General features: G+C 36.7%; 109 protein-coding genes, 2 tRNA genes, 1 other RNA gene and 3 pseudogenes (1 of these 115 running past the window's edge). 90 read left to right on the top strand and 25 right to left on the bottom strand.

Translation table 11 applies throughout. The annotated features are described in order from the left end of the window. Nucleotides 1-1,270 (top strand): SLAP domain-containing protein (locus tag PT278_RS02535; RefSeq protein WP_277129946.1); only part of this gene is annotated, 1,270 nt, incomplete at its 5' end. Between the two features lie 103 nt (nt 1,271-1,373). After that, nucleotides 1,374-1,952: a VanZ family protein gene (locus tag PT278_RS02530; protein WP_277129944.1), complete on the top strand. Its 579-nt coding sequence runs from the start codon at nt 1,374-1,376 to the stop codon at nt 1,950-1,952. A 135-nt stretch (nt 1,953-2,087) separates the two neighbouring features. Here PT278_RS02530 and PT278_RS02525 read toward each other — a convergent pair whose 3' ends face one another. Beyond that, nucleotides 2,088-2,741 (bottom strand): NAD(P)H-binding protein, encoded by a 654-nt coding sequence (locus PT278_RS02525; RefSeq protein WP_277129943.1) that lies wholly within the window; start codon nt 2,739-2,741, stop codon nt 2,088-2,090. 306 nt (nt 2,742-3,047) lie between these two features. On the opposite strand from PT278_RS02525, the gene PT278_RS02520 reads away from it, so the two are divergent. The 3 genes from PT278_RS02520 (at nt 3,048) to PT278_RS02510 (ending at nt 5,699) form a co-directional block, all read left to right on the top strand. Next, on the top strand, nt 3,048-3,284 hold the full coding sequence (locus PT278_RS02520) for a hypothetical protein (RefSeq protein ID WP_277129941.1): 237 nt from the start codon (nt 3,048-3,050) through the stop codon (nt 3,282-3,284). Nucleotides 3,285-3,415: 131 nt separating this feature from the next. Then, nucleotides 3,416-3,787: a cupredoxin domain-containing protein gene (locus PT278_RS02515; RefSeq protein ID WP_277129939.1), complete on the top strand. Its 372-nt coding sequence runs from the start codon at nt 3,416-3,418 to the stop codon at nt 3,785-3,787. A 10-nt stretch (nt 3,788-3,797) separates the two neighbouring features. Beyond that, nucleotides 3,798-5,699: a copper-translocating P-type ATPase gene (locus PT278_RS02510; RefSeq protein ID WP_277129937.1), complete on the top strand. Its 1,902-nt coding sequence runs from the start codon at nt 3,798-3,800 to the stop codon at nt 5,697-5,699. A 44-nt stretch (nt 5,700-5,743) separates the two neighbouring features. Here the strand turns inward: PT278_RS02510 and PT278_RS02505 are convergent, their stop codons facing one another. Genes PT278_RS02505 through PT278_RS02490 form a run of 4 tightly spaced genes read right to left on the bottom strand, consistent with a single transcriptional unit; the run spans nt 5,744 to nt 8,394 of the window. Then, nucleotides 5,744-6,175: a GNAT family N-acetyltransferase gene (locus PT278_RS02505; RefSeq protein ID WP_277129935.1), complete on the bottom strand. Its 432-nt coding sequence runs from the start codon at nt 6,173-6,175 to the stop codon at nt 5,744-5,746. A 2-nt stretch (nt 6,176-6,177) separates the two neighbouring features. Continuing rightward, complete coding sequence (locus PT278_RS02500; RefSeq protein WP_277129932.1) at nt 6,178-6,897, bottom strand: antibiotic transporter permease; 720 nt, start codon at nt 6,895-6,897, stop codon at nt 6,178-6,180. After that, entirely contained in the window at nt 6,897-7,628 is a 732-nt protein-coding gene (locus tag PT278_RS02495) for a multidrug ABC transporter permease (RefSeq protein ID WP_277129929.1), read from the bottom strand. The genes PT278_RS02500 and PT278_RS02495 overlap by 1 nt, the downstream gene beginning before the upstream one ends. 1 nt (nt 7,629) lies before the next feature. Beyond that, nucleotides 7,630-8,394 (bottom strand): ABC transporter ATP-binding protein, encoded by a 765-nt coding sequence (locus PT278_RS02490; protein WP_277129926.1) that lies wholly within the window; start codon nt 8,392-8,394, stop codon nt 7,630-7,632. 190 nt (nt 8,395-8,584) lie between these two features. Between PT278_RS02490 and PT278_RS02485 the strand changes: the two are divergent. After that, a pseudogene (locus PT278_RS02485) lies at nt 8,585-8,761 on the top strand (GrpB family protein); the annotation flags it as partial. A 65-nt stretch (nt 8,762-8,826) separates the two neighbouring features. Here the strand turns inward: PT278_RS02485 and PT278_RS02480 are convergent. Continuing rightward, the gene (locus PT278_RS02480; protein ID WP_277129924.1) at nt 8,827-9,639 is read right to left on the bottom strand and encodes a Cof-type HAD-IIB family hydrolase; all 813 of its coding nucleotides are present in this window, start codon (nt 9,637-9,639) and stop codon (nt 8,827-8,829) included. 129 nt (nt 9,640-9,768) lie between these two features. Continuing rightward, nucleotides 9,769-11,418, bottom strand: coding sequence for an amino acid permease (locus PT278_RS02475; protein ID WP_277129922.1), 1,650 nt, complete (start codon nt 11,416-11,418; stop codon nt 9,769-9,771). Between the two features lie 227 nt (nt 11,419-11,645). Between PT278_RS02475 and PT278_RS02470 the strand changes: the two genes are divergently transcribed. The 11 genes from PT278_RS02470 to ssrA all read left to right on the top strand — a co-directional run bounded on the left by PT278_RS02470 (nt 11,646) and on the right by ssrA (nt 18,808). Next, nucleotides 11,646-12,374: a YebC/PmpR family DNA-binding transcriptional regulator gene (locus PT278_RS02470; RefSeq protein ID WP_277129920.1), complete on the top strand. Its 729-nt coding sequence runs from the start codon at nt 11,646-11,648 to the stop codon at nt 12,372-12,374. Nucleotides 12,375-12,490: 116 nt separating this feature from the next. After that, complete coding sequence (gene comGA / locus PT278_RS02465) at nt 12,491-13,465, top strand: competence type IV pilus ATPase ComGA (protein ID WP_277129918.1); 975 nt, start codon at nt 12,491-12,493, stop codon at nt 13,463-13,465. After that, nucleotides 13,443-14,435: a type II secretion system F family protein gene (locus PT278_RS02460; RefSeq protein ID WP_277129972.1), complete on the top strand. Its 993-nt coding sequence runs from the start codon at nt 13,443-13,445 to the stop codon at nt 14,433-14,435. Before comGA ends, PT278_RS02460 begins: the two co-directional genes overlap by 23 nt. Nucleotides 14,436-14,448: 13 nt before the next feature. Further along, complete coding sequence (gene comGC, locus PT278_RS02455; protein ID WP_277129917.1) at nt 14,449-14,796, top strand: competence type IV pilus major pilin ComGC; 348 nt, start codon at nt 14,449-14,451, stop codon at nt 14,794-14,796. Beyond that, nucleotides 14,771-15,208, top strand: coding sequence for a prepilin-type N-terminal cleavage/methylation domain-containing protein (locus PT278_RS02450; protein WP_277129916.1), 438 nt, complete (start codon nt 14,771-14,773; stop codon nt 15,206-15,208). The genes comGC and PT278_RS02450 overlap by 26 nt, the downstream gene beginning before the upstream one ends. After that, complete coding sequence (locus PT278_RS02445; protein WP_277129915.1) at nt 15,201-15,476, top strand: hypothetical protein; 276 nt, start codon at nt 15,201-15,203, stop codon at nt 15,474-15,476. Before PT278_RS02450 ends, PT278_RS02445 begins: the two co-directional genes overlap by 8 nt. Then, nucleotides 15,460-15,957 (top strand): ComGF family competence protein, encoded by a 498-nt coding sequence (locus PT278_RS02440; RefSeq protein WP_277129914.1) that lies wholly within the window; start codon nt 15,460-15,462, stop codon nt 15,955-15,957. Before PT278_RS02445 ends, PT278_RS02440 begins: the two co-directional genes overlap by 17 nt. Then, complete coding sequence (locus PT278_RS02435) at nt 15,929-16,087, top strand: hypothetical protein (protein WP_277129913.1); 159 nt, start codon at nt 15,929-15,931, stop codon at nt 16,085-16,087. The genes PT278_RS02440 and PT278_RS02435 overlap by 29 nt, the downstream gene beginning before the upstream one ends. A 59-nt stretch (nt 16,088-16,146) precedes the next feature. Then, nucleotides 16,147-17,151, top strand: a complete 1,005-nt coding sequence (locus tag PT278_RS02430; RefSeq protein WP_277129912.1) for a class I SAM-dependent methyltransferase — start codon at nt 16,147-16,149, stop codon at nt 17,149-17,151. 44 nt (nt 17,152-17,195) lie between these two features. After that, on the top strand, nt 17,196-18,380 hold the full coding sequence (locus PT278_RS02425; RefSeq protein ID WP_277129910.1) for an acetate kinase: 1,185 nt from the start codon (nt 17,196-17,198) through the stop codon (nt 18,378-18,380). 60 nt (nt 18,381-18,440) lie between these two features. Then, nucleotides 18,441-18,808: a transfer-messenger RNA gene (gene ssrA / locus PT278_RS02420) on the top strand. 60 nt (nt 18,809-18,868) lie between these two features. Here the strand turns inward: ssrA and PT278_RS02415 are convergent. Then, nucleotides 18,869-20,005 carry a site-specific integrase gene (locus PT278_RS02415; RefSeq protein WP_277129908.1) on the bottom strand — a complete coding sequence of 379 codons (1,137 nt, stop codon included), beginning with the start codon at nt 20,003-20,005 and terminating at the stop codon, nt 18,869-18,871. Nucleotides 20,006-20,257: 252 nt separating this feature from the next. On the opposite strand from PT278_RS02415, the gene PT278_RS02410 reads away from it, so the two are divergent. Beyond that, on the top strand, nt 20,258-21,028 hold the full coding sequence (locus PT278_RS02410) for an FxLYD domain-containing protein (protein WP_277129905.1): 771 nt from the start codon (nt 20,258-20,260) through the stop codon (nt 21,026-21,028). Between the two features lie 758 nt (nt 21,029-21,786). On the opposite strand, the gene PT278_RS02405 is transcribed toward PT278_RS02410, so the two are convergent. Continuing rightward, nucleotides 21,787-22,695, bottom strand: coding sequence for a hypothetical protein (locus tag PT278_RS02405; protein WP_277129904.1), 909 nt, complete (start codon nt 22,693-22,695; stop codon nt 21,787-21,789). 64 nt (nt 22,696-22,759) lie between these two features. On the opposite strand from PT278_RS02405, the gene PT278_RS02400 reads away from it, so the two are divergent. From PT278_RS02400 to PT278_RS02185, 44 genes and pseudogenes are all read left to right on the top strand, one after another. Then, nucleotides 22,760-22,951 (top strand): helix-turn-helix transcriptional regulator, encoded by a 192-nt coding sequence (locus PT278_RS02400; RefSeq protein ID WP_277129901.1) that lies wholly within the window; start codon nt 22,760-22,762, stop codon nt 22,949-22,951. Nucleotides 22,952-22,953: 2 nt separating this feature from the next. Next, nucleotides 22,954-23,283 (top strand): VRR-NUC domain-containing protein, encoded by a 330-nt coding sequence (locus PT278_RS02395; RefSeq protein ID WP_277129898.1) that lies wholly within the window; start codon nt 22,954-22,956, stop codon nt 23,281-23,283. Then, complete coding sequence (locus tag PT278_RS02390; RefSeq protein WP_277129895.1) at nt 23,273-23,470, top strand: hypothetical protein; 198 nt, start codon at nt 23,273-23,275, stop codon at nt 23,468-23,470. Before PT278_RS02395 ends, PT278_RS02390 begins: the two co-directional genes overlap by 11 nt. Beyond that, entirely contained in the window at nt 23,454-23,951 is a 498-nt protein-coding gene (locus PT278_RS02385) for a hypothetical protein (protein WP_277129892.1), read from the top strand. The genes PT278_RS02390 and PT278_RS02385 overlap by 17 nt, the downstream gene beginning before the upstream one ends. A gap of 4 nt (nt 23,952-23,955) precedes the next feature. After that, entirely contained in the window at nt 23,956-24,426 is a 471-nt protein-coding gene (locus PT278_RS02380) for an ArpU family phage packaging/lysis transcriptional regulator (RefSeq protein WP_277129890.1), read from the top strand. Between the two features lie 465 nt (nt 24,427-24,891). Continuing rightward, the gene (locus PT278_RS02375; protein WP_277129889.1) at nt 24,892-25,590 is read left to right on the top strand and encodes a hypothetical protein; all 699 of its coding nucleotides are present in this window, start codon (nt 24,892-24,894) and stop codon (nt 25,588-25,590) included. Nucleotides 25,591-25,607: 17 nt separating this feature from the next. After that, a complete protein-coding gene (locus PT278_RS02370; RefSeq protein ID WP_277129887.1) occupies nt 25,608-26,756 on the top strand; it encodes an XRE family transcriptional regulator in 1,149 nt (382 codons plus the stop codon). Nucleotides 26,757-26,782: 26 nt separating this feature from the next. Beyond that, nucleotides 26,783-27,217: a terminase small subunit gene (locus PT278_RS02365; protein ID WP_277129885.1), complete on the top strand. Its 435-nt coding sequence runs from the start codon at nt 26,783-26,785 to the stop codon at nt 27,215-27,217. Further along, nucleotides 27,210-27,812, top strand: a complete 603-nt coding sequence (locus PT278_RS02360) for a phage terminase large subunit (RefSeq protein ID WP_277129882.1) — start codon at nt 27,210-27,212, stop codon at nt 27,810-27,812. The genes PT278_RS02365 and PT278_RS02360 overlap by 8 nt, the downstream gene beginning before the upstream one ends. A gap of 72 nt (nt 27,813-27,884) precedes the next feature. Further along, nucleotides 27,885-28,457 carry a terminase large subunit gene (locus PT278_RS02355; RefSeq protein ID WP_277129879.1) on the top strand — a complete coding sequence of 191 codons (573 nt, stop codon included), beginning with the start codon at nt 27,885-27,887 and terminating at the stop codon, nt 28,455-28,457. A gap of 34 nt (nt 28,458-28,491) precedes the next feature. After that, nucleotides 28,492-29,727: pseudogene (locus PT278_RS02350) on the top strand (phage portal protein); the annotation flags it as partial. 37 nt (nt 29,728-29,764) lie between these two features. Then, nucleotides 29,765-30,130 (top strand): polymorphic toxin type 50 domain-containing protein, encoded by a 366-nt coding sequence (locus PT278_RS02345; RefSeq protein ID WP_277129970.1) that lies wholly within the window; start codon nt 29,765-29,767, stop codon nt 30,128-30,130. Continuing rightward, nucleotides 30,117-30,698: a hypothetical protein gene (locus PT278_RS02340; RefSeq protein ID WP_277129876.1), complete on the top strand. Its 582-nt coding sequence runs from the start codon at nt 30,117-30,119 to the stop codon at nt 30,696-30,698. Before PT278_RS02345 ends, PT278_RS02340 begins: the two co-directional genes overlap by 14 nt. A gap of 9 nt (nt 30,699-30,707) precedes the next feature. After that, nucleotides 30,708-31,058 carry a hypothetical protein gene (locus PT278_RS02335; protein ID WP_277129874.1) on the top strand — a complete coding sequence of 117 codons (351 nt, stop codon included), beginning with the start codon at nt 30,708-30,710 and terminating at the stop codon, nt 31,056-31,058. 107 nt (nt 31,059-31,165) lie between these two features. After that, entirely contained in the window at nt 31,166-31,666 is a 501-nt protein-coding gene (locus tag PT278_RS02330; RefSeq protein WP_277129872.1) for a hypothetical protein, read from the top strand. 128 nt (nt 31,667-31,794) lie between these two features. Next, entirely contained in the window at nt 31,795-32,361 is a 567-nt protein-coding gene (locus PT278_RS02325; protein WP_277129869.1) for a phage scaffolding protein, read from the top strand. Further along, nucleotides 32,348-33,013, top strand: a complete 666-nt coding sequence (locus tag PT278_RS02320) for a capsid protein (protein WP_277129867.1) — start codon at nt 32,348-32,350, stop codon at nt 33,011-33,013. Before PT278_RS02325 ends, PT278_RS02320 begins: the two co-directional genes overlap by 14 nt. A gap of 109 nt (nt 33,014-33,122) precedes the next feature. Next, nucleotides 33,123-33,518 (top strand): hypothetical protein, encoded by a 396-nt coding sequence (locus tag PT278_RS02315; RefSeq protein ID WP_277129866.1) that lies wholly within the window; start codon nt 33,123-33,125, stop codon nt 33,516-33,518. Next, nucleotides 33,515-33,649 carry a hypothetical protein gene (locus PT278_RS02310; protein ID WP_277129865.1) on the top strand — a complete coding sequence of 45 codons (135 nt, stop codon included), beginning with the start codon at nt 33,515-33,517 and terminating at the stop codon, nt 33,647-33,649. The genes PT278_RS02315 and PT278_RS02310 overlap by 4 nt, the downstream gene beginning before the upstream one ends. A gap of 2 nt (nt 33,650-33,651) precedes the next feature. Continuing rightward, nucleotides 33,652-34,013: pseudogene (locus PT278_RS02305) on the top strand (hypothetical protein). Further along, nucleotides 34,010-34,411 carry an HK97 gp10 family phage protein gene (locus PT278_RS02300; RefSeq protein WP_277129863.1) on the top strand — a complete coding sequence of 134 codons (402 nt, stop codon included), beginning with the start codon at nt 34,010-34,012 and terminating at the stop codon, nt 34,409-34,411. Before PT278_RS02305 ends, PT278_RS02300 begins: the two are co-directional and overlap by 4 nt. Then, nucleotides 34,408-34,818 (top strand): DUF6838 family protein, encoded by a 411-nt coding sequence (locus tag PT278_RS02295; protein ID WP_277129861.1) that lies wholly within the window; start codon nt 34,408-34,410, stop codon nt 34,816-34,818. Before PT278_RS02300 ends, PT278_RS02295 begins: the two co-directional genes overlap by 4 nt. Before the next feature lie 190 nt (nt 34,819-35,008). After that, a complete protein-coding gene (locus tag PT278_RS02290) occupies nt 35,009-36,373 on the top strand; it encodes a phage tail sheath family protein (RefSeq protein ID WP_277129860.1) in 1,365 nt (454 codons plus the stop codon). Between the two features lie 10 nt (nt 36,374-36,383). Next, complete coding sequence (locus PT278_RS02285) at nt 36,384-36,860, top strand: phage tail tube protein (RefSeq protein WP_277129859.1); 477 nt, start codon at nt 36,384-36,386, stop codon at nt 36,858-36,860. Nucleotides 36,861-36,872: 12 nt separating this feature from the next. Continuing rightward, a complete protein-coding gene (locus PT278_RS02280; RefSeq protein WP_277129857.1) occupies nt 36,873-37,286 on the top strand; it encodes a hypothetical protein in 414 nt (137 codons plus the stop codon). A gap of 224 nt (nt 37,287-37,510) precedes the next feature. Beyond that, on the top strand, nt 37,511-40,417 hold the full coding sequence (locus PT278_RS02275; protein ID WP_277129856.1) for a tape measure protein: 2,907 nt from the start codon (nt 37,511-37,513) through the stop codon (nt 40,415-40,417). After that, nucleotides 40,417-41,109 (top strand): hypothetical protein, encoded by a 693-nt coding sequence (locus PT278_RS02270; protein ID WP_277129854.1) that lies wholly within the window; start codon nt 40,417-40,419, stop codon nt 41,107-41,109. Before PT278_RS02275 ends, PT278_RS02270 begins: the two co-directional genes overlap by 1 nt. After that, a complete protein-coding gene (locus PT278_RS02265; RefSeq protein WP_277129853.1) occupies nt 41,106-42,134 on the top strand; it encodes a late control protein D in 1,029 nt (342 codons plus the stop codon). The genes PT278_RS02270 and PT278_RS02265 overlap by 4 nt, the downstream gene beginning before the upstream one ends. Continuing rightward, complete coding sequence (locus tag PT278_RS02260; RefSeq protein ID WP_277129851.1) at nt 42,107-42,487, top strand: DUF2577 domain-containing protein; 381 nt, start codon at nt 42,107-42,109, stop codon at nt 42,485-42,487. The genes PT278_RS02265 and PT278_RS02260 overlap by 28 nt, the downstream gene beginning before the upstream one ends. A 494-nt stretch (nt 42,488-42,981) precedes the next feature. After that, complete coding sequence (locus PT278_RS02255; protein ID WP_277129969.1) at nt 42,982-43,332, top strand: DUF2634 domain-containing protein; 351 nt, start codon at nt 42,982-42,984, stop codon at nt 43,330-43,332. Continuing rightward, nucleotides 43,319-44,467 (top strand): baseplate J/gp47 family protein, encoded by a 1,149-nt coding sequence (locus tag PT278_RS02250; protein ID WP_277129849.1) that lies wholly within the window; start codon nt 43,319-43,321, stop codon nt 44,465-44,467. Before PT278_RS02255 ends, PT278_RS02250 begins: the two co-directional genes overlap by 14 nt. Next, nucleotides 44,460-45,008 carry a putative phage tail protein gene (locus tag PT278_RS02245; protein ID WP_277129848.1) on the top strand — a complete coding sequence of 183 codons (549 nt, stop codon included), beginning with the start codon at nt 44,460-44,462 and terminating at the stop codon, nt 45,006-45,008. The genes PT278_RS02250 and PT278_RS02245 overlap by 8 nt, the downstream gene beginning before the upstream one ends. Nucleotides 45,009-45,023: 15 nt before the next feature. Further along, nucleotides 45,024-45,824 (top strand): hypothetical protein, encoded by an 801-nt coding sequence (locus PT278_RS02240; RefSeq protein WP_277129847.1) that lies wholly within the window; start codon nt 45,024-45,026, stop codon nt 45,822-45,824. A 30-nt stretch (nt 45,825-45,854) separates the two neighbouring features. Then, complete coding sequence (locus PT278_RS02235) at nt 45,855-46,838, top strand: hypothetical protein (protein ID WP_277129846.1); 984 nt, start codon at nt 45,855-45,857, stop codon at nt 46,836-46,838. A 16-nt stretch (nt 46,839-46,854) separates the two neighbouring features. Beyond that, the gene (locus PT278_RS02230; protein ID WP_277129845.1) at nt 46,855-47,163 is read left to right on the top strand and encodes a hypothetical protein; all 309 of its coding nucleotides are present in this window, start codon (nt 46,855-46,857) and stop codon (nt 47,161-47,163) included. 83 nt (nt 47,164-47,246) lie between these two features. Then, nucleotides 47,247-47,513: a type II toxin-antitoxin system prevent-host-death family antitoxin gene (locus tag PT278_RS02225; RefSeq protein WP_277129843.1), complete on the top strand. Its 267-nt coding sequence runs from the start codon at nt 47,247-47,249 to the stop codon at nt 47,511-47,513. Next, the gene (locus PT278_RS02220; RefSeq protein WP_277129841.1) at nt 47,506-47,772 is read left to right on the top strand and encodes a Txe/YoeB family addiction module toxin; all 267 of its coding nucleotides are present in this window, start codon (nt 47,506-47,508) and stop codon (nt 47,770-47,772) included. The genes PT278_RS02225 and PT278_RS02220 overlap by 8 nt, the downstream gene beginning before the upstream one ends. Before the next feature lie 53 nt (nt 47,773-47,825). After that, complete coding sequence (locus tag PT278_RS02215; RefSeq protein WP_277129840.1) at nt 47,826-48,233, top strand: hypothetical protein; 408 nt, start codon at nt 47,826-47,828, stop codon at nt 48,231-48,233. Continuing rightward, entirely contained in the window at nt 48,233-48,412 is a 180-nt protein-coding gene (locus tag PT278_RS02210) for an XkdX family protein (protein WP_277129838.1), read from the top strand. Before PT278_RS02215 ends, PT278_RS02210 begins: the two co-directional genes overlap by 1 nt. Nucleotides 48,413-48,423: 11 nt before the next feature. Next, complete coding sequence (locus PT278_RS02205; protein ID WP_277129837.1) at nt 48,424-48,783, top strand: hypothetical protein; 360 nt, start codon at nt 48,424-48,426, stop codon at nt 48,781-48,783. 11 nt (nt 48,784-48,794) lie between these two features. Then, nucleotides 48,795-49,124, top strand: coding sequence for a phage holin, LLH family (locus PT278_RS02200; protein WP_277129835.1), 330 nt, complete (start codon nt 48,795-48,797; stop codon nt 49,122-49,124). After that, on the top strand, nt 49,111-49,656 hold the full coding sequence (locus PT278_RS02195) for a peptidoglycan recognition family protein (RefSeq protein ID WP_277129834.1): 546 nt from the start codon (nt 49,111-49,113) through the stop codon (nt 49,654-49,656). Before PT278_RS02200 ends, PT278_RS02195 begins: the two co-directional genes overlap by 14 nt. A gap of 144 nt (nt 49,657-49,800) precedes the next feature. Next, the gene (locus tag PT278_RS02190) at nt 49,801-50,139 is read left to right on the top strand and encodes a hypothetical protein (protein ID WP_277129832.1); all 339 of its coding nucleotides are present in this window, start codon (nt 49,801-49,803) and stop codon (nt 50,137-50,139) included. Then, entirely contained in the window at nt 50,132-51,217 is a 1,086-nt protein-coding gene (locus tag PT278_RS02185) for a HigA family addiction module antitoxin (protein WP_277129830.1), read from the top strand. The genes PT278_RS02190 and PT278_RS02185 overlap by 8 nt, the downstream gene beginning before the upstream one ends. Before the next feature lie 52 nt (nt 51,218-51,269). Here the strand turns inward: PT278_RS02185 and PT278_RS02180 are convergent, their stop codons facing one another. From PT278_RS02180 to PT278_RS02130, 11 genes are all read right to left on the bottom strand, one after another. Further along, complete coding sequence (locus PT278_RS02180; protein ID WP_277129828.1) at nt 51,270-51,890, bottom strand: hypothetical protein; 621 nt, start codon at nt 51,888-51,890, stop codon at nt 51,270-51,272. A gap of 763 nt (nt 51,891-52,653) precedes the next feature. Then, on the bottom strand, nt 52,654-53,163 hold the full coding sequence (locus PT278_RS02175) for a site-specific integrase (protein ID WP_277129826.1): 510 nt from the start codon (nt 53,161-53,163) through the stop codon (nt 52,654-52,656). Beyond that, nucleotides 53,164-53,736 (bottom strand): Arm DNA-binding domain-containing protein, encoded by a 573-nt coding sequence (locus PT278_RS02170; protein ID WP_277129825.1) that lies wholly within the window; start codon nt 53,734-53,736, stop codon nt 53,164-53,166. Between the two features lie 113 nt (nt 53,737-53,849). Beyond that, nucleotides 53,850-54,776, bottom strand: coding sequence for an SHOCT domain-containing protein (locus tag PT278_RS02165; protein WP_277129823.1), 927 nt, complete (start codon nt 54,774-54,776; stop codon nt 53,850-53,852). A gap of 265 nt (nt 54,777-55,041) precedes the next feature. Beyond that, a complete protein-coding gene (locus tag PT278_RS02160) occupies nt 55,042-55,779 on the bottom strand; it encodes a hypothetical protein (protein ID WP_277129822.1) in 738 nt (245 codons plus the stop codon). Between the two features lie 506 nt (nt 55,780-56,285). Further along, complete coding sequence (locus PT278_RS02155; protein ID WP_277129820.1) at nt 56,286-57,182, bottom strand: O-antigen ligase family protein; 897 nt, start codon at nt 57,180-57,182, stop codon at nt 56,286-56,288. 83 nt (nt 57,183-57,265) lie between these two features. Next, nucleotides 57,266-57,787, bottom strand: coding sequence for a hypothetical protein (locus PT278_RS02150; RefSeq protein WP_277129819.1), 522 nt, complete (start codon nt 57,785-57,787; stop codon nt 57,266-57,268). A gap of 65 nt (nt 57,788-57,852) precedes the next feature. Further along, nucleotides 57,853-58,149, bottom strand: a complete 297-nt coding sequence (locus PT278_RS02145) for a hypothetical protein (RefSeq protein ID WP_277129818.1) — start codon at nt 58,147-58,149, stop codon at nt 57,853-57,855. Between the two features lie 742 nt (nt 58,150-58,891). Then, the gene (locus tag PT278_RS02140; protein ID WP_277129817.1) at nt 58,892-59,440 is read right to left on the bottom strand and encodes a hypothetical protein; all 549 of its coding nucleotides are present in this window, start codon (nt 59,438-59,440) and stop codon (nt 58,892-58,894) included. Nucleotides 59,441-59,945: 505 nt separating this feature from the next. Further along, nucleotides 59,946-62,150: an SLAP domain-containing protein gene (locus PT278_RS02135; RefSeq protein WP_277129815.1), complete on the bottom strand. Its 2,205-nt coding sequence runs from the start codon at nt 62,148-62,150 to the stop codon at nt 59,946-59,948. 61 nt (nt 62,151-62,211) lie between these two features. Then, nucleotides 62,212-62,385, bottom strand: a complete 174-nt coding sequence (locus tag PT278_RS02130) for a hypothetical protein (protein ID WP_277129813.1) — start codon at nt 62,383-62,385, stop codon at nt 62,212-62,214. Nucleotides 62,386-62,657: 272 nt separating this feature from the next. Between PT278_RS02130 and manA the strand changes: the two genes are divergently transcribed. From manA to PT278_RS02110, 4 genes are read left to right on the top strand one after another with little or no spacing between them, the layout of a single operon-like run. Continuing rightward, nucleotides 62,658-63,626, top strand: coding sequence for a mannose-6-phosphate isomerase, class I (gene manA / locus PT278_RS02125; protein WP_277129811.1), 969 nt, complete (start codon nt 62,658-62,660; stop codon nt 63,624-63,626). Between the two features lie 27 nt (nt 63,627-63,653). Beyond that, nucleotides 63,654-64,049, top strand: a complete 396-nt coding sequence (locus PT278_RS02120) for a hypothetical protein (protein ID WP_277129809.1) — start codon at nt 63,654-63,656, stop codon at nt 64,047-64,049. Further along, the gene (locus PT278_RS02115; RefSeq protein ID WP_277129808.1) at nt 64,046-64,777 is read left to right on the top strand and encodes a response regulator transcription factor; all 732 of its coding nucleotides are present in this window, start codon (nt 64,046-64,048) and stop codon (nt 64,775-64,777) included. Before PT278_RS02120 ends, PT278_RS02115 begins: the two co-directional genes overlap by 4 nt. Beyond that, a complete protein-coding gene (locus PT278_RS02110; RefSeq protein ID WP_277129807.1) occupies nt 64,774-66,225 on the top strand; it encodes a HAMP domain-containing sensor histidine kinase in 1,452 nt (483 codons plus the stop codon). The genes PT278_RS02115 and PT278_RS02110 overlap by 4 nt, the downstream gene beginning before the upstream one ends. A gap of 51 nt (nt 66,226-66,276) precedes the next feature. On the opposite strand, the gene PT278_RS02105 is transcribed toward PT278_RS02110, so the two are convergent. Both PT278_RS02105 and PT278_RS02100 read right to left on the bottom strand, forming a co-directional pair. Continuing rightward, nucleotides 66,277-67,137 carry an SPFH domain-containing protein gene (locus PT278_RS02105; protein WP_277129804.1) on the bottom strand — a complete coding sequence of 287 codons (861 nt, stop codon included), beginning with the start codon at nt 67,135-67,137 and terminating at the stop codon, nt 66,277-66,279. Between the two features lie 34 nt (nt 67,138-67,171). Next, entirely contained in the window at nt 67,172-69,367 is a 2,196-nt protein-coding gene (locus PT278_RS02100; protein ID WP_277129803.1) for an LTA synthase family protein, read from the bottom strand. A 142-nt stretch (nt 69,368-69,509) separates the two neighbouring features. Here PT278_RS02100 and PT278_RS02095 point away from each other — a divergent pair, with 142 nt between their 5' ends. The 5 genes from PT278_RS02095 to PT278_RS02075 all read left to right on the top strand — a co-directional run bounded on the left by PT278_RS02095 (nt 69,510) and on the right by PT278_RS02075 (nt 74,069). Further along, nucleotides 69,510-70,133, top strand: coding sequence for a VanZ family protein (locus PT278_RS02095; protein WP_277129801.1), 624 nt, complete (start codon nt 69,510-69,512; stop codon nt 70,131-70,133). An 82-nt stretch (nt 70,134-70,215) separates the two neighbouring features. Beyond that, on the top strand, nt 70,216-71,559 hold the full coding sequence (locus PT278_RS02090) for a glucose-6-phosphate isomerase (protein ID WP_277129800.1): 1,344 nt from the start codon (nt 70,216-70,218) through the stop codon (nt 71,557-71,559). A gap of 112 nt (nt 71,560-71,671) precedes the next feature. Next, nucleotides 71,672-72,202, top strand: coding sequence for an ECF transporter S component (locus PT278_RS02085; RefSeq protein WP_277129799.1), 531 nt, complete (start codon nt 71,672-71,674; stop codon nt 72,200-72,202). A 65-nt stretch (nt 72,203-72,267) separates the two neighbouring features. Continuing rightward, nucleotides 72,268-73,659 (top strand): MFS transporter, encoded by a 1,392-nt coding sequence (locus PT278_RS02080; protein ID WP_277129798.1) that lies wholly within the window; start codon nt 72,268-72,270, stop codon nt 73,657-73,659. A 224-nt stretch (nt 73,660-73,883) separates the two neighbouring features. Beyond that, nucleotides 73,884-74,069 (top strand): hypothetical protein, encoded by a 186-nt coding sequence (locus PT278_RS02075; protein WP_277129796.1) that lies wholly within the window; start codon nt 73,884-73,886, stop codon nt 74,067-74,069. 56 nt (nt 74,070-74,125) lie between these two features. On the opposite strand, the gene PT278_RS02070 is transcribed toward PT278_RS02075, so the two are convergent. After that, nucleotides 74,126-75,136, bottom strand: a complete 1,011-nt coding sequence (locus PT278_RS02070; RefSeq protein ID WP_277129795.1) for a serine hydrolase domain-containing protein — start codon at nt 75,134-75,136, stop codon at nt 74,126-74,128. A gap of 99 nt (nt 75,137-75,235) precedes the next feature. Between PT278_RS02070 and PT278_RS02065 the strand changes: the two genes are divergently transcribed. Then, nucleotides 75,236-75,307, top strand: a tRNA-Glu gene (locus tag PT278_RS02065). A 9-nt stretch (nt 75,308-75,316) separates the two neighbouring features. After that, nucleotides 75,317-75,388: transfer RNA gene (locus PT278_RS02060), tRNA-Gln, on the top strand. A gap of 907 nt (nt 75,389-76,295) precedes the next feature. Here the strand turns inward: PT278_RS02060 and PT278_RS02055 are convergent. Beyond that, the gene (locus PT278_RS02055) at nt 76,296-76,730 is read right to left on the bottom strand and encodes a MerR family transcriptional regulator (protein WP_277129794.1); all 435 of its coding nucleotides are present in this window, start codon (nt 76,728-76,730) and stop codon (nt 76,296-76,298) included. Between the two features lie 102 nt (nt 76,731-76,832). On the opposite strand from PT278_RS02055, the gene PT278_RS02050 reads away from it, so the two are divergent. Then, a complete protein-coding gene (locus tag PT278_RS02050) occupies nt 76,833-77,567 on the top strand; it encodes a carboxymuconolactone decarboxylase family protein (protein ID WP_277129793.1) in 735 nt (244 codons plus the stop codon). An 85-nt stretch (nt 77,568-77,652) separates the two neighbouring features. Next, complete coding sequence (locus tag PT278_RS02045) at nt 77,653-78,516, top strand: aldo/keto reductase (protein WP_277129792.1); 864 nt, start codon at nt 77,653-77,655, stop codon at nt 78,514-78,516. A gap of 55 nt (nt 78,517-78,571) precedes the next feature. Here the strand turns inward: PT278_RS02045 and PT278_RS02040 are convergent, their stop codons facing one another. Beyond that, nucleotides 78,572-79,924: a Mur ligase family protein gene (locus PT278_RS02040; RefSeq protein ID WP_277129790.1), complete on the bottom strand. Its 1,353-nt coding sequence runs from the start codon at nt 79,922-79,924 to the stop codon at nt 78,572-78,574. Nucleotides 79,925-80,069: 145 nt separating this feature from the next. On the opposite strand from PT278_RS02040, the gene PT278_RS02035 reads away from it, so the two are divergent. From PT278_RS02035 to PT278_RS01965, 15 genes are all read left to right on the top strand, one after another. Continuing rightward, the gene (locus tag PT278_RS02035) at nt 80,070-80,681 is read left to right on the top strand and encodes a thymidine kinase (RefSeq protein WP_277129789.1); all 612 of its coding nucleotides are present in this window, start codon (nt 80,070-80,072) and stop codon (nt 80,679-80,681) included. A gap of 6 nt (nt 80,682-80,687) precedes the next feature. Then, the gene (gene prfA, locus PT278_RS02030) at nt 80,688-81,776 is read left to right on the top strand and encodes a peptide chain release factor 1 (RefSeq protein WP_277129788.1); all 1,089 of its coding nucleotides are present in this window, start codon (nt 80,688-80,690) and stop codon (nt 81,774-81,776) included. After that, nucleotides 81,769-82,617 carry a peptide chain release factor N(5)-glutamine methyltransferase gene (prmC, locus tag PT278_RS02025; RefSeq protein ID WP_277129787.1) on the top strand — a complete coding sequence of 283 codons (849 nt, stop codon included), beginning with the start codon at nt 81,769-81,771 and terminating at the stop codon, nt 82,615-82,617. The genes prfA and prmC overlap by 8 nt, the downstream gene beginning before the upstream one ends. Further along, nucleotides 82,618-83,622, top strand: coding sequence for an L-threonylcarbamoyladenylate synthase (locus PT278_RS02020; protein ID WP_277129786.1), 1,005 nt, complete (start codon nt 82,618-82,620; stop codon nt 83,620-83,622). It abuts the gene before it with no gap. Between the two features lie 84 nt (nt 83,623-83,706). Continuing rightward, on the top strand, nt 83,707-84,336 hold the full coding sequence (upp, locus tag PT278_RS02015; protein WP_277129785.1) for a uracil phosphoribosyltransferase: 630 nt from the start codon (nt 83,707-83,709) through the stop codon (nt 84,334-84,336). Between the two features lie 118 nt (nt 84,337-84,454). After that, the gene (gene atpB, locus PT278_RS02010) at nt 84,455-85,168 is read left to right on the top strand and encodes a F0F1 ATP synthase subunit A (protein WP_277129784.1); all 714 of its coding nucleotides are present in this window, start codon (nt 84,455-84,457) and stop codon (nt 85,166-85,168) included. 18 nt (nt 85,169-85,186) lie between these two features. Further along, nucleotides 85,187-85,411 (top strand): F0F1 ATP synthase subunit C, encoded by a 225-nt coding sequence (gene atpE, locus PT278_RS02005; RefSeq protein WP_277129782.1) that lies wholly within the window; start codon nt 85,187-85,189, stop codon nt 85,409-85,411. A 45-nt stretch (nt 85,412-85,456) separates the two neighbouring features. Continuing rightward, nucleotides 85,457-85,966 (top strand): F0F1 ATP synthase subunit B, encoded by a 510-nt coding sequence (atpF, locus tag PT278_RS02000; protein WP_277129781.1) that lies wholly within the window; start codon nt 85,457-85,459, stop codon nt 85,964-85,966. Further along, the gene (locus PT278_RS01995; RefSeq protein WP_277129780.1) at nt 85,966-86,514 is read left to right on the top strand and encodes a F0F1 ATP synthase subunit delta; all 549 of its coding nucleotides are present in this window, start codon (nt 85,966-85,968) and stop codon (nt 86,512-86,514) included. The genes atpF and PT278_RS01995 overlap by 1 nt, the downstream gene beginning before the upstream one ends. Before the next feature lie 14 nt (nt 86,515-86,528). Further along, nucleotides 86,529-88,040 (top strand): F0F1 ATP synthase subunit alpha, encoded by a 1,512-nt coding sequence (gene atpA, locus PT278_RS01990; protein ID WP_277129779.1) that lies wholly within the window; start codon nt 86,529-86,531, stop codon nt 88,038-88,040. Between the two features lie 10 nt (nt 88,041-88,050). Next, nucleotides 88,051-89,013, top strand: a complete 963-nt coding sequence (locus PT278_RS01985) for a F0F1 ATP synthase subunit gamma (RefSeq protein ID WP_277129778.1) — start codon at nt 88,051-88,053, stop codon at nt 89,011-89,013. 23 nt (nt 89,014-89,036) lie between these two features. Beyond that, nucleotides 89,037-90,476 (top strand): F0F1 ATP synthase subunit beta, encoded by a 1,440-nt coding sequence (atpD, locus tag PT278_RS01980; RefSeq protein WP_277129777.1) that lies wholly within the window; start codon nt 89,037-89,039, stop codon nt 90,474-90,476. 11 nt (nt 90,477-90,487) lie between these two features. Then, nucleotides 90,488-90,925, top strand: a complete 438-nt coding sequence (locus PT278_RS01975) for a F0F1 ATP synthase subunit epsilon (RefSeq protein ID WP_277129776.1) — start codon at nt 90,488-90,490, stop codon at nt 90,923-90,925. A 70-nt stretch (nt 90,926-90,995) separates the two neighbouring features. After that, nucleotides 90,996-91,226: a DUF1146 family protein gene (locus PT278_RS01970; protein WP_277129775.1), complete on the top strand. Its 231-nt coding sequence runs from the start codon at nt 90,996-90,998 to the stop codon at nt 91,224-91,226. 82 nt (nt 91,227-91,308) lie between these two features. Further along, on the top strand, nt 91,309-91,358 hold the start of the coding sequence (locus PT278_RS01965) for a rod shape-determining protein (RefSeq protein ID WP_277129774.1). It continues 940 nt past the right edge of the window; only the first 50 of its 990 coding nucleotides appear in the window; its start codon is at nt 91,309-91,311; its stop codon lies beyond the right edge, outside the window.

The following is a 91,358-nucleotide window of genomic DNA, read 5'->3' as shown; positions in this document are numbered from 1 at the left end:
CGATAACCTGACAGCTAGTCAAGCTGAGGCCGCTCTAGATCCAACGGAGAATGCCAAGATTATAGCTAAGTATCCAAGCGCAACGTTTAGCTGGGCAGCTAACGCAGATGGTACGGGAACAATTGATACAAATAACCCAAGTTCTAAGGATGCTTATGTTGTAGTTAACTATGGTGATGGTACAAAGCAAGTAGTTAAGGTACCGTTGAACGTTACTAACGACGCTGGTAATCCTGGTGGTTCAGGTAATGTAGAAACACCGAGTGATAATTCACAGCCAATTGGTGGTAGTGTCACAATTCCGCAAGGAACAGACTTAGATCAAGATAATAAATATGCTGAACAAGCAATTGGAAATTCGGCAAGCTTGCCAACTGGTACTACTTATACGTGGCATCAAGCTCCAGATACATCAATTATTGGTAAGACTGATTCGGCCTCAGTACTGGTAACTTTACCTAATGGGACCAGTGTTGTAGTTCCAGTTTCGGTAATAATCGGTGCTAAGCAAGGTGAAAGTGTAACTTTGCATCACAATGCCTACCTTTATAACAATGCTGGTCATCGAATTAATGAAGCAGTATTTAAGACAGGTTCTGTAGTTTCTGTATATGGCATCAAGACAATTGATGGTAGAGACTTCTATATCTTGGATGATAATTATTATTTAGCAACTGGAAATGTTTTAAGTACTAAGCAAAAGTTGATCCATAATGCCCATCTGTATAACAAATATGGCAAGCGGATTGCGAAGAAGGTCTTTAAGCGTGGTAAGACGGTTAAAACTTATGGTGAACCAATTAATATTAGAGGTAAGAAGTTCTATAAGACCGATAAAGGTTACTTCTTAAGAGCTACTAACTTTAAGAAGCCAAGTCGTGATTTAAGACCTGTCCAAGCTATTGCAATTGATTTAGCTAAGGATCGAGTAATGCACAATTCTTATCTGTATGATGAAAATGGCAAGCGGGCTAACCAGGTTATCCTGAATGCTGGTTCGCGGGTTAAGACCGATCACACAGTTCATAGTATTGCGGGTAGAAACTTCTATAAGACGAATAGAGGCTACATTGCGGTTGAAAATATTACTGGTACTAAGATTAATCTGAAGCATAATGCATATGTTTATAACAGATATGGTACTCGTGCTAACCAAAAGACTTTGAAGCAAGGCAAGGCAGTTACCGTTTATGGTGATCTCGTCACACTTCATGGTACGTCATACTATATTGTTGGCGATAAGACTTATGTTAAAACGGCTAATTTTTAGATAAATTAGGGTAAGCAAAAACTGTTTGATGAAAATCAAGCAGTTTTTTGCTGTATAGTGGGTTATAATTTGTATCATTATCTGAAAGCGAAGAAGGAGAATAATGGTTTATATTTCAGGAAAATGGTACGCAGCTCCAATAGAAATAAATGGAACGATATTATTGCCGATATTTTTGATTATTTTTATCATAATTGCAATTCGACAATTTAAAAGTCAAAAACGTAATTGGAAAAGAATATTACTAAGTGGATTGTTTTTAATTTATTTATGGGTATTACTAGATGTTACAATTTTCCCAATACCTTTGTTTTTGGATAACTCGTTACCAGCTAAGTTAAAGTTTGGTAAACAGCTATTTATCAATTTAAGGTTCAACTTATTAGAAAATTATTTGCCATTACAGTTAATAGGTAATATTGTACTGCTTGCGCCATTGTCGTTTTTTGCAGCTGTATTTAAAGATAAATATTCTAGATTATGGCATAATCTTTGGCTAATGCTTTTAAGCTCATTACTAATTGAAAGTGTGCAATTAATTCTAAGCTTTTTCTATCTTGGAAATAGAATTTTTGATGTTAATGACTTATTACTTAATACTTTGGGAGCTCTAATAGGGTTTGTCTTTTTCAAATTAATAAATTTATTTTTCAAGCAGCAAGTTGAAGATGTACGTTTATAAAAATTAATTAATGCACGATTTCAATATTTTATTGGAGTCGTGTATTTTTAGTGCCTTTAAATCAAATATTAAATTATACAAAAAATGCTCCTGACTGTTAGTTTGATCTCTAACAATATGGAGCAATTTTATATTTTAGCCATTAGCAACAGTAAAGCGTTCTTGGTGGTGCTTAGGTGTTAAAAGTTCTTGGACCAAAACCGTGGCCATAGTTCCGGCAGTAGTAACTGATTCACCTTGTTCGTTATATAGCAATTCGTCCTTGCCATAAAGAATGTTAGCAACCTTTTCACCCGGAACGAATAAGTTAGCTGGCGAAACGCCAAACCAATTGACATTATCGACGTTTTGCAAGAATTGGTACTCAAAGTATTGGTTCTTTGGGGTGTTGCGCCATGGTTTAGTTGACTCATCTTGCTCAATATCCTGTAAGACGCGGTGGTGGTCAGCTCCAGTAATTAAGCTGCCGGCACCAAGAGTGAATGCCAAACGTGGACTAGTAGTTTCTCTGAACAAACGAATTAAATGAGCAGCTAAGTCAGTGTGGCGATATGCTTGTGCTGGAGCCGTTGAAAAGGCATCAACAATTGCATCACAGTCAGCGAAATCGTCTTTAGTTAAAGTAAAGGCATCTTGCGCTAAAGTCTGAATACTTGGAACTTCAGATTTTAACTTAGCTAACTTGTCTTCTGAACGACCATTAGCAATAACTTCAAGACCATTTTTAGCTGCTTCTTTGACAAAAGCAGAACCAGCCATACCGGTTGCGCCGATTACAAATATTTTCATATTAATTCTCCTTGAATAATTTTAATTAACTATTACTAGTTTAGTCTAGATAGGATGGCGCTTCAATTTTGAAGTTTGGCAAAATATACATCATCCTCCTTAAAAAATTAAGAAAGATGGACAACCAAGGAAGCAGGTTACTGATGACCGCGTACGGTCACGTCCGGACTACCAGCCGAACTGTGTTTTTACTTTCTAATATTAATATAGCATAAACTATTCTACAAAACGCAAAAACCTTGCAATAACAATATGTTTTGCTTAAAATGTTTTTTTGCAGTCGAAACTTGGAGGGAAAAGATTAGCATGGAAGAAATCAAAATGAATGAGCAGTTAATTTCAGTAAATATGGATAATAGCGCACTCACTAATGCCCAATTGAAAATTGATAAATTGGGCTTGTCGCTTGCTGAATATTTGAATTTGGTGTTAACCAATGTACCTAACAGTCGTACCCAGCTCAAGCACATCTTGGCTGAAATTGGCAGTCAACCAGCTGATAAGTCACTTGCAATGTGGCTTAACCGCGTTGATGCAGACTAAGGGTGTAACTCGCTAATTAAGTTTAGCGAGTATTTTTTTGGCAAAAAAGCATTAATGTTTACAAATATAAATTTAAAATATATACTAACTATAGTTTACAAATGTAGACAATAATTAATGAGGTAAAAAATATGACTAAAATTATTATTTTTCTAGTAGGCATTGTACTAATTGGCTTTATTGCATGGTGGTTCTTTGGCAAGCATCAGGTGCAGGCAGAACAAGCTGCAGTTAACCGTGACCACCAGAGTGTGGACATTGAAGTTAAGGGTGGTTATTCGCCTGAACGAGTTGTCCTTAAAAAGGGCGTGCCAGCAACGTTGAAGTTTAAGCGTACAGATGCATCAACTTGTCTTGACCATGTTGTTTTTTCTGATTTAGGAATCGATCAAAAATTGCCTCAAGGTCAAGTTGAGGAAGTCAAGATTGACACGTCTAAGTCTGGTGTTTATGACTGGGCGTGCAGTATGAATATGTTCCACGGTCAAGTGATTGTTAAGTAGGGGCTATTAAATGAAAATTACGACGCGCTTTTGGACAGCGCTAGTTTTGTCTTTGCCAATGCTAGTCGAGATGGTGCTTCAACCGTTAAGTGGTTGGATGCTTCCTGGCGACAAATGGACCATGTTAGTTTTGACAACATTAATCATGTTAATTTCTGCAGGGCCATTCATTAGCAGTGCCTGGGCATCATTTAAAAAGCATCACGCTAATATGGACACGTTGGTTGCGTTAGGAACATTGACCGCATATCTTTATAGCATCTATGCCATGTTTAAGCAGCAGCCGGTTTTCTTTGAAAGTGCCGCCTTTGTAATTACCTTTGTACTGCTCGGGCAAGTGTTGGAAGCAAAAATGCGCAGTAACGCTTCGGACGCGATTGGCAAGTTAGCTAATTTGCAAGCAAAGGACGCGCTCGTTAAACGGGATGGTCAATTTGTGCAAGTGCCAATCGCTGAAGTCGTTGTGGGTGATGTAATCCAAGTTAAACCGGGGCAAAAGATCCCGGTTGATGGTGTCGTTATATCTGGCGTGTCCAGTATTGACGAGTCAATGGTCACGGGTGAAAGCATGCCAACCAGCAAAAGACCAGGCGATCAAGTGGTTGGTGCGACAATCAACCAGAATGGTACCTTTGAATTTAAGGCACAAAAGGTTGGTCGTGATACAATGCTCGCGCAAATTGTGGCAATTGTGAAAAAGGCGCAGAATAGTCACGCACCCATTCAAAATTTGACTGACCGTGTTGCCGATATTTTTGTGCCTACAGTTTTAATAATTGCCATTGCCACCTTTTTAATCTGGTATCTGTTACTTGGCAAAAGCGTCGGCACAGCCCTAGTTTTTGCCGTTTCAGTCCTGGTTATTGCCTGTCCATGTGCTCTTGGTTTGGCTACACCAACAGCATTAATGGTGGGCACGGGTTTAGGTGCCAAAAAGGGCATTTTAATTAAAAATGGTGAGGTACTGGAAGCTGCCAATAATCTAACGACAATTGTATTTGACAAAACTGGCACAATCACGGCCGGTCAACCGCAAGTAACTGATATTATTGGCGATAAGCAGGTTTTGGAAGTTGCCGCTAGTTTGGAAAAACTATCGGAACACCCGCTAGCTGCGGCCATTTTACAAGCTGCTAAAAAGGCCAAGGTTCAATTACAGTTAGTAGATAACTTTCGTGCAATCGAGGGTAAAGGTGTGACTGGCACAATTGCTGGTAAAGAGGCTATGGTTGGCAGTCAGACAATGATGTCCGCTATAATGTCGCCTAATATTGCGGCACAAATTACGACTTTTGAACAAGAAGCGAAGACGGTTATCGTAGTTGCCTTAGCTGATAAAATTATTGGTTTGATTGCTATTCAAGATGTACCTAAGAAAAACAGTAGTCAGGCAATTACCCAGCTTAAAGCAGCAGGGCTAAAAACCGTCATGTTGACTGGCGATAATTCTCAAGTAGCGCAGGCAATTGCCCAGCAGGTAGGGATTGATGAAGTTATTGCCGGTGTTTTACCAACTGAAAAGGCAGCAGAGATTCAAAAACTGCAGGAAACAGACAGAGTTGCCTTTGTTGGTGACGGCATTAATGATGCCCCTGCATTAACACAGGCCGATGTTGGGATTGCAATGGGCTCTGGCACTGATGTCGCTATTGACTCTGGTGGCATTGTCTTAGTGAAAAATGATCTAATGGATGTTGTACGGGCTTTAAAGTTGAGCCGCAAAACTTTTAATCGCATTAAACTCAATCTGTTTTGGGCATTTATCTATAATGTATTGGGAATACCAATTGCGGCTGGGTTATTTGCCGGCGTTGGCCTAATACTCAGTCCGGAATTAGCTGGACTTGCAATGGCTTTTAGTTCATTATCGGTAGTTATTAGTTCAGTCTTGTTAGGAAAAGCAAAAATTTAGTCATGTAAAAGACACTTAGCGTAATCGCCAAGTGTCTTTTTTGCTTATAACTTTTTTGAAAAGCGTTTTTGGGTTTTGTCAAATGAATAGCCGATTTTAGCATAAAACTGATGTGCTTCGGTTCGGCTAGTACTAGAATTTAAACGGATAGCTGTTATCTTGTGCTGTTGGGCATATTTTTCAACTGCGGTCATTAATTCAGTACCAATGCCACGATTTTGCGCATCTTTGGCTACAGCTAAAGCTATGATATTGAGCATGGGATCAAAGTAAGTTTCTTGATAAAGTTCCGCGTGAACGTAACCTGTGATTTTACCTGTGTGAGCGTCTTCTGCCACTAAAATTAAGTGGTGGTGGTCAGCGAGCAATCGCTTGATGTTGGCTTGGGTTTTAATCAAGGGATAATCATATCCCAACTGCGCGCAATTTATTTTCTGAATGGCAGCACTGTCTGTTATTTTTGCATGTCTAATCATTTTTAGTACCGATGTCCTTTAGTTTGACGAATTTGTTTAAGCTGAATTATATAGCCGATTAGGCCAATTAGCAACCAAATAATAATTATTAAATAACCAGCCGCGAGATTACCATGTCCAGTTTTAATTAAATTAACTGGCCCATAAAATGGAAATAGTAAGGCGATTTTGGCTAACCAAGTTGGATAGGCTGTGATAATTACCAAAATACCAGAAACAAGTTCAATCAATGAGCTGAACAGGTTTTGTGCAAAGTAAGGATCATTCATCTGCCATGAGATGGTCCAGGCAGTAAAGCCTAAGATAATACCATCAATGCACAGTACCGGTAACATAACTAAGGCGCGAATAATAATTGCCATTGGCGCTCCTAAGCAAAAGGCTAGAAAAAGGTTGATTATTGCAAGTAGACTGCCAACAAGCAGCGCAACCAGTGCTTTACTGAGCCAATAACGTGGACTGAATGGTCTTTTAGTAACCATTTCAACATCAATGCGCAAGTTTGCATCCTTAACTAGTAATTCATTCATGGTTTGCAATGATAATCGTGCGGCATCAATCGCAATTGAGGCAATGCCGACAGTCCAATTGAATTTACCAGTGTATTGCGTGGTAATTAGGACTAACAATAGCATGTCGATTAGAGGCGTCAGGAAAAAATAAACTAGTTTCGTGCGCCAATTATGTAAGAAAGATAGTGAAGAAAATTGAGTAGCAATCATTAGATAATCTTCAGAGCTCCTTTCTTTCTAGCCAAGAAGTTGACTCTTCGGACAATAATACCGATTAACAACAGCCATAGACCGAGGCTAAAGCAGTATGCCCACCAATTAAAATTAGCTTGTCTAGTTAACGTTGCAATTGGTGCAGTAATTGGGATTAGCCACTGTGAAAAATTAGTTATTGGTTTCAGAATTTTGGCGCTGCCAAATAAGCCAGCTAACAGGACAATGGGTGTTCCGATTAAAGTTTCGTAGACCATTGCGTCTGTTGTTAAGGTCAAAAATGAGGCAATCAAGATGCCCATTGTAGCCGCGCCGAGCCATAATAGAACAATAGTCAGGATTAATTGCAAACTAACGTTGCCGGTAGCAACGCCAAGGATTTTTGCTAATAAAAAGCTGAGTGGGAAGGCGAACAGGCCGTAGGCAGAAGCAGGCAATAGCAGTGTGATGAGGGATGCACGTTCATCATACTGGTTGTTTAATAAATAAGGTAATGTTCCCTTATATTTTTCAAAACTGATACAGCCAGCGACGGTTGTACAAGACGACCACATTCCAAAAATGCCGCTTTGTAGCCACAACATGGGATTATTTAGGTTATGATGAGCATAGGCAATTGTGTATTGCATTAGAAAAATCGCAGTTGTGCTGGTAATTGTCAACCAAACAAAATATTGGTCAGACAGATAGTCCTTAACGTGAAAGAGGAATAAACGAAGAAAACGCATGTTAGTTCCTCCTTAACTGTGGTGCTAAGGCCAGATATGATTCTTCTAACGTTGCCGGCCGATCAATGTGGTCGACCTTTGACAAGTTAACAATGTCGTCAACACTGCCTGTAGCGAAGACTTTGCCACTACCAAGTAGAACAATGCGGTCAGCTAAGGCCTCAACTTCAGTCATTGTATGGCTGGTTAGTAGGATGCTAATGCCATTACTTGCTAGATATTTAATTGTGTCCCGAATGCTTTTGGCAATTTCAACATCAAGACCACTTGTTGGTTCATCAAGCAGTAATAAATCAGGCTGCCCTAAGAGTGCGCGAGCAATGTGCAGTCTTTGGGTCATACCTTTTGAAAATGTACCGACCTTTTTGTTAGCGACATTTTTTAAAGCGACAATTTCTAAAACGCGTTCAATTTCAGCTTTTTGCTGGCGATAGGGAATTTTGGCTAAGTCGGCAAAGAATGCCAAGTTTTGTTTAGCAGTAGCATTACGATAAAAGCCCAATTCGCCGCCAAAGGAAACGCCCATTCGTGGTCGTCTTTTTGCGGTAGTAATTTCTTGACCGTTAACAAAGACTTGCCCAGAAGTAGGAATTAAGTAGCCGCCAATAATTGATACGGTAGTGGTTTTGCCAGCACCATTTGGTCCTAAGAGCGAAACAATTTCACCCTTAGCAATTGTAAAAGAAACGTCAACAAGGGCATTAAATGTTTGTTGTCCGTTTTCGTAAGTCTTTTTTAAGTGTTTAACTGATAATATATTTTCCAAAAAATTATTCTCCATTAATTAAGTTGTAATACGATCAATCACTAAAAAGGAAGGTGTGATTACCGATCAGAAGATTACAGGTTAATTTGAAGAACCAGTTGATATAACATTAAGTCTATGAAAAAATTATAGCATAGTTTTAATTTTATACTAGATATTTTTTGGTAAATAATGACCGAACAGTAAAGAAACGCATGATTTACTTGTTTTTCGCGATTGGCTGCGTATCAATCTAGTTGATCGATTAAAGTATCAGCGGACCAAACAAGAACTTGCGCAAAAATCTTGGGCAACTGTTCAAGAATATGCCGATGCTAAGGGTCCTGTAATCGCAGAAATTAAACGTCATATTAACCAAGCTCAATAAAAAAGAAGGATCTCTTAAATTAAGAAATCCTTCTTTTGAATAAGTGGAGTGCAGCCAAATAAAATTTATTTTAAATATTCCTCTAGAACCTGCAACACACCCATGTTGTTATTGCTTGGAGCCTCATACTTGGCAATTTCTTTTAGCTTAGGGTTGCCGTTTTTCATGGCGTAGCTAAAGCCGGCCAATTCAATCATTTCCTTATCGTTCATGCCGTCGCCAAAGGCAATTAGTTCTTCTGGCTTGACGTTGAAATAACGCAAGAAATATTTAATCCCTTGCCCCTTATTAACGCGATTAGGCATTACGTCAATATTATCAAAGCCGCTTGTTGTGCAGTGGATGCGTTCACTGCTATTTTGATTAAACTTTAGTTCGAGTTCGCTGGCTAACTGGGCATCACAATTAAGGGTAAGTTTAGTTAAATTGTCACTAGTCGGCAACTTGGTTAAGTCGTTAATTTCAATAACATCAGGATAGAAAAAATGCATGGCATTTTTAAATTTTATGCTGGCACGTTTATTAATGTAAGAACGGTCAAGACCACTGGCGGCAATTTCAGTTGCTGGATAATTATCTTGGATAAAGCTGATTAGTTTAATTCCTGTCTGATAAGTGAAGACATGCCGCAAAATAATATGATTGTCCTGCGTTAAGATTGAGCCGTTATCGGCAACAATATCAATTCGGTCCAAAAAGCCGTGAAAATCTTTTTGCAGGCGTGATAATGGGCGACCGCTAGACGCAATGAAGTGGATATGATGCTTGTGTAATTCAGTTAGAATCTTGTCAAAACGTTGCCGATCAAACGTCTTTTCGTCATTTTCAAAGGTACCATCCATATCGACGGCAACTGCTTTAAATGGAATTTTTGTCATGTTCTGCTCCTTAATTGTATCCTAAAGTCATTATATAGTACTTGGGATAATATTTTAATTAATATCGACAATTATTTTGCAAATAAAAACAGCTCCACATTACTGTGAGGCTGCTCTAAAAATATTTAATTAATTTCTTGCGTTACTTGGCTTTCTTCTGCCAACTAACCAACAAATTAAAATTGCTAAGATGGCTTCAATAACGATAATAATAATGTTTAAGCCTAATTTGAATTGACCAAAGTCTATCTTGCTGAGGTTCTGACCACCAAGATAGAGATCAAGGACAATTGAGCCAATAATTAGAACAAACATGGTAATCCATTGGTCGCGGCTGAAGGCAATTCCATACTCTTCCTCGCGGCGTCTAATACTTGGCAAAATCACGCCTAGTCCAATTAGGACAACAATTGCGACGATATTAATAATTAATTCGTACCACCAATAACTACTGAATTCTTTAACATCCAGTGGGGCGATTCCCAAAATGGTTGCGACAGCTGTAACTACTAGTAAGAATAGTCCTGCTAGATAGGCCAACTTATCGTTTTTGATAAAGACATAGTCAGACGAGAATTTCTTGGAATTCTTTCTAATTCGCATGAAGGAATAGAAGATCCAGCAGGTAACACCTGGTGAAATAATCCCGTTTAAGTTTAATAACCAATTGAAAATATCATTCATGTTGGGTAAGAAAATGCCAAGAAGCATAATGAATGCTGATAAGGCAACAGTTAGAATGTAACCATTGATTGGCAGACCATTCTTGTTCTTTTTGCGTAAGAACTTCGGCATGTACTTGTCGCCGGTATCAGAAATTAACATTCTTGTCATGGCGTCTAATAAAACAGCTAACAGAGCAGCGTTGTAAAAGACAGAAGTCCAAGACCATAAGTAAAGCAGACTCTTGCCTAGACCATATTGTCGACCAACCATGTCAAAGACGTAGTATTCACCGTTCATCTTCAAGTCATTTGGAATATGGTTGGCATTGAAATAAATGCCAAGTGCAAATGAACCAAAGACAGTTAAGAAGATGGTCATAATTGCCAAAGCAATCATGGCTTTTGGAAAGTCAGACTTAGGCTTCTTCATCTTGGTAACGTATGGTGCCACTAATTCACAACCATTAAGAGCATAGATTAACATGGCAATTGTAGTCCAATAGTGCATGTCAAATTTAGGAATAAGTGAGTGCCAAGTGAAGTTGGTGGTTGCCATGTGGCCGCCGGATTTACTTAAACCAACGAATGCCAAGAAGACAAACATGAAGGTCATAATCAGCATCATGCCGCCGCCGATTGTTGACAAAACTTCCATTGAACGTGAGAAGTAATGTTCAATAATAATGAAGATAATAAACATGGCAAAGGTCATGAGCGCAAAGTTTTTGTTAGAAATTTGGTCCTGAAATTTGCCAGAGCCGGTAACAGCCCAGCCAATATCGACAATAATTGTGTTAGCTGAATCAACTGCATAAGGAATTGAGGCTGCCCAGTATGTCCAGGCAGTAAAGTAGCCTAAAAATTCACCATCTGTCCCGCGGACCCATGATGACAGACCACCACCTTCCTTATTGAAGACTGATCCTAATTGACCAACCATTAAAGAATATGGAATCACGTAAAAAATACACATGATAATCCATGAAGTGACAACAGGCATTCCCTGATTTTGGAAATTGTACATAATATCGTCCAAGCCGATAACGGTACAAAAGGCCATCAGAGTTAACACCGGCCACGAAATATATTTCTTGTTTGAACCTATTTCATCCACTGAGATTATCTCCTTTAAAAATAATTAACGTTTTCTATTTTACTCATTATTGCATTATCTGACTAGACCCAAATCAAGATATTTGGCTAGAATAATGTTAAAATAGTCTATTTTGAAGATAATTTTAGTAAAAAATCAGCTGAAATTGCTGCTAGTATTGAATTTTGTGCTGCTGTGAGTTAAGATTATTATCGTTAATAACTACAAATAAAGAAAGAAGGATTCTTATGTCAGGACATTCAAAATGGCACAATATTCAAGGCCGCAAGAATGCGCAAGACGCTAAGAGAGGTAAAATTTTCCAAAAACTATCTCGTGAGATATATATGGCTGCAAAGAATGGTGGTCCTGACCCCTCAGGGAATCCTAACTTGCGGATGGTAATGGATAAAGCTCATGCTAACAACATGCCTAAGGCTAACATTGACCGCGCAATCAAGAAGGCTGACGGTAATTCAGATGAGCATTACGATGAGATTACTTATGAAGGTTACGCACCAGGTGGTGTTGCTGTCTTTGTTGAAGCTTTGACTGATAACAAGAACCGAACTGCTTCTTCAGTTCGTGTTGCTTTTACGCGTAATGGCGGTTCACTTGGTGCTACTGGTTCAGTTGCTTACATGTTCAACCGTAAAGGTTATATTGCAATTGACCGGACAACTACCGATGCTGATGAAGATCAAATGTTACTTGATGTCATGGATGCTGGTGGCGATGATTTGCAAACAAGCGATGAAGCTTACGAGATTTATACTGATCCTAAGCAATTGGCACAAGTTCGTGATGCTTTGGAAAAGGCAGGCTACAAGCTTGCTAACGCTGAGTTAACGATGATTCCTGAGAATACTACACCAGTCCCAGAAGACAAAAAAGAACAATTTGCCAACCTTGTTGACGCCTTAGAAGACGATGACGATGTGCAAAATGTTTATACTGCCGCTGCTGATGAAGACTAGGCCAGCTATAGACTAATAATTAATCACTCAATTTTTTGAGTGATTTTTTGTTTACAAAAAAATTTCAACCTCTTTTACGTATGTAGATAATAGAGCACACGCAAAGGAGGTTTTTTATGCGGATTAAAGAAACAGTTACCTGTTTGATTGAAGAAGCAATTGCTAATCATGCCAGTGATATGTTCTTTTTGGCACGTGGTCAAGAAATGCTGGTTAATTCGCGGACAATAACAGGCATTAATGAGCAGGCAAAATTCACTCTGAATGAAGGCAGGGAGATTATTAACTACCTCAAATACGGTGCGCAAATGGATATTGCGGAACACCGCCGGCCACAAGTTGGCGCATTAACGTATGATTATCAGGACAAAAAATATTATTTGCGTTTATCGAGTGTTGGCGACTTTGGTGGTTGTGAATCTTTGGTATTGCGAATTATTTATCAGGTACAGGCAGGACAGTATTTTTTGCCTGAGCAAATCGAACAATTAAAAAGCTTAACAAAAAGGCGCGGATTGGTTGTTACTAGTGGACCAACTGGTTCTGGTAAGACGACTACGATGTATAAATTGGCGCAAGCTGTTGGTCAAAAGCAAATGGTGATGACAATTGAAGATCCTGTTGAAATTCACCAACCAGCCTTTTTGCAGACGCAGGTTAATGATGAAGCAGAGATTAGTTATGCTCGTTTATTGGAGGCAGCCTTACGCCACCGACCCGATATTCTAATTATTGGGGAAATTCGTAATGCCCAAACAGCACGACTAGCAGTTGATGCGGCATTGAGTGGACACCTAGTTTTCGCAACTGTTCATGCTAAGAGTACATTGCAGACAATTTCGCGATTAGAAAGCCTGCAGATTAATCAAAATGAGTTGAGTAACTGCCTAACTGCCGTTTCTTATCAGCGGTTGCTCCCGACCAAAAACGGCTTTTCATGCTTACTTGATATTGCCAGCGGACAAGTTCTGCAAGACAGTATCTGTCAAAGCCAACGTGGTAATTTTGTAAGTTGGGCAGATAATTTAATGAAATTAAAGCAGCGAGGTGAAATTAGTGCGTCGATATATGAACAATTTCAAGAAGGATAAGCTGACGGGACAAGAACAACTGGCTTTTCTTGATTATTTACAAAATAGTCTTGCTAATGGTTTTGCCCTTAATACAAGTTTGGAATTAATGCCAATTTTATGGCCCAAACGCCGAAAAGTATTAGCTAATTTGAGCCAAAGAATGACTTTGGGTGCTGATTTGGGGCAGGAAATGTGGCATTTAGGTTTTAGCAAAACAATTGCGGTGCAAGTTGACCTGGCAATGGAGCAAGGAAATTTGCTTGACTGCTTATCACAACTGGCTACCTTAAATCGTTTAAAAAATGAACAAATTAAAAAGTTAAAAACAGAAATGTCCTATCCAATCGTGTTAGCTGTAATGATGATTGGTTTGCTTGTCTTTATGCAGACTTTTGTCTCAAACCAATTTGTGTCTTCTAATGAGCATACAGGAGATGTAATGCTGGTTGGTTTACTGGGACTGGGATTATTGTTTCTATATTATTTTGCGCAGGTTTTAACACTTTTGCGTAAGCAAGATTATCATTCACTAAAAAGATTAACGCATTACCCGATTATTGGCTCGGCGGTCAAATTATACGTCAATTATTTACTGGTTTATGATATTGGTTTGCTGGTTGCCAGTGGCTTTTCACTGCAAAAGATGTGTCAGTATGCGGCTAATCAGGAACCAGGGTCACTGCAACACTTTATTGGGGTTAAGGTGAACCGGCAATTGGCTAAGGGCAAGAACTTATCGCAAATTATTAAGCAGGAGATATTTTTACCGAACGAATTAGTAATCTTACTTGAGACAGGTTCAACTAAGGGCGATTTGGGTAAAAGCTGCCTGCTACTGGGGCAGACTTTGTTTACTGACTTAACTAGTAAAATCGAAAAGTTAATTGTTAATGTTCAACCAGTCTGCTTTATTTTGATTGGATTGTGCATTATCGGGATGTATCTAAAATTGTTGCTGCCTATGTACGCAATGATGCAGCAGATTTAAGGAGCTATCTATAATGAAGAAAAAGTTTAAACAATATTTATTGAATATTCTAGCCAAATCACGTAAGATGCAGGGCTTCACGTTAATTGAAATGGTCGTGGTTATTGCCATTATTGTGCTGCTGCTTTTAATTATCGCGCCTAATTTGACTAGGCAAAAACAGAGCGCGGCTGAGCGAACCGAAGATGCTTTTAAAACAACACTGCAAACGCAGGCTGACCTTTATGAGGAAGACAAGGACAGGAAGGGCAAAGATATTACTTTCCAGAATATGTTTGAAGATGGTTATTTGACCAAAAATCAGCTGGACAAGTCAAAAAATTATACGGTAACTAATGGTGTGGTTGAAAAGGGCAATTAAAGTAAAATTAGGTGGCTTTACCTTAGTTGAAATGATTGTGTGCTTAGCGATTGCGTTAAGCCTAGTGATGCTTGGAACTGTTGAAATTACTTCATATCGTGAACAACTGATTTTGAATAACACTGCCAAGGAAGTTAAGAGTTCTATCGAGCAAGCAGCACGGTTTAGTATAATTAAGCATGAGGCAGTTACAATGATGTATCAGCCGCAAACAAAGAAAATTGTCTTTATTGGCAGTGGCTTTTCGCAACAGATACAAATTGCACCAACAATTACTGTTTTTGGTTTACATGGCAGAACCGTGATTACGGCTAACGGCATGTTAGCCCCACAAACGATTACTATTAATGATGGTCACCATTCACAAAAAATAAAGATACAAATGCAGTGGGGACGGGCAATTGATGAATAAATTTTGCTTAAACGGCTTTTTACTGGCAGAAAGTATGGTGGCACTTGTTTTGGCGATAATGGGTGTGTCAATGATTGCACTAATTGTGGGTGCCAGTCGAGTAACTGAACGTCAAATCGAGTTAAAGACTGATCGTGCTTATGCTTGGCACGCATTGAAAGAAAATAATTTAAGTAAAATCATGGTCCATGATCGAATTTATCAACCAGCAGGAGCAACAAGTGTCTATGATACAACGGATAAAAAGACTTATGAAGTTAAAAAATAGGGGCTTTATGCTAGCTGAAGCTGTGTTTGCCGTTTTGATAACATTATTAGTTGTCTTGATGCTGCAAAATTTGTTAAAAAGCATGACTTTGGCCAATAAGGCGGAGCACCGTACTGATGATGTAGTCTTTTCTTATGTCCAATTTAATCGCTTTTTACATGATCGCCATACTAAATTGGCCTATGTTGACGTGGCAAATTCCACTTCAAAAAAGGCACAAATTGTAAAAGTAAACCAAGATAATAGCGAAACGATTTATTTGTTAACTTTTTATAAGAATATGATTCGGGCAACAACTCCAGAAGGTGGACATATGCCGCTCTTATTAAATATTAGTCAAGCTAATTTTGTTACCCGTTCGGGGCAGCTTAGAATCAACGTGACAGAAGATGATGGCCGCAAGTCAGAATTATATTTTAAATTGGCCAAACAACCGGAAAAGAAGACAAAAAATGAACAAACTAAAAAAGCCAAAAGTTAAGGCGAGTGCATTACTTAGCAGTGTCTTGGTATTGACTACTTGTCTATTATTTTTGCAATTTTATCAAGAAGTTTATCGAGTAAGTATGAAAAATGACTTGTTATTAATTGAATATCTAGTCAACAATTGATTTGCTTGCACCAATAACCTTGTTTCTATTAAAATGGTAGTAGATAAGGGGAATTAAGCATGGATAAAATTGAAGAACTTTTTAATAAATTTTTGGACTGTGTTAATTGTTTACAGGATGCCTTAAATGTTTCTTTTGGTGAGGCTCTAACTGAAACCTTTGATAATCTTGAAACGGGTAAGATTAAGGTGGAGATGGGAGCTCCTGACAAGGAGACTGTTGCCAAGTTAAGCCAAAAATATGCGGCATTGGATTACGAGCATTTGGCCCAAAAGGATAAGGTACAAATCTTTACTTATTTGGTATTGAAAGCAATTAATGAGGATGAGCTGGATGTTAATCAGATGCCGACGCCTCCAGCAATTGCGACAATTATTGCAATGCTAATGAAAAAATTACTGCCGACGGATAAGAAATTGACGGTTGTTGATCCAGCTGTCGGTACTGGTAGTTTACTTTATGAAGTCATTAATCAGTTAAGAATGGCTAATCATTCTAAGCTAAATTATGAATTAGTTGGCATTGATAATGATGAAGAAGTGCTAAACTTCGCGGATGTTGGTGCCCATTTGAATGGCATTAAGATTGACTTGTATTGCCAAGATGCTCTTAGTCCGTGGCTAATTGAGAATCCAGAAGCAGTAGTCAGCGATTTGCCAATTGGTTATTATCCAATTGATGATAATGCCGCTAATTTTGCAACAAAGGCTGAAAAGGGTCATTCTTTTGCGCATCTTTTGTTTATTGAGCAAATTATTAAAAATCTGCAGCCTGGTGGTTATGCCTTTTTAGTTGTGCCGAAATCAATTCTTTCTGGTAAGGTAGGGGCAGACTTTATGCCGTGGCTTGCCGAGAAGGTCTTTTTGCGGGCAATTGTAGAACTGCCTGACAAGATGTTTCAGAATAAATTTAACCAAAAGTCAATCCTGGTATTTCAAAATCATGGTACAGAAATTAGCAGCAGCGAGGTCTTGCTCACAAAGTTAGACTCAATTAAGGAGCAAGAAGAGCTAATTAAGCTTAATGTCAAGCTAAATGAGTGGTATACTAATAACATTCATTAATTTGTGAAAAATTACAAAGTTACATGTATGGAGGAATTTTATTTATGAAAAAAGTTTTAGCAATTAACTCAGGTAGTTCTTCTTTTAAGTATAAGTTGTTTGCTTTACCAGAAGAAAACGTATTAGCAGAAGGTCTTGCTGATCGTGTAGGGATTGATGGTTCATCATTTGAAATCAAATTAGCTAATGGTGAAAAGCATAAGGAAGAAGTAGCTATTCCAGATCAAGAAACTGCTGTAAACTTATTGCTTAAAGCATTGGAAGAATACAAAGTAATTGACGACTTAAGCGAAATTGTTGGTGTTGGTCACCGTGTTGTTGCTGGTGGGGAAGCATTCTCTGACTCAGTTATTGTCGACAAGGATAAATTACAAACTATTTATGACTTGAAGGAATACGCACCTTTACACAACCCAGCTGAAGGTAAGGGAATTGAGGCATTCATGAAATTGCTCCCAGAAGTACCAGAAGTTGCTGTTTTTGATACCTCATTCCACCAAACTTTGGATCCAGTACACTACATGTACTCAATTCCTTATAAATATTACCAAGAATATGGCGTTCGTAAGTACGGTGCTCACGGTACTTCAGTTCGTTACATTGTTGGTCGTGCCGCCGAAATGCTTGGCAAAGATGCTAAAGATTTGAAGATGGTTGTTTGTCACTTAGGTTCAGGTGCTTCAGTTACTGCAGTTAAGAACGGTAAGTCTTATGATACTTCAATGGGCTTTACACCAATTGCAGGTATTACAATGGGTACACGTTCAGGTGATGTTGATCCTTCAGTTTTGCAATACATTATGAACAAAGACAACATTGATATTAACCAAATGATTAGCATTTTGAATGACAAGTCAGGTTTACTTGGTATTTCTGAAATTTCTTCAGATATGCGTGACTTGGAAAATAATGCTGACAATAAGGCTGGTCTAGCTCGTGAAATCTTTATTGATCGTGTAGTTCAATATGTTGGTTCTTACGTTGCTGAAATGGGCGGTGTTGATGCAATTGTCTTCACTGCTGGTGTTGGTGAACATGATAGCAGCGTTCGTGAAAATGTCATGAAGGCCTTTGAATTTATCGGTTTGGACCCTGACTTTGAAGCTAACAAGTCCAATGGTGAGAAGTTCATCTCTAAAGACGGCTCAAAGGTTAAGGCAATGATTATCCCGACTGACGAAGAATTGATGATTGAACGTGATGTTGTTCGTTTAGCTCACTTGAACTAATTAATTGAACTTTTTTAATCGTATGTCGATGTGAATTATGCTATAATTAGAGAGTCTCAAGGGGATGTTTTGGGATTCGACAGGCGTAGATTCGCATTGACTGCGGTTTGTAGGTCACGTCTACATTAAAACGTCACAGAACTTTAACTGCAAATAAAGAAAATTCTTACGCATTAGCTGCTTAATTTAGCGCTTATGCCTTGCCTAGTATTGGATTACTCACGTCTAGTAATAGGTATCAAATTAGTGAGTTACGTTTAACTACCTCATCTGAATAGTTAAAAAGAGTCCTAAGCAGGTTAGCTAGTTCATCCTAGCCCTGTTATATGGCGTTTTGGACTAGCGAAGTTCAAGTAATATAACTATGATCGTAGAGGTCAGTGACGGAATGCGTTTGGACAGGGGTTCAATTCCCCTCATCTCCACTATATGCAAAAGAAGCCTTGATAAATCAAGGCTTCTTTTAGTTTTAAAGTAATTCCACATGATTAAATATTTAAAGTCTTGATTGAGCTAATGGCATCTTTTCTGTTGGAGTTGTTAATATGGGTATAAATATTCATTGTCATGGCAATTGTTTCATGTCCCATTAGCATTTGAACTGTTTTAGGCTTAACATTGGTTTCACTAATTAGCAAAGTAGCAAAAGTGTGACGGAAGCCATGAATTGTTATCTTTTTTAATTTGGGGTTTGTTTTATAAATTGCCCTTAACCACTGATCTGGTTTACTGAGTGTCAAATATTTTCCAAGTGACGTATGAAATAGTTTGTTAGAAATAAGGGCTTGTTTGCGCTCGTAATTTTGAAATTCTAGTAATACTTGTTTTAACTTTGTAGAAATAGGCACGACGCGATTAGACATTTCGCTTTTTGGCGATTGGACAATCAGTTTATTGTCATAACCATATGATAGGGTCTTAGTGATTGATATTTTATCGCCTACAAGATCAACATCATTCCATGTTAAAGCCAAAGCTTCAGATTTACGTAATCCAGTTGTTGAAAGAAGATAAAAGTAAGTGTATGGCCGAATGCTATAATTTTTGGCAGTTACTAAAAATTCTTCTAGTTCTTTACGTGTGTACACATTGTGTTTTATATCTCGCCGCGGTCGAGCCGTTCTCTTTGGCATGATTATTCGCTTAACAGGATTTTCTTTTACATATCCAAGCCTGATGGCATATTCGTATAAAATACCTACTTGTCTGACAACATCCTTATATTTAACAATTTCTTTTGCTTTTTTATCGGCAAAACGTTGAATTGTTTTAACCTGTACCTTATCCATGTATTTATTTCCAAATACAGGCTTAATGTGATTACGATACATTATTAGAAGTTTATTTGCAGTTGATTCTTTAACTTGGTCTTTATAATTTTCAAACCAAAGCTCATAAATTTCATCAAATTTTATTTGATTTGGTCGTTGATACGACTTTTCAATTCCTTTTGCTTTTAGCTTGGTCAGCTCAGAAGCAGCTTCGTTATATGTATTGAAGCCTTGTCTGGTGACGCATATTTGCTTACCGTTTTCATCCAAGCCAATATATGCTTGGAATTTCCATTTTTTCTTGCCAGATTTTAAAGTATATTCTTTAATTTGTTTATTTGTCCTACGTGGCATAACAAAATCCTCCTTATTATGATAAAATTGAATAGACAAAAGACACCGATACTGTATCAGCATCTTTTGTTTACTACATTTATAGCTCTCAAGAACAGGGTCGCCAAACTTTCGTTCTTGAGAGCTTTTTTGGTTTTAAAGCAGCCATAGGTTTATCGTCATTGGCGCCGTGGACAAATTTATCTTTTATTTTTATTCTTAATTTAATACAATTATTAATGAAAGCGCAATATTTATATTAAGGAGATAGAAATGAAAAAAATTAAATACTTTGCTATTATGCTTCTTATACCACTGATGCTGGCTGTTGCAGGCTGTAGTAGTAAGAAAAAAGCTGTTAAATATTATGATTCAGATTTTATTTCTGCATTAGAACAAGGCTTACAAAATAGGTGGAACTATACAGATACAATCAAAGATACTTCCAACATAAAACGATCTGAATATACCAAAATGGTTAATGAAGAGCTGGATTCAGTTGAAGATTATAAAAACAAGAAGTTTAAGAATGACAATTTGCATGAAGAAGCTTTGGAGTATATAAATGCTTTGCATCAGCAAAAAGCTGCAATTAGTAGTTATAGTGATTCAAGTTTTCCTGTAAAATGGAGCAATAGTTACAATAAGCGTACAGATGTTTTAATTAAAATCAATAAAATTCATAAATTATCTTTTGATTCTAAATATGATAGTTATTGGACTGAAATTACACGAAATGGATCCAGTGTTGAGAATAAAACTAAAAGGGATCAACAAATTTCTACATTAATTAAGCATATTAAGTTTAAATTATCTAAAAACGAAGATGGCTTAAAAACTTATGATGCAAATGTAAAGAACATTACTGATTATAGTTTTAAGACTTTTTCAATTAATGTTAAACTCCTAAATAATAAAGGAGTTGTAGTTGATACTCAACCAATTAGTATCGACAATTGGAGTAAGAAACAAACTAATCAATTAGAATTTGAAACTGAGAAAGATTTTAGTAAATATAAAATAGTTAAAGACTTCGTAGAATAATAAATTCGAATGCAGATCAGCAATGATCTGCATTTTTTGTCTAAAATTTAAGTAATTTTAGCAAAGATTAATTATGAATAATACCGCTTACTTTAGAATCAAAAAAACAAATCATTATTGTTTCTAAACAAATTCACTACATCATCGTACATTCTTGTTGGAATACCATAGGTCTGCATAAATTGGCTGGGTTCTTCATAGCAATCATATTGCTTAGCAGCGTAATTAAAAATTAAATTAAGTGATTAAAGGTCAGCATGGCGTTCCTTAGATGTAAGAGAAGTACCGCAATAGCATGAAATACCTTGATCTCCGTCCACTAAATGCCCAATTTCATGACCAATAATGAAAGGCAACTCAGCCTTATTTTTCCAGTTAGTGTTGATAATGATGAGCTTTTTGGTTTTATTAGCAAAAGAACTGAAGTCTTCATCAGCTGGAACTAATAAATAACCAATATCCTGACTAAAAGCAAAATCAAATAAATAATAACGGGTTAATAATGGACTATGACGGATTTACTCCATATTAAAATCGTTTAACCATAGTATTTTATAAATCAATTTAATGGATAACAATAATAGTTTTCTAGCTGACTGGTTGGTAATTATGAAATTAGTCTTTGATCAGCAATTAAAAATAATTTTGCCAACAATATATATGATATGTGGTGGACTAGTAGTAATTATTACGTTGGTGTTTCTAACAATGTTAGTTAATTAGATATTGCTATATTTTTATAGAAAAAATGATAAAAATCAATGAAATAAGCTTAATAACCAGTTAAAGAAACCAATAATAGCCACTGTATCTTCTATTGGCCCAGTTACAAAATCTTTCATTAACAAACAAATATATACAATGTTTTGAATTGCTTTTGGATGAGAGTATATAAAATCAGCAAAGGTAATGTTTTTACCATTCATAGAAACTTTAGTTGTAAACTGTGCGTCCTTGTTGGATTTATAAGCAGAAAATAAGGCTTTTACTAAACCCAGAGAACGAGAACTTGGAAATGTAATTTCTTCTATGTCATTTTGATACGGTTCATTTATATAAAGATTTTCTGCTTTTGAATTATCGATATCATTATTAGACTGAGTTAAGGTTTCGGTTTTATCAAGTATTTCTGAAACCATGTTAGGAATTCTGAAATCTTGATTACAAAAAGTATTCGCTAAGGATTGTATTTGTTGTGCTCCTATAGTTTGAAATAGATCTTTAGGGACTGTAGTAATTATATTGGCATTTTTAATTGAATTTATATACATTGATGTCCATTTATCAATTGAGGCGTGAATTTCAGGTGCTACATATAAATTTACATAATTTTGGGTAAGTTGCGCTGATTTATATGAGCCCATAGCAATGGAACGTGATAGTGCCGACATCTTATCAGGGTAAATAAGAGTATTTTTAATTGAATAATTGGCAGCTAATGAATAATTTGAAATATTTAATTTTGAATTAACTGATTGAAATTCTTTCAGATACGGGTTTGATTTTGCAAAATTTGTTTGTAATTTTTTAAAAGGTCTAATAAGTTCTTTGTCCCAATAGTCATATGGTAAGACACTTTTAGCAGCTAAGAAATGATTATTGAGATTAGTATAGTTAAATGAATTGTCTAAGTTTGTTAATGAATTGATATTATTTTCTTTATTCATATTTTCCTTTCAGATAAAAAGCACAATATATAGATACTATGTATTATTATACACAAAAGGACACATGATGTTGTGGAACAAAATACAAATTATTTTAAATAAAAAGCATTGGTCTTTAGCAAAACTAGCTGAGGAATCCGATGTAAATTATGAAACGTTGAAAAAATATAAATTTTCTGGGCAAGAACCCAATTTTAGTAAAGTATGTAAAATTGCTGATGCGCTAAGTATCAGTTTAGATGAATTGAGGTGTTAAACATGACAGAACATGATATTCAAAATACAATTCGCTTAGCATTCTCACAGCGGCATTATCTATGCTTTCGTGTAAATGTTGGCAAGGTTTTAATGCAGAATGGTCGTTGGTTTGATACAGGACTGCCAAAGGGATTTCCTGATTTATTTGGGTATGACAATCTGAATAAGCCATTCTTTATCGAAGTTAAATCTAAGATTGGTAAGCCTGGATCTGATCAACTTAGATTTCATAAGATGCTTACTGATCGCGGCATTTGTCACGGTATTGCTCGCAGTCCTGAAGAAGCAATTGCAATTGTGAAAGGAGATCTAATTGGATATGGATATTAATTCAGTAGTCCGTTTAAATGATGGTAGGACATCTTATCAAGTTAAGGAAACAATGGATGAATTCCGTAAAGAAGTTTATGAATGCGATGAAAATACTTTTATCCTGTTAACTGATGTTTCCTTGGGCAAAATCTTAATCAACATTTCCAATATTATTTCGGTGACAAATTATGACAATTCCTTATGACTTGATTCATGAAATTGAAGCAAAATATGGAACGCTGGATATTCCGGACAGTAATCCGTTAATGATTGAATTGCATCATGAGACAGGCGCTAAAGTTCGTAAGCAACGCAATCCTAGGAAAGTCTGCCCGTATAAATATAGACCGCATTTTTATGACGATCGAATTGTCAAATTAATTAAAGATGGCTATTCAATTGGTGAAACAGCAAGTATAGCTGGACATGCACGGCAGACAGTTAATTTAATTATTGACCATTATCATTTACGGCTGCGGTTGCCGTTCATTTATCAATATCAGGATGTTTACTTGTCTAGTCTATCCAATCTTGCATATTGGAATATCAAGGCACGTTCAACTGAAGCTGCCAAACGCAGAACACATGGCGAAATTACGGTTAAGAAATTCCACTGGTGTGATATTCCAATCAGTGGCAAGTACATGATAAATGGCAATGATACAGAAATTTTTGTAAAGGGGTAATTCAATGCAATTCTTTCGCGAGCTTGATGAAAAGAAAACAGCTGATAAAACTGAAAACTTTTTAGATTACAAATTACCACAGTTTATTGAGCAAACAGGATATTTATTGCCTGATTTAGCTAGTTCTAAATGGTCTAGCATGCCTAAAAGTCCTAATACAATCAACTCGCGTGAAGATAATTTACTTGAAGCAATTGAGATTGACCGCATTATGCGAGCTATTCATCAAACAATTTATCATTGTTCGTCAATTAGTAAAATAATCCTTGTATCATTATTTATAAAGCGTAATTCAGTAGAGCAGACGATGCAGTTACTACCTTATGAGAAAACTCGCTATTATAAGCGATTAAAGCCCAAAGCGTTAATCGAATTTGCTAATAAGTATCATTATTATGAGAATCAGAATGGTGTTGATGATGATAATTTTATTGAATTAAGAATTTTTAAAAAACAACATTCAGAGGAATTTTAGAGCAAATTGTGTGACTATAAATCATGCTATATTAGTATTGTCGAAAGATTAGGCAGCGGATAATACCTGAATTTTCGACACCAGTTTTAACGGAGCATTTCCTCCTGTATATTGGTTAGCGGTGACGGTCTCTTATATAGGTTCGATTCCTATAACCGCTATCGGTTTTACTGATTAGAACTATTTCAACTTTGATCACAGCGTAGGGTAATGGATCTAGGCAAATTACAATTCTGTAGCACTTTATATCTTTAATAGCTATGGATATTTGTAAGAATGAATTTTTATATTAAGCCAGATTATTTTAATTATTAGTGAAAAAATCACATTGTTAATAAATTATTTAAAAATTGTAAAACTGTTAATTATATGATATAACATAATAAATAAGCGATTTTTAGCATTATTTTTAAGATAATTATTAGTTTTTACTTGTGAATAAAATTCACAGAAAGAGGTTCTTAAATGAAAATTGATTTTGATGATACTAAATCAGCTAGTGAATTAGTAGATGAATATTTTAATCATGTTGATAAAGCTATTTTAAACAAATGCACATATATAGGATATAAACAAATTATTGAATTAACTAAGGATCAAAATACTTTTTTAAGTGAGTTATTAAAGCTAGATTATCTTAGAAATAGGAATGTTAAACCAGAATTGAAAAATCTTGCTGTAGAATTTATGATAATTAAAGCTTGTAAACAGGGTGCGTTATCGTTTACTCCGAAATATGTAGAAAACTATAAGCAAACAGGTAGTAATTTAAGACTTTTTTCGTCAGATGACAGAGCAATTTTAACTATTAATCAAGTTAGTGACACTAATGTAAGTAGTCGAAATGCTAGATTTAGAACAAACTTAAGATATAAATATAATAATCAATTGAGTTTGTTTGATACAAATTCTTCTATTGCTGATACAAGTATGCTAAAATTGTATTTTGAATTAACGCATGGCTATCAAAGCGAAGAACCTCAGTTTGTTGTTTTAGGAATTCCAGATTCTAAGGGTAAATGGGTTACAAAAGAAAACATTTCAAGCGTTTTTGAGCGTTATACAGATATTGAACGTGAAGAGATTAGTACAGTTACTAACGAAATATCTAAATTCAATAAAGATGATTTTGGGTTATTCATAGAAAATAAACAGAAAAGTTAATTAGTTAGGAAAAAATCATGGGGAAAGTGAAGACTATTAGAGAAGCAGTAGATGGTTCTCGTCTTACTTTTTTACGAGAACTACATGGTATGACAGTAAAAGATTTGGCAAGTAAGTTAAATGTTACGTCAGCCAACGTTTCACAATTAGAACATAATAAAAGAAAAATAGATTTTAAAACAGTCCTTGAAGTGTCTAAAATATTTGATGTTTCACATGAATTTTTGTTAAATACTGATAGCATTCCAGAACTTGATGAGGCACAATTTTTCAGAAAAAAATCTGTTGTGACTAAAAGAAAGCAAAGGCAAGCTGTCCAAAAAGCTCGCCTTTTCATATATTTAGAGACCAAAATTAGTTTGGAATATGGATTAAGCTATTTTGAACTTCCTGAATATGCAAATACAAGTAATGAATTTAAAATATTAGATTATTGGAAAATAGATTCTATTGCTAATTCTGTTCGGTATGATTTTAAATTGGGAAATGGACCTATATCCAATATGACATTATTGGTTGAAAGAATGGGTATCAGAGTTTGTTTTATTGACTTGGATGATGAAGGAATTGATGCACTTACTGTAAGATATAATAATCACTTTTATATCTTAATAAATTCAAAAATATCATCTAGTGTTAGAGTAAGATTTAACATAGCGCATGAACTAGGACATATTCTTCTGCACTCAAATTATTCTAAAAATGATATTGATGATTCGAGTAACCATAAAGCTATTGAGTCTGAAGCTCAACATTTTGCCGGTGCATTGCTAATGCCAGAGGAGGGATTAGCAACAGATATGTATGCTACTAACATGGAGCATTTAAAAGAATTAAAACTTCACTGGTTAGTTTCTATACAAGCTTTAATTTATCGTGGCAATGAAATTGGTCTGATTTCCGACCAACAAGCTTTATATTTAAGGCAGACTATTTCTAGAAATGGGTTAAGGCATAAAGAACCGTATGATGATGAAATTCCAGTAGAAAAACCTACGTTTTTATCAAGTGCTTTAAATTATTTGTCGATTAATGTTAGCAATTATGTTAGAAATATTTCTGAAGATACAGGAATAACTTTTAGTAAGATATGTGTTTTTTTAGGAATTAATAATGGTGATAAAATTAGTGATACTGAATATACAGGATTGCATATAGTTAAATAAGATATTTAGAAAGAAGGTGGTAATGCTTGAGCTTAACAGTAAAACAACAGAAATTCGCAGATGAATACATTAAGTCGGGTAATGCTACGGAAGCAGCAATTAAAGCAGGTTATTCGAAACGAGCAGCTTACTCAATTGGACAAGAAAACCTGAAAAAAGTTGAAATTGCTAATTACTTAGAAAAACGGATGAAAGAAATATCAGATAGTAAAGTTGCTGATCAACAAGAAATACTTGAGTATTTGTCATCTGTGATGCGAGGCGAGCAAACAGAAGATGTAGCAACAGCTAAAGGCATTTTTAAAGATGCTAAAGTCGGTGCTAGAGATAGGATTAAAGCAGCTGAATTGCTGGGCAAACGTTCAGCAATGTGGACAGAGAAGCATGATATGAATGCTAGAATTGCAAGTCCAGTACAAATAATTGACGATATTCCAAAGGATAGTGAAGAAGATGGTTAGATTATCTAGCTTGATTGCACCATCCTTTTTTAGTGTCTATCAAGATGTAAAACATCATCGCTATGCTAATTATTGGCTAAAGGGAGGACGTGGTTCAACCAAGTCCTCTTTTGTTTCGCTTGTAATTGTTCTGGGCATGATGCAAGACCCAGAAGCGAATGCAGTGGTAATCAGAAAGGTTGCTGCAACGTTGCGTGATTCAGTATTTGACCAATATCTCTGGGCAATTGATAAGCTAGGCGTTGCAGATTACTGGGCAAGTTCAACTAGTCCAATGCAGCTAACTTATTTGCCAACAGGTCAGCAAATTCGCTTCAAAGGAGCTGACAAACCGCAAAAGATTAAGTCGCAGAAGTTTAGACACGGTTACACAAAATTTAAGCACTTTGAAGAAATATCAGACTTCAAAGGTATGGAAGAAATTCGTAACATCAACCAATCTTTAAACAGAGGTGGTTCTGGCATTGTTACGTTTAGCAGCTATAACCCACCTGCTAGTCAGCGTAATTGGGTCAATGAAGCAACAGAGCAGCAAAGCTTACGTTCTGATACGTTGGTACATTCATCTGATTACCGTAGTGTACCAAAAGAATGACTGGGTAAAGAGTTTATTGCTGACGCTGAACAACTTAAGCTTGATAACGAAAAAGCCTACCAGCATGAGTATTTGGGCGAAGTAACTGGTACAGGTGCAGAAGTATTTGACAATCTGACTATTCGTCAGATTACTCAACAGGAACGCGATAACTTTGAAAGTATTTATCATGGTATGGACTTCGGTTTTACTAACGATCCTACTGCTTATATTGATATTGCTTATGAGCCTAATAGGCGACGTATATTATTACTTAATGAAATTTATCAGCGTCGATTAATGAACAATGAAGCTACTGAAAGAATTAAGCATACAGGCGTTGGACATAGACTTATTTCAGCAGATGCAGCCGAGCCAAATACGATTGCTGAATTGCGCAGACTGGGTCTTAACGTTGTAGGCGCGCCGAAAGGCAAAGGAAGTCGTGAATTTACTTATAAATGGCTGCAAGGATTGAGTGAGATTGTCATTGATCCTGTGACTTGTCCGAATGCTGCTAGAGAATTTAAGGGTTATGAATACGAGCGTGATGGCATGGGTAACTTGATTGAAAATTACCCTGATGGCAATGACCATACAATTGATGCTGTTAGATATGGAATGCGTAGACAAATGGTGAAGGGAGGTTTCGTGCCATGGAAATAAAAGCGATGCAGGGCTAAAAGCTAAATCAAAAGAAATAGCGAGTTTTACTAACAATTATGAGAAATCGTTACGCTATTACAAGACTCAGAATGACATTACTAATAAGAATAATGGCAAATCTAAGACGAATAAAGACGGTAAGGACGAGCCGCTAAGACATGCGGATAATCGTGTCAGTTCCAATTTCCACCAGCTACTTGTTAATCAAGAAGCTGGTTATGTAGCTACAGTGGCACCCCAGATTGATGTAGGCAGTCAGCAGGATAGCAATAGGGTAAGTGACGTACTTGGCGATAACTTCAATTTGACGCTCAATCAGTTAGTAATTGATGCAGCCAATGCTGGTATTGCATGGTTACATTACTGGGTTGATGAAGATGGTAATTTCAGGTATGGCGTGATTGAACCTAGTCAAATAACACCAATTTGGTCAACTGAACTTAATCGTAAGTTGCTGGCAGTATTGCGTAGCTATCGTCAGTTTGACGAAGAAAAAGGTGAATACTTTAATGTTCATGAATATTGGACAGATAAAGAGTGCCAAGCTTTTAAACAAACGAATGGTACTGATAAGTATGAACTGGAACCGTATAACTGTTTTACTAGCTATGACATGACAGCTGGCTATGAAACTGGTCAAAGTAATGTGTATAAGCATGACTTGGGTCGTGTTCCGTTTATTGCGTTTCCTAAAAATAAGTTTGAGCAGCCAGACCTTTTAAAGTATAAAGGTTTGATTGATGCCTATGACGATATTTACAACGGCTTTATCAATGACTTAGATGATGTGCAAGAAGTTATTCTGGTGCTGACTAATTATGGCGGTGAAGATATTGACAAATTTGAAAATAATTTGAAAGTTCATAAAGCTATTAAGTTAGACAACATCGGAACTGGCGATAAATCAGGCGTTGATAAGTTAACAATCGACATACCAACTGAAGCCCGAGATGATGCCCTGAAAATTACGCGTGAAGATATTTTTCTGTATGGTCAAGGTGTTGATCCTGCTAAGTTTGAATCAACTAATGCTTCAGGCGTAGCAATTAAGATGCTGTATTCACACTTGGAGATGAAGGCAGCAAACACTGAAACACATTTTCGGGATGCAATTAACGAGTTAGTCAGAGCAATTATGAACTATCTGCATTTATCTAATCCAGAAGGGCGTAAAATCACGCAGACATGGACGAGAACGCAGGTTGAAGATGATTTAACACAGGCACAAACAATTGCTCAGCTGGCTAATTATACGTCAAAGGAAGCAATTTGTTGATGATGCAAACACTCAAATTGAAAACAGAGCAGTGCATGTTGAGCCAAAAAAGAATGGTAAGTATGACTGGAATGAGCTTAACATTGAAACGTATAATAAGCATGTAAAAGATACACCAGAATATGAAAATTATGCTAAAGGACGTAAGAAGCCAGTTAGTGAATTAACAGTTTTGTTTGAAGAAACTAATGAATTACTTAAGAAATATGGAATTAAGAGATTTAGTCGACATCAAGCGTATTTTAAAGCCACATATTACATTGGTTATTGGGTTGATAATAAAGGTAAACGTCATCCAACGAAAAAAGGTCGTATTAGTTATAGTAAAAAAGGTGCACATATTACGCCGATGATGCCTGATAATTATGTGAAGGGAGGTTATCATGGATCCAAATAAAATGAAATTTACAGATATTTTAGCTAAATTTAGAGCTAGAGAGGTTTTATTCACTCTTAAAGATGGTACTAAAAAGAAAATATTTGTTGAAGAAATTGAGAATAATGACTGTTTGCTCATAAATAATTTAACTGAATATCTTGATGGAAGTTGGTTCCAAGAATATTTTTTTATCATTATTAGAAAGATGCATTTTTTAAGCTTGGATAATGCAGATGAAATAAAAGAATTAGAAACCTCATCCATAGGCGAAAAATTTATATCTATTTCTTTACGTCTTGAGCATAGTAATGTGAGAGAAGCTAAAATAATTAAAAAACTAAAAAAGCGGTCTAATTGCTATGAAATTAGATTAGATGGAAATACAAACCATGTAAGAATTGTTTTTTTTACTGGTCCAACTTGTGTTTTCGAAGTAGAATCCTGTGTTTTATCTTATATAATTGATAAAGCAGACTTTTTAGAGACTGAGTCGAAAGTTGACAATTTAATTAATGAAGCATTCTTAGTAAGGACTAATTTAAAAAAGAATAATATTAAGGAATATGTGGAAAAAGTGGATTTGTAGGTGAGTTAATTGAAATTAGATGATTTTCTAAAAAAATACATAGTAGGTAATAATGATAAATTAAAAAAGAAAATGGCTTCTCCTAAATATACATTATCAAATGAAATTATGGGATTAGAAGCTAGACTTGGATTAACTCAGAAAGAAGCAGCAAAATACTTAGGTATATCAATAGAAGAATTACTATCTATGGAAAATGTGGATTTGCCGATAAGTAAAGAAAAATATAAACTAGTAATAGATAAACTGCTAGAAAAATTATGGTCAAATATCAGTATTAGTTATAAAGCTGTCAATGAAAGTATCGAGTCGAAAAAAAAACAGCTTAAGAGAGACAAATACAAAATCATTAAAGTTTAAAACATATACAAATTCAAATGTAGAGAAGTATTATACTCTTGACTATGTAAATGTAAAACAAACACAAAATAATCAAATATATGGTTATAGCAGTTAGGGAGATTCATATGAGTGATAGCATATTGTCAATTGAGCACTTGTCTGTGCCTACTATATTGCAAGATAATTGTTCGAATATAATTGCATACATAAATACGTTAGACAAAGATAATATTTTAAGAAAAATAATAAATGAAAACAAATTAGATAAAGAATCTGATGATGAGTTAACGACTCATGGTCAACTCGGTATTGAATTTGTAAAGGAAGAAAATATATTTGTTGTTATATTCGGATTTGTATATGAGTACCAATCTGTTGGTGAAAAATATTGTAACGGAAAGATAAACAAAATTAGTGAAAAAGAAGCAATTGCGGCAATAATAAATAGCAAGGTCAAAGTTTTAGATAATGATAGTGAAGTTAAAGTATCTCAAGAAGTTTTGGCTTTACCATTGCTTTCTAAGGCTAGCCAACTTACTTATAATTTGACTTCTGAATTAGCATCAATACCTCAAGGAACAAAATTTGATGTTGAAAATTTTGAAGGCTTAAAAAACAACTTATAATAATTATAATTTTTAAAAGCAGGGTATTGATCCTGCTTTTTGTTTGCCCTGAGCATGGCATAAAAAGGCTTATTTTTTTATACCCTTGCGAGAAGTCAACTCGTAGAAAAGATGTTAAAGGAGCAGATATGAAAAGAGAACAGTTAAAAGAGTTAGATTTGAATGATGACGTTATTAACAAGGTTATGTCGATGAACGGTGAAGATGTTAATGCTATTAAGGCTAAGTCTACTGAACTTGAGGAAACCAATAAATCATTAACTGAACAGATTGCCAATCGTGACAAGGACTTGAAAAAGCTGCAGAAACAGGTCAAAGACAACGATGACGTTTCTGACCAGTTAAAGGATTTACAAGACAAGTACAAACAGGACACAGCCAAGCTTAATGACCAGTTAAGTCAGACTAAGTTAAACAATGCAATTGACCAGTCTTTGACGCAAAGTAAAGTACGCAATACTAAGGCTGCTAAAGCATTGCTCAATATGGATAGCATTAAGCTTAATGAACAGGGCGAACTGATTGGCTTAGATGAACAAGTTAAGGGCCTAAAGCAATCTGATGCTTATTTGTTTGATGAAGGCAGTAAGCAGCCATACACACCTGCAAATGGACAGCCAACTGGTAATAATGAAACTCAAACTATGACAAATATATTTACGAAAGGATTGGTAAATAACAATGACAACAATTAATTTTGCTGAACAATATCAGCAAGCAATTCAAGACTCGTTCTACAATATGGACGGTGTTTTATATTCAAGAGATTTGTGGAACTCACAATCAAACTCAATGATTAAATTCGATGGCGCAAAGCACATTAAACTGCCTAAGCTCACCATTCTCTCTGGTCGTAAGGATCGGCAACGGAGAACAATTACAGGATTTACAACTAACTATTCAAACGACTGGGAAAGATATGAGCTGGCGAACGAACGTTATTGGCAAACGCTTGTAGATCCACTTGATGTTGATGAAACTAACTATGTTGTTTCGATTGCTAACATTACTAAGCAATTTAATTTAACGCAAAAGATGCCAGAACAAGACAGATTTATGTTTAGCCGTCTATATAGTCAAAAGAATGACTTAGATGGTGGCAAGGGCATTACTACTGATACACTCGATGAAAACAATATTCTTGAAGCATTTGACAATATGATGCTGGACTTTGATGAGGCACGTGTACCAGCTCAAAACAGAGTGCTTTATATCACGCCTAAAATTAATGCGATTTTAAAGCGTGCTGTTGCGAAAAACCGTAACATGTCAATTGATGCCAATAACCCACAAAGAACGGTTTACAGTATTGATTCTGTTAAGATTGTTATTGTCCCAGCTTTCTGATAAGCCTGCTGCATTTGCTTCGTCAGCTCCGCAAACTGAAGATGTTGGACCAGAGCAAGATACACCAGTAAGTAAGTCGACTAAATCTACGAAGTCTAGTAAATAGCTAATGGACTACAAGAACTATTCGAAATACGATGACGTAGTAACCAAGGTTAAACTGCTGTTACCAAATAGTAGTAATAACCCAAGCTATGAAAGTATTGTTGATTTTACAGTTGAAAAAGCAATCAATGATGTTGCTAACTATTGCAATACACCGATTGACGAACTGCCAGATGAGTTATGCAGTGCAATTGTTAGTTTAACCGCACAATTACTTGATACTCATGGTTGGCTTAATGGTCAACAAGACGACAGCGATATAGGCTCAATTACTGAGGGCGATGTTTCAGTTACTTTTAAGCAGCCTAGCGAAATCTATAAAGATTTGCAGACTGTTAATGCAATCAGCGATGATTTTCGCTCGATATTAAATAAATTTAGGAGGTTACCTGAACAATGAGTGAAAGTAAAATTACTACCAAGATAGAAATTAATGTAGATCAAGCAATTGGAGCACTTGATAAGCTTCTGGATAAACTTAAAGAGGCAAACAATGAATATGAAAAACTAAGAAATAATTCGAGGTCGTAATTATGACTATATTTGGCGGACTGACCAGAGTAGCACCACTGCTTTGGCATGATAAAGCAAAATAACTGGTAAGCGAGCAATGAAGCATGGTGCTATCACTGATAGCGAAACCGTGACGATTGTTTCTGATGAGCCATGTAAAGTTATCCTAAAAGGGCAAAAAGCCAGCACACAATCGTTTTTCGGTACTGATGAATACGATGCAGAATTGTTAATTAGGACTGGCATTGATATTCCGGCAGGTGGTCATATCAGTGTAACTGATGTAAATGGCAAAGTTACTCAGTATAAGCGAGCTAGCAAAGGTTATACCGGTTATGCTAGTCATAAAGAACTAGCAATGGTAAGGGATGAGAAAGCATGAGTTTAGGAACTGTTGATGATAGTGAGTTTAAAGCTTTTAAGAACAAAATTACTAGCGTAGTAAATGGTGGTCAGCCTAAGCAAGCGATTGGTGAGAGTGCTGGTCGAATTGGTCAACAATCGCTTAAGCAGTTTAAAGCTAATACGCCAGTTGATACTGGTAATTTAAGACGTTCTTGGCAAGTTGATGGTCCGCACTATGATGGCACAGGTTGGGGCATTAAACTTAGCAACAATGCTGAATACTCGTCTTTTGTTGAGAACGGTCACCGAACTTGTGGTGGTGGCAGTTGGGTACCAGGGCAATTTTTTATGGAGAAGTCAAAAACGCAAATCGAAAGTCAATTGCCATTCTTGATTACGCCATTATTAGTTAAGTTTAGGAACCTATTATCATGACAATTACAGAGCGCATAGCAAACGAAATAGCAGCAATCTTTCCAGATGCAGTAATTTATACAGAGAACCAAGACAGCAACTTTCAGGAGCCGTCTTTTTTTATCCAAAAAATTTTAACTGCAACTACGCCACTGCTACTTGAGAACCAAGACCGAAAATATCACTACCAGATAGTGTATTTCCCTAATCCTGACCATCCAAATGCAGATATGGATCGTGTGGAAGATAAACTGCTAGACAATTTTACACAGTTATCAGGCTTTGCCGATATTCATAATCGCGAATTTGACATTGATACAGCTAACACAGTGCTGGAAGTTAAATTCGAAGTATGGACCTGGGCAATTAAGCAAGATACTACGATTAAGCAAAGAAAGGTAGATGTAAATGGCGGAGTCAAAGACTGAGACAGTGCAGGAAAAGCCGTTTAGCACTATTAATAAGTAAGAAAACAGGTTTACGAAGAAAGCTATTCTTAATAGTAACTTGTTTGCAACCATTGATAAGGACATCTTACGTACTGTTTTAGAAAATGGTAAGACATACACGGTTGAAGAATTGCAAGCAGCAATTAAGAAATTTAAAGGAGGAATTTAAATGGCAGGCGGAACATGGAAAACGCAGAATAAGCGGCGTCCAGGAGCATATATCAATGTTAAGGGTGTTGCGCAACCAACTTCTGACTCTAGCTTAGGTAGAGCATTATTGCTAAGTAACGCACAACTAAATTGGGGCGAAAAAGGTGTTATTGAAGTACATAACGATAGTAATTTTAAAGAATTACTAGGGACGACGATTGATGATTCTAAGTTAGTAGTATTAAAGCAAGTACTCAAGGGGGCCGAAACAGTCCTCTTTTTAAATATTAGCGATGGTACCAGAGCCAGTCTTGATGACCCAGCTTTACCTTGGAAGTTTATTGCTAAATATCCAGGCACTAGGGGTAACGACATCTCTGTTAGTTTGGAAAAGGACCCAAATAACGCAACGATTGTCAACGTGACAACGCTGTTTGGCACTGAAATTGTCGATGAGCAGACAATTACCACGACAACGGGTAATAATCTGGTGGCTAATGATTATGTCATTCCGACAATGACGGAACAGGACAATGGTCAAGCTAAGCTGGAAGCAATTAGTACGGCAGCCAGCTACAAGTTAACTGGTGGGACAACAACGCCAGCTAATACCGAAGACTTAATGTCTGACGTGATGGAAACGGAAAACTATTCGGTTGTTACAACAGCTGGTTACCCAGAAGATAGTAATATTCATGCGTTACTGGTTACGGCAGTTAAACGGCTGCGGGATACAGAAGGTATGAAAATTCGCGGGGTAATTCCAGCAAGTTCAAGCATTAATCAGGCTAATTATGAAGGAATTTCTGTTGTCGCTAACGGCTTAACTTTGAATGACGGTACAGACTTATCTGTCACTAATGCAACAGGATATTTTGCTGGACTGTCCAGTTCAGTTGATGGTTCGGCGTCTTTAACTTATACCGAGATTGAAGATGCCATTAGTGCTAATCCGCGGTTGAACAATGAGAAAACTATCGCGGCATTGAATGCTGGTCAGATTGTCTTTACAACGCGTCCAGGTCAACGAGTTGTGATTGAGCAAGATATTAATTCACTAATCAAATTTACTAAGGATAAGCCTAAGAGTTTCAGTAAGAACAAAGTTCTGCGGGTGTTAGATCAAATTGCCACTGATACAGAACAAGTCTTTGAACAAAGCTACTTAGGCAAAGTTGGCAACAACTCCGCTGGTCGTGATTTATTCAAGGCTAATCGAGTAAGTTATTTACAAGGCTTAAACGACAGCAATGTTATTCAGGATTTTAGCGCAACTGATATTACGGTTAATCCTGGTACAGATAGTGATTCAGTTGTTGTCGATTTGGCAGTCAAGCCTGTGGATGCAATGGAAAAGCTGTACGTCACAATTAATGTAGGATAGGAGGAACAATATGCCTTTAGAAGCAAGTGATTTTTTAAATGGTAGAAACGCGATTTCTACAAAAGAAGCAACTGTAACCTTAACGATTGCTGGACACGTCTATAAGATGATTGAATGTAACGAGTTTACAGCCAAATTGGAAAAGAAGAAGGAAGATATTCAAACTCTCGGAACGCACTGGAAGCGGAAGAAGACTACTTCTATTGAAGGAACTGGAACGCTGAGCGGCTACCTGATTAACTCTAATTGGATTAAGCAAGCAATGCCATACGTTCAAAATGGTCGTGACTTGTACTTTGACATTACGTTAACGATTGAAGACCAAACGACTGATTGGGGTAAGCAGGTTGTTCAACTCAATAACGTCAATCTTGACACCATTCCGATTGCCGATTTCAAGGCTGATGATGGTGTAATGGAAGTCAAGTCTGACTTTTCGTTCGAAGGCTTTAGCTTAATCAATGAATTTAATGGCAGTTTACAATAAGGAGAATAAATTATGACTGAAAATATCAATGACTTTTTAATGAAGAACGTAGAAAATCCCGTTAAAACGGAAAACGTTAAATTTAAACGTTTTAAATCGCCGTTTAAAATTAAGTCACTATTGGCTGAAGATGTTACTAGATTGCGGAATCAAGCAACTAAGCAGACGTTAAACAGTAAGACACACCAATACGAAGCGCAAACTGACCAGAATAAATTTACTGATTTAATTGTTGAAGCAAGTGTGGTATCGCCAGACCTCCACAATGCGGAACTGATGAAAAGTTATAGTGTAGTTGACGGGGATGCAGCTAAATTATTACAAAGAATGCTGACGATTGGCGAATACAGTGAACTTGCTGACCGGATTATGAAGATTTCGGGTATTGAAGACGCCGAAGCAGTGAAGAATACGGCAAAAAACTAATTGAAAACTCAGTTGGCGACTTTGGTGCTTTTCACTATGTACTTAATGAATATCATTGGACACCAAAACAATGGACAGAACTAAGTGCAAGAGAAAAAGCGCTAATCGTTGCGTCAATTGAAGTTAGACAAAAACATGAGAAAGAAGAAGTTGAGAAGATGAAACGGGAGAGCAAGGCGTAAGGTCTTGCCTCTTTTTGTTATTGCAAGAAAGGAGGTAAATATATGGGAGTAATTGAAACCACAATCCGCTTAAATGACGCTTTTAGTGGGACGCTGCGCAAGCTTGAATCAGGTTTGAATGCAGGTTCAAGTGGTTTTGACAAGCTAAAGGGTGCCTTAAATGGTGGCAACATGTTTGGTAATGCGACTAAGCAATCTAACGGATTTTTCAAGTCAATGGTTGGTGGAACCGTTGTGGGAGGCATGATTAGTAAAGGAATTGGGGTTATTACTGATAATCTTGATGGCGCAATTGATAGACTTGATACTATTAATAATGCTAGCAGATCATTTCAGAATATGGGATTTTCTACTAAAAATACTAAATCAGCTATTTCAAGCTTAGATCAAGCAGTAAACGGGTTACCAACTCCTATTGATTCAGCACTTCGTAATACGCAATTATTAGCAGCATCAACTGGAAAGTTAGATAAGTCAACGCAAATATTTAAAGCAATGAATGATGGCATTCTTGGCTTTGGTGGTACTTCGGCTATGGTTAATAATGCAGTTTTACAATTATCACAATCCTTAGCTAATGGCAAAGTAGATGGTATGACGTGGAACAGTATGCTGAATAGTAATATGGGTCCAGTGCTTGAAGCAATCGCTAAAAAAATGAAAATAACCACTGGAGAACTAAAAGAAGGATTGTCGAAAGGTAAAATATCAGTAGATCAGTTTGAGGATTCGTTAATTTCTTTAGATAAAAAAGGTGGCGGAGGTTTAAAATCACTAACCAAAATTGCTGCTGATTCTACTAAAGGAATTAAAACTAGTTTAGCTAATTTACATACTGGAATAAAGAATGCATTAGCAACTGGAATATTAAAGCCACTTGTAGATGCAGGATTCACTGATACATTAAATGATTTGACAACCAAAATAAAGGCATCTGGACCACAAATTGCTAATGCATTTTCACAAATAATTGATAAAGTAAAATCAATTTCAAGAAATATATTTGAAGGTTTTAAATCAACAGGAGCATTATCAGCTGTGAGTGGTATGTTTCATGATATTAGCGCTACTATTGGCAGCATTATGGCAAAAGCTTCATCTGGGGGAGGTAATAATTTCTTTACTCAACTCGGCAGTTTTGCAGGAGGTGTCGTAAGCGGTGCTGCTAATGCGATTGACGGTATAGCTAGGGCTATTGGAGGAATGAACCCAGCTACACTTCAAGATTTAGCCTCTGCTTTTATCATTCTTAAATATGGTATGAAGGGATTAGTATTCACTGTCGTTGTAAATGGACTTAGAAATATAAGTCGACTAGATTCTGGTCAAATAAAACAGATTGCAACGGCTATTCAAATTTTAGCTGGAGCTTTAGTTGCATTGAAAGCAGTTAAGGGAATAGCCAATGGAATATTGTCAATCAATAGTGCTATTTCTTCTTTATCCGGAATTATGGAAGCTATTGGTTCTGCACTGAGTGCCGGTTTGGGGGTCGCGCTTGGTACAATCGCAGCTGTATTAGCAGCTATAACAGTAGTAATAGGTGTAGCTGTGTGGGCATGGAAAAACAATTTTTTAGGATTTCGTAGCTTTGTTTCGAATATTTTTAGTAATTTAGCGGCAATTTTTGAACCATTTAGACAAGCTATTGGTAACTTAGGTAATGCTTTGGCACCTGTAGGTCAGTTGTTAAGTGTTATTGGGATGGTAATAGCAGGTTCAATCGTCGGCTCTTTATATCTTTTAGCAGGAGCAGTGGCTGTAGTTGTAGACCTCTTTTCAATGTTAATTGATATTGTGTCAATTGTTATTTTTTCTTTTAGAATTCTTGTTGATGCAATTAATGTTGTGTTACAAGCTTTAAGGGATTTGTTTACTTTAAATTGGAGTTTTAGTAATGCAAGGAATGCAATTAATCAAGTTAAATCCGATGTTAGTGGCTTGAAAGACACTTTTAGCAACTTGGGTAATATTGGTAAAAATGGTGCAACAGCAGGGTTTATAAATGCTTTGAGCAATATCGATAGTAAAGCTAAGACCACTCAATCTGATTTAAACGGGATTAAGGTACCTAACATTGCTCAGAATAATGCCAGCGTATTTAATATGAACAATGTTGCAGCTAATAAAGCAGCGTTAAACAAGAAAGTTAAAGTGGGCTATACATTCGATACTAATCCTGCTGGACTTAAAAATACTCAAAATCAAATAACAGGGCAATCAGTAAAAACTAAGGTTACACCTGATATGTCTAAAATAGGCAACTTGCAACAACAAGTTCAATCAAAAATGAACAATAAACCAATTAAGGTTAAAATTGCTACACCTAAAGTGCCAACGCCAAAGGCACCTAAGATGAAGACTATCAAAGCTAAAGTTGCCAAGCCAAAAATTCCAACACCTAAAGCACCAAAGATTAAAACTTTGCATGTTAAAGTCGCAAGACCGGTTATTCCCCAGCCTAGAATGCCTAAATTGAGAAACATTCCAGCCCCTCATGTAGGCAGACCGTCAATGGTAGGTGTTGTTTCTGCGGCAGCCGATGCATTAGTTGCACAAGCTGATCGGGCGGCACGTGCAAAAGCAAAAATTCATTCACCATCAAGGCTATTTGCTGAAGTTGGTAGTTTTATCGGTCAAGGTATGGCTTTGGGAATGAATAAAACTACCGGTTTAGTTAGTGCTGCAGGAGCAGGATTAATCGATGCCGCTAATACTGGAGGTACCGTGGGCGTTAATTATGCTGGCTCTGGCTCAATTACACCGGCTAGCTTGACACGCAGTCAGGTATTTTCTACTCGTAATAACAGTAGTAATAGTAGTCACGCTGTTACGATTGCCAAAGGTGCCATTGTAATTAATGGCTCAAGCAAACCACAACAAACGGCTGATGAAATTATGACAGCTATTGAAAAGCGCATGGTTGAAATTGATAATAGGAGGCTTTAATGGACAATAACGATAAGTTCGCAGTGTATCTAACCAACTATGCTAATAATGAGACTATTGAATTACCGCTTAATCCAAGTGACCTAAAAATCAAATATGAGTCTGATGATAAGACGCAAACGGTAATTAATCTGGGTGAAATCAATCAACTTGGCCCACTGAAACTTAGTACTATCGAAATAGAAAGTACGTTTCCTAAAGACGACCATTTTGTTTCAACTGCTGATTTTCAAGAGCCAACCTATTACATTGATTGGCTGAAAGAAATTCAGAAGAGTAAAGGGCGAGTACAGCTGGTAGTTGCTTCGACTGAATTAAGTAGGACAATGACAATTGCTAGTTTTGAACCGGGCTTTAAAGATGGCTATGATGGCGAATATACTTATACTTTGGAACTTAAGGATTACCGCAAGGCGAGCTATAAGAAAGTTAAGAAAAAGAAGAAAAAGCGTAAGTCAGGTCATAGCAAGCACCGCAATAGCCCTGCTAAGAAGATTGGCAGAGGCTCAACAGTAATTGTGAATGGTAGATTGCACTTAGATAGTGACGGACGTGGAGCGGGTGCTTACGAGAAAAATGCAAAGCGTAAGATTACCAACATTGCAACGGGCCACAAGTACCCAATTCATGTTTCAACGCTATCAGGTGGCGCTCGTGGTTGGGTCAAGAAAGGTGATGTGAAAAGAGCATGATAACCTTTTTTCAAATTTGGTCACGAGATAAAAAGAAAGGTTACGATGTTAAAAACATTGTCGCTAATCCGAAATGGACAACAGATCTGAACTTTTCTGCTGGGCAATTAGATTTCGATTTAATTTATCAAAGTAAGACTTATCTGCCAGCGCTTGGCAGTATTGTTAAGTTCTATTGGGATCACAAAAAGGTCTTTTATGGCTATGTTTTTAAGGCAGAACTTAAAAGTGGTAAGACGGTTAGTATTACAGCTTACGACAAGACGCGATATTTAAAGAACCAAGATTCTATCGTGTGGAAGACAGGAACAATTGCCGATCGGTTTACTAATGTCTGCAAGCGAGCTGGCATCAGTCACAAAGTAGTTGACCGACCGAAGCATAAGGTAGCTGCGGAAGTTTGTGACGGCAAGTCATACTTCGATATGCTAAAAAGTGCAATCAAGAAAACATTGCGGGCGACTAACCACATGTATTTCATTTATGCTAATTATTCGCGGGTTGAACTGTGCCGAGCACCGCGTAAGAAGCTTAAGCTGATTTTGGATAGTGACTCAGGGATGACGGATTTTACATATTCTAAAGACATTGATAATACAGCAAACGTAGTCAAAATCGTTCAAAAGAATGAAAAGAAATCCAAGTCTAAGACAGCTACAGCAAAAAGTGACGATCCTAAAAGAACGAGTTTTAAAACGGTAACTAAAAAGATGCCGAGCGTGAAGCGCTGGGGCAAATTGCAGATTACAGAAAATAAGAAAAATAAAGCTAATCATGCACAGATGGTTAAGCAAGCGAAGAATGTCCTAAAGCAAAAGGATTTAGCCAATAAGACATTAACCGTTAATTGCTTAGGTAACCTTGATTTAGTGGCAGGTAATTCGGTTGAAGTGAAAATTAAGGGTTATCGCACAATAAAGAATTGTGGCATTTTAAAGGCAACGCATAATTTTGGCACAGATTATAATTGTGAATTAGAAATGAAGGTGATGGCGTCATGGCTGGCGAGCGACTCTACAGAATGATGCATGAACGCGGCGGTTCGGATAATGAATACTGTGACATTGTTTATGGCACGGTTGATTCGGTTGACCCACTGAAAGTGCAGTTAGCTAATGACATGATTCTGACCGATGATTTTATCATAATGGGTAAGAACATTGGGAAGATTGTACTAGATTCTAAGGCTAAGATTTATGCGCATAGTGACCAGGTTGGCAGTGAGGCAGGTAATCGCCCTGAATTGATTGAAAAGGTTAGGTATGAATTGGACAATAGTTTAAAGGCTGGTGATAAGGTGACCATGATTCGTATGGATGGTGGTCAGCAATTTTATCTGTTTGAACGTGAACCGAAAGTCAAATTGAAATTGACATAGTAAAATAATTCTCTTTTATGTATAATGAAAATGTTGGTTGAGAAACCAACTAGCCTATAAGTAGGAAGTGAGTTAGATGACTCGCAGAGATTACCGTAGGGCAAGCAAAAAAGCCAACCGCAAGGTAAACTTTAATCGTTTTACTAATGTGGTTAGCTTTCTAGCGAGTCTTGCAACAATCTTGAGCTTGTTACTCCAATTGTTCCAACTTTTTAGGTAACAAGCAAAGGGGAAGCGGGAACGTTTCCCTTTTGCTGTAATTATAGCAAAAACTAAGGATTATTCAAATGAAAAAACATGAGACTCGATGGCAAATAATAAAATTAATCTTGGATATAATTATTATAATTTTGGCAGGGATTCTTATTTATGAAAGAATAAGGAGGTGGTAAGTTGTGAACGATGAAGACGTAATTATTGATGACGATGACGGCTTAGATACAGTTGACGAAGACCAAGATAATGATGAAGAAGTAGAAGAAGATCAACCAACTTTGACTTTTTTTATTAAAAATGGACGAATTCGTAATAAAGTTGACGAATTATCAGCAATGGTTCAGGCAGTCGATAAAATCTTAAAAACTGAACGCTTTGTCTATCCAATTTATAGTGACCAGTACGGCAACGACTTACCAGATTTATTCGGTAAGTCGTTTTCTTATGCTCGTGTTGAAATCAAGCGAATGCTGAAAGAAGCACTACTTGATGATGACCGGATAACTGAAGTGACGATTGACGGCATTAAGCAGTCAGACAGCACCACGTTATCTGTGACCGGGACTTGCACCACAATTTATGGAGATGTGCCAATAGAAAGCGAAGTGAAGATAAGTGACACCAGATGAGTTAGCAGCGGAATTTGAAGAACACGATGTAGATTATTATATGGAAGAAATGCTGGACGCAGTACCAGATGACATCGATAAGCGTGAAGATTCGGTAATTTATGATGCAATTGCCCCCGCCGCTTTGGTTATGGCGCAAGAGAATCAACGTATGGCAATGATTATCAAGGAGACATACGTGAGAACGGCTGAGGGTGAATTCTTGGATTATCGGGCGCAAGAGCGAGGTACTAATAGATACCCAGCAACACAAACAGAAGTCAAAGCGAAGATAACTGATAGTGACGGCAATGCAATCAATAATGTAGAAATAGGCGACCAATTCGCAAGTATTGGTGAAACGCCTATTTTTTATACTGTCACACAGATTTATGATGACTTAACGGTTGCGATGACAGCTGACGACCCGGGAACAACACCTAATGGTTATCTAGGACAAATTCTACCAGTTACACCAAATGATGAATTGTCCTGGGCAGAAATTATTGAAATTATCGCACCAGCACGGGACGAAGAAACTGACGACCATTTACGAGCTAGATTGTTAGGCTCAGATGATTGGATTGCCTACGGTGGCAATATTGCGGACTATCTAGCAATGACTAGTAAGATTACCGAAGTAGGTGCAACGCAGGTTTATCCCGTTTGGAATGGTGCAGGCACGGTTAAGTTAGTCGTTTTAAATAATGACTTGATGCCAGCTAATCAGGATTTGATTAATAAAGTTAAAAACCTGATTGACCCTACTGATAGTGAAGCTCAAGGTTATGGCTTGGCCCCAATTGACCATCAGGTTACCGTAACTGCACCCACAGCCTTAACCGTTGATATTGCGACAAACATTCAGATTGACAGCCAGCACAGTGCAGATGTAGTTAAACAGCAAATTAATGACCAATTATCCGAGTACTTTAAGAATTTGCGAGCAAGCTGGAATTTAATTGATCCTAAGACAGGACGCGGTTATGCTATGATGATTTACCGATCGAAAATATTGTCGCAAATTATGCAAATTGAAGGCGTGATGAACGCCACAATTCCTAGCTTGAATTGTGCGGATAGCGATATTAAGTTAGTGTTTGATAATAATACTTCGCAATTACCTATCTTGGGGACGGTGACACTGAATGAGTAATAACTTGATGAATTATTTACCAGATTACTACCAAGATGTGTACGAGATTCAGGCAATTATGCATGCACATGGGCAAGTTTTAGATGAATTTGAGAGTAAACAAATTCGGACGCTGCTCAATCAATTTGTGACACAGGCTGATAGTAAGGGGATTGCAGTATTTGAAAATCAGGTTGGTGTGCAACCAAGCCCAGGCGATGATTTAGTAACCAGACAGAACCGAATGCTAATGCATTTATTGCCGCCAAGACCGATTACGATTAGGTATTTAAGAGAACTGTTTAAAACTTTGAAAATACCAGTCAACATTACGATTGATTATGGTCAAAGAAACGCTATCGTTGAAGGCAATAGCAGCATTACTGATGCCCAAATTGATAACATTAGATATATTCTTAACGTTTATCTGCCAGCTAATATGATTTATGAAATCAAGATTGCCTTGAAGCAGGCACTAATTAGTAACGACCTGTTTATTGGTATAGGAATGAAATCAAAAGTAACAACGGTAATAGATGCAAATGTGTCGCAGATTTTTTAAAGGAAGTGATAAATATTGTCAAAATATAATAAGACAGTTCTGACGAATGCTGGGATTGATCTAGCCAAGAAAGTTAACGCTGGGCAAACTAAATTCAGTATTACTAAAGCAGCAACTAGTAGTGAAAATTTGTCTGATAAGAGTATTGCTGACTTGCAGAATATGACTGAACTGCCAAGTATTATGCAATACGGAGAAATCAGTGATGTTGAGGACTCTGCACAGGATAAAGATACTGTAATTGGCATGGACTTGGAGTTTACCAACAAGGAATTGGCACATGGCTACAGTGTTAATACGATTGGCTTGTATGCCAAAGAAGATGGTGGTAATGAATTTCTATATGCCATTGCGACGGCTGTTGATGCCGAACACATGCCAGACTTTAATAATAAGGCAATGTTCCAGTTCAACATAACGATATATGTAGTAGTTGGACGGTCTAGCAATGTAACAATTAATGTTACTGAAGAAGACGTTACTACCAAGCAAGATTTAGAAACGGTAAAAACAGAGCTAGGTCAAAAAGCAAACTCAACTGATGTTACGAAACAAATTAATCAAGCCAAAAGTGATGCTGAAAAATATGCTTACGATCAGGCTAAACTTAATGATGATAATTTTAAAGGTTTAAAGCAGCGAGTTGATAATCATGATACGGCTTTAAATGGTAAAGCAAGTAAGCAGGATGTCACAGATGCGAAGCAATATGCAGATAGTGCTGCAAAAACTGCACAATCGAATGCGAAAAATTATACTAGTTCTCAGATAGCTAATTACTATAATAAGCAGCAAACCGACACTTCTTTAAATTAAAAGGCGCCTTCAACTATTGATGGCCATGATGTGGCACACCTGCTGCATGACTTTGTAAGTCTATGGGGTGGTGATGCAGAACGTGAGCCTATCATCAATGGGAATTCAACCCATTTTTTCGATCAAGTTGAACTGGTCGGCAGAGTACTTACTGCTAGCGGCTTTTTTGCGATCGATAGTAATAATTATACTTTCCCAATTAGAAAAAATGATGGAAGCTACTCAAATGAACAGCTAGCTACTGCATTGAAGTTGATTAGCGAATATACGTATTCGAATAAAGCCTATGCTGATATGGCAGCCGATAAGGCTAAAAATGATGCAGAGACTTACGCTAATAACAAGTCAAAGGATAAAATTAGTTCAGTATTTGTCAATGGTAACAAAGTAGAGCCTGATCCTGAAAGTGCTGTTAATTTGAGTTCTGTTACCAGCTTTAATGGTAAAACTGGTGATTTGCAAGTTCCGCTCTATGCATCAAACTTGCTTGAAAACACTTCGGTTAGTCCACAGGCTATTGGTGTTAATGGCCAAATTGGCACTAATCAAATTGCTGTAAACAATGGCGAAGTATATTCAGCTAAAGCCTTCGTTGACGCAACCAACAGCAATACAGATATTTATTTATCATTTTGGCTTTACACTGAGAATGACGCTCCAGTAAGAACTACATCTGAAAATATTGTTAAGGCTGGACAATCAGGTTGGATAAGTACGGATTATAAAGTTCATGATTATAATGGAACACCAATTATTGCCATTAAGTTGCATACACATGGCGATAATTCGAATGTATCATTTGCTAAAGTAGCCAAGTGGCAAGACGATACTACACCGCCAGATATGACATGGCTTCCCGCTCCTATTGACATAGCGACTATGCAAGATATAAAGATTTTGCAGGGACGTGTAACTGTATTGGAAAATCGTGAGTATGCTAAAGATGCTGGAAATGATGCTGACGCGCTTACGTATTCACAATCACATCCTAGTGTAATTGTTTTTGGTAATTAGAAAGGAGAGTAATAACGTGATTTTTAATGGTAAGAATCATGACCATTTTTATTATGGTGGGCAAAAATGGCGTCAAGATGATGTTGAAAAAATTGGTAAAACTATAATATTAACGGTTGGTACAAGTCTTTATGATTGCTTAAACGGTATTGGTGCACCAAGTATCTTTAATTATTTTGATGGCATTGAAGAAAAAACAGTTACGGGAGTTGCATATAACTATTTAGGTAGTTTAATGTTTCAAGTGGTAATTTTTCCGAGCGAGACCGACATAAACTCGGGAAGATATCTTTGGGTGCATGCTAGCGATGTAAAAATAATTTAATATCAGATTTTGGCGGTGCAATACCAATAGATTGACGTACTCTAATACGTACGCTAAAATACATCTTATTAGGAGGTAAAATTATGTCAGAAATTGTGACACCAACTAAAGCAAGGTCAAATTTGTATAGCTTGATTAATGAGACTAATCGTGATGCGAAGCCAGTTTTTATTGCTGGTGCTACTGATGAAAAAAGTGCTGTTTTAATTAGTAAGCGCGAGTATGATGAACTGCAGGAGACATTGGCACTAGTAGCTAATGGTCAATTGCAAGAGGCAATAAAACGTGATGACAGAGATGATAAGGCGGTAAATTTAGACGATATGATTGCCGAGATTGATAATGAATGAGTGGCAAATCAAAATTAAATCATCTGCTAAAAATGATTTAAGAAAAGTCATGCAGAGTAATTTACGAACGCGATTTATGGAAATTAAGCAAACACTGGAGAATGATCCTTATGAACCAATCCAATCTTTTGAGAAGCTAGAACCTACAGGTCGAGATTATTATTCACGAAGATTAAATGGTAAACATCGGGTAGTTTATAAAATTAATAAGCAAGATAAAATAGTCGAAATTCTGTCTTGCTGGTCACACTATGAGTAAAGCAATTTAGCAGAAAAGCTAAGTTGCTTTTTTAATAGAAAGGAAAAATTAAAATGACAGAAGAAACAAAAACATATATTTATTACAGAAGCGACAATCAAGTGCCGTTTGCAATTGACAGAGAGGAACAACCATTTGGCGATTATATCCCTTGGCCGTTTGTCGCTGAGGCACCTGATCCATCAATCCAGTCACCAAAGTATGACTGGAACAAACGGGAGTGGTATGAATACAAGCCTGATGCGCAAGGTCAATTAATTAATCAGCTGTCAGCAGATGTGAAAGATGTTAAGACTGATACAGAACCAATCAAGGAAGATAAGACGACGATTGACCAGACGCTTACTTCGCTTCAAACAGGGCAGACAACAATTGGTCAACAAGTCGGTAATGTTGTTGATATGATGTCGCAAATGATGGCAGCAATGACCACAGGCGACGCAGGAAAGGAAGCTGAATAATGTTTAACTTAAAACACTTTGCACCAATTATGGAAAAGGTATATCAATCACTTTATAACTCAAAAATTTACAACAAGGCTAAGATTGCTTCATTTGTAGTGCTAGGCACAATTGATGCGGCAGCGTATAAGCGAATTACTGGAGAAGAATATGAAGCATCTACTGAAAATAGTAAGTAGGTGCTATTTTATTGGACTGGAATAATTTGTGGGATTGGTTAAGTAGGCTAGGCATCATCACTTGGGTGTCAAGTCTATGGCACCGTCACCGTAAGAAAGTGGCGGCAGAAAAAGAATTATTGGAGCAAGTTCCTAAAATCAAGCAAAGCGTTGATGAACTGACTAGATTGGTTACGCAACTTAAAGCGGGTGAAGTTGAGGACTTGCATGTTGAGTTAGATGAATTATGCCATGTGATTATTAAACAGGGCCATTCAACACGCAATCAATATACAAGACTGAACCAAATTTATGAAGTTTATCATGCACTCGGTGGTAATGGTTTAGGAACGAAACTATATGAGGAAGCTAAAGCACTTCCGACAATTTAAGGAGATTAATTATGGTTAAAATTATTTTCGACACAGTGTACGCTGTGTTATTTTTATTGGCTGTTTTAGTTGGCTTCTATGCCACTAAGCATGTAACTAAGAACAAAGCATTATTATTTGTAGAAGACTTGGCAAAAGCTTTTGTTCATCAAGCTGAAACAACTGATTTACCTGGAAAAACTAAGATGGACAATGTAATCAGCAGTGTTGAAGACACTTTGGTAAATCACGGAATTAAGGCTGATGCTTCGCTTGAAGCTGTAATTCGTGCTTTTGCTGAACAAGAAGTAGCCAAAATGAATGTTGGTAAGAAAGAAGATGCTAAAGTTGAAAGTAAATAAAAAATATCAATTAGCAGATAATGAAGGTAGTTCACAATTAGCTCAACCACGGTTTATTGTTGCTCACTCAACTGGGACACCTAATGGAGAAGCTTGGGCAATTGCAAGGAACATGAAAAATGGTATTAACACTAGCCAGACTTATGTTCACTTAGTCGTTGACGATAAAAGCATTTATCGTGTTGGCGCTTATAGTTATAAAGCCTGGGGTGCAGGCGAACCAGCTAATAGTCTGGCACCAATTCAAATTGAACTTTGCGAGTTTACCAATCATCGTAGAGCCATGAAGACGTACAAACATTATGTTAACTGGCTACGTTGGGCAGCCAAAAAGTACAATATTCCTTTAGAGCTAGATACCAGTTCTTATCGAGGAATTAAAACCCACAGTTGGCTAGTGCAGAATGGCTTGTCAAACACTAATCATGTAGACCCATGGCACTATCTGCCAAAGATTGGTGTATCTAAAGCTAAGTTCCAAAAAGACCTAAAGAAAGGCTTTAGCGGCGTTAATATTGCATTGACCAAATAAAATAGGATAGTGTTGGCATCTCTACGGGGACCAACGCAAAAGACCGTCTGTAGAGTTTGATAGCTCTATGGGCGGTCTTTTTTGCATGTTTATTGACAAGCTTAAGCTTAATTATTACAATGAAATTACCTAAAAGGTAATTTCATGGAGATTATTTATAAGAATGATAAAGTGAAAAAGCAGTGTACGTCACTACGACAGGCTAAAAAAGATTTTTCTGATAAAGTAGCAAAGAAGCTTTTAGGAAAAATTAATTTTATTACTAGCGCTGAAAACTTGGCATCGATTATAAATTATCAACCATTTAATTTTCATGCTTTAAGAGGAAACCTTGAAGGATATTATGCAATGGATATTGATGGACGGCGAAGTCAGTATAGACTTATCGCTTGCTTTGATGAATACAGCAAAGAACAAGTTTTTACAAAATCACAGATAATAACGATAATCGAGATAACGGAGGTAAGTAAGCATTATGAGTAATGAAACAGAATATAAAGACCTAATTGCTTTTCATCCGGGGTCTTACATTGAAGAAATTGTGGAAGATTTAAATATCACACAGGCGGAATTTGCCGATCGCCTTGAGGTGTCGGCTAAGACTGTCAGTAAATTAATTAATGGTGAAACTGCAATAACTTCAAAAATTGCTAATAAATTAGCAAAGTTAACAGGAATTTCAATGAAGACTTGGTTAAGTTTACAAACAAATTATGAAGTTAAGTTAGCTGAAATCGAAAATCAAAGAAATGCAGATGAAAAACGTGCATGTGATCTGATTGACTTTTCTTACTTTAAAAAATACGGTTATGCAGATAAAAGTAAAAAACGTTATAGTAAAAGCGAAAAAATTCAGATTTTAAGAAGATCACTTAAAACTTCGAATTTGTCACAATTATTTGAATTTAATCCATTAGTTAGTTATCGCAGAGCAGATTTTAGTGAAAAATCGATTGTATGTTCAAATGTTATGTTAGAACTAGCGACAATGGATGCAAGAAACAAAACTAACAATAAATATGAAAAGGTAAAACTCGAAAAAGCTTTACCGATTATTAGAAAGATGACTCTACAAAAAACTAAAGTATTTTATCCTAGGCTAAAACAACTTTTGTTAGATTGTGGTATTGTACTAGAAGCATTTCCAAATTTAAAAAATGCTAGTTTGAATGGTGCAACTAAAAAATTCAAAAATGGTAGCATACTCTTATTAATTACAGATAGAAATAAAAATTCCGATATATTTTGGTTTTCTCTTATTCATGAACTAGGACATATTTATTACGAAGACTTTTATTCTGATTATGAGGATAAAGAAAAATATCAGGAAAAAGAAAAGAAAGCAGACAGATTTGCTGAAAACTTTTTAATACCACAAGAAAGCTATAAAGAGTTTGTAAAAAAGCATAATTTTGATTTTGATGCTATTCAAAGTTTTGCTAAGAAGGTAAAAATAAATTTAGGTATTGTCATAGGTCGATTACAATCTGATAAATATTTAAAATATAATCAATATAGCAACTTAAAATCAAAATATAAAATTTCATTGCAACAAAATTAAATGCAAAGACCGCTCTGGAGGATAAAACCTCTGGGGCGGTTTTTGTTTTTGCTTATTTATTTCTGTTTTTAGCTATGTTTTCAAACAGCTTTTCATCATCTATATAACTAATCTCTAACTTTCTAGTAACCCATTCTTCATTATCGTTATATTTAAATTCAAAATTAAAATCAGTATTACAATTTGAAATTTTGAAATTTTGATTTTTATCAGTTCTAAATGTAATAATAAAGTCTCTTTTTGAATAAGGAGATAAAAGTAACGGCATACTATCCGATAAAAAGTCCATATTAGAAGCGCTTGTAAATCCTTTTTGTGCTGCATATTTGATGTCTGAGTCTATGAAATTAATGCAGTCGATTGAAAGTGGCTTAGAAGAACGATTTAAGACAGAACAATATAAGCTTAAATAATTACGTTTATCACTGTGATTGCCATCAGGTGATATTGTACCCGTAGAAAACCATATGGGATAAATTTTGGGTTCACGCTCTGCTTCTTCATCTTGTTTTTTATAAGAACTTCTTGCTACATATGCTGAAATGCCTGCTGCAACTGCTGATAAAAAAGCAGCTATCATTGATCCAATTGCTGTCCAATTAATTTTGGAACAAGTTGTAGCTATAGCAGAAAGAATAGCAGCAATAGCAGAAAAAATTACTGTCCAATTCAATATTTTCCCTCCATTATTAAAAGGGCTCCTTATCAGATGTATCTGCCACACATTGTAGAAAGGAATCGGTTTGTTCTTTTTATTGAGTATATTAGCCGGAATATATAAAGTCAATTGCTCTAATGTATGGTCGACCAGTATATATCTTTTTACTTTTAACACATATTTTGTCAAGTTTCGTTTATAAATCGAAAGAGATTCAAAAGAGATATTGTTGACATAGCAACGTTAATAATGATTTTTGAAAAAGAATCGAACGTGCTATAATATAGCTAATCAAGTAATTGCCACGTTAGTGGTCGATAGCAGCTATTAAATTAGCGTAGTAAGCAATTTGATCAGTTGCTGAAGCTGTCTTAATAAAATAAATACCACCCGTTTATTCGGGTGGTATTGTTTGTAAAAACTAAATTATCTTTATGATGGAGTCTGCATCAAAATTAAAATGCTGATATACCAACGATCATCAGGGGTTCAAATCTGAAATAGGCTATTTAGTTAAAATTCAAAATTGATACAAAATTTGATACAAAAGAGCTTAATAACGATTAATATTAATTTACGTGAAAAAATTGAAATCTTGAATTGATGGGATTTTTAATATCAGTTAACATTAGTTTATGCTTAAAAATCAATAATTGTTTTCCCTCATCTCCATAAAATGATGCCTAAATTCGTTGATATATCAGCATTTTATAAATGTTATGGACTGAATTTGGACTAAATGACCCAGCTGAATTAACAGCTGGGTCTATTTTTTTGCTTAAAGTGAGTCTAGAATTTCTTCAATATGATTATCTGATTTAGCCTTTAATTCATCAATCATGTGGGCATAGACTTTAGCGGTAATTGACATGTTTGAGTGACCAAGACGTTTACTTACAGCATAAAGGTCAACACCTTCATACAATAGAATCGAAGTATGCGTGTGCCGTAAACTATGAAAGTGAAAACCAGGTTGATTGATTTTGCACTGCTTTAACAATTTTTTTAATACATTATTACAAGCGGTTGGAGTAGGGACAGTTTTAAAGGATGTACCGAACACATATTTATGATTATACTTTTTCAATTGTTTTAAAATATCTAGCAGTTTATGGCTTACTCTAATAGTTCTAATCGAGGAAGGTGTTTTTGGTTCCTTTATCTGATTTGAAGCATATGCATAACTCTTGGTAATGCTAATTGTTTTTGCTTTAAAATCAATGTCAGACCAAGTAAGTGCCATAATCTCACCAACGCGCATTCCTGTATAGATAGCAGTTAAAATCATCTAGCGGCTATTATAATGCGGGTTTAAGTCAGATTCAGTTTGTTTAATTAATTTCTTAGTTTCAGCAACTGATAGATATTGAACATCCTTAGTACGATTTTTATCAAAAACCAAATTTACTCTGGCTGTAAAATCATTCTGAACAATGTGATCAACAATGGCATCGCTCACACACGCATGGATTGTGCCTTGTACCTTTAGCATTGTATTTTTTGAATGAGTCTTCCCATAATCATTAATAAAGCTTTGATATTGAACACGAGTAATCTTATTCAGTTTTTGTTCACCAAAATATTTAGTAATTAGAAAATGAATATTCCGATAACGATTAACAGTGCCTTTGCTTTTGCCAGGGATACGAAAAGTTTCAGCCCATTTCTTGTAATACTCGGCAAAAGTGGGATTTTCAATTACTATATCAGACTCAGCTTTTTGTACTTCTATCTTAGATGCCCACACTTGAGCCTGCCGTTTTGTTTTAAAGCCGTTTTTAGATTTTTGGTGGAATTGACCATCTTGTTTAAAAGATACTCTGGCGCGCCATACATTGCCGCGTTTATCAAAAGTTGCCATTAGAAACCACACCTCCGATGTGATAAAATATTTTTGAGCGCACTAATAGCGCAGATTACATGAATCGATTAAGAACAATGTTTGGTAGCTGAGTTCTTAATCGATTTTTTTGTTTACAGGTTTAATAATTGCTTCTTCTTAGCTTCAAATTCTTCCTGGGTAATGAGATGGTCATCCAATAATTGTTTGTATCTGCGTATTTCAGAAGGGGCGTCAGTTGGTGTGGCAGTATTATCTGATTGCCAACCATCAAGAATTGCTATGACATGATTTAAATCTGAATATGCATGTCTAACCAAAAAACCGTCTGCCTTATTATCTTTAGCATTTAAGAGATTAACACTAGCGGTTCTACCATTAGTTAGGCTGATAACTACGCTCAGCTTATCGATATATTCATTCATTTTACCACCGGTTGTGCCAGCAATAATGGCGCCAGGAGTTCCAGCGATGATTGCACCAACAGCAGCGCGAGTTATAGTGTGATGCTTATTTTTGTTATGGCCTTTTTCATTTACACGATATGAAACTATGTCATCAGCATCTGCATAAAATTCAACCCCGTGAAATGCTGTATTTAAATAAATTTTTCTTTTATCAATATTGAAGTAATAGCCACCATAGTAAACAGATTCTGCCTTGATAGATGCCTGTTCTTCCTTGTGCTGTTGCTTTTTTAGTTTTTCGGCATCTATTTCTGCTTGTTCCTTCTGTGCCTGTTTTAAATAAATATTATGAAAATCTACTCCTTGCTTAATAAATTTTCTAAAGTCTTCAATCGTATGTTCAGCAGTCCAATCATGGGATTGAGTAACTTTATACTTAGCTGCACAGTCTAGGCAGACATAGGTAGAATCTTTAAACTCTAGGGGATCATCTACTTTATAAATATCTTTTCCGCAAAATGAGCATTGTGCTATAGACTGACGAAAACGATGACTTACGGGAGCGACTTTTCTTTTGATAGCTTCTAACTTTACCGGGTCATCAATCAATTCTTTTATTTCTGCAATGGTTTGATTACCTATAAATTTATTCATATGTGCTTGATTAACACCACCAGAAAAGTTACCCGTTTAAAAACAGTTTTCACAAATCACACCATCTTTTAAAGAAATTTGAATATCCCAAAAGCCCAACTCTTTACCACAAATACCACATTTCTTTTGTGACATGATTAAAACCTCCTTCTTTTGTGTTAGAACAAGTTAAACGCATTAATAGCGTAGTATTTCGATAATCCATTAAAAACAAAGTTTGCCGACGGAGTTTTTAATGGATTTTTTGCTATTAATAACTCTTGTTTTACCAATTAACTTTTAATTGATATAAATGAGAGTCGTTATCATCATTATGTGCGTTAAATCTTATTTTAAGTGGCTTAATAATTTTAATGTTCTTGGGTATGGGGGCAACAATAACCATTTTTTGGATATTTAATTTATCGTTTTCAGTTTCATCAGTATAGGATTTCTTGCCTGGAACTTGATATCTGTTTTCAGTCATTAAATGATCATTTGTTTGGCCTGGAACTATGAGACCTTGTATATTTATTTCATTTGCAAATTTTGGATTTCCTTTTGCTGGGTAAGTGATAGCTCCACCATCTATTCCGACTACCAAGTCGGACTCATAAGCTTTTGGAATTTTTAGGCTTAAAAGTACAAATCCTTTAATTTCCTTATTTTTAGATGGTAATTGATAATCTAAATACTTTGGTTTTAAAATCCTAGGCTTTTTTAAATTTGCTATTTGTACTTTTGTGATTGTAGCAGGAGCTACTTTCCAGTTATCTTTATAGTTTACATTGTATGTACTAACTGAATCTAACTTGTATACAACACTATCAACATCATCAAATTCTCCACCAATGTCTATTTCAGAAGGAATAGGCTTTTTTGTGTTTTGTGTTTGTGAATGAGAAGTAGAACTGCTACTGTTGTGATTAGAACAACTACTTATTCCAAAAATAATTACCAAAATAATTACAATTGATATTAAACAGCCACCACAGCCCTGGCTGCTGTTATCTTTTTTACTCATATTAAAACTCCTTCAATAAAATATCGCCATAGTTTTAGTGTCACTGGCTTTGTGGACATAACAATTAAAACTTCCGTCTTGATTCAATAACTTTACCTAGAATTTATCTAGATTTTCTTTATTTAAAAGAATAGGGAGTATTGTTGGGCAATAATAAGATTTGCTTGCCCATATGTTTAACAGGTTTTAGAGTAACTTCTTCATTATCGTCTACTAAGACTGCAGTAATTTCACTATCTTCGACGGTAGTTTGCTACTTAATTAAGATAGTATCTCTAGAATTGAGCATTGGTTCCATTGAATTTCCTTTGCATCGTAAAGCAAAAATTGTGTCGTTCTTAGGGTGATTAATAAAATAGATGGGAGGTGCCCATCAATATTTTGTTTAGCTAATATTGGTGTTCTACATGCAATTTACCCACAAGAGGAACTTGACGAAATTTATTTATACCAAGGTTTCTTTGTTTTTAAGTATTGTTTTTTAGTCATAATTAAGCCTCAATAATTTAGCCTTTAAATTTAAAACCACCTAAAAAGCCAGTTGTAGCTAGTGTGTTTCCTGCTTCATCGTAAATATCAACCTCAGGTCTATTTTCCGATATTGTATCTTCTGGATATGGAGCATATTTATTTGCATAATTAATTCCTATATTCCATGCTTTTTTAGTAAGAGATCTTAATTGTGCATCTGTACCAGAAAGTGCATCATCCGTTAATGTGATTTCTATAGAAAGATTCTCATCGTCAAGCCTGGCATCAACAATTGTATTATTAGTATCTTCGGGCAAATTTGCTAGAGCATCTTTTAATTTTTTTAGATTATTATGTTTATTTTTGGCAATTAGTTTTCTCTTTTTTGCTTTTTCTTCTTTTTTCTCTTTAACTTCTTTTTCTTTTTTTAATTCAGCTTTATGTTCTTTTTCTTTTTTAGCCTTTTCTGCAGCAAGTTCTTTTTCTTTTTTAGCCTTCTCCGCAGCAAGTTCTTTTTCTTTCTTAGCTTTCTTTATGGCAAGCTCTTTTTCTTTCTTAGCTTTTTGTGCTTTTGTTAAGTGTTCAGGTTCACTTGTACTTTCATTTCTAGGGGTGGCAATTGAGCCAACTGTTAGTAAAATAAAGCCTACTATAAATGCTATTACTGAATTCCTTGATTTTTTCTTTTTAATGATGGAATATATTAAATAAATAATACTGCTAATTATGGTTACTATTCCTATAAAATCTAAAGTATTACCAATGCCAAAAATAAGTCCTAATCCCCATATTGCTACAATGACAATAATTATTTTAACCCAAGTTTTTTTGTACCAAGGTAGGGTAGTATTATTGATAGTAACCTTTTTGTTACTATCTGATGGCGAATTATTAATATCACTTCTATTGCTGCTATTATCTTTTTTACTCATACTAAAACTCCTTCAAAAAATTTCGCCATAGGTTTATTGTCACTGGCTTTGTGGACATAAATTTAGCTTGTATTCCTTCTAAATTAATTTATATTGTACCATTTGTATTTATGACTATTTAATAGGCTAGAATGACCAACTGCTCTTTTATTCAAATAGAAAAATAAACCTGCACCTTGATCTTGCTTTTCTTCAGTGTAATCATCTTTAACAGTTGCAAGTGTAGCTCCTATAACACCTTGTACCTTTTCAGCGACAGCACTTTTACTTTCATTATCTAGTTCAATAAAGTCAGTATTCACTTGGACATTAGCTCTGTCTGAGCTTTCTTGTCCAGTATATTTAATTGAGCTAATAAAAGGTGAGTAATTATATCGTTTGTCACCTTTAACATAGAAGTTTTGATCTTCTTTCAGGCTCTTTTTAAGCTCTTTATTTATTTTGGCATTCAATTTTTTCTGTTTATCAGCAGCCTCATTTTCTTTTTGCTGCTGTTCAGCTTGTTTATCTTGTTGCTTTTGCTCAGCAGTTTCAGAATTACTAGTAATGGTTTTTGTCTTCATAGTTTCTTCGATTTTTGCGTTAATATTTGGGTCGATATTCATACCAACTACTGAACAAATTAAGCTATATAAGAAAAAGGTACCTATAAGTCCGCACGACCAAGCTCTTAATCGACTATATTTAGCTTCTTTTTTTGAATATATGATTTTACTAAATTAAATGCGGGATATAGAAAAATCAAAGAAAGAATTAAGCAGAATAAGAACAGGTTTTCAAACATATTAAGATGAGTATCTGGTGGGTTAATAGCAAATTCTAATATCAGAAGTGAACTAGCTGAAATAATGCCACCTAAAATTCCACTAATCCATATTTTGGCTTTTGTGTATTTTACTTGCTTACCTTGTTTCTTTTTTCTTGAATTATCATAAGCAGGATATAATAGAAAAAATCCTATAGTCAAAGTGATAATTCCTGCCCATAAAAAGTCCCAATCCATATTTTAGCAAAGGTTGGTCATTAATAATACCGCTTACTTTAAAAATTGAAATACAAGGCTATCGTTCCTTATTTTATGATAAACGAAATTTTCCATTTATTATGTCAATTCTTGTTGATAATAGGAGTCTATGACTAATATCGTACGATAATTAAATACAAGAACAGTTGCAAAAAAATTATAAAAAGAGAGTAGTTAGGATCATCTTATTGAAAAGCTGATTAGGTATTATGGAACATGTGAGAATATAAGGCTTTGAAAGTAAGTACAACACTACTAAATAGATGTACGCTAAAATATAAGTTATTAGGAGGTAACATTATTGTAGAAAGTTAAGCTTGATCAAATTTGTATGGCTTAATTAATGAAGTTAATTGTGATTCTAAACAAATTATTATTGTTAGTGCTACTGATGATAAAAGTGCTGTTTTAATCAGTAAGCGTGAGCATGACGATCTACAGGAGACATTAGCTCTAATGGTCAATTGCAAGATGCGATGAGTCAGTAGACTTAGACGATATGATTGTCGAGATTGATAATTAATAAGAGGTAAATCAAGATTGAATAGTAAATAATTGCGTAGTTTATAAAATTAGCCATAGTAAAACCTAAAAAGTTTTTTATTTCAGACTATAAAATTAGGGTTATCAGTTAAGCAAAACGTTATTCCATATTCATTATCGGTGCTCATAGTTAAATAAAGTCTTAAGTAAATCTTTGACTAGAGTTATTTAAGCAGTATGAAACAATGATTTCTGGTATTTCAGTTTTATCTAAAAAATCGAAAATTTTTAGAGTATCATTTTTAGAAACTTTATTTGAATTATCAGCATGTAATGGACCATTAGTTGAAAAAGTATCAGATACTATATACAGCAAATTAAGAGCATGTAGTAAAGTCCTATATGTAAGTAAATATGTATTGGATGAATATTCACTGTTAACAGTTTCGTAGTCTAATGGGGGTTTAAATTCAGACCCTTTTTCTAGAACTGGGAAACTTAAGTCACCGTTAGATGATTGTCGTATATAAACATCGTTGTTACCTTGAGAAAATCTAATATATTGTAATCCAACTGAAATAACTTGATATGAAAGATTTGTCACATACAAGTTCCAATTCTTTTCTGAATGTGTTGTTTCATATAACTGCTTTAGATAAATAATTACATTTAATGTATGTTCTTTTTTATAAAAATAAATGTTTGTCCAAACTGCAGCAATAGTTCCAATGGCTGCAAGTAAATTAATCATTATTTGAACTATTGAAATTATGTTTTTTGAATTCCAAGATAAAATAATTAAAAATGAAGCAAAAAGACCAACAATAAATCAAAACCAAGCACTTTGGAATAATTTGTATTTGTTCTTGATTTTGGTACAAATCAAAGATATTTTCTTTATGTAACTAACTATTACTTTCTTATACGCAGCCATTAAACAGATAGCGCAAATTATAGAAGAAATAGTTGTTAAAAGAGCTAGTATAATTAAAAATAAAGTCATGAATTACTTGCCTTTCAGTAAGATAAGCTAATGCTTTTCGAAGCCTACAAAATTTTATAATTTAATAATTAAGTTCGAAAGGCTTCAGGGCATTGAATTATAAAACCTTATGACTCAGTTAGAGTGGTAATTTAAATAAGCGGCTAATAATGACAGTTAAAAATAGCTATTATTCAATGATAAATTTTCATAGAAAAAAGCATTACCCGTATAAGCAATGCTTTTTTAATATCTAAAAGTTTAATTATTCCAATTAATATTTATAATCAACATAGTATGAAGTTTCTGTAGTCCATAATCTACCATCAAAAGTATAATTGATACTTTTTTCATCTTTACTAAAGGTGGCATCTGTTGCCCCTTCACATTTATTTACTAGAGCTAAAATATCATGTTTCTCTTGATCGGTTAGCTTATAATTTTTAAAATTATAAAAATCAGTATTTATAAGAACTGCTTTTCCATCTAATTGCTTATAAGCTTTTTGTAAGTCGCTTTTTGCTTTAGAAATTGCCAAAGAGGACGAGGCATTGTTTGCTACAATTTTAGTTGCTGAATAATAAGCAGATGAATATTCATCTTTTGCTTTTTTACTGGAGAACATATATAGAGCACCTAAGTCATAGGTTGATTTGTAAGTTGAACTCAGTAACTCTTTTAGATCATCAAATTCATTTTTACTTGCAGGAGCAACATTTTTATTAAAAGAAATAAAGTAAATAATTTCTGTTTTTTGATTCTTTCCATCTCTAGAAAATTCTATATGGTCAGACTCACTAAAATGAGCATCGGTAGCACCTTCTGCTTTGTTTACTAAAGCCAAAATATCAGTTTTTTCTTTGTCAGTTAATTGATAAGCGCCAGAAGTATAATCATCTTGATTACCGGCAATGGAAACTCGCACTCCATCTAAATTATTATAGGCTGCAATTAAGTTATTCTTAATTTTATTAAACTGCTTAACTGTCATCCAAGTTCCTACTTGTGAATTTTTGAAAGCATCATCATATGCTTTTCTTGCATCAGGAGAGGAAAGTGAATATTTATCTCCAATATCGTATCCATACTTGTATTTATCTTTTATTTTCTGCTTAAAATCGTCAATCTCTTTTTGAGAAACATATTGCGATGCTTTAAAATCAGCTAGATATAACAAAGTCATGTGTTTAAATTGGTTATCGATAGTGTAAGTTATAGTACTGTTGTCACTAAAATGAGCATTGGTTGAATCAGTTACTTTATTTGCCAAAGCCAAAATATCAGCTTTTTCTTTAGCAGTTAGTGTGTAACTATTATCTTCAAAGTCTTCTTTTGTACCACTAAGTTGAATTTTTTTACCATCTAAATTATTGTATGCGGTTGATAATTCGGACATTGCCCGCTTTAAATCGTTAGAACTTGATCGACTATCATTTACAACAGCGAAAGCAGTACGATATGCATAATCATAGGCTGAACGATTTTTCTTTGAAGATAAATCATACTTTGTACCTATGTCGTAACCATTTGGATATTTAGCTTGTTGACCAGATATCAATTTTTGATCTTCTGTAAATTCTCCATTAGTAGCTGGTGCAGGAAGTTTACTTTTGCCATTTAGATCAGAAGCCTTTATATAGTAATCTTCATCGAATAAATCTAATTCATAATATTCTGTACCGTTAATATTCACAATTTTATTTATGTCGGATTGATAAAATTTGTAACCCTTATTTAAAAATTTACCTAAAACATGATTTCCATCTTTATCATAGATAAGTATGTCATTAGATACGATAGTATAAAGATCACCATCGTCATCTGTATTCCAAGAATTGAAATCATTATTTGAAGAAGAGATAGGATTACTTGGGGCAGAGGGAGCTGTAGTTCCAGCACTTGGAACGGATGGTGCTGCTGTACTAGATGATGGCTGTGTGTTATTGACTGGCTGGCTTGGTTTCTGATTATTATTTGGGTTTGTATTTGCAGAAATAGGTTGGGTAGGAGGAGTGATTAAAGTTAAATTACTTAATCTAACATATTGATCTTTTCCAATTTTTAAATATTTTTGGCCTTTGATAGTTTTAATACCTAAAGATTTGATAGTTGTACCAGCTGATACATATTTCTTGCTAATCCGTTGACCTGCAGAGTTATAAATATAGGATTTTTTGATAGCTGAATATTTTTTAGCTGGTACAAAGTTGTTAGCAATAACGTATTGGTTCTTTCCAATTTTATAAAATTTCTTTTTTCCAATAGTTATTGTTCCAATAACTTTAACAGTTTTTCCGCTCTTTAATACATAATTTTTAACACGTTTACCTTCCGCGTTATAAACATAAGCATTTTTTGACAATTTTTTAGTTGAGCTAACTGATTGTGCCGCGCTAACTTGTTGATTAGCGATTGGAGCAGCGATTGCAAGTAATGAAGCTGCAGCAATTCCTGTAAATAAATTTTTCCTAGTTCTCATAAACTTATCTCCTAAAATCGCCATAGGTTTAAAGTCACTGGCTTGGTGGACATAGTTAGAACTAGTATTTTTCGTTGAATTTCTTATCGCGATAATGGGCTATTATGCAGACAAGAATAAAAGCAACAACAACAAACTCTATTACATGAATCCAATTGATTGAAAAAATATCGTAAATAATCCATAAAGAAAATAGACCTAATAATGTCCAAAGTCCTGAAAAAAATCCTTTCATTTTTACCTCCTTATTCAACTAGTCTTAACCTAATAGTTATCTAAATATCTATTTTAAAACTAATATATCTATAAGTCTATATACTGATTAGGCTAGAAAACTATAATAGAACCAACAAATTCTAGCAATTAATTAATATCGGGTAGTAAAAAAGCATAAATTAATTCTGATTTATGCCAAAAAGTCTTTATAATAAGGCATAAGATAAAGATTCACTAAAAATATTCCTTTTTTATCAGATAAAAGTTTAAACTAAATATGAGGTGATTAGAGTGGAACCAATATTTTTAACGCCGTATTTCAGACCTAAAATTTGGGGTGGGCGCAAGTTACAAACGATTTTTAATTATGATATTCCTGCTGGCAAAGTTGGCGAGGCGTGGATTATTTCTGGTTATAAAGATGACGCATCGCTGGTTAGTCAGGGTCAATTAAAGGGTCAGACTTTGCGGCGGGTATATCAGGAACATCCAGAACTTTTTGGTAATCCCAAAGAAAAAGAATTTCCACTATTAGTCAAGTTTTTAGATGCCAATGATAACTTGTCGGTGCAGGTACATCCAGATGATGAATACGCCAAAAAAGTGGAGCATGATAGCGGGAAAACCGAGAGCTGGTACGTCTTACAAGCCGATCCTGGTTCATATTTAATCTATGGTCATACTGCTAAGACGCGGCAAGAACTAGCGGATATGATACATCAAGGTCAGTGGGATAAGCTGCTGCGTAAAGTACCAGTTAAAACTGGCGATTTTTTCTATGTTCCAGCAGGGACAATTCATGCTTTAACTAAGGGAATTATGGTAATTGAAACTCAGCAGTCAAGTGATGTTACTTATCGCTTATATGATTATGATCGTGTTGATGAAAAGACGGGAAAGACGCGGCAATTGCATACCCAAAAGTCAATTGATGTTACTACCGTGCCGCATGTTGATCTGCAAGTTACCGTTCAAATATCTAACGAGCAGGATGCTGTGATTAAGACTTTAGTCGAGCCGCCGCTTTCACCACATTTTTACTTGTGGCAGATTGACTTAGATGGGCAGTGGCAAACTAGTTTAAATAACCACCCATACTTGTTAGTTTCGATAATTGCTGGGTCTGGCCATTTGCAGGTTGGCGCGCAAAGTTACGCACTCAAAGTTGGCACTAATTTCATCATTCCTAATCAGATGAAAGAATTTTCATTCATTGGTAAAATGAAAATAGTAATGTCTGCTCCAGCTAAGCAGCATTAAAATACAATAAAAAGGAAAATAAGTAGAATGATATATATTGCTTGTGGTGCAATTTTGCTTGCCCTCGGACTAATCTGGTTAATTAAACCGGCTAAGAAAGCCAATCCACTCTATGGTTATTCGTCATACTTAGCGCAAGTTAACCAGGGTAGTTTTGCTTTTGCTCAGAAAAAGGCAAGTCTATATTTTGCCTTGTTTGGCTTACTGCAACTGCTACTGGGAGTTGGCATTCATCTATTAAAGTGGGATCGGTATTTTTTGATTTGGTTATTGACGTTTTACTTCTTTATCCTGTTTCCAATTGTTGCCACTGAAAAAAGTTTGAAACAGTTTTTAATTAAGCGTCATGAATTGCCGGCAGATTATGTTGACCCAGATAAGGTGAAGCATGAAAAAACTAAAGGATTTAGGGATCGAAAATGAAACTGAAAATTTTGATGGTTGAAGATGATAACTCTGTTGCCGAAATGATGGGGATGTTTTTTGCTAAAGAAGGCTGGACACAAGAAATTGCCGTTGATGGTGTTCAAGCCGTGGAAATGTTTAAAAGATACCCTGAAGAGTATGATCTAATTACTTTGGACCTTAATTTACCTAAAAAAGATGGCATTCAGGTGACTAAGGAAATCCGGGCACTATCGCCAAGCGTGCCGATAATTATGTTGACGGCGCGTGATAGTGAAGCCGATCAAATTTTGGGATTAGGCGTTGGCGCTGATGATTATGTTTCTAAACCATTTAGCCCCTTGGCCTTAATTGCACGGATTAAGGCCTTGCATCGGCGAATTATGATTGAAGACAACCAAAACAAACCTGAGATGTCACAATCGACAAGTAATTTTGATGTTCATACTAACCATGTCAAAATTTCTAAGGCGCGACGTGAAGTATTGTTTGATGACAAAAAGGTGGCTAATATTACGCCGAAGGAATTTGACTTACTCTATACAATGGCGCAAAAGCCCAAGCAGGTTTTTTCTCGTAGTCAGTTACTTGAAGCAGTCTGGGGTTATGATTATTTTGGTGAAGAACGTACAGTCGATGCTCACATTAAAAAGCTGCGGCAAAAATTAGAAAAAGTTGGTGCTGATGTAATTCAAACTGTCTGGGGAGTTGGCTATAAGTTTGATGATGAGCAGGTCAATAAATGAAGTCGATTTACCAGCATTTACTTAGCTTTTTGCTAATCATTATTACGACAGTGTCAATTATTGGTTATGCTGAGATTAAGTCGGTAACGACGCAGTCTTATGAGCAAAATTATCGGCGCATGGAAGATTATGCATCATCATTAGGTGATTTAGCTGCCAGCGACCAAAAGAATGGCACAGTTATGCTTAACTCTGAATTTTTGGATCAATTGCAGTTTGTTTTGCGTGGTGATGACCTGCACTTGCATATTTTTAACAATCAGGGAGTACAAATCTATCCTAAAAGTCGGCGCTTGTTACGCTTAAAGAGGAATGTGTTTGCTGTTTTAAGCAGTGACAAAGAAATTCATGTTAGAAATAATAATGAGGAGCGGTCATACTTGTGTCATACAAGAAATCCATACACGGGAGTAATCGTTCCCTGGATGAGCGGCCATAAGATTATTGGGGCGATTTGGCTGGGATCACTTGTAAAGGATGTGGAACGCCCAATTGAAACGGCCAAGCATAATTTGATTAATGCTTTAATTATTGCCTTACTTGTTGGCTTAGTTATGAGTATCATCTTAAGTTATTATTCGACTAACAAGATCAACCGGCTGTCGAGAGCAACTAAAAAAGTACAGTCTGGTAATTTTGATGTTCAGATTGAGTACAAGGGCAATGATGAAATTGACCAGTTGGCTGCTAGTTTTAATAAAATGGTGCAGGCGCTAAAAAAATATGACCAAGAAGTTAAAACGCAGGAAAAACGGCGCGACCAATTTATGGCTGATGCAGCTCATGAGATGCGAACACCATTAACGACGATCAATGGTATCCTTGAGGGCCTGCAGTATGATGCCATTCCAGAAGAATCTAAACCAAAATCAATTGACTTAATGCGTCGAGAAACTAAACGCTTAATTCGCTTAGTTAATGAAAATTTGGATTATGAAAAGATTCGTAATAATCAAATCAATTTGACCAAGACAAAATTTAATGCCAAGAAAATTCTAGAAGATGTTGTAATCCAATTAAGGCAAAATGCCGATAAGGCTAACGATCAACTTGAATTAAAGGCGCCGGATGAATTGCCGATTTATGCGGATCGTGACCGATTAACGCAAATTATTGTTAATCTGGTTCAGAATGCAATTCAATTTACTACTAATGGTCATATCGTGCTTAGTGGTCGCAGAATAACTCATGGCACGCAAATCATCGTTAAAGATGATGGGATTGGGATGAGCAAGAAGCAAATGAAGTATATTTTTGAGCGCTTCTTTAAAGCTGATCCATCAAGGGCACGGCTAGGTACAGGTGAATCTGGGTTAGGATTAGCGATTGTATCATCGCTTGTTAAGCAGCATGGCGGCAAGGTAGAGGTAACTTCTGAAATAGGGCAAGGTGCAGAATTTACAATTACCATTTATGACCAGGGTTACGAGCAATATTTAGGTAAATAGATACAAAAAGAGCACTTCAAATTGAAGTGCTCTTTGTTTTTGGCAATAGAATTATTTTCCTTCAGCTTGGTGCCATACTTTAGCGGAAGCCGGCAATTCGCTTAAATTAGTCATTTCGTCTTTACTTACGACAATTAAATTGTCTGGGCCAGCAGCTAACTGATTAAAGCTGTCTAGACTTTGGTTTCTAAAGTAGCCCTCACTAGCATTGGCAAGACTAGTCTGCAGTTGATTAATGCGGTATGCTTCAGCATCAGCTTTAGTCTTAATTGCTTCGGCGTTAGCTTTGGCAGTGGCAATTAAAGCATCGTTTTTGGCCTTAGTTGTTAATTCAATGTTTTTGGCTTCACCTTCAGCTTTTTCAATGGCTGCGATTTTCTCCCGGTCAGCAGTTAATTGCTTGTCCATTGCCTTTTGAATTTCAGGACTTGGCAGCAGTTCATCAATGTTAACTCGAACAACGCGAATGCCGTAGATATCTGTTAAATCGCCAATGGCTTCGGATAATTGGGTGTTAATTTTACTTGTTGAGCCCAATGCCTCGTTCAGGTCCATTCGGCCGATAATGTCGCGTAAGTGACCGCGAATTAATTCAACCATGGATTTAACTGAGTCTGTGTTGTTATAAAAATACTTGTAAGAATCAGTTACCAGATAGTTTAAGGTTAGACTAGTTGTGATTTCGGCATTGTCTTTAGTAATAATTGAATATTTGGAAATTTCTGCAGGAAACATCGCCAAAGAAACACGCCGTATTTTTTGAATGAAGGGAATAATAAAAACAAAACCAGCTTTAACGGTTTTAGAATACTTACCTAAAGTTTCAATTAAGCCTTCATTATTCTGCGGCACAACCCGGCAGCCCGCGATAAAAAATGCAATTAGAAGAATAAAAATAATTAGTAAAAACATCTTGGTTTTTCCTTTCTATAGTAGATATAAATGATTATTTATTATATGCCTTTTTCTTGTTTTTACTAGATTTATTTTTCTTTTCTGTTAAGTGGTTGCCGCGGACAGATTCTGGAATTTCGGTGATTTCTTCATCGCGACCCTTTAATTCAGGTGCGTCAGTTTTGTAAAGTTTTGTCGTTGAGCCATGATGGACATTAATCAGTGCCGTTGACTTTTTCTTCAGTTTATTTTGAATTTTTTCCATTTGTTGAAAATTGGTTAGATAATCAAACTGGTTGGGATTAACAGGCTTAAAGCCTTTTGGCGTGTAAAAACGCAACAAGTTATGGTTATTAAGCAAGTCTGAATATTTTAAGGATTGCTTCGCCTTTTTGGCAAGGTCTGCTATTTCTTCTTTTTCCTGTTTGGTAAAGTTGATAATTTGCTTGCCAGTCTTACGATCATAGACAAGACCTTTTTTACCTTTGGCGCCAATAATCACGTATTTTTGACTGACAATTGTACCGTTACGAAAAACGATCCACGGGCGATACTGCCGTGATAATAGGTCACTGCCGAATTGCACGTAATGCTTATTGCTGATGCCCAACAGGTGCATCAAGGTCGGCAAGACGTCAATTTCACCGGCAACTTCATGGTTGATTTTGCCCTTTAGATTAGGCGCGTGAATCATGAAGGGCACCCGTTGCATTTGCGTATCATTATAACTACTCCAAGTGTCAGAACTTTCGCCGACAATTGGTGCCAAAGTTTGATTTTCAGAGTTTGTTAAACCGTAATGGTCGCCATAGATAACGACCATTGTGTTCTTGGCTAAGCCGGATTTTTTCAAGTAAGCAAAAAATTCGCGGATGGACTCATCTAGATAATGGGCAGTTTCAAAGTAATTGTTAATGGTTTTGTCGCTGGTATCGGTAGTTTGAAAATGCGGGTCGAGATCCTGGTCATCCATTGAAAACGGCGTGTGGTTGGTTACCGTAATAAACTTGGTGTAGAAGGGCTGCTGCATGCGTTCTAAATACTTAATACTTTCGGCAAAAAGCAGCTTATCTTTGACACCGTATTCCTTTTTATCATCCTTATCAGTACTGAAATAATTTTGGTCAAAAAAGTAATTGTAACCCAGGTTCTTATAGACTTCGTCACGATTCCAGAAGGTACCGACATTGCCATGGAAGACAGCAGAAGTGTAATTGCCATGTTCATGTAAAATTTGCGGTGCAGCTTGGAAGGTATTGGAACCGCCAAGAGCAGTAAAAAGTGACCCGTCAGCGATACCGTAAGTGCCAGTCTCCAGCATGTTTTCGGCATCACTAGTGCGGCCGATGCCGACTTGGTGATAAAAGTTGTCAAAACTGATCGTGTGCTTGTCGTGATAGATTGAATTTAGAAACGGCGTTACTTCTTTGCCGTTGACCTTTAATCCAATTAAAAATTGCTGGAAACTTTCAAGGTGAATAACAATGACGTTTTTGCCTTTTTCTTTGCCAAAATAATTGGCATTAGCAGGTATCTTGTTTTTCTTGGTAAAATTAAGAATTTTGTTCAAATCAGCTGCATTGGCATTACGGTTGATCTGCTCGGTTTGCTCATTTTTAATACCGTCATAAACGGTGTATGTATCAAGACCAAGGTACTTAACAACATAAGCACGGTCAAAGGTATTTCTTAAAAGCCGCGGTCTGGACGATTCAGCCAGGAAAATATTTAATGCCAAAACAAAAAAGCCGAATGAAGTAATGGTAAACGGCGTTAAGAGCCCGTAAGACCTCTGATCGATTTTTAATTTATGTGTCACTAATAGGGCAATGACCAAAATTAGGTCGAGCCAGAGCAGAATATCTGACGGCTGCAAGAGTGAAACTGCACTTTTGCCTAAGCCTGGGGCAACTTTACCCGCATTAGTAATTGTCTTAACTGTAATAAAATCTGAAAATTCACGATAATAGAGGATATTAGCAAATAATAAGCAGGTATTGGCAAAGTCCATCAACAGCATGACCCAATAGGAAACAATCGGTTTAGGAAAATAAAAGCCGATGCTCAAGAGCAAAATTGCTGTTCCCAGCGGACTAAGCCACATAATGATGTGCTGATAAGGATCAGAAATACCTAAATTGAAATCATGGTATGCCGCAAAGATGTACTTTAGGACAAATAGCAAGACGAGCAGGATAAAAAAGCCTGTTCTTGTCTGCATGAAGTTTGCTAGATTCTTTTTTTTCAAAATGAACGCTCCTTTAATAATGATTTTAAAGGTTTAACAGGCGTGAGACAATCTTTTCGCGATTATTAGTCGTTTTTTAAGATTTGTATACGTGAAATTGAGTATAATTTAAATGAACTTTATTTTTAGGAATTGATTAAGCATGATTTTTTTAGGACCACTGTATAATATCATTGCGCAAAATTTAGCTACTAAAATCAACCACTTTGCGTTGATTAAGCTGCTGATACTGGCAATTGATAAAACTATTCTGTATTTTTTATTGTTTGCCGTTGTACGCTTATTCTGGTTAATGGCAATCCGGCGCCGGCGCTCAATCAAGTCCGAAGCCAGCGTGTGGCTGTTTGCATTTTATCTTATTTTAGTGTTAATGCTGACGACTTTTCGAAATACATATTTTCCGTGGCAGCTGACTTTTTATTTTAGCAGGCCATTAAGTGAAATCAACTTGGTATTTTTAAAAGAAACATGGAAATTAGTGTATGCTCAAAGCCGGCTCGACTTTTTCTATAATTCTTTTGGTAATGTGTTATGTTTTGTACCGTTTGGCTTTTTGGCACCATTTGTTTTTTCAAAAAAGCAAACTTTTTTAAGAGTATTACTAGCAGGGATGATTTTTTCGATTTTTATTGAGGGGATGCAATTTTTGCTTGAAACTGGTGTTAGTGATATTGATGATGTCTTTTTTAATAGTTGTGGTGCAGCTATTGGATATTTACTTTATTGGGTGTTTAAGTCTGTGCGTAATAAGTTTGCAAAACATTAAAGAAATAACTGGAATTTGCAAAATAAGATTGTTAGAATATTCTTGTGAAATAAATATTTTGTTTAGTTAAGGAAGCGTACTTATGAGTTTGATTAAATTTGACAGCACTAAATTGACGCCATTTGTTCATGAAAATGAACTCAGTGAGATGCAAGCATTGGTTAATGCTGCCGCTCAAGAATTAAAAGAGGGCACTGGTGCGGGCAATGATTTCTTAGGCTGGGTTGATTTGCCAGTTGATTATGATAAGGAAGAATTTAGCCGGATTAAAAAGGCCGCTAAGAAAATCCAAGGCGATTCTGAAGTTTTAATTTGTATCGGGATTGGTGGTTCATACCTTGGCGCTCAAGCTGCGATTGAGTTTTTGAATAGCTCATTCTATGGTAAGGGCCAAGATAAGTACCCAACGATTGTTTTCTGTGGTAATTCACTTTCAGGATCATATCTGCATGATTTAATAGCTTGGCTGGGTGATAAGGACTTTAGTATTAATGTTATTTCTAAATCAGGAACAACAACTGAAGCTGCTGTTGCCTTTAGAATTTTTAAAGACAAATTAATTAAAAAATACGGCAAAGAAGAAGCACAAAAACGGATTTATGCAACAACCGATCGTGCTAAGGGCGCTCTGAAGACTGAAGCGGATGCAGAAGGTTACGAAGAATTTGTTGTGCCAGATGATATTGGTGGTCGTTACAGTGTACTATCAGCTGTAGGCTTATTGCCAATTGCAGCTTCTGGTGCCGATATTGACCAATTGATGCAAGGTGCAGCTGATGCTCGCAGCGATTATGATGATACTGATTTGACTAAGGCTACGCCGTACCAATATGCTGCATTGCGGAATATTTTGTATCGGAAGGGTTACACAACAGAAATTGTTGAAAATTATGAACCAACTTTGAGAATGTTTGGTGAATGGTGCAAGCAATTGATGGGTGAATCAGAAGGTAAGGACAACAAGGGAATTTGGCCATCAAGTGCTAACTTCTCAACTGATTTGCACTCTTTGGGACAATACATTCAAGAGGGTTTGCGTAACTTGTTTGAAACAGTTATTCGCGTTGAAAATCCGGCTAACGATGTAGAAATTCCTGCTGATGACCGTAACTTGGACCAACTTAACTTCTTAGCTGGTAAGAGCTTAAATTATGTTAATGAACGTGCTTATCAAGGTGTTGTACTGGCTCATACTGATGGCGGCGTGCCTGTAATGACAGTTAACATTCCCGATCAAACTGAACATACTCTTGGCTATTTGATTTACTTCTTTGAATTAGCAATTGCGATTTCTGGTTATTTAAACGGAATTAATCCATTCAACCAACCAGGAGTTGAAGCATACAAGCGTAATATGTTTGGTTTGCTTAACAAGCCAGGTTATGAAGACCTGCACGATGATTTAACTGCCCGTTTCAATAAATAACTGAATTAAACGAACTTTACTTTTAACTATAATTGGTTTTTAATTAAATTAATATTAAAAATATAATTTTATCGTTTGAATAATAAATTATATTATTTGGGAGTATTTAATTATGGCAGATGATAGTAAAAGTAAGTTAACACTTGGTCAATTAGTCTTTTTAGCATTGCTGACGGCGCTGAACGTTGTACTTAGTCGGATATTAATTATTCCGATTCCAGCAACTCACGGCAATATCAATTTTTGCGATACCGGGATTTTTTTAGCGGCAATCACATTAGGACCAGTTGCTGGACTATTAGTTGGCGGGTTATCCGGATTTTTACTTGATTTACTTTCTGGGTACGCACAATTCATGCTCTTTTCACTGGTTATTCATGGGCTAGAAGGACTATTTGTGGGCTTGCTAGTGAAAAAGGCGGTACAAGATGGTCGCAAGTGGTTGCGTTACATTTTGGCACTTGTTGTTGGTATTATTGTGATGGTTGGCGGATACTATTTGGCTAATTGGCTGTTATATTCCACGGCAGCTGGCGTTTTAGGACTTTTGACTGATACTATTCAAGGAATAGCCGGTGCAATTGTTGCTGTGATCTTGCTGCCAGCTTTGCAAAAAGTGTTGCTAAAATATCGGCAGCTTTAATTAAATAAAGAAGGGGTAAAAGCATTCCATGCTTTTACCCTTTTTTATGATAAGGAGATGTTTTAATGGAGAAAAAAGTAGTAACGCCGAAGCACGTTGGGGCAATTATTAGCTGTGCCTTAATGGCGTTTGTTTCAATTTTGACCGAAACAAGTTTAAATGTTACTTTTCCAACAATGATGAAGCAATTTCATATTGGCTTAGGTCTAGTGCAGTGGACTACTACCGGTTATTTACTGGCAATTGCCATAATTATGGTCGCAAGCTCATATTTAAATGATCGCTTTTCTGCTAAACAATTATTTTTAACGGCAGCGATTACCTTTATTGTCGGCTCATTTGTTGCAGGAACAGCCACTAATTTTTGGCTTCTTCTAAGTGGACGACTGATTTCGGCATTTGGCGCTGGCTTGTCAATCCCGTTAATGTTTAATCTGGTAGTTGAGCTGATACCACAAGACAAATGGGGCTTTTATATGGGAATTACGGGGCTTGTAGTCATTTTAGCTCCATCCTTAGGACCAACTTTTGGTGGTACAGTTGTTTACTTCTATGGCTGGCCGTTAATTTTTGGTATTGCGGCAATAATTGGTCTGATAATCCTTGTTTTGGGTCTGTTTATGGTCGAACAATACCATGAGAAGAAGCATCCACAATTTGATTGGCGCAGTTATATTATTATTGCAGCGGCGATGGTAATTTTTAGCTTGACCTTCAATCAAATCGGTCAGGGGCTGACCAATATTTGGTTTTGGCTAGGGATGATAGTCGTTGCGGTTTTAGGTTGGTTGTTTATTAAATCAGTCAAAAATAGTGACAAGCAGCTGCTCAACCTAGCAGTTTTTAAAAACAAGGCATTTATTTGTGCACTGATTTCGTATTTATTGTTGCAATTTATTAATATCGGCACTAGCTTTGCACTACCAAATTATGTTCAGATTGTTAATCATTCAAGTTCGCTAGTTGGTGGGTTGATTTTACTGCCGGGTTGTATCCTGAGCGGGGTGCTTAATCCGTGGTTTGGTCATATTTATGACCAAAAGGGTGCCAAACTGCCACTTTTGACAGGGACAATCTTTTGCATGCTTGCCTGTATTTTATTTGCAATTTTCAGCTTAAAGATTTCGACAATAATGATTGTTGTTTTTTATGGCATTATGATTATTGGCCGGCAGTTAGCCTTTAATAATACAATGGCAGAAGCTTCCAAATTGCAGCCAGATGAATTACATACCGATGCAACGGCAGTCTTTCAGACGGGACAACAGTATGCTGGCTCTCTAGGTACGACAGTTATGGCAACAATTATTTCTGCTTGGCAAAAGAAACCGGGTAATTATGCGGCAATGACGGCTAAAGGTAGTCAAATTGCATTTATTGTGTTAATTTTTGCAAGTGCTATTATCTTATGTAGTTATCTTAGAATGTTTAAACTTGAACGACAAAATAGTAATTAAATAACACTTTCATAAAATATCTGATTTTATAAGTGTAATTATACTTAATAAAAAAATAATTTTGCTTATGCTTACGGCTGTAAACATTTGATAACGATAATGATTATAAGTGCTAAATTAAATATTGTTATTGAATCATAATTAAAAAACGCAAAAATCGCTTACAATTATGCTGAAAATAGGTATAATTTAACTAGTTGTTTAAGCAAAAGGAGTTTTTTAAGATGATGTGTGATAACTTAATTATCAAAATTATTAACGTGATCGTATTTGGGATTGCAGCGTATTATACCTTTACTGCAGATGGCATGATGATGGCAATGTATTGGATGGCAGGCGGCATGTTATTTGATGCTGTAGCTGATTTGATTTGGCATTTTATTCCTAACAAAAAAGATTGTGCAAAATAATGTATAATAATGAACCCCTGAATTAGGATGACTAATTTCAGGGGTTTTCTGATAGTTTATTTATCATTTTCAGTTAAAAAGCTGCGGATAATTTTTTCGCGCATTGTTAAGAAAATCTGGTTATGACCTGTTGGGTGTACGCGATTGGTCAGTAAAATCAGTCCGGATTTTTTAACGCGATCAAGCAAAATCAAGGTTCCGGTATATCCGGTGTGAAGGATTAGGGGATAATGACTCTCAGGATCAAAGCGGATATCCCAGCCCCAAGAGCGCGGTTTTACGCCTGCTGGATTTTTATTTTCAAAAAGTTGGCTAACAACATCTTGGTCATAAGGCAAGATGTTAGGGTTGAGCCCCAGGTAGCCCTTGCTGATTTTGATTAAATCCTCCATTGAGGAAAATAACCCAGCAGAGCCGCAGTCATTCCCTAATTGTCGCGCCTTAGGGTCATGGGGGACACCCTGAAGGACTTGACCATTAAATAAGGCAGTTGGCACGCAATCGCTAATTACAGGCTTAAAGGTGGTCTTGGTCAGTCCTGCGGGCGCAAAAATTTCGGAAGCAGCCACTTCTTGAACGGGTCTACCGTAAATCTTTTTAATTACCAAACCCAACAAAATGAAATTGGTGTCGGCATAGCGCATTTTATGTTCAAACTCGTCGGTTACCGGCAAGTGGATAATTGCATTAATTAAATCATCATGATTTAATTCGTCGCGATGATCGATCCAGCCGCGGATACCGCTAGTGTGGGTAAGAAGATGAAACAGGCGCACACGACGGTCGGTAAATTCAGGAATGAAGTCGTGCAGGGGCTCAGAGAAGTTAAGTTTGCCTTTGCCGTATAATTTTAGTAAAATATTTTCAGTTGCAAGGACTTTGGTTAAACTAGCTAGGTCATATTCGGCGAACGGGCTGAGCTGGCTAACTTTAGGATAGATCGTGGCAAAGCCCACGGTTGAAGTGAAAGTTTGTTTATTTTTAATAAAGGCGTAATTAACGCCCGGCACGATCCGTTCGGAAACCATTGATTCAATGAGGTTTTGGGTGGTTGAGTAATCAATCATTTATCTCTATCCTTTGCAAAAATTTATCTTATTAATTATTATAACTAAAAATCTCTTGACAAGAACAACTTTTACAAGCATAATAATTACTGTTGATTTTGCCCGTTGGTCAAATGGTTAAGACGCCACCCTCTCAAGGTGGAGTTACGAGTTCAATTCTCGTACGGGTGATTTTATCAATGGGATATAGCCAAATGGTAAGGCACAGGTTTCTGGTTCCTGCATGTTTCGGTTCGAGCCCGGATATCCCAATATTCATGATTTGTCTTAGTTTCAACTAGCTTAAAACGTTGATACTAAGGCATTTTTATTTTCTACGATTTTTTGAAATTACACCAAATTATGTACTTAGGTTACAACATTTTTGCAAAGGTAGACTAATCAAAATATTCTAAAATTGGTCTAGTTGAACGCTGAAAGTGCTATAATATCAAGTGTTCAGCAATTTAATTATCTATTAGCTTAGATAGAGCCTAAAGGGCTTCTTTTTTGTTAAAAATCAGCAATTGGGTTACAACATTTGGTACATTCCTTTAGGGTGTTAAATTGTTTACAGGGGATCTGTGATTTACCATCCCCTTTAAGTTAAATCGTCGTAAATCTTGCTGGATAACGAAACGTTATTGAGTTATTCAGTCGTATTTTGCGATGGTATTAAAAAAATCCTCTGCATAGCAGAGGATCATTTTAATGACTGCCTAAAGTAACCAGCTTTTGGACTTTTTGAGGTTCAGCCTCATTGATATCATTCATTATCATTTTACAATATTTTAGGTCATTGTCAACGGATAAAATTCTGGTAAAATGACTAATGGAATTATCTGAGACTTAACCACTCTCAATTATGGTAATTCTAGGAGGTGAATGCCTCTATGGTATCATTCATTTTGGGTCTAGTATCTGGCATACTAGCTAACTTAATTTCTGCATGGTTATATGACCATTTTAAGAAATAGCCCAGCATTTAAAGGGAGTAAGCAGGTAAAGCTGCTGCTCTCTTTTTATTATAGCAGGTGTTTTATTATCAATGGTACTTGAAGTGTTTTCCATTCTGTTGCTTTAAAGTCATCTGAGGTGACTACAGCTGGGGAAGAACTCATCCTGATTTATAAGGCTTCCGCCAAAATCGCGGGAGCTTTTTTAAAACAAACTGATGAAATTATTCATGATGTCCCATCTTAGCTAAATATGCCGCGAAACTTTCATCTTCGGTAATCATACCAGCTTGTTTTCCCTCATACCAATTAATCTTATCGTTTAAAATTTGCAGGTGGTGCTGGACTTCGTTCAATTGCTTCAAAAAATTCTGTTTAGTTGCGCGAAGTAATTCGAGCCGTTCGGGGATTGTTTGATCGCCTTGACTGCGCCAAGCAACGTATTTTTTCAAATCAATAATACTCATTCCTGTACCTTTAAGGTGTTCCAGGAATTTCATCCATTGCACGTCAGCGTCGACATAAAAGCGGTGGCCATTGGCTGACCGTTGCGGTTTAATTAATTCTTCTTTTTCGTAAAAGCGCAGCGTTGACGGCTTTAGGTCAAATAGCGCACTAAATTCCGCAATACTGTATTTGTGTTCGATAGTTTCTGTCATTGTTTTTCCTCTTTATTTAATAAAGTAATTCTAACATCGCCTTGACTTAAAGTTAACTTTAAGTTCTATACTGGTGGCAATTAATTTAAGGAGGTTTTTAAAATGGCTAAAAAACAAACGGCAGGTCGGGAAAATTTGGGTAAGTTTGCACCACAATTCGCGGCTTTGAACGATGATGTTTTATTTGGACAGGTTTGGGCTAAAGAAAATGAACTGTCAGCTCATGATCGTTCTCTGGTAACAATTGCTGCACTGATGGCAATGGGCAACACAGAACAAATTACCGCTCATTTGAAAATAGGTAAGCAACATGGCATCACTAAAGAAGAGATTGTCGCCGAAATTACACAGCTTGCATTTTATGTTGGCTGGCCCAAAGCCTGGTCGACCTTTAATCGTGCTAAGGAAATTTGGTCAGATGAATCTGATACAACTGAAGTTAAACAGCCGGGAGTGTTTGCGACAGGACCAAGTAATGATCGTTATGCGCAGTATTTCGTAGGTAAAAGCTATAATAAGGCTTTGGTTTCACCAAATGGTAAGGATGTAACTGTGCCGGTTAGCAATGTTACCTTTGAGCCGGGGTGCCATAATAATTGGCATATTCACCATGACGGCAGTCAGATTTTGCTCGCAGTTAGTGGTCGTGGTTGGTATCAAGAATGGGGTAAGCAGCCGCAAGAATTAAATCCAGGTGATGTGGTAGTTGTTCACGATGGGGTTAAGCACTGGCATGGAGCTGCTAAAGATTCATGGTTTAGCCACTTAGCGATTACGACTGGTTCAACGCAGTGGTTAGAGCCAGTTGTTAATGATGAATATAACAAGTTGCCATAAAGTAATTGGAAGAAGTTAATTATGCTAGTTTTGGACGACTAGCTGCAAATAAATTGCTGCTCTCAATGCATTAGGAGGCAATAGAATGTCGATTTTAGAAGAAAAGTATGTTTTAAATAATGGAATTAAAATTCCCAAGTTGGGTTTTGGTACATGGTTGATTAATAATACTGAAGTTGTAGGTGCAGTTCAGCAGGCAGCTCAACTGGGATACCGCCTATTTGATACAGCACAGGCTTATGGCAATGAAGTTGGGGTGGGTGAAGGTCTAAAAGCCACTGGTCTGCCACGTGAGCAATTTTTTGTTACAACTAAGGTGGAAGCTAATTATAAGGATTACCAAACGGTTAAAAATTCGATTGATACATCGCTGACAAAATTAGATTTGGATTATCTTGACCTATTGCTAATTCATGCTCCTGAGCCATGGGCTGAATTTCATGGCAGTAATCATTATTTTGCAGAAAATTTAGCAGTTTGGCAGGCAATGGAAGAAGCTGTGCAGGCTGGTAAAGTTCGCTCAATTGGAGTTTCTAATTTTGAACAGGTTGATTTAGATAATATTCTACAAAATTGTACGATTAAGCCAGTGGTTAATCAGTTGTTAACCCATATTGGCAATACCAACTTCAAATTAATTGATTACAGTCAGAAAAAAGGTCTCTTGGTAGAAGCCTATTCGCCGATTGCTCACGGGGAAATGATGAAAAATGAGCAGCTAATTAAGTTGGCCAAGAAATATCAGGTATCAATTCCTCAACTAGCTATCAGATATTGCTTAGAGTTAGGAACTGTGCCGTTGCCTAAGAGCAGAACTCTTAAACATATTGCCGCCAATAGGAATGTGAATTTTACTATCGCGCTGGAAGATATGCAGTTACTCAAAGCAATTCCTCATATTAAGGACTATGGTTCTTCAAGCAAGTTCCCAGTTTTTAGCGGCAAATAAATTTACTATAAATAAAAAGACAATTCTCAATTATGAGAACTGTCTTTTTTGGTTATTACATACCAGCCTTAATAATTTTCTTCTCAGCCATTGTTTTACGCAAGGCGAGAAGAGCAGTATAAGTTGATAAAATGTAAACTTTTTTAGTTGGCAGTTTAGCGATTTGCGGGATTAAATCATCGTTATCTTTAGCCACTGTCATATTATCAGGATTAAAGCCTGCAACTTCTAACCTAAAATTCATGTCTTTACGCCGCAAGCCGCCAACAATAACGTGTTTAATCTGCTCACGATTTAAGTCTTCGAACTGACCGTCCCAAATCCATGAGGTGTCAATTCCGTCTGCGTGATTGGCGTTAAGCAGTGCAACCAGTGAGTAGTCATCTGGTTCTGTGTTTAACATATGCAGCACTTCGTCAAGCCCCACCGGATTTTTAACTAAAATCAAGTCAATGTCTTTACCAGCGTAGTTAATTAATTCTTGTCGGCCAAAGACCCGCTTATTGTTAGCGAATGATTGTGCAATTTCATCATCATTTAAACCAAACTCGCGGGCAACAGAATAAGCAGCCAGAGCGTTATAAATATTATAAGTACCACCGATATTGATCGAATAGTCTTTGGCACCCATTTCAAATGCCAATTGATTAGGTGTTTGCTCGGTAATCTTATTGATACTGTATTTCAATTCTGGACGCTTGTAGCCGCAATGAGGACAGAAAAAGTCGCCCAAGTTAGCATAAATCCGGTCATGAAAGTGAATAACGTGGTCGCATTGCGGACACAAAACACCGTCAGTATTAACGGGAGCTTTTGCATCGTTATCTTTTTGCGCGGAATCTAAGTCAAACCCGTAGAATACTTTTTTATTGGGCAATGCAACTGATGAAAAGATGCTGGCATCACCATTGGCAATAATCGTTGCTTCAGGAGCCAGCTTAATACCATCTACGATTTTGGCATAAGTGGTATAAATTTCCCCATATCTGTCCATTTGGTCACGAAAAATATTGGTCAACACATAGTAACTTGGGTGAATTAATTCAGTAACCATCTTGACGTTGGCTTCATCGACTTCTAAGACAGCAATCTTACGCTTGACCTTCTTTTGCTTATGAGCTAAGAAGGCAGTAACAATGCCTTGCTGCATGTTCGAACCTGACGGATTAGTTAGAATGTCGCCGTACTTTTGCTTTAATGCGGCCACAATTAATGATGTCGTCATCGTCTTACCATTGGTTCCAGTTACAATGACAGTTTCATAATCATGTGCCAGTGCGTTTAACACCTGCGGGTCAATTTTCATCGCTAACTTGCCAGGAAAACTGGTGCCGCCTTTTAATACATTATGAAGAAACCAATAGCTTGATTTACCAGCAGCCTTGGCAATTCCTGATTTTAGATTCATCTTTATCCCTCACTTTAAAATCATTATAACTATAGCATAGCGCCGAGGTGAAAACGAGTTTTCACGACGATTTAACTGCACATAATTTGATTTTCATCTATACTAGTTAAGTTAGGTGAATTTAATTTAAACAAAGGAGCAAAAAATGGCACAATTATTTTTTCACTATGGTGCTATGAGTAGTGGTAAAACGATTGAAATTCTTAAGGATACACATAATTATGAAGCCCAAGGCCGTAAGATTGCGCTCATGACTAGCGGCATTGATAATCGCAGCGGTGTTGGCACGGTTGCTTCAAGAATTGGTCTGCACCGGGATGCAGTTCCGATTGAATCGCAGACAAATATTTTTGATTATATCCAAAAATTAAACGCTGAAGATGAAAAACGCGGTGACGGTTCAATTGCCTGCGTCTTTATTGATGAGGCACAATTTTTGGAGCGGCATCATGTCTTAGAATGTGCCAGAATAGTTGATGAACTTAAGATACCGGTAATGACATTTGGTCTTAAAAACGATTTTCAAAATAAATTATTCGAAGGTAGTAAAAACCTCCTGATTTTTGCGGATAAAATTAAGGAAATCAAAACAATTTGCCACTATTGTGGACGTAAGGCTACAATGAACTTGCGGATTCACGACGGTCAACCTGTTTATGAAGGTGAGCAAGTTCAAATCGGCGGCGATGAAAGTTATTATCCTGTTTGCCGTTTTCATTATTTTCACCCAGGAAAGCCAAGAACAAGAGAGGAATAGATAAGTATGGATAAAGTTATGGCACAGCTCGAGGGTCTAGTAGCCCATTATGAAGAGCTTCAAGAAATGATGGCTGATCCAGAAGTCATCAATGATACTAAGCGCTACATGGAAATCTCAAAAGAAGAGGCAGATTTGCGTGATGTAGTTGAAAAGTATCAAAAATATAAGGCAGATAAGCAAGAAATTGCCGATAACAAGGAAATTATTTCAAGCGAAAGTGACAGCGACTTAGTTGAAATGGCTAAGGAAGAAAATCACGATCTTGAACAAGAAATCGGTGAATTGGAAGACCAAATTAAGATCTTAATGCTGCCAAAAGACCCTAACGATGATAAGGATATTATCATGGAAATTCGTGGTGCTGCTGGTGGGGATGAAGCCTCCTTATTTGCTGGTGATTTGCTTAGAATGTATGAAAAATACGCTGAACGGCAAAATTGGCAGGTATCAGTCGTTGATAGTGAACCAACAGAAGTTGGTGGTTATAAGCGAATTGCCATTATGATTACTGGTGACAAGGTTTATTCTAAGCTCAAGTACGAAAATGGTGCTCACCGGGTACAACGAGTACCGGTAACCGAATCACAAGGTCGGGTGCACACCTCAACCGCAACTGTTGCCGTTATGCCTGAATATGAACAGGTTGATTTGGATCTTGATCCTAAAGATATTAGGGTTGATGTTTACCGTTCAAGCGGTGCCGGTGGCCAGCACATTAACAAGACCTCCAGTGCCGTGCGGATGACGCACCTGCCAACTGGAATTGTGGTTGCGATGCAGGATCAGCGTAGTCAGCAGCAGAACCGGGAAAAGGCAATGCAAATTTTGAAGTCACGGGTTTACGACTATTATGAAAGTCAAAACCGTGACCAATATGATGCTAAAAGAAAGAATGCTGTTGGTACTGGTGACCGTTCAGAACGGATTCGGACTTATAATTATCCGCAAAACCGGGTAACCGACCACCGAATTGGCTTTACACTAAACAAGCTTGACCGGGTGATGAACGGTGAAATGGATGAAATTATTGATGCATTAATTTTGTATAACCAAACTAAGCAGTTAGAGGAGTTGGCCGATCAAAATGCCTAAACTAACAACACTGAAAGATTTACAAATTTGGGCGACTGAAACTGCACCAGAGGCGCGTCCTGAAGATGTCGAATACTTATTGGCTGAACGGTTAAATTTAACGCCCAGTGAATTTGCTTTAAAGCAAGATTTAGAATTAACGTCGGAGCAATTAAAGCAGGCACAAAAGGACGTTAACAAATTAGCTAAGGGAGTGTCACCGCAATATATTTTGGGTTATTCTTGGTTTTACGGCTATAAGATTATGGTTCAGCGTGGGGTTTTAATTCCCCGCTTTGAAACTGAAGAATTGGTTAATTGGGCGCTAACGCATCTAAAGTCAGGTGACAAAGTTTTGGATTTGGGTACAGGTTCCGGCTGCATTACTGTTGCCTTGGCTAAAGAAGCAGCTAAACAGGGAATTACTGATCTAGATTTATATGCTTCTGATGTTACAGATGCGGCATTGCGGACAAGCGAAGAGAACTTTGTAACCTATGACCTTGATGTGACGGTTCGGAAGGCTAACGTGTTAATTGGCCTAGAAAAATTTGACAAGATTATTTCTAATCCGCCTTATATTAAGGAAACAGAAAAAAATGTCATGGACCAAAACGTCTTGCAGAATGAACCTAAAGAGGCTTTATTTGGTGGCAAAAATGGCTTAGACTTTTACCAGAAATTTGCCAAACAAGTTCGTGAGCATTTGAATAGTCATGGCGAGTTCTTCTTGGAGTATGGTTTTAGTGAACAAGAGCAGTTAAGTGACTTATTTGCCAAGGAACTGCCGGACTTTACGGTTGAATTTAAAAATGACATGGCAGGTAAGCCACGCATGGTTTATGGAAAGTGGAATAAGTAGATGGAAACGAAAATTTTTTCAGAAGGACAAATTGATGATGCCGTCAAATTGCTGGCTGCGGGTGAATTAGTCGCTTTTCCAACAGAAACGGTTTATGGTCTTGGGGCAATTGCCACTAACGAAAAGTCGGTTAAGGGTGTTTATGCTGCTAAGGGCCGGCCGAGTGATAATCCATTAATTGTGACGGTTTCGGATGCTGAAATGATGGCAAAGTATGCTAAGGAAGTACCAGAACGTGCCCAAAAGTTAATTAAGCACTTCTGGCCGGGTCCATTAACTATTTTGTTATTTGTTAAGCCAGGGAGTTTACCTAGTGCTGTTACTGGCGGTCTTGATACAGTCGCTTTTCGCTGCCCGGATGACCCATTGACGCATGATTTAATTGCCAAATTGGGTTACCCAATTGTTGGCCCGTCAGCTAATACCTCAACTAAGCCTAGCCCGACAACGGCGCAACATGTGTATCATGACCTTAAGGGTAAAATCGCCGGTATTATTGACGGTGGTGCGACCAGAGTAGGTCTAGAATCAACAATTATTGACCTGTCGGTTGCAACTCCAGTTGTTTTGCGTCCGGGTGAAATTACTCCAGAAGAATTAAGCACAGTTCTAGGTGAAGAAGTATTAATTAACACTGGCAAGGTAAGCGACAAGGATGTACCAAAGGCTCCGGGAATGAAGTACCGCCATTATGCACCAGCCGCATCTGTGACAGTCGTTGATGATGCCAAAGATTTCGCGCAGATTAATTTTGATGAAACAACTGGCGTGATGGCACTTGATTCTGAATTAGCCAAAATTACAATGCCAGAAGAAAACAAATTTAGTTTGGGACAGAATTTAACTGATGCTGACCATCAATTATTTGGCGGTTTGCGCTATTTTGACGATAAAAAGAATATTAAGCAGATTTTTGTTCAAGGTTTTAGCGGCAGTGAAGCTACTTTGGCTTACATGAACCGGCTAAATAAGGCTGCTGCGGGGCACCATTATCAAGCAAAATAAAAAATACCTGCAAATGACTTTAAACCCGTTACTTTTTTGATTAAAATACTTGTTAAGTATAATTTATATTTTTAGGAGGAAATTATGGGCAAATTTACAGTTTTGGATCACCCATTGATTCAACACAAATTAACCATTATCAGACGTAAGGAAACGAGTTCCAATGAATTTCGCCGCATTGTTGGTGAAATTGGTGGTCTCATGACTTATGAAATCACCAGAGATTTGCCACTCAAGGATGTTGAGATTGAGACACCAATTGGTAAAACCACTCAAAAAGAAATTGCTGGTAAAAAGTTGACCATTGTGCCAATCTTACGTGCTGGTATGGGAATGTTAAATGGTGTGATGGAAATGATTCCGTCAGCTAAAGTCGGTGTCATTGGGATGTACCGTGATGAAGAAACTTTGAAGCCGCACGAATACTTCTGCAAGATGCCAAAGGATATTGCAGAACGTGAATGCTTGATTGTTGACCCAATGCTTGCAACTGGTGGCTCAGCTAACATGGCAATTGGCGCCTTGAAGAAGCGCGGCGTTAAAGATATTCGCCTAGCTGTTTTGGTTGCTGCACCAGAAGGTGTTAAGGCAATTCAAGAAGAAAACCCAGACGTTGATATTTATGCTGCAGCTGAGGATGAAGAATTATTGTCAAATGGCTACATTTTCCCAGGTCTTGGTGATGCTGGTGATCGGCTGTTTGGGACCAAATAATCCGCATTCGGTAAATTAATTATAGAATTCGCTTACAATTTTTCACAAAATTATTGTTTGGTGTTAATATTGTATGAGTGTTCGATAATTGAGCACAGGAAGGGAGGTCCGCGAAGTAATGGAGAAATCATTTGTTTTTAAATTTTTGGGCTTAAACTTTGATCTTACTGGGATCATTGGCTCAACTTTAATGGCAGCCGTGATTTTATTTGTCTGTATTTGGCTTTCACGTAAAGTTGAAATGAAACCAAACAAAAAGCAAAATGCGATAGAGTATCTACTTGATTTTACAGATAACATTGTTAAAGATAATGTCGAAGATCAAGATGCGCAGAAGCATTTATCACTTTATGCTTTCGTTTTGTTTCTCTTTATCTGGTTTATGAACATGCTTGGTCTGTTTTTGGAAGTCAAAGCTGGCGACTATATGTTTGTCAAGTCGCCAACAGCTGACCCAGTGACGACAATGTCGTTTGCAATGATGACCTTGCTTCTATCATTTACGTTTGGAATACAAAAGTTCGGCGTTGGTGGATATTGGCGCAATTACGCAGCACCAGTTGGTTTTTTGTTCCCAATCAATATGATTGAGGAAATTACTAACTTTTTGACGTTGTCTTTGCGTTTATACGGTAATATCTATGCTGGTGAAGTTCTGTTAACGTTAATTGGAAATAGTTTAGCTCCAAGCTTTGGTATTTCTACGTTAGTCTTAGCTGCGCCGCTTGCAATGATTTGGCAAGGTTTCTCTGTCTTCATTGGCTCTATCCAAGCATATGTTTTCGTAACTTTGTCGATGGTTTACATTGGAAAAAAGGTTACAAAGGAATAATTTTTTGGAGGTTAAAATATGTCACAAGGTTTTAAATATATTGCTGCAGCAATTGCAGCCGGAATCGCTGCTTTAGCTGCTTCTTGGGGTAACGGAAAAGTTATTTCAAAGACTATTGAAAGCATGGCTCGCCAACCAGAAAGTGCCGGCAACTTGAGATCAACTATGTTTATCGGTGTTGGTTTGATCGAAGCCGTTCCTATCTTGGCAGTCGTTGTTGCATTCCTGATTCTCTTCCTTTAATTTTTACTAAAAAGATTTAGGTTGAAAAAGAGAGAAGGGCAGTAAATGACATTTCAAACTTTATTTGCAGCCTCAGGTCATATTTATCTTGGCAATACCCTTTGGTATTTAATTGTTTTTGCAATTTTGCTAGTGTTGGTTAAGCATTATGCTTGGGGACCAGTCTCCGACATGATGGAAAAACGGCGCCAAAAGGTAATTAATGATTTGGATTCGGCTGCAAGCGATCGTAAAAAAGCTGAAGTTTTAGCTAATGAACGTGAAGCTGCCTTGAAGAATTCAAGACAAGAGGCAACTCAGATTCTCTCTGATGCCAAGGCTAACGCGCAAAAGACAAGCAGCAAGATTGTGGCTGATGCCAATACTGATGCTGCTTCAATTCACGATAAGGCAAAAGCTGATGCTGCTCAGGCAAAGGCTGATGCTTTGAATGAAGCGCGTGGGCAAGTTGCAGATATTTCGGTAGCAATTGCTGAAAAGGTAATTGCTAAAAATTTATCTGCTGCTGACCAAAAAGATTTAGTCGATCAATTCATTAAGGGGCTGAATGAATAATGGCCTTAAGTAGAGAAGAAATAGCTGCACGTTATGGAACAGCACTGTTCGGCTACGCGCAGGATATGAATTCTTTGGATGCTGTTCATGCGGATTTACAGGAATTGGCACAAGCTGTTTCTGTTAATCCGCAGATCTTGAATGTTTTTAGTGATCCGATTTTTAATAGTGATGAAAAAAAGGCCTCACTTTCAGTTATTGAACAAGGTTTGAATGCTGAAGTGCAAAACTTTTTGAACTTTCTATTAGAATATGATCGTTTTGCGGACTTGCCTGATATTATTGATGAGTTTAATGACTTGTACGATCAGGCAAAAAAGATTACGTCAGGAACTGCAATTACTGCAGTTAAGCTTGATGATGCGCAACTAGCTGCTTTGAGTAATAGTTATGCGCAAAAATACGGCTTAAAAGATGTTCGTCTTAAGAATGAAGTAGACGAAAGCATCTTGGGCGGTGTAATCTTACGCATTGGTGACCGTTTAATTGACGGTTCCATTAAAAACAAGCTGAAAAAAATTCGCGTTCAGTTAATAAATAAAGATTAAAAGAGGTGAAACCATTGAGCATTAAAGCAGAAGAAATTAGCTCTTTAATCAAGCAGCAACTTGAACACTATGATGACAAACTCGATATTGATGAAGTCGGGGTTGTAACTTACATAGGTGATGGTATCGCCCGGGCTCACGGACTAAACAATGTTTTGGCTAATGAGCTGTTGGAATTTGACAATGGTTCTTACGGAATTGCGCAAAACCTTGAATCCAACGATGTTGGTATCATTATTTTGGGTAATTTTGATGACATTCGTGAAGGCGATCAGGTCAAGAGAACTGGTCAAATCATGCGTGTTCCAGTTGGTGATGCATTAATCGGCCGGGTTGTTAACCCATTGGGTCAACCAGTCGATGGTTTAGGTGACATCAAGACTGATAAGACACGTCCAATCGAATCAAATGCTCCAGGTGTTATGGAGCGTCAGTCAGTTAACCAACCATTGCAAACTGGTATTAAGGCGATTGATGCATTGGTACCAATTGGTCGTGGTCAGCGTGAGTTAATCATTGGTGACCGTAAGACTGGTAAAACTAGTTTGGCAATTGACACCATTTTGAACCAAAAAGGGCAAGATGTTATTTGTATTTATGTCTTCATTGGTCAAAAAGAGTCAACTGTTAGAACTGAAGTAGAAACTTTAAAACGCTTCGGCGCAATGGATTATACTATTGTGGTTGAAGCTGGACCTAGTGAACCAGCACCGATGCTGTACATCGCACCTTATGCTGGTACCGCGATGGGTGAGGAATTTATGTACAACGGTAAGGATGTATTGATTGTCTTCGACGATCTATCCAAACAAGCCGTTGCTTACCGTGAACTCTCCTTGCTTCTCCGTCGTCCGCCTGGTCGTGAAGCATATCCTGGTGATGTTTTCTACTTGCACTCACGTTTACTAGAGCGTAGTGCTAAGTTAAGTGATAAATTAGGCGGCGGTTCAATGACTGCTTTGCCATTTATCCAAACTGAAGCCGGTGATATTTCTGCATATATCCCAACTAACGTAATTTCAATTACTGATGGTCAGATTTTCTTGCAAAGTGATTTGTTCTTTGCCGGAACTAGACCAGCGATTGATGCCGGAAACTCAGTTTCTCGTGTTGGTGGTAGTGCGCAGATTAAAGCAATGAAGAAGGTAGCTGGTACTTTGCGTACTGACTTAGCTGCCTTCCACGAATTAGAAAGTTTTGCTCAATTTGGTAGTGACTTGGATCAAGCTACCCAAGCTAAATTAAATCGTGGTCGTCGGGTTGTTGAAGTTTTGAAACAACCTTTGCATGATCCGATTCCAGTTGAAAAGCAAGTTTTAATTCTTTATGCCTTAACGCATGGTTATTTGGATTCAGTTCCAGTTGAAGACATTGCGCGGTTTGAAAAGGAAATGTACGATAACTTTGATAGTTCTCATGCTGATCTGTTAAAACAAATTCGCGAAACTGGTGAATTACCAGATGAAAAAGAATTACAAGCTGCAATTAGCAAATTCGCTGATAGTTTTTCACCAAGTAATAAATAGGAGGTAGCTTATGCCTGCATCTTTACTTGAGTTGAAGAAAAAAATTGCTTCAGTTAAGCAAACTGGTAAAATTACGGAAGCTATGAGAATGGTTTCCGCATCAAAGTTAAATCAAACTGAAAAACGCGATCAAGGTTATACTATTTATAACGATCACGTGCGGCAGACTTTGTCGCGGTTGATGAGTACCCAAGTCGTTAATCATTTGCATAAAGAAATGGCAAACGCTGACGAGGATACCATCAGCAAGGTTGATTATGAAAATGTTTTTGGCCTTGGAATTGTCTCCGATATGGTACAAGAGCGCAAGGAAATTAAGTCAACTGGTTATTTGGTAATAACTGGTGACCGCGGACTTGTTGGCTCATACAATAGTGCTGTCATTAAGAATATGATGGGCTTAGTCGAAGACGCTAAAGCTGAAAGCAAAGATATCAAAATCTTAGCTGTTGGTTCAGTAGGTGCTGACTTTTTCAAGAAAAACAACCTTAACGTTGTTTATGAAAATGATGCAATCTCTGATGTGCCAACTTTTGATGAGGTTTTACCAATTGTTTCAACCGCAATCAAGATGTACTTAAATGGGGTTTATGATGAGCTGTACGTTTGCTACACCCACCATATTAACTCACTGTCATCTGCATTTCGGGTTGAAAAAATGCTGCCAATCGTTGATATTGATATCGGCGTTGAGGAAGCTGAAGTACATAAAGATTTAGAATATGATATTAAGCCAGACATTAATACTGTCTTGACAACTTTAGTGCCGCAATATGCGCGTTCAACAATTTATGGTGCTATTTTGGATGCCAAGACTGCTGAACATGCCAGTTCAATGACGGCAATGCAGAGTGCGACAGACAATGTTAACGACTTGGTATCTAATTTAACTACTAAATTAAACCGTGCAAGACAAGCTGAAATCACTACTGAAATTACTGAAATTGTCAGTGGTGCGGAAGCTTTGAAATAAATAGAGAAAAGGAGGTAGATGTTTTGAGCGAAGGTGAAGTTGTTCAAGTAATCGGCCCAGTAGTCGATGTTAAATTTCCACTTGATAAAAACCTACCTGATATTAACAACGCTTTGCGCGTAGTCATATCAGAAGATACTTCTGTTGTCCTTGAAGTTACACTTGAGCTTGGTGATGGTGTCTTAAGAACAATTGCCATGGAATCTACTAATGGTCTCAGACGCGGGATGAAGGTTGAAGACACAGGCGGTCCAATTTCAGTACCAGTTGGTAATGATACTTTGGGTCGTGTGTTCAACGTTTTGGGCAATCCGATTGATAATGGTCCTGAATTTAGTAAGGATCATCCGCGCAACAGCATCCACAGGGAAGCTCCTAAGTATGCTGAACTGACAACTAGTCAGGAAATTCTTGAAACAGGAATTAAAGTTATTGACTTGCTTGAACCTTACGTTCGAGGAGGTAAAGTTGGTCTGTTTGGTGGTGCCGGTGTTGGTAAGACCACCATTATTCAGGAGCTAATTCACAACATTGCACAAGAACACGGTGGTATTTCTGTGTTTACTGGTGTTGGTGAAAGAACTCGTGAAGGTAACGACCTTTACTTTGAAATGAAGGCTTCCGGCGTTTTAAGTAAAACTGCCATGGTCTTTGGTCAGATGAATGAGCCGCCTGGTGCCAGAATGCGGGTTGCTCTGACTGGTTTGACTTTAGCTGAGTACTTCAGAGATGTTGAAGGACAAGATGTTTTGCTCTTTATTGATAACATTTTCCGGTTTACTCAGGCTGGTTCAGAAGTTTCAGCTTTGCTTGGTCGGATGCCAAGTGCCGTTGGTTACCAGCCAACTTTGGCGACAGAAATGGGTCAATTGCAGGAAAGAATTACTTCAACAACGAAGGGTTCAATTACTTCAATTCAAGCCGTTTATGTGCCAGCCGATGACTATACCGACCCAGCTCCAGCTACGACTTTTGCTCACTTGGATGCTACGACCAACTTGGAACGTAGCTTAGTTGAGCAAGGTATATATCCAGCCGTTGACCCACTTGAATCAACTTCTAGTGCTTTGGATCCGGAAATTGTTGGTAAGGAACACTACGAAGTTGCTACTGGGGTACAGCATATTTTGCAACGTTACCACGAATTGCAAGATATTATTTCCGTTTTGGGAATGGACGAATTATCCGATGAAGAAAAAGTAATCGTTAGCCGGGCACGGAAGATCCAATTCTTCTTGTCACAAAACTTCTTTGTTGCCGAACAATTTACGGGTGTTCCCGGTTCTTATGTACCAATTAAGGATACAATCAAGGGCTTTAAGATGATTTTAGACGGTCACCTTGATGACTTACCTGAAGATGCTTTCCGTAGTGTTGGTCCAATCGAGGATGTCCTTAAAAAGGCACAAGAGATGGGTGTTACAGCTAGCGACCCAGCTGCAAAAGCATTATTAGAAAAGTAGGGTGATGTCAAATGGCAGATCCAGAGAAACTTTTTTTGGTAAATGTTGTCACTCCTGATGGCGTGATCTATTCGCATCATTCCAGTATTGTGGAAATGCGGGCAATTGATGGTCAACGTTCAATCATGTACAATCACTTGCCAATATTAACTCCGCTGACAATTGGCGAAGTTAAGGTCAAGCGTAGTCAAGAAATGAACGAGGCTGTTAATCATATTGCTGTAAGTGGCGGTTATTTTGAATTTTCAGATAACGTTGCTACAATTATTGCTGACAGTGCTGAACGTGCCCAAAACATTGATGTTTCACGGGCACAAGCTGCTCGTGATCGAGCACAAAAGCGCATGGAAGAAGCAAAGGCACAGCATGATCAACGTTCATTACAGAGAGCTCAGGTTGCGTTAAAACGAGCTGTAAACCGGATTAGTGTTTACAATTCTGATAATTAGTAATATGAGTTTTAAACGGATGCACGAGAGTGTATCCGTTTTTTGTTAATAAAGAAAAGCGAGAAGTAGAATGTTTCAACTTGGAGTTCATGCCTTAATCAGCATTGTAATCTACCTGATTACCATTGGTTTATCCTTTCAAATCATGAAAAGTATCCGTATTGAAAAGATTATCCGCAAGGGCAGAACCTTTGAGGCGCAACTATTGCTGATTTTTGCGGCAATTGGACTTGGCTTTTTAGTCGGCAATTTTTTTGTGACCCTGATTGATACGTCATTGCAATTAAGCAATTTCTTTTAAGACTTGGTAAAAAGGTAAAAGTCAAAGGAAAAGCTGTTTTCTTTATGGTAAAATGAACAATGAATATTTATGGAGGATTATCGTGGCACGAGATATAGGAATCGATTTAGGGACAGCCAATGTGCTTATCAA

Origin of the sequence: Lactobacillus sp. ESL0703 (genome assembly GCF_029433435.1) — a bacterium.
GTDB lineage: Bacteria > Bacillota > Bacilli > Lactobacillales > Lactobacillaceae > Lactobacillus.
Note: the sequence above shows the minus strand (reverse complement) of the source record. Positions and strands in the feature narration are given on the sequence as shown.

Bases quoted from the DNA above. Each gene is read 5' to 3' on its own strand.
- PT278_RS02340 (WP_277129876.1), top strand. From the start codon at position 30,117: ATGGATCCAAATAAAATGAAATTTACAGATATTTTAGCTAAATTTAGA.
- PT278_RS02095 (WP_277129801.1), top strand. From the start codon at position 69,510: ATGATTTTTTTAGGACCACTGTATAATATCATTGCGCAAAATTTAGCT.
- PT278_RS02470 (WP_277129920.1), top strand. From the start codon at position 11,646: ATGTCAGGACATTCAAAATGGCACAATATTCAAGGCCGCAAGAATGCG.
- comGA (WP_277129918.1), top strand. From the start codon at position 12,491: ATGCGGATTAAAGAAACAGTTACCTGTTTGATTGAAGAAGCAATTGCT.
- PT278_RS02135 (WP_277129815.1), bottom strand. From the start codon at position 62,150: ATGAGAACTAGGAAAAATTTATTTACAGGAATTGCTGCAGCTTCATTA.
- PT278_RS02395 (WP_277129898.1), top strand. From the start codon at position 22,954: ATGACAGAACATGATATTCAAAATACAATTCGCTTAGCATTCTCACAG.
- PT278_RS02160 (WP_277129822.1), bottom strand. From the start codon at position 55,779: ATGAGTAAAAAAGATAACAGCAGCCAGGGCTGTGGTGGCTGTTTAATA.
- PT278_RS02405 (WP_277129904.1), bottom strand. From the start codon at position 22,695: ATGAATAAAGAAAATAATATCAATTCATTAACAAACTTAGACAATTCA.
- PT278_RS02415 (WP_277129908.1), bottom strand. From the start codon at position 20,005: ATGCCACGTAGGACAAATAAACAAATTAAAGAATATACTTTAAAATCT.
- PT278_RS02445 (WP_277129915.1), top strand. From the start codon at position 15,201: ATGAATAAATTTTGCTTAAACGGCTTTTTACTGGCAGAAAGTATGGTG.
- PT278_RS02370 (WP_277129887.1), top strand. From the start codon at position 25,608: ATGGGGAAAGTGAAGACTATTAGAGAAGCAGTAGATGGTTCTCGTCTT.
- PT278_RS02225 (WP_277129843.1), top strand. From the start codon at position 47,247: ATGTCAGAAATTGTGACACCAACTAAAGCAAGGTCAAATTTGTATAGC.
- PT278_RS02480 (WP_277129924.1), bottom strand. From the start codon at position 9,639: ATGACAAAAATTCCATTTAAAGCAGTTGCCGTCGATATGGATGGTACC.
- PT278_RS02440 (WP_277129914.1), top strand. From the start codon at position 15,460: ATGAAGTTAAAAAATAGGGGCTTTATGCTAGCTGAAGCTGTGTTTGCC.
- PT278_RS02045 (WP_277129792.1), top strand. From the start codon at position 77,653: ATGTCGATTTTAGAAGAAAAGTATGTTTTAAATAATGGAATTAAAATT.
- PT278_RS02425 (WP_277129910.1), top strand. From the start codon at position 17,196: ATGAAAAAAGTTTTAGCAATTAACTCAGGTAGTTCTTCTTTTAAGTAT.
- PT278_RS02510 (WP_277129937.1), top strand. From the start codon at position 3,798: ATGAAAATTACGACGCGCTTTTGGACAGCGCTAGTTTTGTCTTTGCCA.
- PT278_RS02265 (WP_277129853.1), top strand. From the start codon at position 41,106: ATGATAACCTTTTTTCAAATTTGGTCACGAGATAAAAAGAAAGGTTAC.
- PT278_RS02105 (WP_277129804.1), bottom strand. From the start codon at position 67,137: ATGTTTTTACTAATTATTTTTATTCTTCTAATTGCATTTTTTATCGCG.
- PT278_RS02150 (WP_277129819.1), bottom strand. From the start codon at position 57,787: ATGAATATCGACCCAAATATTAACGCAAAAATCGAAGAAACTATGAAG.
- PT278_RS01995 (WP_277129780.1), top strand. From the start codon at position 85,966: ATGGCCTTAAGTAGAGAAGAAATAGCTGCACGTTATGGAACAGCACTG.
- PT278_RS01985 (WP_277129778.1), top strand. From the start codon at position 88,051: ATGCCTGCATCTTTACTTGAGTTGAAGAAAAAAATTGCTTCAGTTAAG.
- PT278_RS02300 (WP_277129863.1), top strand. From the start codon at position 34,010: ATGAGTTTAGGAACTGTTGATGATAGTGAGTTTAAAGCTTTTAAGAAC.
- PT278_RS02320 (WP_277129867.1), top strand. From the start codon at position 32,348: ATGACAACAATTAATTTTGCTGAACAATATCAGCAAGCAATTCAAGAC.
- PT278_RS02140 (WP_277129817.1), bottom strand. From the start codon at position 59,440: ATGATTAATTTACTTGCAGCCATTGGAACTATTGCTGCAGTTTGGACA.
- PT278_RS02435 (WP_277129913.1), top strand. From the start codon at position 15,929: ATGAACAAACTAAAAAAGCCAAAAGTTAAGGCGAGTGCATTACTTAGC.
- PT278_RS02245 (WP_277129848.1), top strand. From the start codon at position 44,460: ATGAGTAATAACTTGATGAATTATTTACCAGATTACTACCAAGATGTG.
- PT278_RS02285 (WP_277129859.1), top strand. From the start codon at position 36,384: ATGCCTTTAGAAGCAAGTGATTTTTTAAATGGTAGAAACGCGATTTCT.
- PT278_RS02040 (WP_277129790.1), bottom strand. From the start codon at position 79,924: ATGAATCTAAAATCAGGAATTGCCAAGGCTGCTGGTAAATCAAGCTAT.
- PT278_RS02110 (WP_277129807.1), top strand. From the start codon at position 64,774: ATGAAGTCGATTTACCAGCATTTACTTAGCTTTTTGCTAATCATTATT.
- PT278_RS01975 (WP_277129776.1), top strand. From the start codon at position 90,488: ATGGCAGATCCAGAGAAACTTTTTTTGGTAAATGTTGTCACTCCTGAT.
- PT278_RS02035 (WP_277129789.1), top strand. From the start codon at position 80,070: ATGGCACAATTATTTTTTCACTATGGTGCTATGAGTAGTGGTAAAACG.
- PT278_RS02115 (WP_277129808.1), top strand. From the start codon at position 64,046: ATGAAACTGAAAATTTTGATGGTTGAAGATGATAACTCTGTTGCCGAA.
- PT278_RS02260 (WP_277129851.1), top strand. From the start codon at position 42,107: ATGGCTGGCGAGCGACTCTACAGAATGATGCATGAACGCGGCGGTTCG.
- comGC (WP_277129917.1), top strand. From the start codon at position 14,449: ATGAAGAAAAAGTTTAAACAATATTTATTGAATATTCTAGCCAAATCA.
- prfA (WP_277129788.1), top strand. From the start codon at position 80,688: ATGGATAAAGTTATGGCACAGCTCGAGGGTCTAGTAGCCCATTATGAA.
- PT278_RS02070 (WP_277129795.1), bottom strand. From the start codon at position 75,136: ATGATTGATTACTCAACCACCCAAAACCTCATTGAATCAATGGTTTCC.
- PT278_RS02430 (WP_277129912.1), top strand. From the start codon at position 16,147: ATGGATAAAATTGAAGAACTTTTTAATAAATTTTTGGACTGTGTTAAT.
- PT278_RS02020 (WP_277129786.1), top strand. From the start codon at position 82,618: ATGGAAACGAAAATTTTTTCAGAAGGACAAATTGATGATGCCGTCAAA.
- PT278_RS02525 (WP_277129943.1), bottom strand. From the start codon at position 2,741: ATGAAAATATTTGTAATCGGCGCAACCGGTATGGCTGGTTCTGCTTTT.
- PT278_RS02450 (WP_277129916.1), top strand. From the start codon at position 14,771: ATGGTGTGGTTGAAAAGGGCAATTAAAGTAAAATTAGGTGGCTTTACC.
- PT278_RS02495 (WP_277129929.1), bottom strand. From the start codon at position 7,628: ATGCGTTTTCTTCGTTTATTCCTCTTTCACGTTAAGGACTATCTGTCT.
- atpE (WP_277129782.1), top strand. From the start codon at position 85,187: ATGTCACAAGGTTTTAAATATATTGCTGCAGCAATTGCAGCCGGAATC.
- PT278_RS02130 (WP_277129813.1), bottom strand. From the start codon at position 62,385: ATGAAAGGATTTTTTTCAGGACTTTGGACATTATTAGGTCTATTTTCT.
- PT278_RS02190 (WP_277129832.1), top strand. From the start codon at position 49,801: ATGGAGATTATTTATAAGAATGATAAAGTGAAAAAGCAGTGTACGTCA.
- PT278_RS02515 (WP_277129939.1), top strand. From the start codon at position 3,416: ATGACTAAAATTATTATTTTTCTAGTAGGCATTGTACTAATTGGCTTT.
- PT278_RS02275 (WP_277129856.1), top strand. From the start codon at position 37,511: ATGGGAGTAATTGAAACCACAATCCGCTTAAATGACGCTTTTAGTGGG.
- PT278_RS02280 (WP_277129857.1), top strand. From the start codon at position 36,873: ATGACTGAAAATATCAATGACTTTTTAATGAAGAACGTAGAAAATCCC.
- PT278_RS02390 (WP_277129895.1), top strand. From the start codon at position 23,273: ATGGATATTAATTCAGTAGTCCGTTTAAATGATGGTAGGACATCTTAT.
- PT278_RS02175 (WP_277129826.1), bottom strand. From the start codon at position 53,163: ATGATTTTAACTGCTATCTATACAGGAATGCGCGTTGGTGAGATTATG.
- PT278_RS02295 (WP_277129861.1), top strand. From the start codon at position 34,408: ATGACAATTACAGAGCGCATAGCAAACGAAATAGCAGCAATCTTTCCA.
- PT278_RS02325 (WP_277129869.1), top strand. From the start codon at position 31,795: ATGAAAAGAGAACAGTTAAAAGAGTTAGATTTGAATGATGACGTTATT.
- atpF (WP_277129781.1), top strand. From the start codon at position 85,457: ATGACATTTCAAACTTTATTTGCAGCCTCAGGTCATATTTATCTTGGC.
- PT278_RS02200 (WP_277129835.1), top strand. From the start codon at position 48,795: ATGGTTAAAATTATTTTCGACACAGTGTACGCTGTGTTATTTTTATTG.
- prmC (WP_277129787.1), top strand. From the start codon at position 81,769: ATGCCTAAACTAACAACACTGAAAGATTTACAAATTTGGGCGACTGAA.
- PT278_RS02460 (WP_277129972.1), top strand. From the start codon at position 13,443: ATGAACAATTTCAAGAAGGATAAGCTGACGGGACAAGAACAACTGGCT.
- PT278_RS02050 (WP_277129793.1), top strand. From the start codon at position 76,833: ATGGCTAAAAAACAAACGGCAGGTCGGGAAAATTTGGGTAAGTTTGCA.
- PT278_RS02375 (WP_277129889.1), top strand. From the start codon at position 24,892: ATGAAAATTGATTTTGATGATACTAAATCAGCTAGTGAATTAGTAGAT.
- PT278_RS02380 (WP_277129890.1), top strand. From the start codon at position 23,956: ATGCAATTCTTTCGCGAGCTTGATGAAAAGAAAACAGCTGATAAAACT.
- PT278_RS02090 (WP_277129800.1), top strand. From the start codon at position 70,216: ATGAGTTTGATTAAATTTGACAGCACTAAATTGACGCCATTTGTTCAT.
- PT278_RS02360 (WP_277129882.1), top strand. From the start codon at position 27,210: ATGGTTAGATTATCTAGCTTGATTGCACCATCCTTTTTTAGTGTCTAT.
- PT278_RS02500 (WP_277129932.1), bottom strand. From the start codon at position 6,897: ATGATTGCTACTCAATTTTCTTCACTATCTTTCTTACATAATTGGCGC.
- PT278_RS02400 (WP_277129901.1), top strand. From the start codon at position 22,760: ATGATGTTGTGGAACAAAATACAAATTATTTTAAATAAAAAGCATTGG.
- PT278_RS02530 (WP_277129944.1), top strand. From the start codon at position 1,374: ATGGTTTATATTTCAGGAAAATGGTACGCAGCTCCAATAGAAATAAAT.
- PT278_RS02270 (WP_277129854.1), top strand. From the start codon at position 40,417: ATGGACAATAACGATAAGTTCGCAGTGTATCTAACCAACTATGCTAAT.
- PT278_RS02310 (WP_277129865.1), top strand. From the start codon at position 33,515: ATGAGTGAAAGTAAAATTACTACCAAGATAGAAATTAATGTAGATCAA.
- PT278_RS02075 (WP_277129796.1), top strand. From the start codon at position 73,884: ATGATGTGTGATAACTTAATTATCAAAATTATTAACGTGATCGTATTT.
- PT278_RS02290 (WP_277129860.1), top strand. From the start codon at position 35,009: ATGGCAGGCGGAACATGGAAAACGCAGAATAAGCGGCGTCCAGGAGCA.
- PT278_RS02315 (WP_277129866.1), top strand. From the start codon at position 33,123: ATGGACTACAAGAACTATTCGAAATACGATGACGTAGTAACCAAGGTT.
- PT278_RS02085 (WP_277129799.1), top strand. From the start codon at position 71,672: ATGGCAGATGATAGTAAAAGTAAGTTAACACTTGGTCAATTAGTCTTT.
- PT278_RS02170 (WP_277129825.1), bottom strand. From the start codon at position 53,736: ATGGCAACTTTTGATAAACGCGGCAATGTATGGCGCGCCAGAGTATCT.
- PT278_RS02410 (WP_277129905.1), top strand. From the start codon at position 20,258: ATGAAAAAAATTAAATACTTTGCTATTATGCTTCTTATACCACTGATG.
- PT278_RS02185 (WP_277129830.1), top strand. From the start codon at position 50,132: ATGAGTAATGAAACAGAATATAAAGACCTAATTGCTTTTCATCCGGGG.
- PT278_RS02080 (WP_277129798.1), top strand. From the start codon at position 72,268: ATGGAGAAAAAAGTAGTAACGCCGAAGCACGTTGGGGCAATTATTAGC.
- atpB (WP_277129784.1), top strand. From the start codon at position 84,455: ATGGAGAAATCATTTGTTTTTAAATTTTTGGGCTTAAACTTTGATCTT.
- PT278_RS01970 (WP_277129775.1), top strand. From the start codon at position 90,996: ATGTTTCAACTTGGAGTTCATGCCTTAATCAGCATTGTAATCTACCTG.
- PT278_RS02385 (WP_277129892.1), top strand. From the start codon at position 23,454: ATGACAATTCCTTATGACTTGATTCATGAAATTGAAGCAAAATATGGA.
- PT278_RS02165 (WP_277129823.1), bottom strand. From the start codon at position 54,776: ATGAATAAATTTATAGGTAATCAAACCATTGCAGAAATAAAAGAATTG.
- PT278_RS02155 (WP_277129820.1), bottom strand. From the start codon at position 57,182: ATGAGTAAAAAAGATAATAGCAGCAATAGAAGTGATATTAATAATTCG.
- PT278_RS02220 (WP_277129841.1), top strand. From the start codon at position 47,506: ATGAATGAGTGGCAAATCAAAATTAAATCATCTGCTAAAAATGATTTA.
- PT278_RS02520 (WP_277129941.1), top strand. From the start codon at position 3,048: ATGGAAGAAATCAAAATGAATGAGCAGTTAATTTCAGTAAATATGGAT.
- PT278_RS02215 (WP_277129840.1), top strand. From the start codon at position 47,826: ATGACAGAAGAAACAAAAACATATATTTATTACAGAAGCGACAATCAA.
- PT278_RS02055 (WP_277129794.1), bottom strand. From the start codon at position 76,730: ATGACAGAAACTATCGAACACAAATACAGTATTGCGGAATTTAGTGCG.
- upp (WP_277129785.1), top strand. From the start codon at position 83,707: ATGGGCAAATTTACAGTTTTGGATCACCCATTGATTCAACACAAATTA.
- PT278_RS02120 (WP_277129809.1), top strand. From the start codon at position 63,654: ATGATATATATTGCTTGTGGTGCAATTTTGCTTGCCCTCGGACTAATC.
- PT278_RS02210 (WP_277129838.1), top strand. From the start codon at position 48,233: ATGTTTAACTTAAAACACTTTGCACCAATTATGGAAAAGGTATATCAA.
- PT278_RS02505 (WP_277129935.1), bottom strand. From the start codon at position 6,175: ATGATTAGACATGCAAAAATAACAGACAGTGCTGCCATTCAGAAAATA.
- PT278_RS02330 (WP_277129872.1), top strand. From the start codon at position 31,166: ATGAGTGATAGCATATTGTCAATTGAGCACTTGTCTGTGCCTACTATA.